Here is a 115,343-nt window from a genome sequence, read left to right on the forward strand (position 1 = left end):
ACGATAAACGGCGTGGGGTTATCGATAACAAAGCGCTGAATGCCACGCGCAATACGTTTCAGTGTGTTCTCTGCCAGCGGTTTCTTGCGCTCGAAAATGCTCGGGCATGGAATTGACCAATCAATGCACTCAGCGGCAGTTCGCCACGGCGCACGGTGGCCGCTTTGAACGTCCAGGGACTTAGGATCGCCGTGAGTTGGCTCCGGCCATACCACAGACTTTCCATCACAGCGCATCACCATGAAAAAGCGCTTTCTGATGGTTGGCGCACCGTAATCACTAGCCCGAAGCTCTCTATGTTCCACAACATAACCCAAACCAGAAACTAAACGTTTAGCCTCTGTGCCATTGATATCAAGCCCTAAGACTTCACAACATTCCTGTAGTGCTGGGTGCTCGGCATCAATGCCGGTGGTCAACATGCCAACGAAAGCAGCAAATGTCTCACCAGCGCGGGCGGGATCAGGGTGTTCCGTACCATCTTCAGCAGTAATCAGCGGTCCCCACGTCTTAAACTCTTCGACATTTTCAAGCATGACTACTCGAGGCTTTTTCGCCAACGCCCAGCGCACGACAATCCACGCTAAACCACGGATCTCTTTTTTAACCGGTTTACTACCCTTGGCCTTACTGAAATGGCGACAATCGGGACTGAACCACGCAAGCCCGACATCTCGGCCGGCGGTCGCTGCTACTGGGTCAATATCAAATACTGATTCGCAGTAATGCAGTGTGTCGGGGTGGTTTGTCGTATGCATAGCAATGGCGTTTTCGTCATGATTGATGGCGATATCAACACTGCGCCCAGTTGCCATTTCGATCCCGGTAGAAGCACCACCGCCACCAGCAAAATTATCTACGATGATTTCTTTCATGCGTTGTCTCCCATGACAGCAGTCAGCGTGCTGGCGGTATTGATGATTGCAGCCATTGGATAACCTTCGATTTTTAAACGGTTGATATGGTTACGCAGTTTGTTCTGGAGGTGTTCAGCCAATTCACTTGCCGCCGGTACCAGCCCGAAAATCTGGTTAACTTCTACGGGCCAAACCGTGTTGCTTGTTTCGGATAAAGTAACGGGTGGTGATAATTTTGCAGCCTCTCTGCGGATCTGCGCTAAGAATGCCTCACCAGTAGCAAGTAATTGCTCACGGGTGATATAGCTAATGGCTGGACCACGCCATTCTTTATCAAAAATGGCTACTGCCGCGCCAAAACCTGCATTGCAGGCCACCTGAGTGCTATCTTCTGGCCGGAACCAAACCGGTACTTCAAAACCAATTCTGCCGCGAATGAATGCAATATGGTCTGCTTCTTCAGGCCACCACACCTCGGACGTGGCCGCTTTGGTCAAATAGACATATCGACCGCCGCGCTGTCGCATTTCGGAGGTATAAGCCATGATGTGCCGCATACCAGTGATATATTGACCTTCATGCTTCTTCGCCGTGCTGTAGGGAGGATTGGCGAAAGCTGCGCCTTTGAGCTCTGTTAGTTTGGCCGACCAGTCTTGAGTGAGAGCATTATCTTCCGCAGTGTAATAAGCAGGCGTTTTCGCATTCTCACCATCACTGAACAGATCCAGAACTAACGGGCCAAACATCGCATTGATACCCCAGAACAGAGCATCTGGCGTGCGCCATTGGTCGCCAATGAGTTTCAGCTTATGCGTTGATGCTGACTTTAAGGCTTCAAGATCTTGCACATACTGAGTAACAGCAAACTCACTCATTGCATGCCTCCTTGCGTGGTAGGAACCAGGCGATAAAACCAAACACGCTTACCGCTATCCTCATTGCGGACAGTTCTGACCTGTTTCACCAGCCCATGACGGACAGGATTAATTTCACGCAGGCGTGCGCTTATAGCGGTCTGGGTATCACCTTCACCGGGGAACATCTGGGATAATAATTTTTCGAGATCGCGCAGGGTCCGCCAATCAGCACCACTGGCGGCACTGATCACGCGGTTTAACTGGCTGTTTGCATCACTTAACCGACCAGCCAGGCGCATAGACCTTATATCGTTGTTAATACCAACCCTTTCGGCGTTGGGTACGTGTGGCTTGATCACCATTACGCGCCCTCCCCGACCAGCACTTGGCGGGTTCCGTCTAGAGTTGGTTGTGACACAATGCCTTCAACCTGCATTCTTTCTAGCAGCCAGGCAGCACGGTTATAACCAATGCGGAGTTCACGCTGTAGCCCAGAGATTGAAGCTTTACCTTTTGCCTTGATGAACTCCACTGCTTCAGGATAGCGATCATCATCGTCCCTTTCTGCGCCGTCCAAGTCTACCCATGAACTACTGGTTGCCTCCCCGCCTAATGCCATAACCAGATCCGCAATTAAGGCAGCTAATTCACCCGTCATCAGAATGAAATCGGCATCAAATCGCTGAGCATAATCCTCGCGATCGATATCGTCGTTTTGCTCCAGAAGCGTGGCACTGTATTTCACTCTCTTCAGGCTGCCATCGTCGGACAGCATGAAACTAATACGTTCCCGCCACTCCAAAGCCAACTTGGTAACCAGTTTACCGGCGGCGATATGCCCACGGATCTCGTCACTGACTAAATCCTGATGTTTACTGCGCAGAATGCCACCCTGTTCCAACACAGCCTTTAACTCAGCTTCTTCCTGAAGCACAAACCCAGCAGGTGCGGCACCTGAGCGCAACCATTCGGTTAGCGTCAGTTCAATTGGGGTATCAAGTGTCATAGGGATAACAGGCAGTGAACCCATGGTTTTGCGCAATAATGACAATGCATTTTCAGCTTTCCGCGCGCTAGCGGCATCGATGATGATTAACCCAGCCCCTGCGTTAATCCAAATGGATGTTGTAGAGTATTTGCTAAAGGCCCGTGGCAACAGAGTCTGGATAACTTCATCTTTCAGCGAGTCTTTTTCTGTTTTTTTCAGTTTACGGTGTTGCTCTTGTTCCAAGCGTTCAACTTTACTCGCCAGCTCACGGGCGATAACCGGCGCAGGTAAATCCTTTTTTTCACACTGCAATGTGATCAGGATTTGCTTGTTAGCCACATGCGCTAGCGTGGCGCTTTCGTTACCCATTGGCGATATCCAACCAGTTTTCGCCATATCCTGGCTACCACACGGTGTAAATGCGAATTGCGCCATTTGCTCTTCCAGATTGGCGAAAGATACATCGCGGGATAGTTTGTAAATCAACACGTTCTTAAAATTAATGCTCATTGGTCAGTCCTCAGTAATTTGATTATTATGCAAACCGTGGTCGGCGGCCTGCTGCAATGACTCTCGGTGTTTACTGTCCAGAGACTCTTGTAACCTGATACTTTCATCGCGCCATCCTCTTGCCCTTTCCTCCTGATCCTGTTTAATTTTGTCTTTCAACTCGTCTAAAAAATGACGGATTTTTGTTGGTACCCCATTACCCAACTTGCCCTTATCTGATAACAACAACTGATATTTCTCAGCTTTAGGTTTTGGCAATAGTCCTGTTGTTACCGCCTGTTCAACCGTGCGTTTTACCGTTTCTTTGTCCCATCCCTCCGACACTGACCACTCCGGTGATCGGCCTGTCCCCTGTGCTGCCTTAGTCAATCGTTCATAGGCCGCAATGAAAGCCATACGCGCCCCCACTTTGTCGCCTTCCTGCATAATGGGCTGGGCAATACTCCATGCCTGGGCAATTTCATTCGTCCAGACCACGGTGTTAGCCTCATCTTGCGCGGGTAATGCCAATGCCCACGCCTCATTTGCTGAGAGCCAATCTGGTTTACCGGCAATATTTTGTATATTGCGGATAATATCGGCAGGTTTTGGTGAGAATCTGCCTTGGTCTGGATCAGTAAGCCAGTTGCTAAATGCCTTGCGCACTGTGTCGATATCGTATGGCAGCAACGCATTCCAATAGAGATCGAGCACGGCTTTTGAAGCATCTTTACCATATATCGCAAGAGTGGCTTTCATGACCTCCGCGAACTCACGTCTATCAGCTACACCCTGCATACTCACCACCCATCATTGACAAAATCGTCAGCAACCTGTGCATTACGGGCCTCCAGTGCTTCCTGACGACTCATGCCAGTGTTACCAGCGCACTGATTTTGTGGCCGACTACGATTCTGCAACCATTCAAATTTCAACCCCTGCCAACCGGCGGCCATGGCTTCAGATAACGCATCATCCACAGACCATCCAGCAGCAACCGCTTTACTCAACTCCTTACCCAGCATGTTCACCACGGTCTGAGTCATTGGAGCTCGTTTTGCTTTTCGGTGTTTTAGGTAGTCATCCCAAATCTCAGAGCTAACAGCCATCGGAAAAGCGGAGAAGTCTATTGCCGAATTTTTAGCCGCCTTACGTGTGCGCTTCTCTGTAGTAATCTCTGTAGTAATCTCTGTATGATCGAAATGGGGAATCCCTTGCCCGCCAGTTAGGGAATCCCTCGCTGGCGGCTTGGGCTTTTCCTCGTTCGCCAATTGGGTTTTCCCTGTTTCCCGAAATGGGCTTTCCCCATTTGGGGAATTATCAATAGGTTGCGATAGCATTCCATCCAACCGGTCGGTATCAATCTGATAGTAAATACGGTGTTCTAACCGCTTATTTGTTTCTTTCAAAACCCCCGCTTGCTTGAGCTTTTTACGGGCTGTAAGTTGTTCCTCGTAGGTCAATCCTGTTTCAGATTCAATCTCTTCCGTAGTTTTAAAAATGCCAAACTCTGAAGTTTCTTTGCCGGTCCAATAGAAGAATTGGCAGAACAAAATGACAGCGTTTACGCTCCCAAGATATGGAACCAGACCAGGGTAGTAAGCAATCGGTCGGCCAAATTGGTATATGAGTTCAGATGGCGTCATAGATCCCCCTACGGCTGCTTGGTATCTGAGGGACTATGTTGGCGGGAATAAAATGCCTGGGTGATACCAGACAAAGCCCCTGTGATAGCCATACGGCGGGCCTCCTGCCCGTCAATAGCCAGTTTTTTACCCACAATGTTGGCAATCAGTTCTACCGACTGTGTGGTGGTTGGCGTGATGTTAGTCATTGGGATTTCTCCTGGCTGATTGGAAGATCAGGCAGCCACTCGGGTACCGGCAGCCCGGCGAGTTTTAATTCGGCATGGACGTGAGCCAGCATTTCTGGAGCCTCGGCAAACATCGCCAAAAATCCACGAATTGCGGCCACATTGGTTTCTACTGCGGGGTTTGATTCCAGCGCGTTGGCAGTGCTTTTTATGGCCACTGCCTCGCTTTCAGTCCATCTGGTCTTAATCTGATCTTCACGCACGGTATGGAACGGTAAACCGTTCTTTCCCACTTTTTTACGGGATAGCAATTCCCGCCGAACGTCAGAGGCTATCGCAGCCCCTGCCGTTATACCGGCAGGTTGGTAAATTGTGGTCATTGGTCAGTCCTCTATCTTTACTGATGAGCTGGTTTGGTCAGAACCAGACTGAGATTTTCCGGGTTACGGCCATAGTCGGCCGGGTTATAGGTGTATGGGATACAGGAAGATAAATGGCACAACAGGGCAATATCTTCAGGCACACCTTGCGAGCGCCACTTACCGACTGCTTGCCCGGTTCGTGGCTTACCTTTTGCAGGAAAGCGGCGGCCAATTTCTGCATTGCTGCCAATTTCAGTTTTCAAAATTTCATATAGTTTCATAGAAACCTCCTCGCTAAGCGTAACTAAAGTGTCGGAATCAAGCAAGAGCATAACGAAAACAAAGTTTCCAAAGATGGTGTTACTTTGGTGTCAGATATTAGCTATACAACATTTTTGGAGAATTTAATGACAAGCACTCTTGCTGAAAGGGTTAGCGAACGTAGAGCGGCTTTGAATCTTAGTCAGGAAGAATTAGCCAGGAAAGCCGGTGTCTCTAGGGTTGCCATAAGCAAAGCAGAGCTTGGCCTTACCAAAAATTTCAATGGCGATACACTATTCAAAATTGCCCGCGCTCTTTTATGCAATCCAGAATGGCTTCAGACGGGGAAGGGAAACCCTGAATTACAATCTACATCTAGCGCTAATTGGGATGCTAATGTGAAAGAAAATAAAGACTCGCACCCAGTACAATCATATGAGTATCCCAAAATCAGTTGGGTTAGCGCGGGGAACTGGTCTGAAGCAATTGAGCCATATAGCCTCAACGAAATTGATAATTGGGTAACTACTACCAAATATGCGGGCCAAAACGCTTTTTGGCTTGATGTTAAAGGGGACTCCATGACCTCCCCCGTGGGGCTAACTATCCCGGAAGGAATGTCAGTGTTAGTGAATCCAGATATCGAGCCCATATCTGGGAAATTGGTTATTGCTAAATTAACTGATGATAATGAGGCTACATTCAAACGTTATATCGAAGATGCTGGCAATAAATATCTCAAACCTCTTAACCCTCAGTATCCAATGATAAAAATCAATGGTAACTGTCGTATTATTGGGGTTGTCGTTGAAGCCAAATGGGAAAACTTATAGGGAGATAACAATGTATTGTATGAAATGCGGCGCATCAGTTGATCCACACAACAAATTTTGCCCATCCTGTGGAACACAAATCGTTCAATTAAATGAGGTAAATAAATCAAATCCTTGGCACGATAAACAAGACAACCAACAAAAAACCATTTTTAAAGCACAACCTATTGTTGCAAATGAAATAAAAGGTGATGGATTTTTTAAGAAATGGAGATTTTATATTTTAGTATCAATAGCTTTTTTGATTTTTAGTTTAGTAAGAAAAGATTTAATACATATTGTAGCAGATAATGAAATCAATCCAGATACATGGACACTTGCAGCAGAGCAATATAAGAAAATAAAAGCGGACCAACGCTTACCAGTTGTAATAGATCAGTATACAACTTTCAGAGATATGTACGTTGAGGATCGAAGAATACACTATGTATATACTATAAAGAATTTAGCTGTAACAGAAGAACTAAAAAATGAGCTTTATACTATGGCACTAAAAATGTTCAACGAAAACATGTGCCAAAATCCGTTAATAACCCAACATGGTGGTCAGCTTGTTTTGTCTTACCAGTTTATAACTGGCACTCTTGACTATAAGTTTGATAAAAGTTTTTGCCTGAAAAAATAGTTACTGCCTGAAGTTCCCTCCTTCTGCTTTTATCCTTTCGCATCAATCCGAAACTAAAGTATCAAATCTCACTTGACGCAATCCGAAACTAAAGTTACATTTAAGCTCAAGAACAAGACTACCACCCGAATCAATGGGTACGCTCTTTAACAAATCGGTTAAGTGACATCAAAACGGTCCGCGTGTACCGGTCACGGCTCAGCTAAACCACGAATCACCAGTGTGCCTTCTTTGAGGGCATAGCGGTGATAGATACAACTGAGGACTGACCAATGGCTACAACATCTCGTCAAAAGCGTATGGCAAAAAAACGCAATGCCCATATCCAAGCACTGGCAAAGCGTGAAAGTAACCGAATCGAAAAAGCAGTATTAGTTTTGGTGCGGTGCAAACCGATGCCAGATATGCCAGCAGTACCCAGCAAGCCCAGAGTTTCAGCAGATCCAGAGAAACGGATTGCAGCAGTTGCCCGCCAGAAGATGCGTGGTTGCAGTAAGTTACCTCGCGGCGTGCGTTAAGCATTAATTAGCAGGAAAGCAAAATAAACCATCGGAGCTACAGCTTAGGCTGTGGCTCTTTTTTTTACCTAAAAGGAACAAATATGAGCAATTTACCAGCAATTAGTATGAAGCAGATTGAATCTTCCCAGATCCACAGCATCGGCCATGACCCAGTTAGCAACACTCTGGCGATTCGTTTTAAGTCGAAGGGTGAACCGGCAGCCCTGTATCACTACCAGAATGTGTCCGCTGATGATTACGCGGCATTCTCCGGTGCTGAATCAATTGGCTCCCACTTCTACCGCAATATCAAGCCAGATACAGATCGCTACCCATTCCAACGCATTAACGAAAAGAAAGACGGCGAATAATCAACGCTCTTTCACCATGCGCCTAATCAGTATGGGCGCATGAGTAAGACCATTGAGGAAAACATATTGGACACTTCTAAAATTAAGACCCCGACCAATCCAAGTCGAACAGCTACTGCCCGAGTAAAAAACCCTCTTCCGGCCCCCACAGAGTGCCATTTTTGCTCTGGTAGCGTTCAAATCGCCACGCATCAAGAAGTTTATGGGCGCGACTACAACGACTGGCCTTATGTCTATTTATGCCAAGGCTGTGGCGCGTATGTGGGATTGCACCCATTCACTGCAATTCCTTTAGGGACATTGGCTGACAAAGCCACCCGGCAAGCGAGGAAGGAGTGCAAAAACCCATTTGAGTGTATTTGGCAATCAAGGCTTATGTCTCGCTCTCAGGCATATGGATGGCTAGCTGAAAAAATGGGGATCCCCGCAGAGAAATGCCACTTTGGTTGGTTTGACATTAAGCAGTGCCAACAAGCGAAACAGATATGTGAAGACTATCTCTCAACCTGATAAGCGAGGTGCATCGTGAATGAATACAACTATCAGCGAATGGTTGAGCAATCGCTGGAACAATATGACCGCCTATTGATTTCGGATCCTGATGAGCAAGAGGAATTAGGCAAGCGGATTGAGTTTTTACGCCGCCATTCGAAAATGCTCTGCGCCTTTAAAACCGCAGTAAAAAATAGCTGCTTTATTGCAGGTGCCAGTACCCATTATCTTACGGCGTTTACCGAAACCGCCGCTATGGAGCTTTATCTGGATGAGGTACAGGAGGAAATATTTCTCCGTGTTGCCAAGGCAGAACGAGCAATGGAATTAGACGCTGAGAAAAACCACCAACTCCAATAAAGAGAAAAGCCCCAGCGATTAAGCCGGGGCTATCCCAGGAGTGCGGGACCAACCGCAAACCTACTGAGGACTGAACAATAACCACGAGGATTATTATCAGCGTGGTTGAGTGACCAAACCCAACCATGGGAAAGCATACCATGACTATTGAATTCATCAAGAAACTCCAATACCGCCACCGCGTTACCGGCGACGACTTCAACCTGTATCCCCGCCAATCTGGCCTGAAATTCTTCTTCGCCTGTGTTTTAGGCGCGTTCATGTTTCTGGCTATCGCTGTCAAAATCTGAGGGCTGACCAATGACCACCCAAGCAGTAACAACCAGTAATCTCCCGCCCGCCGTGGTTGGGTTGAATATTGACGAACCAACGTGGAACGCGCTGAAAAACAGTATTTACCCTGGCGCTAAAGATGATTCAGTCATTATGGCGGTGAGTTATTGCCGCGCCCGCCAGTTAGACCCACTGATGAAACCCGTTCATTTAGTTCCTATGAGCGTGAAAGATGCGGTAAGTGGTAAATATGAAATGCGTGATGTGGTGATGCCCGGTGTTGGGCTCTATCGCATACAGGCAGACCGCTCTGGTAACTATGCCGGTGCACAGGAACCCGAATTTGGCCCTGACCTCACACAAGTTTTTAACGGAGTAGAAATTACTTTCCCTCAGTGGTGCAAATACACCCTGAGCAAACTCATGCCTAACGGCACTATCGTGGAGTTCAGTGCGAAGGAATATTGGCTGGAGAACTATGCGACCGCTGGCCGCGATACCCAAGCACCCAATGCCATGTGGAAAAAGCGGCCTTATGGGCAATTAGCCAAGTGCGCCGAAGCGCAGGCACTGCGTAAAGGTTGGCCGGAAATTGGTCAGCAGCCAACAGCAGAAGAAATGGAAGGTAAAAGTCTTGATGTGAATGAAGGTAAAGAACACAGCCAGGGCAGCCAGCAACCAAGCCAGCCGCAGGCACTACCAGAATACAGCGCGGAACAATTTCAACGCGCTCTTGCTGACTGGACAACGCTAATCAGTAAAGGCAAGAAAACCGCCGCGCAAATCATCAACACCATCGAAAGTAAATACACCCTCACCTCGGCACAAATCAAAACTATCGAACATCTGGAGGCAGAAGATGCAAATCATTAATGTCCAGCAAGGCACGCCAGAATGGCACGCCTTACGCAGTCGCCATTTCACTGCCAGCGAAGCCCCGGTAATGATGGCAGCCTCCAGTAAAATGCGCCGCGATGAATTGCTGAATATGAAGGCCACCGGCTCGGAACGGGAAATCAGCGATTGGGTACAAACCAACTTGTTCGATAAAGGCCACGCGCAAGAAGCCACAGCGCGGGTAATTGTAGAGTCCATTATCGGTACCGAATTATTCCCCGCCACGGCCATCGATGATAATGGCTATTTGTTGGCTTCCTTTGATGGCATGACCATGATGGAAGATGTGCTGTTCGAACACAAAATGTGGAATGCCACTCTGGCGCAGGCTGTAAAAGATAAAGATCTGCCGCCAGAATATTACTGGCAGCTTGAGCAACAACTCCTCGTGAGTGATGCAGAAAAGGTTATTTTTGTGGTTTCGGATGGTACTGAGGATAACTTTGTGTGGATGGAGTATTTACCGGTACCTGGTCGCCGTGAAGCTTTGATGGCGGGTTGGCAGCAATTTGAACAGGATTTGAACGGTTACACAGCCCCTGAGATAAAAGACATACTGCAAGGTAAAGCCTTAATGCGCCTCCCTGCCCTATTGGTGGAGATAGAGGGCGCGGTAAAAGAATCAAACCTGACCGTTTACCAGAATCAAGCGTTGGCTTTTATTCAATCCATCAACACTAATCTGGTGACCGATCAGGACTTCGCTGACGCAGAAGAAACCGTTAAGTTCTGTGAAAAAGCAGAGAAAGAGTTGGATCTGATTAAACAACAGGCACTGTCTAAGACTGAGCAGATTGATCTACTTTTCCGCACCATTGATACCTTGCGCGATGAAATGCGAAACAAACGGCTAGACCTGTCAAAACTCGTTAAGTTGCGCAAAGAAGCTATTCGCCTTGAAATACTGAATAAGGTAAAAGCCGCTCTTGCTGAGCACATTGCCGGTATCAATAAACAGTTGGCTATTGTCACTCTACCTACTATCCCGGCTGATTTTGCCACTGCTATCAAAGGCAAGAAAACCCTCACCTCTTTGCAGAGTGCAGCCAACGATGAACTGGCCCGCGCCAAGATAGCTGCTAACCAATTAGGTGAGAAATATCAGTCCAACTTAGTGCTATTTGCTGATATTGAACCGGCTTATAAAAATCTGTTCGCTGACATCAACCAGATAATTGCCCTTGAGCACGAACATCTGGCGCTGATGATTGATCAACGCATTACCAGGCAAAAACAGATTGAGGAACAACACAGACAGCAGGAAGCATTGCGGCTTGATGAATTGAAAAAACAACAACAGGCAGCGGCAGTGTCCACTACAGAAACAGTCACCGCAAGTACGGATGCAACAGCCCATCAGTCGTTACACCCTGCGGGATCGGTTAACTTTCCTAAACAACTGGGCGGATCGGTAAATACGCCACTAACAGACAAGCCAGCTAATTGGATTGCCCAAATTGATGCTGATTTAGTGGCGGCAGGAATTGAGCTTACTACTGAAACAGTTAACCGCCTGTACAACGCGGTTAAAGCTGGCCGGATCCGCTATTTCTCTATCACGCAATAACCTTTCATAACCTGCCCCGGCAGGCATTCCACAGGTAACCCATCATGACCACACAGGCCACAACTGCCAGTGTGCTGGAGTCATCTCTGCGTCCAGTTCGGGCGCAGTTAGACCTTGCCATCGAGCAGACTACCGGCACCGCACAGCGCTCTATAGAGAGCGCGACTGTTTTACTCAACCAAGCACAGTCCCTATGTATTGAACAACTCAACATCGAGACTGACGAGTACAACCTTTTATTCGACCGTTTAGAAAAAACTGAAAACGACCTAACCACGAAATCCTTGGCGTTAACACAAGTGCAGGAACGCATAGAAAATGCAGACCTGTTAGTCGCTGAAGCCAATGCGCAGCGAGACAGTATCTCAGCCAAATACAATCTTTCACTTTCAGACCAACGCGTGTTGGCTACTGAGGTGAATCGGTTGAAGTCACTGAATCCTGAAAAAATGAAAATCCAGATCGTTCGCCTCAAAGATGATTTGGAGAGCAAGCGCACGCTGTTAAACCAGCAACTAACAGAGATCCGGCGATACAAAAAAGAGGTGGCAGAAAAAACCAGCAAACTGGCTGTCATGGTCAATGTTAATGACCAATTGAATAATGCCGTTTCTGACCTCACCAACCGGATCCAGCGTATGGATGGTGACGTCGAGCCAACCTACTATCGTGGCAATGATGGTATTGAGTTTTACTTTTATACCTTCCAGTGGGGACTGAAACTGCGCTCAGGTGATTATGATATGCAGCTCATTAACGATATTGACTGGCATATTGAAATTCGCTCCACCAGCGGCATTGGCCTGATCGTCTCGGTCAATGAGTGGGCATTACCCGTCTATCCCATGGTTGATGATTTTAAACAGAACTGGCCGGATGGCCTGACCCCAGCGGTTACCCAGCGTATTCGAGATCTGCTTGAGCCTACTCACCCACACTTAGTGAAGCGGGCTGAGTGGGCAGAAACCGTGCTAACCGAAACCCTACCGTTGAAAGAGCAACATTTAGAACTGCTGGCCCGCTCTGGGATCCATTCGTTATTTGATGTTGTCCGTCGTACCCCGGATATGTTGGCTAATGCCGTCAAAGGCTTTGGGATCGCCAGCGCCCGCCAGGTACATGCTCAATGCACCCGAATCGTAAAAGAGTGGGAATTAGAGCAGAAACAGAAGGAAGCCGCATGATGGATGAGGAACTGAACCAGAGTACCGGCAGCTACTTTAAAGAAGATGACCGGGGAGACTATACCGCTCGTATCATCTGGCTAATGCGCTGTCGCGCTGAAATCCGCAGCGGTAACCCCTACCAGCCAATACCGAAGCCGATGTATCCCAATGATGTGCGATGGCCCGGTTTATCTCAGGTGAATACGGTCGATATAGGTATTCGTAAGCGCTACTCACTGGAAGTTTTGCTGGCTATCTATCAGTTTCACCGCGCTGGCCATAATGAAAACTTGATTGCCAGCAGCACCGGTATCCCGGTGACCACTATCCGCAAAATGTTGGAGCATAAAACCCAGAATCAGCGCAAAGCATGGCAATTAGCGCACCAGCTACGTATTCCCTCCCAAAAAGACATTATCAACCGGTTAATACGGGAGATTTAGTTGTAGAGGAAAACCCCATGAGTATGGGTAATTTATTTCGAAAAAATAAACTGAGGACTGACCAATGACCAACGATAAAACTCACCAGATTGATGCACCAACATTTTCTGTATCCCAGCAACCTACTGAGTTACCCCTTTCGGCCTTACTCACTCAGCGTTGCGTCGAGTTTTCCAACAGCCCGAAAGCCTTCGAAATTATCGACAAGGGCATTGAAAAACTCTTCGGGAATCTGATCGATGACGCTTTCGGCTCATATAGCGACTTCGGCAAGGTCATGAAAAACGCAATGAAAGCCGCGCTGCCTACCAACGTAGAGAACATCATCGAGCTGGAACGCTATAACAGCCTTATAACCCGATTAATGCGTGAAAAATGGGAAACGGCTGGTATCGAAAGCGGCATAGTCAAAAAGATGGATGAAATGATAACTGAGTTCACTTCAGAGGGAGTGATACCAAAATTCATTAAAGCATCTGATCTCTGGGCGGCGTTTGTAGAAGATAACAGTGAGAGAGCCAGCGAAGAACGTTGGGATTGTCCTCAATCCCTTATTGAGGATGACCGTGACGGTTTTATTTATGTCGGATTGCACGCTGAACCGGCTGGCGGCTATAAAACGGAAGTTAGCAAGGCATACAACTGCGATGTTTATTTAGGTTTTCGCGCTGAGCGTGTAGATGGATGGAGAGGCGCGCAAATCCTACATGACGAACACCCAGTCTATGAACTGTTTTCAGGCAGTTTGGAGCACAACAAGATACTTGGCAAAAGAATCATCAAAGCATATAGCCGCTTCGAAAAGCTTGTACTTGCGCTATATCACGGTGGAAGCCTCTTAGTGTGGGATTCAGCACCAGACGACCTTTATTACCCTGGCAACGATTAATCAGGAGCGAGGTATGTCTCAGGAACTGGCTTTGAAATTTAGCACCGCAGATCCAGAGCAACTACTGGGCATACTTCCTACGGAAGAGGTGCTGGAAATTATCAAATTCCGTATGCGAGAAGAGGTACAAGCGGAAGTTCGTGGCGAATTCAACGACCGCATTGATGATCTGGAAAATGAGGTAGAAGAGCTTGGCGGGTGGGAAGATACAGCCGACAGGTGGGAGCGTGATGCCATCGGCCTGTATCGTGCTATTGAGCACGCATTAACGGTTCCATGGAACCGAGCAATACCGTTACTCCAAAAAGCAATAGAAGAGCATGGTGGCGATATAGAGCCAATCCCATGAAAATCGAAAAAGGTCGCGCGGCAGTATGGGAACACGCTGCCGAGGCCAACATGCAGGAAACCATCAGGAAGATTGCAGCCCTATTTGATATTGATGACATTGCCATTTTTACCCCCAGTAAGCTTACCTACCTCAAAAATAAACCCCGCAAATATATCCGCATCAGGCCATTGGAAAGTGATGTGGTTATTAATCCAATTACTGGCGCTCATAGCGCTAAGAAGGGAACTTGAAAGCATACAACCTCAATCAGTTGAAAATTATTGCGGCCATCAACGCCGAAATTAGCCGCCAGCACCCTAATATCCCGGCAGACAACCGCATGAATGTCGTCATCGAGGCGGTTAATTCAATTTGTGCAGAATATGCACGCGAGCCCGTTGATATAACACCTGCAATGGGGCTTGATAACTGGCTAGTTAGTGACAAAGTAGGCGCAAGCAGCAAATATATGGCGTCTATATTAAGCCAGAAATTCGTTTCGCGTTATGCTCATCCACATGATTCAGATGATTTCATTCGCTGCATAGGACTTATTAAAGCAGCACCTGAATTCGAGGATAAAATTCTTTTCATGTTCGGTGAAAGTCATGAATGGAGTTGTATTGCTGCTAACTGGAATAGCTGGAAATTACTCGTTGAAAATGGTGAGTTGGATACATTAAATGAGTCAATGCAGAAAACCTATGCCGTTAAGGTAGGTTACTAATGGCTTATTATAAGATATCAACACCAGCCGCCCTCGCAGCCTGGGATAAAGAACAGCGGTTACGTAATGAACTGGTAGATAACGGTACCGCTTTTGCTGCAAAATTTGGTGCAAAACCAATTTTTACTACTGATTTAACTCGGTTCAGCTTTTACGGTGTGGTGTTTCCAGACACCACACCAACCTACGGCGATCCCGCGATATGGACAAAACCCGATAGCACTGCCCGCTATACATGCAGGCCGCGACAGAAACCGCCAAAAGGTTTAGGAGAGGAATCTCGAGCGTTGTTGAAAGTGTGGAATGAAAACTTCCCCAGCCCTTCGGTAGATCGGGATCCCTACTTCAAATCTCTGGGGCTTGACTGGGGAATGCTATTTTTATGTGGTTTAGCTCATTTCCGTCATGGCGATATTATTTACTTCAACACTGGGGCAACCCCCAAAGAAGATTCAGGTGCGATTGAAATACTTGGCACTGAATATAAAACTGCTGAGAATTCTTTTAATAACGAATCTAAATAAGCTGTGTCGTTCATGAGGTTAACTCACCTCACTAATACCCTAGCCTTACTCACTATATTCCTGCCCATAGGCTGGGGGTTGTTTAATTCAATTAAGGAGTAATCCTATGTTTGGATTGTTTCTCTACGTCTGTTTTACATTCCAACCCTGTCAGTATGAACCACAGGGATATATATATCCCGACAAAAGCAATTGCCTTGCTGACATTCAGCAAGAGAGATTACCAACTGAATATGTTTGTTTACCCGTTGACAGTGTATTAATGGCGAGGACAAGACAATGAGCCAAATAATATCGGTAAAAATGGCAAGGCCCAGCGAGGATGAAGTGAAATCTCTTTGGAAACTATTTCACGCAACTGAAGCAGCAGAGGACCGCTGGCACAGGGAATCATCTGAGCAATTTCTGGAACGCCTTGACGATCAAGATATCAGTGATGAAGAGCGCACATTTATTGCCATTGCATGGGATTCCTTGGTACAAGGCCACGGTGGCTTTGGGCGCTTTATGGGAGCCTACGACACTCTGATATATAATTTCCAAGATCCAAATGCTGACTACGTTGCCACTCATCCTAAATTTAATGCTCTTCTGACTGAATCAGAGCTATTGCCCGTGGTACTAGAGGGTTACCACGAGGCTAAAAATACTATTGTTGATCTGGAAAACAGGAATCGAATACTGGCTGCTGAGAATATTCTTCTGCAAGAAAAGGCAGCGCGGGAGTTATCCGGTGCATGGCTAATAAACCGGTTAGTGCTTGGATCTATTGCGGCACTGTCACTCATTCAAGCCGGGCGTCTTATCAATGCAAGAGATTGGTTATTGGAAAATCTAGAGGGTGTAGATATTGATATTCCAAGCTATCAATCTGATACCCAATTAAATGACTGGGCCAATACTCATCAAGTCGGATATTTAAATTATACCCAGGCACTAGAAATCATTAAACAGCAAATGCCCACCACTACTCAGATATTTAACGATGTAAGGGCTCAGGGAGTTGAACTGGCGGCAGATGGATTTCACGAATTGGTATTTTCAGCTATTGAAGAAAATGGAGTAATTAAACCTCTCTTGTATGTCAAAGCTGACTTAATGCAGTTCGCTGCCAACCTGCGGGGTGAACAGAATGTCTGAGAAAAAATACTGCTACCGCTATGTAGACGGCAACGACACCAAAGGTCGTCCAATAGTGATGTTATGGCAAATGCTTGTTATCCGTGAAACGGAAAAGACCTTTTGGTACTGCTCAGACTATCCCCACTTAAGCGTAGAGCAAATTATTCAAACTAATCAATCACCGAATAATAGATGGGTAAAGCGTTGTCTGAAAAATGCCGCACGTTCGCGATATCACTACGCCAAAGAAGAGGCATTTAAGGCGTTTATTTACCGCAAGCAACACCAGTTGGAAAAAATCATGCTAACAAGTGAAACCGTGCGGCTATGTCTTAAAGGGATACGTGAAGCTGGTTTTGTTGAAACAGATAGCGGTGGTGAATTCAACAGCTACAGCAATATTCTATCTGCTCCCGATAAAGAGTTTCGGGCTGCTGAAGAGGCCGGTCCTATCGCTTCAACATATAGTTGGGGTGAATACTGATGAATAAGCATATAGAAGACTTGAGCAAGCCGGTGGCGTGGACTGATGCCGCAGAACTTGCAGAATTGAATGGCGGTACATATGCCAATATTTTCAACGGTAAACACATCAATACCACAGATGGTCAATGGATGGCCCTCTATTCGCAAGAGTACGTTGATTCACTGCTAGCCAAGCTGGAAGCGGCAGAGAAAAGTAACTCATTCCTTAAAGAGCAACTATCTCAGTTGGCTAATTTCAATCCCGATTGGGACAGATTGGAAGCATGCCAAGACAGTTGGCGCGAACTGGCAATATTGCAAAAAGAGACTTTACAACGCGCAGAGGCAGCAGAGGCGCGGCTACTGTGCCAGTTAAGTTACCAGTTGTTCAAAGTTTTGACGGTGATGATTGGTTGTGGAAACCCGGAGTAATCAAGGCAGTCCGTACCGCTGGCTTTCTTGTTGAGGGGGGTGAGTAGTGCGTAATCGTATTAGATCGCTATGCCAATTTAAGGCGAGAGAAGGCGCATACAGCATCGAAAATTACATCCACTGGTTAGTAAACGGAGCTATGTTTTTTGATGCTGATTATCAGCGTGCGTATGTATGGAGAGAAGAAGAACAGCAAGCTTTTTTGTGCACCGTCGTTTCTGGCTTTCCTGTGGGACACGTAGCAATAGCAAAAACACCGGACTGGTGTGAAAAGGACGGAGCATTTATTGAAGTTGTAGACGGGAAACAGCGGCTTACAACGTTGAAGTTGTTCATCACGAATGAAATCCCGATCATAATTGATGGGCAGCGGATTTTATGGCGGGAGTTGTCTCGGCCTGAGCAGTTAGCCTTCGGGCATGCAAGTATGCCTGCATTGATTCTCGATGATGCAAGCCGTGATGACCTTCTGAATTACTTCATTGCTGTTAATTTTACAGGTGTCCCACAGAGCGATGAACATAAACGACATGTTTTGAAGTTAAGGGAAAACCATGAACAAGCTAACTGAGCAGGAATTGCAGATAAAAATGGCGATTAATGACAAATGGCACTTAGTCAAATTAACTCAGATTTGGCCTGATGGTCACCTAATCAATCAATTGGCCCACGCATTAATTGAATCCAACGCAGAACTGGCAGCAATGAAGGAAATTCATCCAAATGAAAATGGTGAACCCAAACAGAAAAAGCTGGTTGGTTGGAGAACGGAGGATTATACGGAAGAAACCAATAAAATTGAATTAGCTCGAAACTGGGCTCCAAATGTTGGCGTTCTTCCGATATTTGAAGGAGATATTAATACCAGCATTTCCACCACCACAATTGATACTACACCGCTCTAATAGCATCCAATAGCTGATCACTAAAACATAGCCCCTTACCACCCCAGACCAAACGACCATAATAGGGCGTAACATCGTTGCGCCCTTTCCTACTGAGGAAAGACCAATGACCAAACTACTGACATTAGAAGAGTGGGCAGAAGAAACCTACCGCAGCAAGCAACCAACCCCCCAGACACTCCAGCGCTGGGCGCGAGGCGGCAATATTTACCCTGCCCCTGAAAAGCATGGGCGGGAATATCGTGTGCAGCCAGGTGCGATTTATATTCAGCCTAAAAGTTATCGGCTAGCAAAAGAAATACTTAAAACATCCCCCAGTACAAGTTCATCGTTAATAGAGAGAATTATTCATGGCAAAGAGGCCAAAAAAGTATGATGCCAATTTGCCAAGAAATCTGACATATCGGCGTAGAGAGAAATCATTTTGCTGGCGCAACCCAATAACTGGCTCTGAAATATCCTTAGGACAAATTGCCCGGAGGGATGCCATATCTCAGGCCATTCAGGCTAACAACTATATTGAATCAACCTTTCAACCTGTAGCCCTACTTGAACGATTGCAAGCCCCTGCCCCAACTCCTGCGGCTAAAGCCGAAGTTAATACCGTAGCGAGTTGGCTAAAGCGCTATTCAGAACTATTAAAGCGTCGCGAGCTGGCTGAGAACACCATGAAAATGAGAGTCCTGCAAATCGGATATATTAACCAAGAATTTGGCGAGAGACCGATCGAGACCGTTACCACTAGGCATATTGCTGATTTTATTAATGCCTATGTCGATAATGGTAAAAGTTCGATGGCGGTAAATCTACGTTCTGTTTTGTCTGATGTCTTTCGAGAAGCAATAGCTGATGGTTTAATTAGCACCAACCCTGTGGAAGCAACACGCACGCCGTCACCAAAAGTTAAGCGGGAACGGCTCGACTATGCTGCCTTTTGCAAAATTTATGAGGCAGCCGGCCAACAGCAGAACTGGGTTCAACTCAGCCTAGCATTGGCGCTAATTACCGGCCAACGTCGTGACGATGTGCGGCAATTAAAAAGAAGCGATGTGCATGATGGCAAGCTTTGGATAGTCCAAAGTAAAACTAAAATGCAGATAGCTATATCACTATCACTTCGGTTGGAAATAATGAATACCTCCGTCAGTGACGTTGTAGAAAAGTGCTTGAATAACAATAAGAGCGAATATCTCATTTGCTCGTCCAGTAGAAAATCAGGCCGGGAGCCCGGTGCATTAAATGCGGACTCACTCACCAAAGCATTTGTTAAAGCATTGAAAGCAACGGATCTGGTTTATGACATATCCCCTCCCAGCTTTCACGAGATCCGCAGCCTGGCATCGAGACTTTATGAAGCTGAGTACGGTAAGGAATTTGCACAGAAATTGCTCGGTCACAAATCGATGAAAATGACGAATGTATACCTGGATTCGCGTAAAAATGAGTGGGTAGAAATTTAGGCCGAGTATAGGATTTCGGGGAAATTTCGGGGGATTTCGGGGGGGAGGAAAAAATACCAATAAAATCAATCAGATAAAAAAAGACCGAATACGATTCCTATATTCGGTCTAGGGAAATGGCTCTTGGGAGAGAGCCGTGCGCTAAAAGTTGGCATTAACGTAGGCTTATTCAGCCGTACTCCTTAAGCGTAGTCGAGTACATGTGTTTCGCCAACTTGGCAATAGAACTAATTAATTACGGTTGTAAACTAATCTGAATGGCGAAAACTCAAACCTATTACTAGTAATAGTAATCATTTGAAAAATACGGGTTAATATTGGTGAGTCTCACAATTTCAGGTTTAATTTTGACACAATGACATTGCACGCTGCTGGAAAGGCGCCAAGCTCATCTTCTGCCCAGGGTTGTTACTGTCATCTAACAACAAAATATCTAACGGCTTCGCTAATACAAGGCCAGATTTCATCTGCTCGGTAGCAATATCATTGAGGGGATATTGCGCTAACGTACTCGGGTTAATCACAAATAAAGCATTACCTGGGCGGCATTCCAGCATCACTTCTTCTCGGGCAAATGCCCATTGCTTACCAAATTCAAATTTACTGACCGTCACTATCTTTCCAGCAGCAATAGCGTTAATTGATAGCATCAGCAACGATAACGTCAGCACAAAACCTTTCATCTTAATTATCCTCAATTAATTGATTGCTTAGATTTTCTCGCATCCAAAGGCTCCAATGCAAGCTCAGTAGCAATATCTGTTACTTATAGCTTTACCCTATACCGGTGCCATAGTGGCAAAAACACTGACTAAGAGTAATACCGCTACACCGAGGATAATTTCCACACAACTATTTACCACTAGCCAATAGTGAGCTTTAGCGGGTAATTGCTTAAGCAATGGAACGATGAGATAACGATTAATCAGTGCAACAATAATCATAAACATCACCAATAACACTTTGCAGAGCAGAAGTATCTGATAAGTAGATGTCAGCGTCAGCGCGGTATCGCCCAGTATAATGATGCTGTTAATAACACCACTCGCCAGTACCAATGCTACGGCCAGATGTCCCCAGCTTGAGAATCGAATCAACGTAGTGATGGCTTCACGTTTGACATCATTATTGCGGGTATAAACGAGGCAAATCAGCAGCGCTGGCAAGCAACCCAGCCAGTAACCCGCACTGAGCAGATGTATGATTTGATTAGTTTGGTGAATCCATCCCACTACTCCAGCATGCATCGCCGCATGCCCGGTAAAAGCAAGACTCGCGAGTAACAGCGTTGAGCAGCCCGCTATCAGTCGATAGTTGCTACGAGTTGAACCCAGCAACACTATCCACATAATCAAAATGGATAAACCCATATGCCATTGCCACACCTGACCGAAGCGTGTACCAAATACTGACCACCAAACGGTCAATCGATAAGTATCAGCCCAACCATCACCCATCATTCCAGCCTGAACGGCTAAAAGCCCCACGGCAGAGATAAGCCCCAGAAAAGTACTGAAGATAAGTAGAGGTGACAGACGGGTTTTGAGTATTGAAGAGAATCGATCTGGTGCTAATACAGCGGTGAATATACTGATGCCAAACATCAGCATCACCGCCAGAAAATGCAAGAAGCGACACAGAACGAATAGAGCCGCCAGAGACATATTATTTCACAGTGAAGCTGTATGTGCCTTTGGTTTTATGACCATCGACAGACACCACGTGCCATGAAACATTATATTTCCCTGCTGTTAATGCATGATCAATAGGCAAAATCAACTGTGTGTTATTCACCGGATCCAATTTTAACGCACCAGTTTTCACTACATTGTTATCAGGGCCGGTAACTTTCACGCCACTGAAATTGAGTTCAATACCTTCAGAGAAACCCAGCGTCACTGCTTCTGGTGCTGAACCGATAGTGGTATCGGCAGCTGGCGACTCTATTTTCAGGTGTGCGTGAGCCAGAGCTTGCTGGCTAGATAGTCCAACAAACAACACAATAAGCGCCGAAAGCATGCGGCAAGAAGAACGGACTTTGCGAATAAACATAGTATCCCTTAATCAATGGGGAAAAGAATCAATCTGCTACCAACCATATCCTATATTGGCAGCGCGAACCCCTATCACTTCCAGTCAATTGCACTACCTGTGAGATAGCACACAAAACAAAACGCCAAATTCTGAGTGGTGATTGAAATATCACCAATAATTGGGCAGTAATTCAACTCGCTGCCTTGTCGTTATTGCAAATGATAACGATTTGAATATAGCAAGTCGAGAAACCATAGCTAAACAATATGCAATTAGCACGAAAACAATAAGATGGAGGGAGTTGTGTAGCTAAGTTAGCGGGGAAAAACGAAAATCGCAGTTCCTGATTCTGTTGATCGAGAATCAAAAACTGCGTCAATCACTCTAACAATACAGATTAAGCTTGAACGTGGCTTTGGGCCGCCATTGTTTTCAGATCTTTATCAACGAAGAACAATGAATTACCGCTGTTACCCACCAAGGCCAGTTTATCAAGAATGGATTTGAACAGTTTTTCTTCTTCATGCTGCTCAGCCACATACCATTGCAGGAAATTGAACGTGGAATAATCGTGGTTTTCCATTGCTGCATGAGCGAGTTCATTAATTTGAGTAGTAATAAGCTGCTCATGCTCGTAAGTCTGCTTGAATACATCAGCCAGAGAAGCAAAATCAATTGGTGGGGCGCTGATCGTACCCAAAACCGGCATAGAGCCTGTCCCGCTGAGATATTCGAACAAACGCTGCATGTGCTGCATCTCTTCTTGAGAATGCTCTTTTAAAAATGCCGCAGCACCTTCAAAACCTTTATCGCTGCACCAAGCACTCATTTGCAGGTAAAGATTCGCAGAGTAAAACTCCAGATTAAGCTGCTCATTGAGCTTTTTTGCCATTTCTGTTTTCAACATAATAATTCCCTTATTTTTATAATGCAGGTAAGCGATGATTATTTTTCGTATTATGCCAAGATAAATACAAAATAAGAACACCCCATTTACAATAAAAACATTAAAAAGATAAAGACAACTCAACCACTTGATTTAAATCATAAAATAATAAAACCCACAAATTACCGTAATTATTATAAGAATCATTCACATTACCGGCGAAATACTAAAAGGAATGATTATTATTTGATTTTCACCTTAAAATAATAATTAATTACAGTGGGTATTAATATTATCCCAATACAGATAACCGATTAATGTGATGGTTTGGTCACATCCGCTACTTGCCAATCCACGTTACCTGCATTACCTTTTGCGCCATACCCCCACAGCCTAAGAAGGAGAAAACGATGGGATATAATCTGACGGAGCTTTCTGACGAAGAAACGGCAAAAATGAATGTTGATTTAGCCGCTTCAGGTGTGGCGTTTAAAGAGCGTTACAATATGCCAGTGATTGCTGAAATGATCGCCCGGGAACAGCCGGAAGAACTGCGTGAGTATTTTTTACAACGCTTAGCTCACTACCGTGCTGAATCAATTAAATTCTCACGCTTACCGTATGAGCCCAAGATAAAGTAAGCGACTAAAAACTCCCGCAGGTATCAAGTTGCGGGAGTGGACCGAATAAGACAATTATGACTTACGCGCAAATCTATCTGTAGCCAGAATCAACTGGTGCAGAATTCCTGGCTCATCAAAGGAATGCCCCGCACCTTCGACAATATGCAATTCAGCCTCTGGCCAGGCTTGTGCTAAATCCCAGGCATTCTGTGGCTGGCACGCCATATCATATCGACCATGAATAATAACTGCTGGAATATGACGAATACGTGTCACGTTATCCAACAATTGGTTATCACTGTCTAAAAAACCTAGATGGGTAAAATAGTGATTTTCAATACGGGCAAAGGCCAGAGCAAAATCATCTTCGCCAAAGGAAGCAGAGCTTTTGGTCGGTAATAATGTAACAGTTTCACCTTCCCATAAACTCCAAATTTTGGCAGCCTCCAGTTGTACCGCCTTGTCAGGTGATGTCAGCCGCTTACGGTAAGCAGCAGTAATATCACTCCGTTCTTCTGGCGATAAAATGGAAAGTATACGTTGCCATTTATCTGGGAAAAAACGAGAGGCCCCATCCTGGTAGTACCAATTCAACTCTTTTTTGCGTAGTGTGAAAATTCCACGCAGAACCATCTCACTGACCCGTTCGGGGTGTGTTTCACCATAAGCCAATGCGAGTGTTGAGCCCCATGAACCACCAAAGATCAGCCACTTATCTACATCCGCCATTTTGCGTAGCCGTTCGATATCATCGACCAAATGCCAGGTTGTATTATTGTCCAGACTGGCGTGGGGTTTTGAACGACCACATCCACGTTGATCAAACAGCAGCACTTTATATTTTTTAGGGTTAAAAAGTTGCCGGTGATAAGGTGCAATACCCCCTCCCGGTCCACCATGTATAAATACAGCTGGTTTACCTTCTGGGTTGCCACAGAGTTCCCAATAAATCTGATGCCCATCGCCGGTGTCTAATAAACCACTGTCGTAGGGTTCATACGCTGGATAAAGCCCACGTAATTGTTCCATTATTTTTCCATGTTTGTTATTAGACATTAAAGTTATCAAAGCCTATACAGCACGCAGGGTCAACGATAAAACATCACATTTACGCCAATCAGCCAATTAATTCCTCCAACTGGCGATAATTACGCCATATCTCAATGCATTCTGCGCAGTTATATCCTCGGGATAACACGATTTAAACGGTAACAAGATAAATTAAGATTTAATAATACTGTTGTTAAACAATAGATTAATTGCATTGATGCTTTATCTCCTTGCAACTTACCCTCATAAGGTGGTTAATAGGTGGGCGTACCAACCTAACCGAAGGTAAAGAGAGGCAAGCCATGAGTAAGGGAATGGACAGCAAAAAGAACGCGAAGAAAAAGCCACTAAAAACTCCAGCTGAGAAAAAAGCGGAGAAACGCGCTAAGAAGTCATCTTCTACCAGCGCAGAATAAACGGGCTTTTCGTCTCGTCAGTCAACCCGCCATATTAGGCGGGTTTTTTGTTGCTATTATTTAGCAATAGTCGGTGGGGGATAGAAATGTATTTTCGTGTTATCGATACCGAAACCTGTGGTTTAGCCGGTGGGATTGTTGAGGTTGCTTCTATTGATTTAGTTGATGGAGCATTGGCTAACCCTATGAGTGATCTGATTAGTCCAGACCGACCAATCAGCATTGATGCGATGGTAATCCACCATATCACTGAAGAAATGGTAGAAGGCAAACCACGAATTGCGGTGGCGATTAGAAGATATCAAGGCAGCCCATATTATGTTGCCCATAATGCGCCTTTTGATCGTGGGGTATTACCGGAGATGGGCGGCCAATGGATTTGTACGCTTAAGCTGGCACGAATGCTCTATCCTGACATTAAGCACAGTAATCAATATCTGCGTTACGCTTTGCGACTGAATGTTTCAGTACCGGATAATCTATACCCGCATCGTGCTTTATACGACTGCTATGTCACTGCGGCGCTATTACAGCGCATTATGCAAGACTCTGGTTGGAACGCCGAACAAATGGCCGAGATAACACAGCAGCCGCTGTTATTACAGACATTTAAATTTGGGAAATACCGGGGCAAAAGCATTGAACAGATAGCCCGGCAAGACCCGGACTATCTGCGTTGGATGTTAGCTTCAATAACTGACCTTACGCCAGATATGCGCCATACCCTGACCTATTACCTGACGTAATATTCCTGACTAGATTAAGCCAAAGCCAGTATGAATGCATATTCCAAAGCGATGTCTTCATACGCTTTGAAACGGCCTGATTTACCGCCATGACCTGAATCCATATCGGTGTAGAGCAATAATTGGTGGTCATCCGTTTTCATTTCACGCAGCTTGGCGACCCACTTTGCCGGTTCCCAGTATTGAACCTGTGAATCATGTAAGCCGGTAGTCACCAGCATGTGCGGATAATCCTGAGCCTTTACCTGATCATAAGGACTGTATTGCTTAATATAGTCGTAATACGCCTTATCGTTCGGGTTGCCCCATTCATCATACTCGCCAGTGGTGAGAGGAATCGATTCATCCAACATGGTGGTTACCACATCAACAAACGGCACCTGTGCCACTACGCCTTTATATAACCCGGGTTCCTGATTGATGACCGTCCCCATCAACAAGCCACCAGCACTGCCTCCCATGGCAAATACACGGTTAGCATCACCATAACCCTCAGTTATCAATGCTTTGGTAACATCGATAAAATCGTTGAAAGTATTTAACTTGTTGAGCAATTTACCGTCTTCATACCACTGCTGTCCCAATTCTCCGCCGCCCCGAATATGAGCCAGAGCGAAGACAAAACCACGATCCAATAGGCTTAATCGGCTACCACTGAATGCGGGATCCATACTGCTGCCATATGAGCCATAGCCATAAACCAACAGTGGATTACTACCTGAAACAAAGTGATCTTGGTGATAAACCAATGAAACCGGCACTTTTACGCCGTCGGTTGCAGTGACCCATATCCGCTCGCTGCGATACTTTTCCGGGGTGAAATTCTTCACTTCTTGCTGTTTCAGTAGCTGGCGCGTACCTGCATCCATATTAAGTTCAAACATTGAACTTGGTGTAGTCATAGAGGAGTAGCCATAGCGCAGCAATTCTGTTTCTGGCTCGGGGTTATAAGCCAACCAGGTAACATAGGTTGGATCATCAAAAGTAATGTATTTCTCTTCGTCAGTGGCCCAGTGAATCTGTCGTAAATGCGTCAGCCCTTCACTACGCTCTTCCACTACCAACCAATCACGGAATAGGCTGAAGCCCTCCAACATAACATCAGTTGTTGGCGCGATTAATGACACCCATTGAGATTCATCGGCAAAATCACGTTGTTCCTTACCTTCTTCGGCTATTTTGTACAAACCGAAATTCTTGCCATCTTTATTTGAGCGTAAATAAAAATGTTGCTTATAGTGGTCCAACCCGTATTCATGGTCTTTACGGCGCGGTGCAAACATCTGTGGTGCGGATTCAGGCTTATCAGCATCCAGCAACAAGATTTCAGATGTAGTGGTACTGCTCAGATTAATAACAATGAAACGTTCAGATGTGGTTTTTTCCAGCCCAACATAAAATGTATCGTCAGTTTCCTGATAAATAAGTTGGTCCAATTGAGGGTCGGTTCCTACTACATGGCGATACACTTGATAAGGCAGTAATGTTTTTTCATGTTTGCGCACGTAATAGAGCGTTTTTGAATCATTGGCCCACTCAAAACTACCTGAGGTATTGCTGATAACTTCTTCGTGCCAAACATCACTTTGCAAATGTTTCACCCGAATATCATATTGGCGACGCGATAAGAAATCCTCTGCAACCGCTAATAGATGATTATCTGGGCTAACATCCAACCCACCCAAGGTATAAAACTCACTGTCCGCTGCCCGTTGGTTGCCATCCAATAACGTTTCCCAACTGCTATCAGCCCAAACCGGTTGACGCACGTAAATAGCATATTCATTACCCGGCTCAAAACGCGTCTGATAGCGATAGCCGTTGCGGATATAGGGGACTGATTCTTCCTGTGGCGGAATTCGCGAAACCATCTCTTGATACAGGGTTTCTCGCAAAGGTTGTTGTGGCTGCAACACTGCGTTGGTGAAATCATTTTCAGCTTGCAAGTAGTTCAGAACATCGGCGTCAGTACGCTCGTCATCACGTAGCCAATAATAGTCATCTACACGGGTATCGCCGTGCATAGTTATTGGATAAGGGCGTTTATCGGCCTTTGGAGGTATGGTCATTGATTGAGTTATCCATCTGTGTTCGTTAACGCGAGAGTGACACGATTACCTGTGGATGCCAAGCACCAGCATATGCTTATAATTTAGCTGAAGGGAGCTAATTAAATGATAAATATGATTATAAAAGAGACCTGAGAGAGTATCCGCCGTGAGGGGGGATAAACAGGTACCAGATACGTTTCCTCCAGCACCTGTTTGGCAGCTATTAACTTTATGCAGACGTTATTCTACCCAGACCTATTTGAGTCAATTACTAATGAGAGGTATACCTATTTAGGACCATTATAGGTAATGCTGCCAGCTTTGCAGTCAAGTACCACTTGGTAGGTTTTGTCACCCTTGTTACCACGAACAGTCATTGGAACCTGCCAGACATCATCCTGACCTGTAATGTCTACCGCGCTAATCCAAACCACTGGGCTATCAGTACCCAATTGTTTCTTATCCGCTTCCCAACGCGTAATTCTGTTTTGCAGAAAATCTCGCTTAACCTGCGTTGCTACCTGAGATTGGTTTAAACCGGGGCAAGCAGGTAATTTCGCTACTCGCGGCTCTTGGGCCTGTACACCACTGGTGATACCCGCCAATGCAGTGATCAATACCAAGGCTAATCCTGTCTTTCTCATCATTCCTCCAAATATTATTATTTCTATCCTATGGTAGGAACGATGATTGAAAGGTAGGTTACAGAGTGAACAGCGTTGCAGGGTAATAATGATAACGCCGTTTAATTAACACCGCGTAAATTCAATCACATAAAACTGTTCCAGCCCAGGATAGATCTCCTTAATCACCTTTTTCAGCTCATCCAATGACATATTTTCTTGCTCCGCATGACGGTCAGACAGTGCCTCCAGCGTGATTGGCGTGACTGATTTGACCATAATGTGGCAGAAGAATACGCCATCTTCATTGCGACATACGCGCAAGGTTTCCCCTGGGCGGAAATCGGATTCACTGCTATCCCGGATGGTGATCGTCTTACGATCTGCCAGAATATCCGCCTCAAATCGGCTAAAGAAGGTGATTTCACGATTCATTTTAGATCCCTTTTTCACTTTCTGCTGAAAGTTGGCAAATTAAGCGGCTTGATTTTCTTCAGATTTGTTTTTTTTCTCTGGTACATTCTTTTCCGCTTTCACTTTTGCTTGCCCATCGACAGGAGTCGCAGGGTTAGCACCTCGAAGAATTTGCCCCAAAGCCTCTTTATTTTCTGCCAGGAAGAAACTCAGCGCTTCGCGTTGATCTTCTTCAAGGGTTAAGGGAGCCTGTGACAGCCACTCAGACAAATTGTCAGCCAAATCCAGCATTTTATCGTAAGCATCGGCTTCTTTTTTGGTTGTGAAAGTCATTTTTTCCTCACCCTGTCTTACCACGACGAATTTTATTTCAACGGCCATTGCTGTATGTCCTTTTCATGTCTTTCACGCCCACAAGTAACTGTACATATAAACAGTATAGTGTGAGTTGTCGGGGGGATGCAACAGTCATCTCCCCTTCGTGTAATTATTTCAATAAACGGGCTTTGCAGTTTTTGCCTTTAATCTTGCCTTGTTGTAATTGCTGTAAGGCACGTTTGGCACTGGCTTTACGGATTGCAACATAGGCATGGACTGGGAACATATCAATCTTACCGACGTCAGCAGCGGTCAGACCGGCCTCACCGGTTAAAGCACCTAAAATATCACCTGGGCGAATTTTTGCTTTGCGCCCACCATCAATGCATAACGTGACCATTTCAGGCTCTAGCATCGTGTTAGCACTACGGCTCACCTGTTCCGCCGGGGTCCATTTCAGTTTTATTTGCAGATAATCTTCAATGGCATGCGCGCGGGACATCTCTTGTGGTGTACACAAGCTAACCGCCAGACCACTCATCCCTGCCCGACCAGTACGACCAATACGGTGCACGTGAACCTCTGGGTCAAAGGCCAGCTCAAAGTTAACCACCAGCGCCAGATCTTTAATGTCCAGGCCTCGGGCTGCTACATCGGTTGCCACCAGCACACGACAACTGCGGTTGGCAAAACGCACCAGCACCTGATCACGGTCACGTTGTTCTAAGTCACCATGCAAAGCCAGCACACTGATTCCACGAGATTCCAATGCTTCATAGACACTTTGGCAATCTTTCTTGGTGTTACAGAAAACCACACAAGAACTCGGCTGATAATGACTGAGAACTGATATCAGTAGCGGCAAACGTTTTTCGCGGGTGGTTTCAAAGAACACCTGCTCAATGGCAGGAACTTCATCGCCATCATCAACTTCAACATTGATTGGTTGGCGTTGAACTCGCGCACTGATTCGTTCGATACCGACCGGATAGGTAGCTGAGAACAGTAGGGTTTGGCGCTGTGGCGGGGTATAGGCAATGACATCGTCGATGGCATCGGTAAAGCCCATATCCAGCATGCGATCAGCCTCATCCAATACCAGAATCTTAAGATCTTCCAGTACCAGTGTTTTCTTACGCAAATGCTCCTGAATACGCCCCGGCGTGCCCACAACAATGTGTGGCGCATGTACCAGTGAATCCAATTGATGCCCCATCGGTTGGCCACCGCACAAGGTCAGGATTTTAATGTTTTGCGTGAAACGGGCCAATCGGCGCAACTCTTTGCTGACCTGATCAGCCAATTCACGGGTCGGGCACAGTACCAATGCCTGGGTAACAAACTCACCGACCGCAATTTTATCGAGTAAACCAATACCGAATGCCGCAGTTTTGCCACTGCCGGTTTTGGCTTTTGCCCGGACATCCTGCCCGTTGAGGATTGCCGGTAAAGCCGCAGCCTGTACCGGTGTCATCTCGGTATAGCCAAGTTCATTAAGATTGGACAACTGCTCAGCAGGCAGCGTCAGGGAAGAAAAGGAAGTTGTGCTCACGGCAGTAACTCTTATAACTGGATGGAATGGCAGCGACAGCCTGAAGGCAAGCGCAAGATTTTGGCGCGATAATACCAGAAATGGGGGCATTGCCGGAGTTAAACCGCAAAAAACAAACCAAATACGCAATGCGCTGCGCATATATTGATATCGACTCACTGCCATTCGCCAGATACGCAATCGTTTTCGTTGCCATTTTGCCGTATACTGGCGCCCGTAAAATTGATCGCGCGACAAATAAATGTGCAACTATCCCACTGATGTAGGTACCTAACTATGCTAACTATTGGAACCGCTCTGCGCCCAGGCGCTACCCGTGTCATGTTGCTTGGCTCTGGCGAGTTGGGTAAAGAAGTGGCTATCGAATGCCAAAGACTGGGGCTGGAAGTGATTGCCGTGGATCGCTATGCAGATGCACCCGCCATGCATGTTGCCCATCGCAGCCATGTAATTAATATGCTGGATGGCTCGGCGCTGAAACAGTTGGTCGAACAGGAAAAACCGCACTATATCGTGCCAGAAATAGAAGCTATCGCCACCGATATGCTGGTTGAACTCGAGATGATGGGCCAACGGGTCGTGCCTTGTGCCGAGGCAACCCGGCTGACGATGAACCGTGAAGGCATTCGCCGTTTAGCGGCAGAAACCCTGCAATTGCCAACCTCTAGCTACCGTTTCGCCGACACTGATAGCGCATTCCGTCAGGCCGTTAGTGAAGTGGGTTATCCCTGTATCGTTAAGCCAGTAATGAGTTCTTCCGGTAAAGGCCAAAGTCTGATCCGCAATGCAGGTCAACTGCAAACCGCCTGGGATTATGCCCAACAAGGTGGCCGCGCCGGGGGTGGCAGAGTGATTGTTGAAGGCTTGGTTCGTTTTGATTTTGAAATTACCCTGCTGACAATCAATGCTGTTGATGGCATCCATTTTTGTGCGCCTATTGGCCACCGTCAGGAAGATGGCGACTACCGTGAGTCTTGGCAACCACAGGTGATGAGTGAGACCGCCTTCGCGCGCGCAAAAGCGATCGCGTCTCAGGTGGTGAAAGCTCTCGGCGGTTATGGCTTATTTGGCGTGGAATTATTTGTTTGTGGCGATGAAGTGATTTTCAGTGAAGTGTCACCGCGCCCGCACGATACCGGCATGGTGACGTTAATTTCACAAAATATGTCTGAGTTCGCATTACATGTCCGGGCATTTCTTGGTTTCCCGATTGGCACTATCCGTCAATATGGCGCGGCCGCTTCAGCGGTTATTTTACCTGAATTGACCAGCCAGAATATTGCTTATCATGGCTTAGAAACTGCGTTGACTGGCGATACGCAAATTCGCTTATTTGGTAAACCTGACATTGCCGGCAAACGGCGTTTAGGGGTGGCGCTGGCCGTCGCTGATGATATCACTACCGCCATCGAAGTAGCGAAACGAGCCGCAGCGGCTGTCGTGGTCAGTGGGTAACCCTCAGCCCGTTCATCTGGTTATCCCATAAAAAACCCGCCAATTAACGGCGGGTTTAATCAGTTGCTATCCCGAGCTTATCCCTCGTACGGATCCTCAATGTCATCCGCATCTTGCTCATTATCACGGCGATAATCAGATTCATCATGATCATCAAAATCAGTATCTTCAAAGATAGCCATGGCTTGTGGATCATCTTGGTGCCGCTCACGGATTTCTGCGGCCACCAGTGCGATCGCTTCACCACTGCTCATACCTTCTGACATGAATTTGTGAATACGTTCGACAGCTTCTTGCTGTTCCTCATGGGAAAGTGAAGGCATACCCGCTAGCATTGATTCATCTCCAACATATAATTGATTAAGTATACCTGTTTATTCGGGTCTGCGGTGAATTGACTGCCCCAGACGACCCGCCCGCCAATTTATGCTAATCTTCACTGCGGCGCGCTGCGAACTGCGTCATCGCGCCCCCAATATGTCCATCCGAAAGAAAAGAATAGTGACTCATGAGTGTGAAATCCCTGACCATCAAAGCCTTGCCTTATCAGCCTGACGCCCTGCTCCAACAATTTGCTCCACTCGCCAATCAAAGCTGGGCAATGCTGCTGCATTCGGGATTCGCAGAACATGCTCATAATCGTTTTGATATATTGGTCGCTGACCCGCAGGTAACACTCACCACTCGGGGCCTGCAAACGGAGATAATCAGCGCGCAAGGCCGAGTCTGCTCCCCGGCAGATCCCTTCTGTTTATTACAGCAGCAGCTCGATAAATTCGCCTTGCCACTGCCATCACACCCTGACCTGCCATTTCTGGGCGGTGCATTGGGGTTATTTGGTTATGACCTGGGCCGTCGAGTTGAGAAGTTGCCGACACTGGCCGAACAAGATATCGCATTACCGGATATGGCGGTCGGCTTGTATGACTGGGCGCTGATTGCCGACCATCATTTGCAGAAGCTGACGCTGGTGTGTCATGGGGATGCCGAGCAGCGCCTACTCTGGCTACAGCAGCAACAGAGTCCTAAAGCTCCCCAGTCATTCACACTGACCAGCCCATGGCAGGCCAATATGTCGCGGGCGGAATATGGCGAAAAATTCCGCCAGATTCAAGAGTACCTGCACAGTGGTGACTGCTATCAAATTAATCTGGCACAGAGATTCAGTGCTGAATATCAAGGTGATGAATGGCAAGCCTTTCTGTCGTTGAGTCGCAGTAATCGCGCACCGTTTTCGGCCTTTATCCGCTTGCCACACAACGCCATACTGAGTGTCTCGCCGGAGCGCTTTTTATGGCTGGAAAACCATCAAATTCAAACCCGCCCGATCAAGGGCACACTGCCACGTTTGGAGCTCCCCGAGCAGGACCGCTTGCAGGCTGAACGGTTAGCTAACTCACCGAAAGATCGGGCTGAAAATCTGATGATAGTGGACCTGCTGCGCAACGATATTGGCCGTGTGGCACAACCAGGTAGCGTGCGGGTGCCTGAGTTATTTGTTGTTGAGCCTTTCCCGGCAGTGCACCATTTAGTTAGCACCATTACCGCGACCCTGCCTGCTGAATGCCCGGCGACGGCGCTGCTTCGAGCCTGCTTCCCCGGTGGTTCAATAACCGGAGCACCGAAGATTCGTGCCATGGAGATCATCGAACAACTGGAGCCACAGCGGCGCAATGCCTATTGCGGTAACATTGGCTATATTAGTTGCTGTGGTACGATGGATACCAACATCACCATCCGCACGCTGTTGACCGAAAACGGCAAAATCTATTGTTCTGCCGGTGGAGGAATTGTGGCTGATAGCCAGGAGCAGGCTGAATATCAGGAAACATTTGATAAAATCGCCCGCATTTTGCCGCAACTGGAAATGCCTGGCGTTGAAAAAGACAGCTTATAAGCGAGCCATTCTGTGAGTGAATTATTTATCGGGCAAACTTTGTCTGAATTTATCAGCCGGTTTCAACTGCAACTGCCCCAAGCTGGCAGCTTTACGGCCAATAGCCACCATGCCGCGGTTTTAATTCCGATAATTTGTCGACCAGAGCCTACTTTACTGCTGACACGGCGCTCTGATCATCTGCGTAAACATGCCGGTCAGGTCGCCTTCCCCGGCGGCAAAGCAGACAGGGAAGACAGTTCATTGATTGATACCGCACTGCGTGAAGCGCAAGAAGAGGTCGCTATTCCTGCTTCGGCGGTACATGTCCTCGGGCAACTGGCGCCATTAGACAGTTCCAGTGGTTATCAGGTCACCCCGATTGTTGGTTTGATCCCCGCTAATATTGCCTTTCATGCTAATGAAGAAGAGGTGGCTGGTCTGTTTGAAATGCCCTTACACGAGGCGCTTAGCCTTTCACGCTACTATTCTCTGGATATCCATCGTGGAGGTGTCAATCACCGGGTCTATCTTTCTTGGTATGAGAGCCAGTTTGTCTGGGGCTTGACGGCGGCAATTATCCGGCGGCTGGCACAACAGGTGAGTATTTAATCTAAAACCATCACTCAAGCATGGGTAATGAGTGACACACCTCACAGCGTTGCCGCTAAAAAAGCTGAATTACAGCATAAAGCGATCCCTATCACCCCATCACATCGATTTTTACTCTACTTTCCTTGCACAACCATTTTAAAAAAACTGTAAACTGGCCTGTCAGCGTTATGAAATATCTGTAAAATAACATTCATCACTATAAACCACTAAAAATGTAAGGTTAAAACCTGATAGTGAGCGCCACTGATGTCATCCTAAGCTGCTCTCGATTTAGTTCGTGGGTGATAACACAGGCAGACACCATATGTAGTTAATTTCATATGGTTTTTGATCGTTTTTTAGCCCTAAATTGATCGTGATATGTAACTGTTGCGGCATCAAATCGATGCGGCTAACACCAGTAGGACCCAAATAAACAAGGGTCTGTGATGGCAATACTTCATGTATAAATATTTATCATGCGAAGTAACCTGCTGCTATCCACAGAACTCTTATACTTAATATAGATATTCTCAGTCACATTCATATGCACTGGGAATAACAAAATGCGTTGTTAAGGAGTTATAGCGTGATTAGCGTTTTTGACATGTTTAAGATTGGTATCGGCCCATCCAGCTCTCATACTGTTGGGCCAATGAAAGCTGGCAAGGAGTTTGCTGATTTGCTGGTGACTCAGGGCTTGATGCCATCTGTCACGCGTGTTGCCGTTGATGTTTACGGCTCACTCTCATTGACAGGGAAAGGTCATCACACCGATATCGCCATTATTATGGGGTTAGCCGGCAATATGCCTGACACCGTGGATATCGACAGCATCCCAGCCTTTATCCGTGATGTGGGATTAAGCCAGAAATTGATGCTTGCCAATGGGTTGCGTGAAGTTGATTTCCCACGGGAAGGCGGAATGGTGTTCCGCAGCGATAATCTGCCACTGCACGAAAATGGCATGCAAATCCACGCCTTTGCCGGTGATGAGAAAGTGCTGAGCAAAACTTATTATTCAATCGGTGGGGGTTTCATCGTTGATGAAGAGCATTTCGGCAAAGCCGCGGTAAATGCCGTCAGCGTGCCCTATCCATTTAATTCTGCTGAAGAAATTCTGGCAAACTGCAAGCAAACTGGCATGTCTATCTCCGGTATGGTGATGCAGAATGAGCTGGCGATGCACAGCAAAGAAGAGATTGAAGCCTATTTCACCGCTATCTGGCAGACCATGCGCGCCTGTATTGATCGCGGTCTGAACACCGAGGGCGTATTACCGGGTCCTCTGCGTGTACCGCGCCGCGCCTCCGCATTGCGCCGCCTGCTAGTCTCTTCCGATAGCCTGTCCAGTGATCCAATGAACGTTATTGATTGGGTCAATATGTTTGCACTGGCAGTTAATGAAGAAAATGCGGCTGGCGGGCGTGTTGTTACCGCGCCAACCAACGGCGCTTGCGGTATCGTCCCCGCAGTGCTGGCATATTACGACCACTTTATTGAGCCGGTCACCCCGGAAATCTTTATCCGCTATTTCCTGTCATCAGGTGCTGTCGGTATTTTGTACAAGATGAATGCCTCTATTTCTGGCGCTGAAGTAGGCTGTCAAGGTGAAGTGGGCGTTGCCTGCTCAATGGCAGCCGCAGGTCTGGCTGAATTACTGGGTGCCAGCCCAGAAAAGGTCTGTATTGCCGCTGAAATTGGCATGGAACACAATTTGGGGCTGACCTGTGACCCGGTTGCCGGCCAGGTACAAGTGCCTTGTATTGAACGTAATGCCATCGCATCAGTAAAAGCCATTAACTCTGCACGTATGGCGATGCGCCGCACCAGTGATCCACGCGTCTCCCTCGATAAAGTTATCGAAACCATGTTTGAGACCGGTAAAGATATGAATGCCAAATATCGCGAAACATCCCGTGGCGGTCTGGCTATCAAAGTGCAATGTAATTAATTTATTACATTGAAAAAATCGTGTTCATCAAGGGGATGCCGGTGCGCCCCTTGATGCACAGTAAAAGATTAAAAATAACTGTTATGCCTAGCAACCAAAACATGCGGGAATGCAACATATCTCACAACACACAGACCAATCAATATCTCCTTGAGGTATTTGAGGCTGAGTATCGCACGCTTTTTTATTTACCTCAGCGGCGATGGGTGTCGATAATGCATCACTAAGCGCCCTTGACGCCGTCTCCTGGCCGAATGTACCAAATGAAGACAGCATTAATACAAGAACAAAAACTATCTTTCTCATAGAACCTCCATCACGAGCGGGTAGAATGGTGAAAATATAGGTTATACGGCATCAAAAACAGAAAGTTAATTTCTATTCTGGCATTTTAAAATAGATTAAAACCAATATTTTAAACTGTTTTTAATGCCTACTTAAATTCTGTTTAAATACCCATATAACTGCTTTGAGCATTGACTTGCTTAAGTGATTTTAAGCATAGTATATATCAATTTATTTGGCGTTATTATTTTAATTAATTATTACTTGTTTCCATTCACACGCAAAATAAGCATAACCCGTTGATTGTGAACAACTTAATGAGCAATTGTTTATTTTAATAGTCATCAGTATTTACTGGGGTTTTAGTATTATTGCTTTCGTTATTATATATATCAGTTTTATTTAAATTGCAGACCTGGAAATTAACAATAAAAAACATAGTTAACTATAATTGTTTCGTCTATTAAAAAACAATTAATAGTGTGATGAGTATTATTTATCAGTCTGATAAATTAAACGAACTAAAAAGCGCTGAAATATCCATTAAAAAATGCGGGTCACCTTAAGATGACCCGCATTAGCCGAAACTCTTTTCGTTGTTAGAGTGTTACTCTTCCAGTTCGTTATTCAGTTTGGTGATTCGCACTAACTCGATACGGTAATCCGAAACCTCCATAATCTCAAAACGCAGGTTATGCAGTTCAACCACATCCCCGGCGGTTGGCATATGGCCTGAGTGAGACAGCAGCATCCCGGCGAGTGAGGCATAATCGGCGGTCGGACTTACCAGTTCGTGACAGTCCAGAGCCTGTTCCAGAGAGTGTAAATCCGCGCCTCCTTTCACCAACCAGCCATCACCGTCAGTGATAATGTCTGGTGTTTCATCTTCATCCGGGAACTCACCGGCAATGGCTTCCAACACATCAAGTGGTGTTACCAGACCCTGTACCACACCAAATTCGTCATTGACCACCACTAAGCGGCCTTTTGCTTTGCGTAATACACCCAACAGATTAATCACGTCCATGGTATCGGGTACCACAATCGGTGGCGTTGTCGCCGCAAACTCACAAATAGAGTCACCTCGCTCAATGGCAACTAACAGATCTTTGGCGCGAACCACGCCGATTATCTGATCCAATGAATCACGACAAACCGGGAACAAACTGTGTGGTGTATCTAAGAGCTGCTCACGGATCTCCTCTTGTGAGCGATTACAATCGACCCAGGATATCTCTGTCCGTGGTGTCATCACACTACGCATCGAGCGGGATGCCAATGTCAACACACCACTTATCATATAGCGCTCTTCTTGTGCAAATGCCTCGGTAGGTATCATCTGTTGCGAGTCACCATTTTGTGGTTCCTGCTGCTGACGCCCCCCCATCAAACGAATGATGGCTTCAGCCGTGCGCTGGCGTCTTGGCAAGCGTGACTCATGCTTAATGAAGTTACGGCGCGCAATCTGGTTAAACAGCTCAATCAGAATAGAGAAGCCAATGGCTGCGTACAAATAGCCTTTCGGAATGTGGAAACCAAAGCCTTCAGCAATCAGACTCAGGCCAATCATCAGCAAGAAGCTCAGACACAGCACCACCACCGTAGGGTGGGCATTGACAAATCGGGTCAGTGTTTTCGATGCCAACAACATCACGCCCATGGCGATGACAACCGCAGTCATCATAATCGCCAAGTCATTCACCATCCCCACCGCAGTAATCACTGCATCGAGTGAGAATACAGCATCCAGCACCACAATCTGTGCCACTACTGCCCAGAAGCTGGCATAGCCTCGATTGGCACTGTCATCGTGCTGGTTACCCTCCAGCCGTTCATGTAGCTCGGTGGTGGCTTTAAATAGCAAAAACAGCCCCCCCACCAGCAAAATAAGGTCGCGTCCCGAGAAACTAAAACTGCCGACACTAAACAGTGGAGTCGTCAGCGTGACCATCCAGGAGATGACCGACAACAGCCCCAGGCGCATGATCAGCGCAAGCGACAGCCCGATGATTCGCGCTTTGTCTCTTTGTTTGGGGGGGAGTTTATCAGCCAGAATGGCAATAAAGACCAGGTTATCAATACCCAGAACAATTTCCAGCACCACCAGTGTCAATAACCCTGCCCAGATTGAGGGGTCCATTAGAAATTCCATGTCAGACTCCGAAAATAAGAACACGATTTAGATGATGTGCGCACTGCAACAGATACAGCAAAACGCCGTAGCACGGTTGTCAGTATAGATACGCAGAAAGATTGGGTGAGATTATACGCAGCAAAGGTGCGTGATTGAGTAACCAGATTTAAACCCACTGGTTGGGTATTAACGCTAAATAAACAGTAACTTCGGTGACAGTCCATAGGGAGAGCTGAGGCCCTTAACTCCTGACAATTAATAAAGCCGTTAACTTTATCAGGATTTTTTTTATCAGCATAGGGGGATTTATTACCTGACCCACGATAAACAGTCATCTCATCACCTTAAGGTTCATCATCAGCCGTGATTCTATTTTTCTATACCTGAAATTTATCCCTCACCGAAAAGTGGTTATGAATCAATTTTTATACCGATTACACAAATAGTTAACACAAAAAGTCTAATATGACGCTAGCAGCCCAACTGAATACATCAATGTCGTTTATATAACTGTCGATTAATTACCCAAGTAAGCTAAATCATTCATAACATGTCCGAATAAATGAACAGTGTCACATAATTTATTTTTTCACTGACTAAAATAAATCACATCCAACAACATTAAGCGGCCTACTTGAATCGATTCATTTGTGTTGCGAATAAATCATCAGCAGTACGCTGATATTGTGACTATCATAATAGATTCAATGTATACCGAAATGCTGTGGGTGATTACTGGATTTTCTGTTACGTGCTAGGACTCAATTCTGAGTTAACAGAGGGGGTAGCGAGTGAGTATAGCTATTATCATCGGCACACATGGGGCTGCGGCAGAACAACTGCTGAAAACAGCTGAAATGATTTTAGGCGAACAAGCTAACGTCGCTTATATCGATTTCGTCCCCGGTGAAAATGCCGAAACGTTGATTGAGAAATACAACGGTAAATTGACCGGGCTTGATACCAGCAGTGGTGTTCTATTCCTGGTTGATACCTGGGGTGGTAGCCCGTTTAACGCTGCCAGTCGTATTGTTACTGATAAAGAAAATTATGAGGTCGTTGCCGGGGTTAATATCCCGATGCTGGTTGAAACCTTTATGGCTCGTGATGATAACCCATCATTTGCTGAATTGGTTAAAATCGCGGTGCAAACCGGTCGTGAGGGAGTTAAAGCATTAAAAACCGTCGAACCTGATGTGGCTACCACTCAACCGCAACCCCCTGCCGCTGCACGTAAAGTCGCGGCCCCAGCCGTCGCTTTAGGCCCCAATGATCATATGAAGATTGGGTTGGTGCGTATTGATGACCGCTTAATACATGGTCAGGTTGCCACCCGCTGGACCAAAGAAACTAACGTAAATCGTATTATTGTCGTCAGCGACGAAGTTGCTGCTGACAAAATGCGCAGTACGTTGCTAAAGCAAGTTGCTCCTCCCGGCGTCACCGCGCACGTCGTTGATGTTGAAAAAGCGATTCGCGTCTATGACAACCCGAAATATGCCAAAGACAGGGTCATGCTGTTATTTACTAACCCAACTGACGTCGTCCGTGTGGTTGAGGGTGGTGTAGACATCAAGTCAGTCAATATCGGTGGTATGGCATTCCGTCAGGGTAAAACCCAGGTGAATAATGCGGTCTCCGTTGATGAAAAAGATATTGAAGCTTTTAATAAATTAAATGCCCGTGGTATTGAGCTGGAAGTTCGGAAAGTCTCTTCGGATAGCCGACTCAAGATGATGGATTTAATCAGCAAACTTAATAAATAGCTTTATTAAAAACTACGTAGAAAGGTAATGCCCTGTTCTGTTTGGAACACGGTTATTTTTACTCAGCTTTTTTGGTCATAGGAGAAGTACAATGGAGATCACAACTCTTCAGATTGTGCTGATATTCATAGTTGCATGTATCGCCGGGATGGGTTCCATTCTGGATGAGTTCCAATTTCACCGTCCCCTGGTCGCCTGTACTCTGGTAGGTCTGGTTTTAGGTGATATGAAAACCGGTATTATTATCGGTGGTACTTTGGAGATGATCGCTCTCGGCTGGATGAACATCGGGGCCGCAGTAGCGCCTGATGCCGCGTTAGCCTCGATTATCTCTACTATTCTGGTTATTGCAGGTGGCCAAGACATCGGTGCAGGTATCGCACTGGCTATTCCGCTAGCAGCAGCCGGTCAGGTATTAACCATTATCGTCCGTACCATTACTGTGGCCTTCCAGCACGCCGCCGACGGAGCCGCCGAACGTGGCAGCCTACGAGCGATAACCTGGATCCACATTTCAGCCCTGTTCTTGCAGGCGATGCGTATCGCTATCCCTGCCCTGATCGTTGCCCTGTCTGTTGGGACATCTGAAGTTCAGATGCTGCTCAGTTCGATTCCTGATGTGGTTACCAGTGGCCTGAATATCGCCGGTGGTATGATCGTCGTAGTAGGTTACGCCATGGTTATCAACATGATGCGTGCCGGCTACCTGATGCCATTCTTCTACTTAGGTTTCGTGACCGCCGCATTTACCAACTTCAACCTGGTGGCATTGGGTGTTATTGGTGTGGTTATGGCCCTTCTTTATATCCAGCTCAGTCCTAAATACAACAAGTCTCAGGTTGTACAGTCTGGCCCGTCCAATAATGACCTTGATAACGAATTAGACTAGGAAAAGGTGAGAGAAATGGTTGATACAACAACTGTGCTTGATAAAACCACAGCGACTGGTGAAAAGAAACTCACGCCTGCTGATATTCGCGGGGTGTTTATCCGCTCTAACCTTTTCCAAGGGTCGTGGAACTTCGAACGTATGCAGGCGCTGGGGTTCTGCTTCTCAATGGTGCCGGCGATCCGTCGTTTATACCCTGAGAACTCGGAAGAGCGTAAGCAGGCAATCAAACGTCATTTGGAATTCTTCAACACCCAACCTTTCGTTGCCGCGCCAATTCTGGGCGTAACGCTGGCGATGGAAGAGCAGAAAGCCAATGGTGCCGAGATTGACGATGCGGCAATTAACGGGATAAAAGTCGGTCTGATGGGGCCGCTGGCAGGTGTCGGTGACCCAATATTCTGGGGTACTGTGCGCCCGGTGTTGGCAGCTCTTGGTGCCGGTATCGCAATGAGCGGCAGTTTACTTGGCCCATTGCTGTTCTTTGTACTGTTTAACCTGGTACGTTTGCTGACCCGTTATTACGGTGTAGCCTATGGCTATAAAAAAGGCGTCAATATCGTCAGCGATATGGACGGTGGCCTGCTGCAAAAACTGACTGAAGGGGCGTCTATCCTCGGCCTGTTTGTTATGGGGGCCTTGGTTAACAAGTGGACCCACGTCAACATACCGGTGGTGGTTTCCAAGATAACCAATCAGAATGGTCAGACCACAGTAACTACGGTGCAAACCATTCTTGACCAGTTGATGCCAGGTTTGGTGCCATTACTGTTAACGTTCGGCTGTATGTGGCTATTACGTCGTAAAGTTAACGCGTTGTGGATTATTATGGGCTTCTTCGCCATCGGTATCTTCGGTTACTGGATTGGCTTCCTGGCACCTTAATGTTCTGATTAGATTTGGTAAAAACCGGGGGTTTACTCCCGGTTTTTTTTAGGGTAGATACCAATACCCAATAGATTTCAAAGTGCAGGAAGGTGGCAGCAACACACCTGTGGTTTGAAAGATGATGGGGATGTATCTCTTGGGAGTTGTTGCATGTCGGTTACTGATCTCGTTTTAATTGTTTTTATCGCCCTACTGCTCGCTTATGCTATTTATGATGAATTCATCATGAACATGATGAAAGGGAAGACTCGGCTGCAAGTTCACTTAAAACGTAAAAGCAAAATCGACTGCGCCATCTTTGTCGGACTGATAGCTATCCTCATTTACAATAATGTCATGGCGAATGGTGCACCGTTAACCACCTATTTATTAGTGGGTTTAGCGCTCATTGCGGTTTATATCTCTTATATCCGTTGGCCCAAATTATTGTTTAAAAATACCGGTTTCTTCTACGCTAATGCTTTTATTGAATATAGCCGAATAAAAAGTATGAATTTATCTGAAGATGGAATTTTAGTCATTGATTTAGAGCAGCGCAGATTATTAATCCAGGTTAAACAATTAGATGACCTAGAGAAAATCTATAATTTTTTCCTTGTAAATCAATAACAAAACAACATCCTTGGGAAATATGTCTATTGAGTGCCTACTCAACTGATTAATTTCCCAGCAAGACTCTTGTCTCTTATCCTGCTTATTCCCACATTGTTATCGATGTTTATATGTACTATTTCGCACAAAAATCTCGATAATGAAAATCATTATCAGTAATAGTAATTTGTCTTATTATCTTTGGGGTTGTCGCTATAATAATTTATATGTTAAGGTTGCGCCGTTCATGGGGAGTAGCCGGTTTCTGTGCAATTGTACCTAACGTAATTGAAGGGTATTTATTGATAAGCAGAAACGCCCGTATCAACATACTCGTTTCATCTATTGAAACGTGGTACGGGTAACCAGGTAAGGTTGGCGAGACCATAGACACGTAGCTCCGTCGTTAGGTTGGGGGTGGGTTACGTGTATATGGAGCCGCCCGGCCGAGTTTATTGCTATGAATCTATCTGCAACTCTTATCCTTGCTTTTGCTATGTCTATGGATGCATTTGCTGCATCTATTGGTAAAGGCGCCAGTCTACACAAACCCCGTTTTCGAGAAGCACTACGTACTGGCCTTATTTTTGGCGTAATAGAAGCTATCACCCCACTCATAGGTTGGTGTATCGGCCTGTTCGCCAGTCAATATATTCTGGAATGGGATCACTGGATTGCTTTCAGTCTGCTGTTTATTCTTGGTTGCCGCATGATTTTTGAGGGTGCGAAACAACAAGTTGCAGAAACTGAAAAAATGCGCAGCCACAGCTTCTGGGTTTTGGTCATGACCGCAATTGCTACCAGCCTTGATGCTATGGCAATTGGTGTCGGTTTAGCCTTCTTACAAGTGAATATTGTCCACACCGCCATGGCGATCGGTCTGGCGACCATGATTATGGCTACCTTAGGTATGCTGATTGGCCGTTATATTGGCCCATTATTGGGTAAGCGTGCCGAAATCATTGGTGGGATAGTCTTGATAGCGATCGGCTTTAATATTCTGTATGAGCATATCTATCGGGTCGCTTAATGGCTAAAACACGTCTATTCTGCCGATAAAATCATTGGGCAAAAATAAACCCCGCATTCAAAGAATCGCGGGGTTTATTATGGTTCCGATGCCGCTTAGTAAACGGGCATCAACCTCGGATTAGAAGTCCATGGAAACAGACAGTTTTAGCTCACGCGGATTACCTTGGTACATATAAGTACCGGTATCTTCAACCGACTCCCAGTAACGTTCGTTGGTCACGTTCTCGAGATTTGCACGCCAGATCAGATTGGTCTCTTTCAGCGGCATGGTGTAACGCATGCCCAGATCCAGACGGGTCCATGGTTTTAGTTTTAAGGTGTTTTCCTGGTTAGCATACTGCGAACCAGAACGTGTGACAGTACCAGTAGCCGTCAAACCTTCTACTGCTTTAATATCGTACTCACCGCCAAACACTAACTGATAGCGAGCCACACCCACAGCATAATTACCATTATTTTGACTGCTTTGCGCTTCGGTCAGTATCGGGTCCAACCACACGGCACTACCTAACAGACGAGTACCAAATACCGGTTCACCGAATACGTTCAGTTCAACGCCGCGGTTACGCTGTTCACCACCCAAGGCGTAGATATTGGTTGTTGCATCAATGGCACCGGCAGGTCTGGTGATTTCAAACAGAGCCAAGGTACCGCCATAGCGCTTGTTATCGAATTTCACGCCAACTTCATTCTGTTTAGCATGAATAATACCGGTAACATTACCCGCATTGGCGGTATACCAAGGCGCGACCTTCCCCGGCGATAATGCTTCAATGTGGTTAGCATACAGGGAAACATTTTCCCACGGTTTAACCAGCAAGCCATATACCGGTGTCACTTTCATGGCATCTTGCACGTTTTTACTGTCTGGTACACCACTGTCAAAATTGCGAATAACCACTTCCTGACGGCGCAGCCCGAGCATCAACTGCACTTTATCATCCATTGCCGACAGGGTATCCGACACCGAGATGCTACTGGCCCGAACCTGACTGTTTAGTGTTGGGTCTTGATTAGGGCTAGCAAAAGCAGTTGGGGGGAATGGGATTACCCCTGGGTTATAGATATTGGTGTCTACTGGCCCTGACATATTCCAGGCAGATTTAGCCGTTCGGTAGTTAGCGGCATAACCGAGATTCATCTTATGGGTTACTGGGCCGGTTTCAAAATGACCACGAATCCCCCCTAAACCAGCAATAGAGTCCGAAACATAAGGCACATACAGACGGCTGATGGTGGCGTTGCCATTATTATCAGTCAGCGTTGGTGAGCCATATTGCCCGGTTTCGTCATTGTGGCTGGCACCGAGGGTACCGTATACCGTCCAGTTCTGGCTTAAATCATACTCACTACGCAGCATACCGAAGGTGGTTGCCATATCGGTATAGACCCACTGCTGACCATAGTTTAAGGTGGCTGCCGGTGGTTCTGGAATCACCGTCGCACTACCAATGGCAACATCAGTACGCATACCGTGAACGGTTTGTTTTTGATATCCAATATCTAAAGAAGTACGGGCGCGGTCACCACGGTAATCTAAACCGGTTGAGAGTGCGGTCGTGCGCTCGTTCTGATCATGAATCGCCGTTTCGCCTTCGCGGTGCAGCACATTAACCCGCACACCGAATTGGTCATTGTCACCAAAGCGGCGACCGACATCCAACGCACCACCAACCTTGGCAGAAGAAGTATAATCCACACTAACACGCGTCAATGGAGTATCACCGGCACGTTTAGGCTCCAGGTTAATCATCCCTCCCACACCGCTGCCGCTCGGCGAAATACCGTTTACAAATACGTTCGGGCCTTTAAACACTTCAACTCGCTCGACCATACTGGTATCAACCACCTGACGTGGCAGTACGCCGAACAGACCGCCGAACGAGATATCATCCCCATCGAGATTAAAACCACGAATACGGAAGTTCTGTGAAGCATTACCGTAGCCGCGCACGTTCTGTACTGAAGCATCGTTTTTGACCACATCAGCCAGTGTCCGCGCTTGCTGGTCTTCTACCAATTTAGATGTGTAGCCAATCACATTAAAAGGTACGTTGCGCGCATCTTGCTGCCCCAGGAAACCAATACGCCCACCGTTAGCTACCTGACCGTCCAGATAGGTTGGAATAAGATCATTACCACCGGCACGGAAGGTCTCTTGCGTCCCTACCACGGTAATAGTATCCGTTGTTTTGCTGCTATCAACCTGAGTGGCATCAGCTGTTGTGCTAGCCTTTTTGCTGCTTTCAGCCGTATTGTCTGTGGCTGTTGCTGCCCATACAGATGCAGACAAAGTCCCTAATGCCGCACCGATCATCACGCACAAAAGACGTGGTGCAAGCCGCTTCTGATTTGCGCGGGTAGAGATAGTTTGATTCATCGTGTTGATGCCCCTGAAGTTTGCAATTTTGTTAATAATGAGAATGCTTATTATAAGGATTCAGAATTATCCTGATAACAGTTGCCGATGCAAGCATTTCTGCACTTCTGCGGGGTTATTTTTTGTATCGTGAAAAAATTAGATCAGTTATGTAATGAACATGATCTCGGTCGGTAATCTTATGGCCCCAAATGAGGGGAAATGATTGCGTAAATTACTTTTATATACGACCAGACTAATTTCCCCTTCCCTACTTAAGTCAATTTTTATGGGTTATTCACGCCACCCCCTATTATTAATAAGGCGATTTATTCTTTCTCCCTGTTATATTGACATCAGTTCCTTACCTGAAGTCCCGTAGTGACAGGCTTGATAAGCGTAACCCTCATATCCATTACAATTCTTATCGTGTATTTATTTCTGGTAAGAAAATTCTCATTACCTAATTTCATCTGTTAGCGATAGACTGCTACATTACTTTTACCGCAATAACAGATTAACCCTTCTGGCTCTCGATCCGCTCAGCCAAAGGTGGCTGAATATTAATTCAAGGAAATACAGGAATGGCTTTGCATCCAGCATCATTTGACGATCATATTTTCCGACTCTTGATTGAAGCCGTTGATGACTACGCCATATACATCATTGATGCTCAAGGACATATCCTCACTTGGAACAGTGGCGCAGAACGCAATGCCGGTTACGCTAGCGAAGAAGTTATTGGTCAATCTTTTGAACTGTTTTATACCCCAGAGGATTTGGCGAACAAATTACCGACCAAAGGGCTGCAACATGCCAATCAGTTTGGCCACTATGAAACCCAGGGCTGGCGGGTGCGTAAGAATGGTAAACGTTTTTGGGGTAATATTACGCTGAGTGCGCTGCATGATTCAGACCATATTTTGCAGGGATTCGTCCATGTCACCCGCGACTTGACGGATAAATGGCAGCGCGAAAATGCGCTGCGAAAGAGTGAGGAACAGTTTCGTCATCTGATCAGTGAAGTTGAAGACTATGCTATTTACATGATCGATACTCATGGCCGAATTCTCACCTGGAATAAAGGTGGAGAACGGAATGAAGGCTATACCAGCGATGAAATAATCGGTGAACATTTTGCGTTGCTGTTCACACAGGAGGATATTTCTGCTGGGGTGCCGGAGAAATCACTCGCCAAAGCCACCGCAGAAGGTAATTACCAGAGCGAAGGCTGGCATGTGCGCAAAAACGGTATTCGCTATTGGGCCAGTGTAGCAATTAACCCAATGCATGATGACAGTGGCAAACTGTTGGGATTTACCAAAATTGTCCGTGATCTCACCGAGCGTCGTCAACGAGAAGAAGCACTGCGCATCAGTGAAGAGCGTTTTCGCTTAATGGTTGATACTGTTGAGGATTACGCTATTTTAATGCTTGACCCTTGGGGCCGGGTCAGTACCTGGAACCACGGTGCTGAACGGAATATTGGCTATGCCAGTAATGAGATAATTGGTCAGCATTTCGGTTGTTTCTTTTTACCCGAGGATATTGCCGCCGGGTTACCGGAGAAGTTGCTGAAGACCGCAGCATCGACGAGTCGAATGGAGCGTGAGGGCTGGCTGGTTCGCAAAGATATGACGCGCTACTGGGCAGTGACAGTCATAACAGTAGTCCATGACAATAATGGGAAACTTCTCGGTTATGCCGAAATAATCCGTGATATGAGTGAGCGCAAACAACGCGAAGATGCACTGCGCGCCAGTGAGGTCGCGCGTTATGAAGAGCGCGAGCAACTGCATCGGGTGTTGTCATCTATCCAGGAGGGGATTATCTCCCTCGACACAGAAGGCCGTGTGGTACTGATGAACCCCAAAGCCGAAGAGATGACCGGGCGTAGCCAAAATGAATCCTGCGGTTTGCCTATTGAAGACGTTTTTATTTTGTGGTCTCCGTTGCAAGATAAAAATCAGTTACTTGCCTTCAATCAGTGTTTGGCCGAGGGGCGCAATACCTTATTACCAGAAGGCAGCCAGTTATTATCAAGCCAAGGAGAACGGCAAGAGATTCGCTGTTCTGCCTCGCCGATCCGCGATCGTGACAATATACTCACTGGCGCGGTCGTGGTATTTCAGGATGTGACTCGCGCCCGCCATGCACAGCGCGAACTGCAATATCAGGCCAATCATGACATGCTAACTGGCCTGATTAATCGGCGTCGACTGGAAGAGCGGCTCACCCAGTCAATCAGCCAATTGGGGGATAACGAGCAGCATATCCTCTGTTATGTCGATTTAGACTATTTCAAAGATGTTAACGATACCGCAGGTCATGAAGCTGGGGATATGGTGCTGAGAATGGTGGCACAAACCATGCAACAAGCCGTTCGTGAAAATGACATTGTTGCCCGTTTAGGTGGCGATGAGTTTGCTATCGTGTTGTTTAATTGTCAAAACAAGCCTGCAACAGACATTCTGGAATCTGTGGTTGCCGATATTGCCGCCATCCAATTTCATTGGCACGGTCAATCGTATACATTTACCGCAAGTCTGGGCGCCGTCCCGCTAACTCGCCAAACTGAGAATGCCGCACAAGCCATGCGTCAGGCAGATATCGCCTGTTATGCAGCAAAACACGCAGGCCGTAACCGGCTATCACTCTCACTCTAAACCCTTCTTGTCTGGGTGGCGATGACTGCCACCCACTCATCAAATTGACCAATCATCAGAAGCGCATTAACTCAACCGCCCTTAATGACACAATTTTATCAGGGTTATTGGTTTGTATGTCGCGCAATTAGACTTTGGTCAAAATATCGCTGTCAGTGCTGTGCTATATAAAGATAATCATCTTATAGCTTGGAACAAATAGATATGCCGTACTTTACGGTTAGTGTTGTTTTGCATAATGCAGTGGAAGGCGATTACGAGTCACTTAATAAGAAAATGATTGATGCCGGCTTTACCCGCCTTATTGGTCGGGAAAAAGTCTATAAATTGCCTGAAGGGGAATTCAATTATGGCAGTGGCACACTAAACAAACAAGAGGTCGCTGATTTAGCACTAAAAATTGCCGAGGAGGTACGGTTCATACCCTCTATACTGGTGACTGAATCCGGTGGTCGAACCTGGCGAAACTTAGATCTTAAATAAACCACTTCAGTAAAATATAAAAAAACCATGAATTTGACTTAAGTTAATTAATGATTCTACACCAGGGAATGTCACACTATAAATATATTAAAATAATAATGAGAGTTTACCTTAGGGGAGTTAGCTAATATTAAGGTATTGGTGATTTTTAAAAATCAAATCTGGATTGATATAATTTATATAAGACTCGTGGCCCGAACACTGTCAGGCCAACGCTAACAGCATAGACTATTGGTCACTGCTCACGGCTGCAATTTCAGCCGTAGGCTCTTCTCTGCGGCGGTGCAACGCAATGACAAAGTCAGTTTCACAGATAAATGCCTGCCGCGCAGCCAACTCCTGCCCCATTTCGATTGATGCCCGCCAGGCAAAAGGGGTCATCTGCAATAAATTAAAACTCTGCTTACCCGGAAGTTTCATTTCATAAGCCAGTTTTTCGCAACTCAGCAAGTCAAACCCCTCAAGGTGCTCTTGTGCATCACCGTGGAGTTGTACTTCTGGGTAGATCAGTGCTTTTAACTGATAGAGATGACGCGGCCCAGGGGCAACAGTAACCACAATCCCGCCAGGTTTCACGGTACGTGATAACTCCGCCGCTTTGCACGGTGCATAAATCCTTAATACCGCATCAAGCGAGTTATGGGCAAAAGGTAAGCGATGGCTGGAAGCTACACAGAAGCTCACCTGTTGATAGCGCTTTGCGCCATACCTTACGGCGACTTTTGCCACATCTAAACCGAAAACAGCCATTTGACGCCGCCGATTTAACCTATCTGCCACAGCGCCGGTGTAATAACCTTCACCACAACCGATATCCAGCAACATGGTGGCATCCAGTGGTAACGCTGCATCCAGAAGCTCGCAGACCCGCTGCTGCAAGGGCTGATAATATCCCGCATCAAGAAATGCCCGCCGGGCCTGCATCATCTCAGGGCTATCTCCTGGTTGTTTCGATCCCTTGTGCTGCACTGGCATCAAATTGACGTAACCCTCTTTGGCGCAATCGAACTGATGATTATTGCTGCAACGCCACTGCTGCACGCTAAGCTGCAAAGCCTGATGACAAAGGGGGCACTGATAAGACATGGTTGATTTCCAGATGACAGACAAATAACCGCCAGAATCGCGGACAGACACGGCGTTAGTCTAAAGAAGCACTTCCACCGTTGCAAGCCACTGTTTAACGCCATAAATCGGTCGAATATCAGCTATGGTGTACCATCCCTGCCGGGATAGCGTCAGGTTCAACATTCATGGTGCGCAAAATTTGCCCCATAATATCGCTAAATACCGGGGCAGAAACCGCGCCGCCATAGTATTTGCCGCCTTGCGGATTGTTTATCACGACCACCAATGCAAAACGGGGTTGGCTGGCAGGCGCGACACCCGCGGTATAAGCCACATATTTATCAATATACTGGCCATTTGGCCCAATCTTCTTAGCAGTCCCCGTCTTAACGGCAACCCGGTATCCCCTGACGGCCGCTTTCATTCCGCCACCGCCGGGCAGCGCCACACTTTCCATCATATGTTCCACTTGCCGCACCAGATCCTCGGGGAATACCCGTAGCCCTAACACCGGAGGATCGACCTTAGTAATCGATAATGGCCGATAAATACCGAAACTGCCGATGGTGGCATAGACTCGAGCCAGTTGCAGCGGCGTCACCATCAAGCCGTAACCGAAAGAGAAGGTAGCACGATCCAGATCACTCCAGCGTTGCCGCTGTGGCATTAACCCACTACTTTCACCGGTAAGGCCTAACTGAGTCGGTTTTCCCAAACCAAACAACGCATAGGTTTCCATTAATGCCGAAGACGGCATTGCCAACGCCAGACGAGAGACGCCAACATCACTTGATTTCTGCAATACGCCGGTCAACGATAGCGCAGGATAAAAACCCACATCTTTAATTTGGTGCCCACTCAGCACATAAGGATGGGTATCCAGTACGCTGTCTGGCTTTACCAGATGATGTTGTAATGCAGTCATTACCACCATCGGTTTGACTGTCGAACCCGGCTCAAAAATATCGCTGATAGCCCGATTACGAAAATTCTCTTCCGCCGTGGCTGCGCGGTTATTCGGATTAAAGGTGGGATAGTTGGCCATCGCCAAGACTTCGCCAGTATTAATATCAATAACCACTGCGGAGCCAGAATCAGCCTTATTAAACATGACAGCATTGGTCAGCGCATGGGATGTTTCAGCCTGCAAACGTTCATCAATACTGAGTTCAACATTCTGTCCCGGGTGGCTATCAGTAGAAGAGATATCCTCAACCACTCGGCCAAAGCGATCTTTACGTACCACTCTACTGCCAGCGGTGCCACTTAATAGCGAGTTAAAGCTCTTTTCTACGCCTTCAATACCCTGGTCATCTATATTAGTGAAACCAATTAAATTGGCCGCCACATCACCGGACGGATAAAAACGCCGTGACTCCGCTTTGGTCGCGATACCGGGCAGTTTCAAGCGTTGAATGTACTCAGCAACATTAGGTTCAACTTGTCGGGCAAGATAGATAAAACGGGCATTGGGGTTTTGATTGATACGGTTGATTAATTGACCTATTGGCATATTGAGTTCCTGTGCCAATGCCTGCCAGCGTTCGGTAGTACCTACCCCGCCTTTTTCCAGTACCGTTTTGGCATCAGCCCAAATGGCCTCGACCGGGACACTGACCGCCAACGGATGCCCGCCACGATCAGTTATCATACCGCGTGTATTGGGTGTTGCCACCACACGCACTGAACGCATGTCCTCTTCTTTTACCAGCGGATCCGGTTCAATAACTTGCAGCCAGGCAACCCGTGCCAGCAGGCCAAAAAGTGACATTAAAATACAACTACACAACAAGCCAAAGCGCCAACGAATAAAGTTATTACTGTCAGTTTTTGGTTTAGGAATCATTAAGATCAACCCTGGAGAATAGCGAGCATCATAGCTGCCATTAAACCCTATCCCAGACACTAACGGGTGCCAAAACAGTGATACAAGATGCATTCTTTTGCAACAATTCACTAACGGCGATTTAAAAGAAAAGGTGACTGGTCAATAACTTAAAAATCGGCTTACACTGAGTGGCGTTCTTTTTCTTCATTAGGTAGGTTCTATGACTGATTTTTCACCACAACTTAGCCGGATCACCACCCTCTGCCATGGTTTTGGCAATAAATCGGCCCTGCTACCTTCCTGCCTCTTGCCATATCAGGCTTCACAAGCCATTAAAAAGCAGGTTCATGGCACTACGATTATCGATGTGACCGCCCCGGGACAAGAGTGTGGTGAAGCCGATCGCCAATTCCCAAACGAAATGCAACAAAGTGACCCACCGGTCAGGTACGGATAAAATAGCCGTATTGACCCTGTCGGAGACCCTGTTGCATGAAGGGAAAACATTTGACTCAGCATGAGCGCTTTTACATCGAAAAACGAAAAGCTGAAGGCGTTAATCAGTCCTGCATTGCCAGAGAGCTCGGCGTCTCTCGCTCTACGCTGAGCCGGGAGCTCAGACGTAATACGGACCCCGCCTTCAACGGACTTTACTCCTCCAGACGCGCTGATGCCTTAGCCAGACAACGGCGGGGCGCCACCTCGGCACACAATGCCTGTGTCCCTCTGGGCCAGCAGACACAAGACTTTCTCCGGCAGGCGCTGGCTGTACATACCTCCCCTGAGGTTATCTGTGGGAGACTGAAAATCCAGTTTGATATCGCCGTCAGCAAAAATACCCTCTACCGCTATATCCGTTCGGACAGACAGGCTGGCGGTAAGCTTTACCTTCAGCTCCCTCACCGGGGTAAACGCTATCGCTATGATACGGGTGAGCCCGGACGCACGCCCATCCCGGACAGGGTTGGCATTGAGCACAGGCCTGCTGAGGCTGAACTCAAACAGGTTCCCGGGCATGTTGAAATCGATACGATTTTTGGCAAAGACCAGAAGTCATTCCTGCTGACGGTCGTGGACAAAGCCACAAAGCAGGTCATTATCCGTAAACTCCCCAATAAGTGCGCTGAGAGCGTCGTGGAAGCGTTCAGGGACATCGTGGCGAATACTTTCTGCGAGTTTAAAACCCTGACGGCAGATAACGGACCCGAGTTTGCGAAACATAAGGACATCACTCAGGTAACGGGCGCAAAGGTTTACTTTGCCCGGCCTTATCATTCCTGGGAGCGGGGGTTGAATGAGCATACCAACGGTCTGATACGGCGGTTTTATCCGAAAGGAACCGATTTTAATGGCGTCAGCGATGAAGATATTGCGAGACTGGAGCACATCCTCAACACTCGGGGGCGCAAATCTCTGGAATACAGCTCACCGAATGAGGTATTTTTAGAGTATCTACTCGCTGCATAACGCATGATGGTTTGTTGCGTTTCGTTCGGGAATGGGGCGATGGTTTCTATACCACTCAAGCAGGCATTTTATTGACCGTTCTGACGGCTGATTGTCTGCCAATCATTTTTAGCCAACAACAAGGGAGAGCCATTGCGGTGGTTCATGCTGGTTGGCGGGGCTTATTTGATGGTATTATCTTAAAGATGGTTGAGCGTATTGCGCGCGATGATGACCCTGTAAATTGGGTTGCAGCCATCGGGCCTGCCGCACAGTCTTGCTGCTATGAAGTCAATGAGGAGTTGGTCGAAAGGTTTACTAATAAATTACCACTGGCTAAAAATATCATTTCACCCCGTTTTCGCCACCTCAACTTAGCGGCCATTGCTGAACACCAATTACGAAGTGCAGGTATTCATCAAGTCGATCATGTGGGCAGTTGTACTATTTGTACGACTATTCAACATGATGATAATAAAAGTCACTTCAAATATACCAGTTTCCGCCGAACCAGCCAGCAGCAAGCGATTGACTCAACCCATCCAGGGATTAAAGGCCGTAATCAACATTCCGGCTTAATTATTTTGCCTTAACGGATAGATAATACTTATCGCACCCTGAATACGAAAAAACCCGCACAAAGGCGGGTTTTTACAGCAAAAGAGCTGATTAGATTGCAGTAACGTTTACTGCAGACGGACCTTTCTGACCGTCTTGGATTTCGAACTCTACGTTCTGGCCTTCAGCCAGGGTTTTGAAACCATTACCCTGGATTGCAGAGAAGTGTACGAACACATCTTTGCTGCCGTCAGCTGGAGTGATGAAACCGAAACCTTTAGACTCGTTGAACCACTTAACTTGACCTTTGATCTTTGCCATCTTGAGTATTTCCTTTGGATTGTTTAACTCGCCCGTAGGCGTTTACATAGACAAACTAGAGTCGTTACTGCTTGAGGCACTAAGATAAGGATCGGCAGAGAAGCGGTATTCAACGCTAACGTCTTTACTCAGAACTTCTTTACTGAAAATGCCACACATATACAGAACTGTACCTCGTTTTACCCATATGCGTTATCACATACTCTGTATTCGATGGCAAGCCATTTTTAATCAAGGGTGAACCTGTCGCACATATTTGAAACGCTTGCTCATAAAGAATGCGTAAATATGCTGAAATTTGTTGAAGGTCATCGTATTTTCTGCTCTATTTTTTTATACTGGCCTATCGCGCTTTCTTACTGGTTTTTAACATTTCAGCTAACACTTTTTATAATACTGCTTACGTGGATATTTACTGTTTTCCATCCCCAGCATCGAACCGAAAATCACAGTGGTATAAATTTTATTAGCATTAAATATATAATAATTGAATATATCCCTCCCCAGCGCTGACGGCTCACTCTCTTCATCTAGTGACTGTCACAGGGGCAAGCTTGCTAGCTAACCCCTTACTTAATATCAGGTTATAGTTTGAATCTTATCTTTGCTCAAAAATCAGAAATAATTTATTGGCGACTTTGTTATGAAGCACAATTGCACAACCTACCCCCAACAGTAAGGAGAGCCCCTTGTTATATAAAAATATAAACTCAAATGCCAAATTTAATACTAAAAGATTGGCTCTCCATATGGACTGGTATTGTGCTATATAGGTGCAATACACAAGAAAAATTAGCTGCATCGCACCAACAAGGTGCGATAGCACTTTATTTAATCTGCATGAATATCGCCTAAAGCACGCATTATTAGTTAATTCACCAGGGTGAAATGTAGCCTAGTCCACCTACATTTAGTGTGAGAAATTCCTCTTGATATATTCTTAACTTTTCTGAAACAGAATTTAATAGCACTGATGTACAGTTGAAAACTCTAAATTACTTTATCGTTATAGTGTGGTTTAGGTTCGAGATTATAAGCTCCACGCAATTATAAATAATCTATTAATCACTCTTATTTTGATAAGTACAAAGATTATCTGATGCACAGATATCTTATTTCGCCTTATGGGCATCAGAGAGCCATGTTATGAATTGTAAATATATTATCAACACCTGTATTCTCAGTAGCTTATGGTGGGGTCAGGCCGCTACTGTATTGGCGGAGGAAGACTATCAGCCAACACCGACATCTATAGGGCAGCATAACCCGCAAACCAGCAATGAAAGCTTGTGGCAACGCCTGACGAGCAACATCTCGCTTACCTGGGATTCACCAAACCAGGAGCTGTATATCCCGCTGAATACCTGGCACAACCGCTGGACCTACGATGATGACAAGATAGAGTCATACAATGAGCGGCCATGGGGTATCGGCTATGGCAAGTATCGCTATGATGAGGATAACAACTGGCACTCTGTGTATGCGATGGCATTTATGGATTCGCACAACCAAATTGAACCCATTATAGGTTATGGCTATCAAAAAATGTGGATACCGGGAGCGATGGACGGCTGGCGTTTTGGCGTAGGCTTTACCGCCAGCATTACCGCACGTCATGAATATTATTACATTCCTGTCCCATTGCCTTTGCCACTTATTTCTATTGAATATAATAAGTTTTCACTACAAAGCACCTATATTCCCGGCACTTATAATAATGGTAATGTTTTGTTTACCTGGATGCGCTGGCAATTCTAATGGACTCTATTATTTAACTATTTAAACCATGTAATTAAAGTGGTTATAGGCGACTATTAAGAATTAATCTCAATTAGCGTTAATTGATCCAAAAAAATACGATAGTTCTCATCAATTAAAACTATGCTGAGTATCCGCTTAGTTTATTGCTGATTATTTAAACACAACAAATAGCGTCTTAGGTGATAACAGCCGGGCTTGATTTTTCATACAGTTAATCGCCCGGCACTTTTATGCTAACACTTCAATCAGGCTGCATCTGAGTCATTTACATTCAGTTTATGCCGCTTATGTTTACGCCGAGTGAGTATAAAACCGCACCACAATAGCGCAACCCAAACTGGCATCATTAGCACTGAGATCTGAATACCATCAGTGAGATACATAATGACCAGAATCAACGACAGAAACACCAGGCACAGATAATTACCGTATGGGTACCATAGCGCCTTAAACCGCGGTTCTACGCCTTCTTGCACCTTCGCAGCCCGGAATTTGAGGTGAGCTAAACAAATCATCACCCAGTTAATGACCAATGTTGAAACAACCAGCGCCATAAGCAGTTCAAACGCTTTGCCCGGCATAACATAGTTAATAACAACACCGGCTGAGGTGGCCAACGCCGAAAGTGCGATTGACAGAATAGGCACGCCACGTTTATTAACTCGGGTCAACAACTTAGGCGCATTCCCCTGCGATGCCAAGCCAAATAACATGCGGCTATTACAATAAACACCGCTGTTGTAAACCGATAGCGCGGCGGTCAAAACCACTACATTCAAGATTGTTGCAACCCAATTGCTATCTAACGCATGGAAAATCATCACAAAGGGGCTACCGCCTTCAACCACTTTGCCCCACGGATATAGGGAAAGCAGTACCGCCAATGAACCGATGTAAAAAATGAGGATGCGATAGACAACCTGATTGGTTGCTTTAGGGATACTGTGATGGGGATCTTCAGCTTCAGCGGCCGTAATGCCAACCATCTCCAAGCCACCAAAAGAAAACATAATCACCGCCATCGCCATCACTAATCCGCTCAAGCCATGGGGCATAAACCCACCTTGTGCCCAGAGGTTAGTAACCGATGCCTCAGGCCCACCAGTACCGGAAGCCAGCAGATATGCACCGAACACAATCATACCGATAATGGCAACAACCTTGATGATTGCGAACCAGAATTCAGTTTCACCATACATTCGTACGTTAATAAGATTGATGGCATTTATTAAGACAAAAAATACAGCAGCGGAAACCCAGGTGGGAATCTCTGGCCACCAGTATTGAATATAAATACCGACGGCGGTCAATTCAGCCATACCAACCAGTATAAACATCGCCCAGTAGTTCCAACCAGATAAGAAGCCAGCGAAATCGCCCCAATATTTATACGCAAAATGACTAAATGAACCTGCAACTGGCTCTTCGACAACCATCTCACCGAGCTGACGCATAATGAGAAAAGCGATAAAACCACCGATGGCGTAGCCGAGTATCACTGAAGGGCCAGCCATCTTAATCGTCTGAGCTATCCCTAAAAATAATCCGGTCCCAATCGCACCACCCAAGGCAATCAGTTGAATATGTCGATTTTTTAAACCGCGTTTTAGTGTTGAATCCTGCAACTGCTGTTCCATCCTATCCTCTGCCGCACCTATTACGCACTAACGTGCTAAACAGCGCTTTCATAAATGAATCTGCGGCGGTTTTTTAACACTTAAACCTAATTGCAGCAAGAATAAAGGTGGTTAGCTGACTATCGGAGAAGGATCAATCAGCCGATGTTTACATGGGAAGGATTTGATTAGAGGACAATGATGCTTTGCCTGTTTAGGGTTGTAACGCAGATATGCCACATAACTTACTCAGATTCCTGGCCCCAATCATCAATGTCGCGACATAAGATTGACGCCGGGTGACAACTTCAACCGCCACGCGATTATTTTTATAGCGGATAAGATAAGTTGAAGGCCAGCCTTGGCGCCGCTCACCATAAGACTTTTGATGGTGGTCAATCGCCGCATGGGCAATGACCAGGTGAGATAAATTTGAATCCCCTTTAATAATACGTTTCATCATCAGCTCCAAGAAGTCAGTCAGAGAATCGCTTACCGTTGGTCACGCCACGCGCTCAGCATATGGGTATCCACGCGGTCGAAAATCATCAATATTTACTCAAATATCTTGGCTGAGCAGGTAACAAATCATCGCGGCACGAAGTGGACTTTGGCTATAGGCTTGCCACTCACCTTGCGGATTGGTAATCCGAGCATTCCACTGATTATTATCATTAACTTCAGGGGAATAGAGGCCAATTTTATTGGCATAGATGATAGGCCAGGCATCAGAAGGGTTTTTGCAGTAGTCCTTACCTTTAACTCCACCGTATGGATACCACTTATCGGGATCTTCCCCTGTCAGCAGTGCAATATTTCGGTTCACTTCAGTGTCACTTTCTTCATACCATTTAATCATTAGAATCACCGTTGTCTTGAAAAGTTCTGGCTACATTACGGCGAAAATAAGACAAATTTATGACAATCAGCGCAGTATATTGGGCTAAATAAAGGGGCAAACTCACATCGCGCAAAAAGATAATGCCGGCTATGCAGGAGAAACCATCACTCTGGCTACGACGATATTCTGATACCGCCTGGTGACAGCATCAGAATCGGGGGGATTTATCGCTCTGGAATAAACCCTTTAAAGTCGAGAGGCGAAACAATATCACTATCGTCTTGCTCATGCCTGACACCCGTAGCATTTTCCAGTAAAGCATTGAGCAATTCGGTTTGCCGTTTTTGTTGTTCGGCAATTTCGTGTAACAAACGGATTTGTTCATTTGCTCGTACACTGGCACGGCTCAAAAAGAACCAGACTATCAAGAAGAAAATGACAGTAAGCAGCGATAAAGCAATTGGGATGACACCCAGTGCCCCCATATTTGTATCTAACATTGACTACCCTATGACATACGTGGCTAAGGCGCTATCTTATCACTCTGCCCACCACAAAGGGGATCTGAATAAGTGATTCATACTTAATAACGATAACTAATAGTAATAGTTATCTATCGTTATTATAGCTAAGCATAATAGGCTATCCTTACCATGGAATAATCGAAGTGATAGCACAAATACCGGTAGAAAAAGTCCCCCCCTGATCGCAATAACTATCAAGGGCTAATAGATAAAACAAGCAGCAAACGGCAATGATCCCTACCGTTGCGACAAGTTTCTTAATGTTCAAATCGGGCACCTTCTGTAATGTTTTTTTTAATTATACTGTATTAAACATCAACCATTTATAGCCAAAATGTAATTACTGATGTGCACTATAGCTCTGTAACAACATTTTTTATAAGAATTTACTGTTTAGTCTTATAAATCAATATGATTTAGGATTTTTACTATTAACTAACTTATCATTACTCGTTAAACTGTTAAATATTTATCCTAAAAAATAAGTAAAACTAATTACATGGAGTGACTACATGAGTTTATTCAGACTGGTTTTGGTGGCAGCAATCATATACTTGGGCCTTCTCTTTTCAGGCTATGGCGTGCTTATTGGCAGTGAGAAAAACGCCGCAGGCATTGGTTTGCAGTGTAAATATCTGACGGCAAGAACTGTTACAACCGCTCAATTTATAAACGGTGAAAATGGTGTCATTGGTGTCAGTAACTGCCCATTAGTGAAAAAGATCGGCAATAACGTTTTTGAATAATTGAACTGCGGGTTTGCTATTCATAACCCGCAGTGCATTTCCCCCACGGCCGCTAGCCTGATACTACCGCCCTACTTGCAGACAGCCTTAAACGGTAGCTGTTATTTTTGGCTAAATTTCATATCAATTAATGCAATGGCTTTCTCAATCGCTCGCTTAGTCACTGGGTCCGCCCCTGCCGGGTGTGTAGAGAAATCAATAGCTTTAAGTTGATGGGACATTTTATCTCGCACCTCCACCGGAGCAATGATATCAATCACATCAAGGATTTGCTTAATCACCAGTTGGCAGGCAACCAAGTCTGACACCAGCTCTTGGTCATTAGTAAACATTTCAGACATGCATAATTCCTTCTCAGTAATATCGTAAAAGGATATCACGCTTGCTGAAATATTTCTTTAACCTGCACTGCTCTTGTCGACTCGAGAGACTAACATTATCCTTGGCTAATGAAATACCTACAACCGATGTCGATGATGTGCTTAATCAATTGCCCCCTCTTTTTGAAAGAAAGAAGCAGATATGAGATGGCAAGAAAGCTAACGTCAGTACGAAGAGGATATAAAAAAACCAGGCATGAAATTATCAATCACCTGGTTCTAGAGGAAACTCATTAGATGTAAATCGATCACAATATTCCTAATCTCACAGTTCATCACCTCCTGCGCCTTTACCTTTATGCAGGACCATTACTGGCATCTTTAAAAAAACGGTTACGCCGACAACCGCTATCAGAGTCATAATCACCGTTATTAACATGCGATCACCTCATCATTTTTAATTTCTATTTTTCCAAACTCAACCCTTTATCCTCGGGATAGACCCCTTCCTGATGACACTACCCTTTTACTATGGCACCAGAAAAATCTTTTGCAAACACTGTCTGAAAAGTCTTTATGGTCTATTTTGTTCAATCGGGAGCAATTTGGTGTTTTGTGTTGTTCGATTCAACTTGTGTATACTGCTCTACTCCTATCCAGAAAAAACAGACTAAATAATGTCACAAGAAAATCATCTCGCGTTAGTCTGCGCCCTCAGTAAATGGGTCGAAACCCATCTAGGGCGGGTCATCTACCTTGAAGAGTTAGCCGTGTATTCAGGCTATTCGCTTTGGCATATGCAGAAAATATTTAAAGAAGTGACCGGGGTATCGCTGGGTAAATACATTCGGGAAAGACGCTTAGCGGGCGCGGTTTATCAACTAAGAAGTAGTGATAGTACGATTTTTGATATCGCATTGGACTTTGGCTTTGGCTCACAGTCACATTTTACTTACATGTTCAGAAAACGTTACGGTATCACTCCGTATGATTTCAGGCAAAATACTGATATTGACCTGAATATCGCGTTGCCCTTGCATGCTATTCATCAGAAGCTGGCATAACACTCCGCAATGCCCACGATTCGCCTGAATGCTTACCACTGCTTTCCGGCGAATAACGCTTTTCAGTTCTTTTTATAGCAATTCTGTACATCAATAGGTTGTGCTTCGTTACGTTGGCGATCCGCCATATAGGTCATCGCAAACATGACACTGACGACAATGAGTGCCGCCAACAGTAAACCGATCAATGCGATGACTTTGTTGTCATCAAACAAGCTCTTATCCATACACTCCCCCTAATTTCTATGGCGTATCATTAGATTAACCATAGGATCGCAATCAATGTTATTGCAATCAGCAAACATGATGTTGTAAGTAAAACCACGAGCGCAAATTGCGCATCGCCAATTCCCGCAGAATAATCACTATTCGGGGTAATATTTTGTTGTTTTTTCAAAGCAATACCTACTGATTGGCGCACACCAATCCTAACTCTATATAAGAAAAATCGCATTTTATAATGGATACATTTCTATCGGATATCAACCTAATCATTAGTTATTCCAACGCGATCCTGTCGTACTCTCTGTTATAGATCAAGCCCATCCATTGTAAAGTTAGGGATAGGCGCAAAATACATTAGCTTTGATTAAGTGTTTGTGGCGATAATATAATGTCATCTCTGTTCAGTGGACAATTACTGTATCACCGACGTTATTATACCGTAATTACCCCTGTGGCGAGGCTATACAGAGCGGCTAAAGCGGTAATCATGGCCACGGCAAAAAGACATTTTTCAATCGGCGCGAATATTGCTCTCTTTTGCTCACGCTTCGCGATGATAAACAGCACAGTTCCCGGACCATATATCACTGCTGACAGTAATATGTATTTCAACCCGCCCGCGTAGACCATTAATATGGCATATAGTGTTGCTATCAAAGCAAAAATAAAATCTTTCTTCAGCTCGACCGAACCTACCGAATAGGTTTCTCGGGTCCAGGCCAATTTCAGCCCATAAGCCGCAACCAGCAAATAGGGGATCAAAACTAATGAGCTGGTGAGTTCCAGTGCCAACTGGAACGCATACTCAGTGAAGAGAGTAACAATTAAGAATAATTGGATAAAAATATTCGACATCCAAACCGCTGCCGATGGCACCCCGCGCTTATTCTCCGTTGCAAATATCTGCGGCATGATATTACTTTTTGCTGCGGAATAGAGTGCTTCAGCCGCCAATAGGGTCCATGACAGATACGCACCCATAACGGAGATAATCAGCCCGATGCTGATAAATATAGCGCCCCATCGACCCACTATATGTTCTAACACCCCAGCCATTGAGGGTTGCCGTAAAGCAGCAAGATCAGGACGAAGCAGCACGCCATAGGAAAGCATTGTCACTAATACCAGTAAACATAAAACACCAATAAAACCGAGAACAGTAGCAATACCAACATGCTTTCTTTCTTTAGCGTAACGGGAATAAACACTCGCCCCTTCAATACCCACAAAAACAAATACGGTGACCAACATAGTACTGCGCACTTGAGCAAATAGTGTCTCTGATGTTGCACCAATATCTAATGCCGCATGACCGGTATAACCATAGTCATCCAAATGGGAGAGATCACCGACACCAGACAAAGATTGGGAACCCCAGAAGTTTAATGCAAACGTATCTGTATGAAATGCAAATGCCAGCACAATAACAAAAATAAATATCGGAATAACTTTAGCAAAGGTGGCAATAGTATTGATTGCTGCGGCTTCTTTGATGCCGCGCAACACCATAAAATGAAAACTCCACAAGATTAATGACGCAATTAAGACAGCGGATAACGTATTACCATCACCAAATAGTGGGAAGAAGGCTCCCAATGTTGATTTGATCAAAACAAAATAGGAAACACTTCCGATACAGGCGCCAGCCCAAAAACCAATGGCTGAGGCAAAACCAGCATAATCACCAAACCCAGTTTTAGCATAAATATAAACACCGGAATCCAAATCTGGCTTACGTTGTGCCAAAGTCTGAAAAACAAAGGCCAGAGTTAACATTCCGCCACCAGCAATAATCCACGCGATGATGGCACCCAATCCTCCGGTTGCTCGGCCGAATGTAGCAGGTAAAGAGAAAATACCAGCACCTATCATTGAACCCACGACCAGCGAGGTTAATGACCACAGCGAGAGCTTTTTATTTGATGAAGCCGCCATATTCATTTCCATTTACATTAACTAATCCAATGTAAAACAGAATAACCTAATAGAAGACCCACGCCTATAGATGCAATTCAGAGAAAATGTGAGCCTCCTTTAAAAGCTGAATATTCACTGTTGAGTGGGCGTGACACTAATATTAAGGCGTATATACACTCACAGCGGTAGCCTCTTTATGTATCAGTGACAAAATAGACCTATTAGACATAGGTCTTGATACCATTTGAATTTAAACTGCGCATAGTCGGTTTGTGCTGCCAAACTAGTTAATCAGATTTTTAGTCAAATAATAACGGTGGTACTCACCCAGTACATTTTCTAGCGTCATTTTCAATTGATAACCCTGTTTTTCATAGAACGGGCGAGCCTGGAAGCTGAATGTATCTACTTGGGCAAACTTGCATCCCCGCTGTATTGCTTCCTGTTCGGCTGCGTTCATCAAGTTAGTACCAGCCCCTGAGTGACGTAATGCATCCGATACCCATAACAATTCAATACTCAGGCAATTACCTAATGTATATCCGGTAATCCCTCCCAACTTTTCGCCATCTTCTCCTGTGATAAATACGGCTAATGGTTTACGACCATTATCACCAACAAATTTACGGTTAAAAGCCTTCAACCCCTCAATGATTTCTGCAATATCTTCAGTCGTTGGGGCATCTGTCATGGTCAAATTCATTGCTACTGCTCCTCGCTATTATCTGACTAACAATACTCGATATAATCTTGGCTTCAATGCATATTCTCACAGATAAGAATTCTATTATCGGATAATAAATAGCAAAATAAATGCTATTAAGAACCATTTACATTTATAATGCAGCGAACAGCTTTTCCGACATTTGTACCGATTTCTCCTCTGTAATTGTAAGGATACCCCAATGCTCCGCCGTTTCTTTTCTTATTATGCCCCGTACAAAGGGCTTTTTTATCTGGACTTTGGCTGTGCCATTTTGGCCGGGCTGCTGGAGCTGAGTTTCCCGATGGCGGTAAAACTGTTCATTGATAAATTACTTCCCAATCAAGATTGGGTGTTGATCGTTTGGGCGGCAACTGGCCTGTTGATGATTTATCTGCTCAATACTGCGCTAATGGCGATTGTTAACTACTGGGGGCACGCATTGGGTGTGGGTATCGAAACCGACATGCGTCGCCAGGCTTTTAGCCATCTGCAAAAATTATCATTTAGCTATTACGACAATATGAAGACCGGCCATATTATCACCCACGTCACCAAAGACCTTGAAGAGGTTGGAGAAATTGCCCACCACGGTCCTGAAGATCTTTTTATTGCCATTATGACCTTTATCGGTGCATTCATTTTGATGGCATCCGTCCATTTACCACTGGCGATGCTCACCATCATCATCGTACCCTTTATGACCTATCTGGTCAGCCGCTACGGTTCACAGATGACCGAAACCTGGCGCAAACTGTTTGGTCAAGTTGGCAATTTTAATGCCCGCATTGAGGAAAGTATCGGCGGTATTCGTGTCGTCAAAGCTTTCGCTAATGAATCTCATGAAAAGAAATTGTTCGCCGCAGATAACGAAAGCTACCGCACCACCAAATTGCGGGCTTACCGCATCATGACCACCAGTATGACTATGAGCTACCTCAGTACCCGTCTGGTGCAGTTAATTGTGATGGTTGCCGGTACCTGGTACGTCGTGCATGACCAGTTGAGTTACGGCGGTTTTGTCGGATTTCTGTTATTAGTTGAAGTGTTTTTTCGCCCGGTGGCGAAAATAACCTCAGTCCTGGAAAGTTATCCGAAAGGAATTGCCGGTTTTAAGCGATTCACTCAATTGATAGATACACTGCCTGATATTGTTGACCAACCAAACGCTCGCCCTGTTGGCCATTTGCATGGCGATATTTGTTATCACAATGTCAGTTTCGGTTATTCACCGCAGAATAAAATTTTCACCCATTTGAACCTGCAAATCCGGGCTGGCGAAACCGTGGCATTCGTCGGGCCATCGGGGGCGGGTAAAACCACGTTATGCTCACTGCTGCCCCGCTTTTATGAACTCGATGAGGGGGCAATCACGATTGATGGTATTGATATCCGTGATATGACTCAGCAATCATTGCGTAATAATATCGGTATTGTTCAGCAGGACGTTTTCTTATTCGGCGGATCTATCCGTGAGAATATTGCTTACGGTAAACTCGATGCCAGCGACGATGAAATAATGGTTGCAGCACAACAAGCCCGGCTAGATGAGTTGATTGAAAGCTTGCCTGATGGACTGGATACCGTTGTTGGTGAGCGCGGAGTGAAATTATCCGGCGGGCAGAAACAGCGCTTGTCAATTGCACGTATTTTCCTGAAAAATCCACCGATTTTGATTCTGGATGAAGCCACCTCCGCGCTTGATACTGCCACTGAACAAGCCATCCAGCTTGCGCTAACGGAATTATCACAAGGCAGAACGACGTTGGTGATTGCCCATCGCTTAGCCACGATTCAAAATGCCGATCGTATCATTGTGGTCGATAAGGAAGGGATTGTGGAACAGGGCGACCATTATGAATTGCTGGCCCGTAAAGGTGCCTATGCAAAATTGCATAATGCCCAGTTCAGTGCTGCCTGATACTCAGTAAAAACCCACCCGCTGATGGGCGCGAATGGTAAACTGAAGGAAAATTCAGCCAAAGCCATTCCATCGCGGGCTTAAATAGGGTACAAGGACGCCATGAAAATTCCAAAACGAATCCAACCGCTGGTTGATGACGGCTTGGTTGACGAAGTCATCCGTCGTTTGAAAAGTGGCAAAGAAGCTGATGTATACGTTGTCCGTTGTGGGCAGGATATCCGCTGCGCTAAAGTCTATAAAGAAGCTGAAAACCGCAGTTTCAAACAGGCTGTTCAGTATCAGGAAGGGCGTAAGGTTCGTAACAGTCGTGACGCGCGAGCCATGGCCAAAGGTTCTAAATTTGGCCGCAAGCAACAGGAAGAGACCTGGCAAACTGCCGAGGTGGATGCCTTGTACCTGCTCGCCAATGCCGGTGTTCGGGTACCTCAACCTTATGCATGCCTTGATGGTGTTTTATTGATGGAACTGGTCACCGATGCAGATGGCCTTGCCGCCCCCCGCCTGAGTGATGTGCCATTTAGCAGAGAACAAGCGCTGATTGACCATGCGTTGATGATCCAATATGTGGTACGGATGCTTTGCGCCGGTCTGGTTCATGGCGATTTATCAGAGTTTAATGTCTTAATTGATAAAGAGGGCCCGGTCATTATCGATTTACCGCAAGCCGTCAATGCTGCGGCGAACAATCATGCTAAAGCCATGCTGGAGCGGGATGTCGCAAACATGACACACTATTATGGCCAATACGCACCAGAACTGCTTAATCGTAAGTATGCCAAAGAGATGTGGGCACTTTATGAGGATGGTAAACTGCATCCAGAAACGCAACTGACTGGTGAGTTTGCAGAAAGCACCGAAGCGGCTGATGTTGAGGGTGTACTGGAGGAAATCAAAGCGGTTATAGCTGAAGAGCAAGAACGCCTGCGTGAAGCTCAGGATCACGACAACTAGACATTAACTATCCTAAATCGACTCTCTGTGGGGCAGTAATGACTCTCTTCCCTGCCCCACACGCTCTTTACGTATCAGTTCAGCACCACCGCTTCCACGCGGTTTTTCCCCGTGGTTTTCGCCCGATATAACGCTTTATCCGCAGCATCCGACAAGTCTGTCGCCGAAATAGACTCACCCGGCGCGGATACCGAAGCCACACCAATGCTGATGGTCACCCGCCCCTCTGGCGATATCCCATGGGGAATATCTAACTCCTCAATGGAGTGACGCATGCGCTCGGCAACCGCTTTCGCATCCGCCAGGGTACTGGGTGCTAGCAATACAATAAACTCCTCGCCGCCATAGCGCGCCAAAATGTCTGAACCACCACGAATAGATTTTGACAAAGTTTCGACAATGGATTTCAAACAAACATCCCCCATTGCATGACCATAAAGGTCGTTAAAGCTTTTGAAATTATCAAAATCGATCATCAACACAGACAGAGAACCGCCTTCGATCTGGTTTTTTTGCCAGATGTGCTGATAGATATCATCAAAGTGGCGACGATTGGCTACCCCAGTTAATACATCGGTTTGTGACAACGCCTTGAGGATCGATTCTGACTGTTTAAGTTCAGTAATATCGAAAAACGAGCCATACCAAATAACAGCCCCATCATCCTGAAGCGTCGGGAAAGACTCACCATGGAGCCAGTGTGTACCTTTGCCCGGCAACACCACGCGAAAATCGCAGCGCCAGACAGATAGATTCTGTTGAGAGATGGCTACCGCCTGTTTTAGCATATCCATATCGTCAGTATGCACGCGGCTAAACAGAGGGTTTTCCTCTCTGGGCACATACAAAACATCAGCCGGTGACAGAGCAAATATTTTCCTGACACCCTCGCTACAATATTTAAAATAAGATTTACCCTCTGCATCTAAATAATAAGCATAAATCATTGCTGGTAAATTCTTAGTTAAACGGTCCATCATCTGCTTACTTTCTTCCAGCTTCATCAGCAGGAATTTTCTTTCCGAAACATCAGCAATCACACTAATATAACCCACGGTCTGGTTATTATCGGCAGTTATTTCATGGACACTAAGTGCTCCCCAGAAACGTTTCCCATCTTGGCGCTGATAACACCACTCGCTGGCATCACGCCGATTAAGCAATAAATAATCCAGCTCAGCTTGATCCTTACCAAACTCTGGAATGTGCAGTATATCCGAAATAGGGCTTCCCAAGACTTCATCTTTAGAATAGCCAAACATTCGCTCCGCACCCACATTAAATATGGTGATCCGACTCTCTAAGTCGGTGGTAATAATCGCGACCTGTTTTTCCGCATTCAACAGTACATCCAGTTGAAGATTAGATAATTTATCTTTCCCATTCTCTCTCTTCACTGGTTCACCTTTACGGTGCTGACCAAATACTTTCCCAGTCAAAGCATTCAGGCAGTTATGATAAAAAGAAAATAAAGACATAAAGTAAATCACCTATAATTTAGAACAAGAAAAAATGAAATTATAACCAGTCTACTGATGGCGCTAATAATAACACTGTGAACTATAACATACACCAATGAATCAGTGTAGGTTTGGAATGATGATACTCTCTAATAGATAACTACAGACACTCAACTTGATAATATCATTACAAATCTCGCCAAGAAAACTGAAAGAACAATCCATTATGGTAATGATGTATTCCTATTGAATAACTGGAGCGAGAATGAAGAAGTTACTGATGTTTTGTGGTGTATCAATGTTGCTATTGAATGCAGCCTCTAGCTTTGCCACACAACCTATTAATAAAGAAGCACAAAAACAATCGGGGGTGAGATGTAAACGCCCACCTGAACCGCCGAAAGACAAGAGTGGCCGCCCGTTGCCGCCAGCGAAAGAACATCATGATAGCCAACCAGCAAAAAACCAGCCGCAACATGATGGCAAGTATCCATGCCCTCCACCGCTATCAGATAAAAACCACAAAGTTTAAAATGTTATATTTATTAGTATCGCTAATAGTATTGTAGCAACAGATAAATTGAAAGCAGGCATATTTTGTTGCTCTGCTTTTTATTTCAAAATAAATAGCCATGTCATAGTTAATAAAGAAACAAAAAATATAAACAATTACTATTGATAGCTACGTTTACCAATCTTATATAAATCGCTATTAAATCTCTTTCATGCAAATCAGACACATAAGAGGAACGCTAGCAGAAAATAATAATCCGTCTTATCCCTCATCCCGATAATTTAAGCTTGGCGCTGGCAAGATATACCTTTATAGCTCATGCTAAATAACGAGATATAACTCTCATCCATGTAACAATAATATCAGTTGAAATTTAATATATAGATAAGGAAATAGTCATGTTCTATAAATCACTGCTTAAGAGTGTCATTGTGACACTCATGCTCGTAACCGTTAACACAGTATTCGCAGCATCATCACCCACCACCCCAACAGAAATGACCTGCAAAGAATTCCTTGATCTTAATCCGAAAAGTATGACCCCCGTCGCTTTCTGGATCCTAAACCGGGATATCCAGTATAAAAAAGGCGATAGCGTAGATTTCCAGGAAATAGACCAGGTCTACACACCAAAAGTGATTGATGTTTGTAAAAAATCACCGAACAAAAAAATTACTGAGATGAAAAAAGAGATTGAGTGGGCACCTAAGAAACCAATGTAATATAATTCTGAGCCTCACATTATTCAATGTGGGGCTAACATTATCTTTTGACTATTATTTGGGAAAAATAATCATGTTAAAGAAGATCATATTGATATCGCTACTGGCATTACCCGTCGACCAAGCATTGGCACTTGACTGCCAGAACGCACTGACACAACTGGATATAAACCAGTGCGCAAATTTAGATTATAAGAAAGCCGATACCGAACTAAACCGTATTTATAAACAAGTTTTGGCCAAAACCCCAGTTGCCCAAAGAGCATTATTAAAGAGTGCGCAACTTACTTGGATAAAATACCGTGACGCAGATTGTACCTTCCAATCCTCAGCCACCGAAGGCGGTTCAGTGCATCCTATGATTATCTCGGCTTGTTTGACCCACAAAACTGAAGCTCGCTCGGCAGAACTACAGTCATTCCTTGATTGTGCTGAAGGTGACCTAAGTTGCCCCTTATAGCGTGCTGTGATTAGCGTTGCCGAATAGTCGAGCGCCAATTCCCAAACGAAATGCAACAAAGTGACCCACCGGTCAGGTACGGATAAAATAGCCGTATTGACCCTGTCGGAGACCCTGTTGCATGAAGGGAAAACATTTGACTCAGCATGAGCGCTTTTACATCGAAAAACGAAAAGCTGAAGGCGTTAATCAGTCCTGCATTGCCAGAGAGCTCGGCGTCTCTCGCTCTACCCTGAGCCGGGAGCTCAGACGTAATACGGACCCCGCCTTCAACGGACTTTACTCCTCCAGACGCGCTGATGCCTTAGCCAGACAACGGCGGGGCGCCACCTCGGCACACAATGCCTGTTTCCCTCTGGGCCAGCAGACACAAGACTTTCTCCGGCAGGCGCTGGCTGTACATACCTCCCCTGAGGTTATCTGTGGGAGACTGAAAATCCAGTTTGATATCGCCGTCAGCAAAAATACCCTCTACCGCTATATCCGTTCGGACAGACAGGCTGGCGGTAAGCTTTACCTTCAGCTCCCTCACCGGGGTAAACGCTATCGCTATGATACGGGTGAGCCCGGACGCACGCCCATCCCGGACAGGGTTGGCATTGAGCACAGGCCTGCTGAGGCTGAACTCAAACAGGTTCCCGGGCATGTTGAAATCGATACGATTTTTGGCAAAGACCAGAAGTCATTCCTGCTGACGGTCGTGGACAAAGCCACAAAGCAGGTCATTATCCGTAAACTCCCCAATAAGTGCGCTGAGAGCGTCGTGGAAGCGTTCAGGGACATCGTGGCGAATACTTTCTGTGAGTTTAAAACCCTGACGGCAGATAACGGACCCGAGTTTGCGAAACATAAGGACATCACTCAGGTAACGGGCGCAAAGGTTTACTTTGCCCGGCCTTATCATTCCTGGGAGCGGGGGTTGAATGAGCATACCAACGGTCTGATACGGCGGTTTTATCCGAAAGGAACCGATTTTAATGGCGTCAGCGATGAAGATATTGCGAGACTGGAGCACATCCTCAACACTCGGGGGCGCAAATCTCTGGAATACAGCTCACCGAATGAGGTATTTTTAGAGTATCTACTCGCTGCATAACGCATGATGGTTTGTTGCGTTTCGTTCGGGAATGGGGCGAGGGCGTTAGGCCATAGGCCACTTTAAAACAGTTACTGAAGTGGCTGGCAGAGCTGAAACCACACTCCAGGGCAATGTGAATAAGCGGCATCATGCTATGTCTCAATAGCTGGTCTGCGCGAGATAACCGCGCTTTCAACACAAATTGATGTGGTGACAGCCCAGTGCTCTGCTTAAACATCCGTGCGAAATGGAACTCACTCAACCCTGCCTGTTCAGCAAGATCTGACAACAGCAACGGCTGTGAAAGATGTTCGTCAATATACTCTTTCACCCGTTTTAACACTGCCGGAGACAACCCACCGCGAATTACGGGGATCGCCCACTGCAACTGGGTGTAATTTTTTAATAAATGGGTCATCAACAAGGTAGCAGCACTACTGAGGGCTAAATGATTGGCCTGTTCTTGCCAGTTACAATTCAGTAAAAATTGGCGATATAACAACGTTATTTGCGGATCTTCTGCGAAAATTCGTTCATCAACCTGAATTGACTGGGGGCTGCGCTCCCAAATTTGTTCAGCTAGCTGGCGCAGATGCTTATCGGTGCAATACAAATGTACAAATGACAGGTCATCCCGCACATCCCAACTGGATAAGCTGCCCTTTGGCATAATACAAAAACGATCCGGTCCACCGCCATTTTTCCAGCCAGCGCGCGTTTTGTGATAGCACTCATAGCCATCTGCAACATACAGGCTCAAGGTGTGGTGATCAGGGCTTTCTTGTGTAATACAGTCATCACGGTTAGACCAGGCTGCCAATTGAATACCCGAGCCGAGTTGCACACAATCATGCAAGCACGCTTTGTGTTCTTTTAGGGTTTCAAAGGCTTGATACCGTTCCAACATTGCGCTGACTTCCTTTCGGTACGCGGATGCAACCAGTTTAATGGCTTGCCAGACGGCAGACTATATTTTCCAGCGATTTATCGTAAAAATGCGCAAGATTTTGCAATTTAAAGCAAGCCGCTGAAAGCGCCTCTCCTTCCTATACCGGATACTGCTGTTTTCTAGCTGTGATGAGAAATAACGATGAACGCGCTGCTATATTTGTTAGTTGTACTGATCTGGGGAACGACCTGGATTGCCATTACCCTACAACAGCAAGGTGATGTTGCTATTACTGTGTCCATTTTTTATCGGTTTGTGCTGGCGGCCGGTGTCATGATGCTCGTTTTACTGCTCGCCCGCCGACTGCACCAGCTCACGGTGCGTGACCACCTTTTTTGTCTGGCACAAGGGGTTTGTGTCTTTGCTTTTAATTTTTACTGTTTTTATCATGCTGCGGCTTATATCAGTAGCGGCCTGGAATCGGTTATTTTCTCAATGGCGGTACTGTTTAATGCCATCAATGGCATGCTTTTCTTTCGCCAACGCCTTAGCCCTAACCTGCTGCCAGCCAGTATCCTCGGCATGATAGGTATTGTTGCTTTGTTCTGGCAAGATCTGACCGCCACACAAATAGCCCCGGAATTACTTAAAGGTATTGGCTTAAGTTTGCTGGGTACCTATGGTTTTTCTCTGGGTAATATGATCAGTAGCCGCCACCAACGCAAGGGATTGGATATTCTGTCAACCAATGCTTATGCCATGACTTATGGTGCGGCAGTGATGGGACTTTTCAGTATGATTCAACAACACTCTTTTACTCTCGAACTCACGCCACGTTACCTTGGCTCATTGTTGTATCTGGCTATCTTCGGTTCCGTGATTGCATTTGCCGCCTATTTCAGCTTGATTGGACGAATCGGAGCCAGTGGTGCGGCTTATAGTACCTTGTTATTTCCGCTGGTGGCCCTAACCATATCAACCTTCTATGAAGGCTATCACTGGCACCTGAATGCCATTATTGGTTTACTGCTCATCCTATTGGGTAATTTAGTGATGTTCTCACGCCCAGGCATGATGCAATCCTGGTTTAAGCGCCGCCATCATTGCCAGCCACAAAGATAACCAAGAAAGGCCGATCGTTATCTCATCGAGAGTTCTGATCGGCCTTGCTCATTTTATTTTGCGGTATCTAAAATGGGTTCACGTACAATGAATATGTAAGACAGAGCCCCGAGGACAGTAACGCAAGAACAGATGGTTAATGCCAGGCTAAATGAGTGAGTGGTATCAACTATCCAACCCGTTATCACCGGTGCAAATGATGCAAATATGAAACTGGCAAAATTCTGTATGCTGCCAACCGATGCAGTCATACGAGAAGAGACCGCGACATGTATAAGCCCCCAGCATGATGTCCCAGCGAAGTGAATACAGAACAGTGCCATGCCTATTAATATAACCGCACTCCCGGTAGTGTCAGCACGGACGACGACAGAGGTAAATGCCGCGGACAGCAACATACCGACCGCAATGCATATTTTGCGGCTTTTTAAAGGAGCCATACCCTGGCGGACCAGAAAATCGGTAACGAATCCATTACATAACATGCCTGCCGCGCCGAAAATAAAGGGAATAGAAGCAAACATGCCAGTGCTAGCAAGATTTAAATGATACGTTGTCTGCAAATAGCCCGGCAGCCATGCCAGATAGAGCCATGCAGTATAATTGACGCCACTGAAGCCCAGCATCATGCCCCACATAGTGCGATTACGGAATAAGCCACGCCATTCTTTAAAATTCATAGGCTTACGACTTACATTAACACTGCCTGCATCAAGATATTTTTGTTCTGCTTCGGTTAAATTGATACTGTCACGATTACGGTAAAGCAGATACCAACCGATAGAAAGTACGATCCCCAAAAGACCAATGGTAATAAACATCCCACGCCAACCGATAACCATCATCATGGCGGCCAGAATAGGTGGACTGATGGCTAAACCGATTGTCGACGCAGAATTAAATATCCCCATAGGCAGGCCACGTTCTTTAATATTGAACCAGTCATTTATCACCTTCACACCGCAAGGATTCATGGGTGCCTCACCGATACCTAACCCAATACGTACCAGAATAAATTGCGTAAAGGTATGAACAGCCCCGGATAGCGCCTGAAAGAATGACCATACAAACATGCCTAGCCCTAACATAATGCGCGGGCCTTTACGGTCTAACAACGGGCCACACGGCAGTTGAGCAATACCGTATGCCAGAGAAAATGCGGAAAGCAGAAAACCAATCTCCGTGGCACTTAGCCCTAGCTCTTCACGAATGGTTAAATTCGCTACAGATAAAGAACTACGGTCAAGAAAGTTAATGACTGCGGCCAAGAATAATAAAACCATCGATACGGTTTGAATTCTTTTAATACGACTAGAACGCTCTGTATGTAGTATAGCCTTGGGGGTTTCATCTGATGTTGGGTTTAATACACCCGCATCATTATTTATCACGACATTATTTTTTTCCACGCCCAGCTCCTGAACTTTATAATATATTCACATTGCGATTCATAAAAAAACCTGTCCGATATGAATCTATTAGGAAATAAAAATCTCAAGAAAAAAGACTTATTACAGCGTCAACTATAGAGAGAAAAGTTAACTGAAATTCAGATTAGTGTGGGCATTCTATATACAGCATATCTTTATGATGAATACGTGAGATGATTAATAGTTTGCTGGATTTTATCTGTCCTTAATGGTTTTTTATGCGGTTTTTTATCCAGTTTTTTATCTTAGTATGCGCTTTCAGCAATACTCTCTAGGTGGTTAATCATTCGCTGTATTGCGTGATCGAGCGAATCATTGATTGCTTAGCAGTATCCAGATGACGCCGTAACTCGCGCACCGCATCCAAATCATTGCGAAAGATTAACGCACTTAAAATCGCCATATGCTCTTCTATCGCCACGATATTGCGCTGCTTTAAATCGCTCTCATCCCATTGATAATGGAAGTGGAAAATAACTGAAATAATCTCCAGAGATTGATTAAAAAATGGGTTATTAGCGGCAGAAAGTATCAGGGTATGAAAATCACGATCTAACTGTGAAAACATGCGATAGCTGCTGCCAATGGTATCCCGCAATTGCCGATGGCGAGCCAATAGCTCTTTGGCTTGCAGCCAACGTTCATCACTATGTGCAAGATTTAAAAAGCGATTTAGCGCATGCGTTTCCAACATTTCACGTAACTCAAATAATTTTTCAGCATAGTTTTGATCAAATTTTTTCATGCTCCACTGACCACGGCGGATATTAACAATGAGGTCATAACGACAAAAACGCAGTAAGAACTCACGAACCACCACGGCGCTGACATTGGCGGCACGAGCAAGTTGTAACTCTGAAAATGAATCTCCTGCACGAAGCTGACGTTGATTAATCATCTGAAAAAAAGCACGTTCAAATACGTCGGCCTGAGCGTCTGGTGACTGACTGATACAATCAAAACCGTCCTCTGATTGGGGTGTTCTGACAATAATGTAGTAGTCGCCGACCTTCTCCAACACGCCACAGTGATCTAAATGACTCAGGGTATTACGCACAGTTGTCCGGCTGATACTGTACATTTCCGCCAGGGAAGCTTGAGAAGGAAGTGGTGATGTAATATGCCCTTTGGCAATAGCGTCGATCATCTGATTGATGACATTGTGACGAAGATTTTGTGTTCTGCTCATGATTATCCTTAGCTGTTTTTTATTCATTTAAAACCAATTTAAAACAGAATAATTCGTCATCCCTCACAAATATCACATTCGATTTAAACCTGGTTGTGATTTTTAATGAATATCAAACCTCACCTTTTGGAGGAATAGTCATGACCACGATGAATACTTTAGTTTGCCTTGAACCAACCAAACTTATTTATCAAAAACGAACTCAACCGTTACCGAAAATTAATGAAGCCTTAATAAAGGTTTTAAATGTTGGTATTTGTGGCACAGATATACATGCCTGGGCAGGTAATCAACCGTTCTTTAGTTATCCCCGAGTATTGGGTCATGAAATTTGTGGCGAAATAATAGCGCTAGGGGATAACGTCAATAATATGCATGCCGGGCAACGCGTTGCCGTTATTCCTTATGTTGCTTGCCAGCACTGTAATTCCTGTCTCAGCGGTAAAACCAATTGCTGCGAAAACATTTCTGTTATTGGCGTCCATCAAGACGGGGGTTTCAGTGAGTATTTATCCGTCCCAGTCAGTAATTTATTGGTGGTCGACGATGTAGATCCCGTCTCGGCTGCATTGATTGAACCTTTTGCCATCAGCGCCCATGCTGTGCGCCGTGCCGATGTTCATCCTGATGAGCATGTTTTGGTGGTCGGTGCTGGCCCAATTGGCTTGGGTGTGGCCGCCATTGCGCAAGCCGATGGTGCCTATGTAGTGATGGCCGACACCAGTGCACAACGCCGTGAACATGTAGAAAACCTGTTGGATATCCGGATATTAGATCCCAGTGATGCCGGATTTGAGCAAAATTTACGCCAGCAATTTGCTGGCATGTTGCCACTAAAAGTTATTGATGCCACAGGTAACCAACGAGCAATGAATAACACCCTCAACTTTATCCGTCACGGGGGCAGCATTGTATTTGTGGGCTTATTCAAAGGTGATCTCAGTTTCCCTGATCCTGACTTCCATAAGAAAGAGACCACCATGATGGGCAGCAGAAATGCCACCTTTGAGGATTTTGACAAAGTGGGGAAATTAATGGCCGCTGGCAAATTATCGGCGGACATGATCCTGACACATCGTTTTGAATTCAATACCTTGGCAGATATTTATGAACAGCAGGTCGTGAAGAATAAAGATCTTATCAAAGGCGTTATTCAATTCTGATCTCACTCATTTTAAGGATATAACACCATGCTAACGTTAAACCGCGAAAACTTTCCTGGCCGTACTCACCCAGATAAAGTGATTCAATTTGGTGAAGGAAACTTCCTGCGCGCCTTTGTCGATTGGCAATTGGACCGACTAAATGAACATACCGACCTTAATGCCGGTGTCGTAGTGGTCCGCCCGATTAACAGTGATTTCCCCCCATCACTTAATACTCAGGATGGCTTATACACCACAATTATTCGCGGTTTAAACGAACAAGGTGAGAAAGTCAGTGATGCACGCATCATTCGCTCGGTTAACCGCGAAATCAATATTTATCAGGACTTTGACAGCTACCTCGCCCTCGCCCGTAATGAAGATATTCGCTGGGTGTTCTCCAATACTACGGAGGCTGGGATAAGTTATCTGGAAGATGATAAGTTTAGTGATACGCCTCCCGCCAGTTATCCTGCGAAATTAACGCGGCTCATGTTTGAGCGCTTTCAACATTTTTCCGGGGCAGCCGATAAGGGGTGGGTGCTATTGCCATGTGAGTTGATCGATTATAACGGCGAAGCATTGCTGGAGTTAGTCCTACGCTATGCGCAGTGCTGGAATTTAGGCGAAGGTTTCAGTCAATGGTTATTACAGCACAATACGTTTTGCTCTACATTGGTCGATCGTATCGTGACCGGCTATCCCCGTGATGAAGCTGTCGCCCTGGAAAACCACCTGGGTTATCACGATGCATTCCTCGATACCGCAGAACACTTTTACCTGTTGGTGATCCAAGGACCGCAATCATTAGCGCAGGAACTACGTCTGAATCAATACCCACTAAACATTCGAATCGTCGATGATATTAAGCCCTATAAAGAACGCAAAGTGGCAATTCTCAATGGGGCTCATACCGCATTGGTGCCGGTCGCATTTCTGGCGGGTTTAAATACAGTCGGCGAGGCCATGGCCGACACGCAAATCAGTCAATTCGTCGCACAACTGATCAGCGAAGAGATTATTCCAGTCTTGGATTTACCCGCGGATGAGCTACAAACCTTTGCTCAAGCCGTGTTGAGCCGTTTTCGTAACCCGTTTATTCAGCACCAACTGCTGTCTATTGCCCTCAATAGCATGACCAAATTCCGTACCCGTATTTTGCCTCAGTTGCTCTCCAGCCAGCAAAATAACGGGCAGTTACCGCCACGACTCACCTTTGCCTTTGCCGCCTTACTGATGTTTTATCGAGGAAAACGTGACGATGAATGTTTTGCATTACAGGATGATGCCCACTGGCTAAATTGTTTCGCCTCTATGTGGCACGACGTTGACGCCGGTTCACTGCCGATGGAGGGATTAGTGCGATTGGTATTAGCCGACGCCACCCATTGGGGGCAAGACCTCAATCACATCCCGCAGCTCACCAATAGCATTACTGAACAGTTGCAAACAATTAAACGTGTGGGGATGCGAGCTGCTTTAGCCGCTTACCGTTAAATATGTTTATCCGGGCAGATGATTTTATTTTCTGCCCGCCATCTAGTGCAGTCACCGTGCGGTTTAAGCACCATCGTGATGGATAAACTCAATACCATACAACCCACCAATAGCATTGATGGTTTCTAATAGATGCGCACCATCCGCTTGATGCGGGACGGTATCGCTCGCGGCTGAATGCGCTGGCCACCACAGGGGAAGCCCGATAAACCATGCTGTAATCTTAGCCATTGCTACCTCTGCGTTATTTATCTAGCGGGATGAAACTGATGCTTTAAGGGTAGATGCTGCCGCGCGCAAAGGTGAAATAACGATTATGGCTTTGGATATGCCAAATTTATCTATGAAGGCCAAAACTTAAGATAAAAATTAATAATTATGCATTTTAAAGATGCCAGCCATCAGCCAAGGCGTTATCTTAATTAGACATTCGCCCTGAAGGAGTTTCGCATGTTTGTTGTCAGTCTGACTTACCATCAACCTATCGATGTGGTCGAAGCACTCACTGAAAGTCATAAAGAGTGGTTGAAAAAGTACTATACACAAGGTGTTTTTATCGCATCAGGCCGTAAAGTGCCGCGTACCGGTGGCATTATTTTGGCCAAAAGTATTGCCCGTGAAGAGCTGGATAAGATATTGGCCGAAGATCCGTTTAATGCGGTTGCCGATTATAGCGTGACCGAGTTTATCGCCTCCATGGCTATCGAGTCGGTGGAAGCGTTGAAAACTCTGTGATGCTTTTATGCGATAAATCCTAACAGCAGCTATGGTTGATGCCATGGCTGCTGTTACAACGTATTGGTAGTTAATTCTGCCCGCTGTTGTCGTTGCGCCATAATACGGTGCAGATTGGCCTCAAGCCATACAGTCAGCCCTTCCACCTGCTCCTGAATCTCTTTCCCCAACGGCGTTAATTTATATTCCACATGAGGTGGTACTACCGGATAAGCAATACGCTCAACAAAACCATCTTCTTCAAGGTGTTGCAGAGTTTGTGCCAGCATCTTTTCACTAACACCGCCAATCTTTCTGCGCAACGCACTGAAACGCAGAGTCTCATTGCTTAACGCAATCAAGGCTAACACCCCCCAACGGCTGGTTACGCGCTTGAGCACTTCTCTTGAGGGACAATCAGCATTGAGTAATTCACCCCGCCGAACTTGTTCGGGAAACGAAACAGTGTGACTCAAATTTTGCGGCTCTATTATTTTCATACTAACCTTTTGGTGCGTACTTACGTAAAGTTAGTATATTGCATATGATGAACTTAAGGGCAACTTTCTGGCCAATTATGCGGTTTTATTCTTTGCCAACTGTCTGTCATCTTTCTCATAACATCAAATCTGGAGTGTCATTATGATCGCAGTAACCGGTGCCACAGGCCAATTGGGCCGCCTTGTTATCAATGCATTACTTAAAAAAGTGCCAGCCAGTGAGATTATTGCTGCGGTACGTACCCCGGACAAAGCCCACGAGCTGGCGGCGTTAGGTGTTCAAATCCGCAAAGCTGACTATAGCCAGCCAGCCACGCTGGATACCGCCTTTCAAGGTGTTGATAAACTACTGTTAATTTCATCGAGTGAAGTGGGTCAGCGTATTGCCCAACATAGCGCCGTGATCGCGGCGGCCAAGCGTGCAGGTGTTAAATTGTTGGCATATACCAGTTTGTTACATGCGGATAAAAGCCCACTGGGGTTAGGCGAAGAACACCGGGCCACCGAAGCACTATTACGTGAATCAGGTCTGCCCATGGTGTTATTGCGTAACGGCTGGTATACCGAGAACTATGCAGCAAGTATCGCGCCAGCCCTGGCACACGGCGCATTTATCGGCGCAGTAGCTGAGGGGCGTATCGCCTCTGCCGCACGTGAAGACTATGCCGAAGCGGCCGCTGTGGTGCTAACGCAGGGAAACCAGGCGGGTAAAGTTTACGAATTAGCCGGTGACGATATCTATACACTGGCTGAATTCTCGGCAGAAATTGCCCGCCAGTCAGGTAAAGCTGTGGTGTACCACGATTTGTCTGAAGCCGATTTCAAGCAAGCATTGCTCGATGCCGGTTTACCTGATGTTTTCGCCAGCCTATTAGCAGATTCTGATGCTGGCGCAGCTAAAGGGGGGCTGTTTGATGACAGTCATACATTGAGCAAACTGATTGGCCGACCGACAACGCCTTATGCAGATGTCATTGCTGCAACGCTAGCGACACGTTAAATCTATTCTGATACTCACGGCCGGTTCCCCTTAAGTTACCGGCCGTTCTCCATTAGAACTTATAATAATGCCGGACTAAGACTTGGCAGCATCCAGTGCCTGAGCAAGATCATTGAGAATGTCATCAATATGCTCAATACCAATCGATAGACGCACCATATCCCGTGGTACGCCCGCCTTGATCAGCTCTTCATCGTTAAGCTGACGGTGGGTGGTTGACGCTGGGTGGCAAGCCAGTGATTTGGCATCACCAATATTCACTAAGCGCACGATCAAATTCAGCGCATCTATAAAACGCCCGCCCGCCTCCTGGCCGCCATGAATACCAAATGACAATATTGAGGCTGGTTTGCCACCTAAATAGCGCTGGGCCAGTTCATGCTCAGGATGATCAGGTAAGCCTGCGTATTTAACCCAACTGACTTGTGGATGGTTTTGCAAATAGTGCGCGACTTTCAGCGCATTTTCAGTATGACGCTCCATACGCAAAGCCAATGTTTCCAGCCCCTGCAAAATCAGGAAAGCATTGAACGGCGATAACGCAGCGCCAGTATTGCGCAATGGCACCACCCGGCAACGGCCAATATAGGCAGCCGCGCCGAATTGCTCGGTATAGGTCACGCCATGATATGACGGATCAGGGGTATTTAATTGAGCAAAACGCTCAGGGTATTGCGTCCAAGGGAACTTACCCGAATCCACTACGATACCGCCAATACTGGAACCATGACCGCCGATATATTTGGTCAATGAATGAACCACAATATCCGCACCGTGTTCAAATGGTCGACACAAGATTGGTGTTGCGACAGTATTATCGACAATCAATGGCACACCATGGCGATGAGCCGCATCAGCCAATTTTTTCAAATCAACAATATTCCCAGCAGGATTACCAATCGATTCACAGAAAACTGCTTTAGTTCGGTCATCGATTAAGGCTTCCAATGCGGCGATATCATCATGATCGGCAAAACGGGTTTCTATCCCATAACGCGGTAACGTATGCGCCAGCAGATTGTAAGTCCCGCCGTACAACTTGGCCACCGACACAATATTATCCCCCACTTCGGCAATGGTTTGGATAGCATAAGTAATCGCCGCCATACCGGAAGCCACGGCCAGAGCGGCAATCCCCCCTTCGAGAGCGGCAACCCGTTTCTCCAGTACATCATTGGTGGGGTTCATGATGCGCGAGTAAATATTGCCGGCGACTTTTAAATCAAACAGATCAGCGCCATGCTGGGTATCGTCAAAAGCAAAGGAGGAAGTCTGGTAAATAGGTACCGCAACGGCTTTGGTGGTGGGGTCCGGTGAATAACCTGCATGAATAGATAATGTTTCTAATTTCATTCTTTATCCCTTGTTATATGACAATAGCCAGCGCCGCTGCCAACACGATGATATAACGTGACTAGTCATATTCTTAACTGGCGACGGAGGTGATGAAGAGAATAACAATAGAGGAATTAATGAGCAGTACCTACCTACAAAAGTAATTATTTAGCTATTAATTATAATTAAACGATATCGACATCCTCTCAGCCGCCATTCAGCCAGGTAGCGCTACGTTTCATCTATTCCATCCTGATAGATAACTTTCTCTTCTTATAAATCAATATACTGAATAAAAATATCTCTTCAGGGCTTTTCTGTCCACACCTCGCCGCATATACTGTATGCATAACCAGTTATTTTGTAAATCAGTCGTTTTTTTGTTATCACGCTCTCCCCTTAGATAACGCATTTGGAGGCTTTATGGGTGCATTCGGCAATGCTGCACAGGACTATATTGAAAAGAGAATCGACCTTAATGAACACTGCATTGAGCACCCAGCCGCCACCTTTTTCATGACCGCCAAGGGTGACGCCCTGAGTGATGCAGGTATTAACAACGGCGCACTGCTGGTGATAGATCGCAGTTTGCAGGCACAGCACGGCGATATTGTCGTTGCAACCATCGGGGGTGAGTTCAATATTAAGCGGCTTTATTTACGACCGGTTCCCCGCCTTGAGGCGCTGAATGCAGCCACTCCCCCACTCATATTATGTGAAGGGGATGAAGAGTGGGTTATCTTTGGCGTCATTGTATTTAGCATCAATAAGTTACGATAATGTTTGCTCTCGTTGACGTGAACTCATTTTATGCCAGTTGTGAAACGGTATTCAGGCCTGATTTGTATGGTCGCCCTGTGGTGGTGTTATCCAATAACGATGGCTGCGTGATTGCCCGTAGCCGGGAGGCTAAGGTCGTGGGTATTCCAATGGGGGCACCCTATTTCAAGATACAGCAAGTTATCCATCAGCATCGTGTTGTCGCGTTTAGCAGTAATTACGCACTCTACAGTGATATGTCTGCGCGGGTCATGACTATTCTTGAACAACTGGCCCCAGGGATTGAAATTTACTCAATCGATGAGGCATTTCTCAATCTTAATGGTGTACAGCATTGCATTACACTAGAAGAGTTTGGTCAGGGCGTGCGTGATAAAGTACGCAAATTGACTGGCCTAAATGTCGGTGTAGGCATCGCCCCAAGCAAGACTCTCGCCAAGCTGGCAAACCATGCTGCTAAGTTATGGCATAAAACGGGCGGTGTAGTCGATTTGTCCAATCCCATACGTCAACGCAAATTGCTGGCGCTGATGCCAGCGGCACAGGTATGGGGCGTGGGCCAGCGTACCGCAAAAAAGCTGGCAGTGATGGGGATAACCACCGCCCTTCAATTATCAGAGGCCAGCCCCGCGCTTATTCGCAAAAACTTTAGCGTCGTACTGGAACGGACAGTGCGAGAATTGCGCGGAGAAGCTTGTCTGGCGGTGGCTGAGTTCGCACCTACAAAACAACAAATAATCTGTTCGCGCTCATTTAGTAAACGCATTACAGAATATCAAAGTATGCATGAAGCCGTTTGTAGCTATGCCGAGAAAGCAGCAGAAAAGCTACGCAAGGAGCACCAATACTGTTGCCATGTATCAACCTTTATCAAAACCAGCCCTTTTGCCCGTAACGAGGTCTATTACAGTAACCTCGCCAGCACTCGCCTCAACTTTCCGACCTTGGATTCAAGGGATATTATTGCCGCAGCTCTCAAATGCCTAGCGGCAATTTGGCGACCCGGTCACCATTACCTGAAAGCAGGTATTATGTTGGGAGATTTTTCAAATCAGGGTATCGCGCAATTGGGTCTATTTGATGAGAGCAAACCGTACATTAACAGTGAATCATTGATGGCGGCTATCGACAAAATTAATCAATCCGGTAAAAGTAAAATTGCGTTTATCGGGCAAGGAGTTAATCAAGAATGGCAGATGAAACGTGAAATGTTATCACCTGCATATACTACCCGAATTCAAGATTGTCCTATCGCGGTTATCCGGTAACATAACTTAACGAATACCTCGGTGTACTGCTTATAGATGAATGTCACGTGAAAACGTTGATGGTTGGCAACAGAGGCTTAGTCCGCCCCGCATATAGAAAGGAATATTATGGGTGAATTTACCGGTTTTACTCAACATGGGCTGACATTCTTACAGCACATTGCTCACAACAATAACAAAGAATGGTTCGAGGAACATCGCGATATCTATGATCAGCATCTACTACAGCCAGTGCGAAAACTGGTTACCGACCTGAGTTCAGATATGCTGACTATTGATGAACTGTTTGAAGTTCGTCCGGCGATTGGCAAGACAATTTCTCGCATGAATCGCGATACCCGTTTCTCTCATGATAAGTCACTCTATCGCAGCAATATTTGGTTAACATTTAAAAGATCACGTAAAAATTGGACGGATGCTCCAACTTACTTTTTCGAATTTGGCCCAGACTGGTGGCGTTATGGGTTGGGGTATTACAGCGCCTCGCGAGAAACAATGGATCTTTTCAGACAACAACTGCTCCGTGCTCCGGCTGATTTTCTCACCATAGCTGACTGTATTTATCCCAATTTCTCGATTGAGGGAGAGAGTTACAAGCGCCCTTTGATTAAAGATCTACCACCGGCATTGGCGGTCTGGTACAACAAGAAGTCGTGGGCATTAATTAGCCACCGCAGAGATATGGATTTATTATTTTCCAAACAACTGGTTGACCGGTTGAGTAAAGACTTTCTCCGTCTCTCACCTATCTATGATTTTTTAATGAAAATTGAAAGCTTGAAGAAAAGTCATAATCACTTTAGCTAGGCGAGAAGATTTACCCTATCCACGGTGCAAAAGTACGATACTCAAATGGGTTTAATCCATTTACAAGCATCAAAACCTTGCAAGCTGCACAGATGAAACATTAGATTTAGAGCAGCTTGCTATTAAACGTCCATACGGTCTTATTCATCTTTTACCCCTGCCTTTCAGGGGTTTTACCTTTGATAGCGACTCAACTAATACCCCCACTACTGTAACAAATAGTTATTCATATATTCATAATCAATGGTCAGTTGTAAATAAAAAACTCATGAGCATCATCTTTTGCAACATTCAAACAGATTTGAACTATGTTTTATCTAAATAATAGACAAACAACTAGATGCAAGAGAACTCATTCACTCTTTTCATCAATTATATTTAATGCAGCCCTACAGTAAAAATCCCATCTAGTTGTTTTTAATGTATTTTTATATAACTTACATTACTTTAAATAATAGAATTATAATTGAATAAAAAAATAAATTTAAATATATTAATCATTTAATAAATACAATCTTGCCCCAGAAAAGTGCAATAGCATGAATAATCAGCACCATTATGGGGAATCAATAATTTAATTAATAAAAGTATAAAGTTTTATCTTATGAGGCCGATTACCGTCTGTAGTTATTGTATTCACCTGTTATCAGGGAACTCCCCCATTTACTGAGGTTATTATGAGAGTGAACAAGCCTGTCAGTCGGCAGGAGTATCCCATTGATCGCGATACCACCTTGCAATCCACCACCGATATTCACGGCAATATCGCCTATGCCAATGCCGCCTTTGTTCGCGCCAGTGGTTTTGAATATCAGGACTTACTGAGTCAACCGCACAATGTTGTTCGGCACCCAGATATGCCACCCGCGGCATTTGCTGACATGTGGCAAACCCTGAATGCTGGCTTATCCTAGTCATCACTGGTTAAGAATCGCCGTAAAAATGGTGACTACTATTGGGTACGCGCTAATGCTACGCCATTACGTCATGATGGCCGTCTGACCGGTTATATTTCGGTACGCATTGCCCCCACTCGCGAAGAAGTTAAACAAGCGGAAGCACTGTATGTCGATTTTAATTCGGGTAAGGCCAGGCAGCGCCGCATAGCACTATATCGAGGGTTAGTTGTTCGTACCGGTTGGTTGTCTTTATTGTCGTTGTTCCAAAAATTACCATTACGCTGCCGCTTGCGCGGGGCATTATTGGGGGCAGCTTTACTCCCTACTGTGGCCGCCGGAGTGATAGGGATAACCGGTTTGCCATTATTCGTTTTGGCCGCAGCTAGCGTTGCCAGCAGCGTGGTGACCTCCTGGTGGTTAGAACGTCAGGTTGCCCACCCTATCGCCGCAATTTTGCAACAAGCGCAAGATGTCTCTTCTGGGCAAGCGGGTGATTACGTACAGCTAAATCGCGTTGATGAAATTGGTTACTTGATGCGGAGTGTCAATCAATTAGGGCTGAATCTCCGTTCTCTGACGGATGACGTTAGCGGCCAGGTTGATGGTATTAACACTGCCAGCAGTGAAATTGCCGCAGGGAATCGTGAGTTAAAAGTTAGAACTGAACAGGCTACCGCCAACTTGCAGCATATCGTCAGCGCCACAGAACAATTAGTGGCCACAGTACAGCACAGTGCTAATAGTGCCAATGAAACCACATCGTTGGCCGCGATGAGCAGCCATGCTGCAGAACAAGGCAGCGAGTTGATGCATCAAGTCATTGAAACTATGGGCACGATTAATGCCTCCAGTCATCGTATTGTAGATATTATCAGTGTCATTGAAGGAATCGCCTTTCAGACTAACATTCTGGCGCTCAATGCGGCGGTTGAAGCGGCACGTGCTGGCGAACAAGGTCGAGGGTTTGCGGTAGTTGCCAGCGAGGTACGCCATCTGGCTCAGCGCTCTTCAACCGCGGCCAAAGAAATAAAACAATTAATTGAAACCAGTGTGGAGCGGGTTCGTGACGGTAGCGCCTTAGTGCAAAATGCTGGGGCCACCATGGATAATATCGTCAAACAAGCGGGTCAAGTTTCTACCCTAATCAGTGAAATCAGCACCTCAACCCATGAACAGACACAGGCACTTGGTCAAATTAACCAATCGATCGGTCAGTTAGATCAAATGACACACCAGAATGCGGCCATGGTTGAACAGTATGCCGGAGCGGCAGAAGAATTGGCGCATCGCACCCTGCGCCTAACAGCGGCTGTTCGAATTTACCGCCCAGTAAAATGAGATAGGTTGTTAGATGACATAACGCTGAAATAGTGCCAGCACTGATACTCCAACGCCCTACTTCGGTAGGCTTTGGTGAGGTGTTTAAGAACAGCATCCAGTAATGTTCATATTAAAATTAGCGGAGAGTGTCGCAAGATATTCTCCGCTAATGTCAGATAAGATATGACCCGTCATGACTTAAGGCTATTGGCCTGACATCTCAGATGTAATCCTTTATTTTCAGCATAATATAATATGCCCAGTAGCCATAATACTGCCGCGTTTAACGTCGCCAGAAGGCTGAGTATCATTTTTTAAAAATATCACTTCGCTTTAATAAATAAACATAATTACAACGTTCCATCGTGGGATGAAAATTAATCGCCCCCTAAAAAATGATAATAATCAAAATGATGACCAATCCTTAACTCAGCCATGTTCGGTAACTGTGTTAAATATAATAGCAGTGAAGATATACATAATTTACTCATAGAGTAACAATTAAAGGATTTGATAAATGAATTATCACACCACATACTTATAAAAAAATTAAACACAAAATAATATATTAAACGATAATTCCCCACAAAAAACACAATGTCATCATGTGCACCAAACTTGGCATTAACGATATTTATCACAAACAAATTAATAATAAGTTTGATAATTAAATAAACAGTAGAATAAGGTTATTTACAAAATATAAAACTGCAATATTACCAATTAATACTTATATATTGTTGCATAAAAATCTAAAAAAACACTTAACTATCGAGGTAAAAATCATGAGTAATAATAAATTACAACTTCGGCATGGCCGGGTCACTGATCCTCAAACACGAGGCTTGGTAGCAACTGATTTAGGATTGATTGCTGAATGGGAAAATAATGAAATGGAAGGAGGAAAAAACTTCCCTGATTTGACAGGCGGTTCTTTCGTCCCCCCTTACGAAATGGATAGTTGGAGCAACCCACCACCCCCTGATGGCCTTATTCTCAGTGGTGGTCACCGCGGTAATCGAGAGGTGGTGAATTTCACCGATAAAGAAATGCAACACAAGCTACGGTCTATCGGTCACCCTAATGATAACTTTACCTGGCCAACTATCGTGGTTAACCCAGGCAGTGACCTTGATATATATTGGGCCTACACTGTTGCTCATGTTACTCGTGGTTATCGTTGGTTTATTACCAAAGATGATTGGAACCCAGCAGAACGTATTACACGGGCTCAATTAGAGCCAGCACCGTTTTATGAAGATATCTATCCTTATGTTCCTTATTACTCGCACAACGATAAGTTAGTGGCTAAAATCGAGCACAAGGTTCATTTACCTAAAGGTAAAAAAGGCCATCACGTCATTATTCTGGCATGGATTGTTGCAGACTCAGGCAATGCGTTTTATCAAGCATGTGATGCCGACTTTGGTCAATAAATAATTAGGCTTTATCTAATTTAGCCAATCTCACTATGCAGGTGGATAAATTTCACCTGTATTTTTATACGATAGCAATAAATAAAAATCCCGCTATAGTAGTCAGGTAGTTACTCAATTATTAAATAAGGAGTTTTATGTCATCACTTAATCAAACATCTGTCCGCGCTCACAAAGGTGAAACTGATGCAAACTTACCTGGTGAAGATCATCTGATCGCCCATGAAGCTTTGCTTGTCGCGTTAATGGTTGAATGTGCTAATGAGTCAGATAACGATCAGTTCCTGGCCAGTGTCCGAGAGACGCTTAGCGGCATCTTACACTCAGCACGTTATCTGGATGCCAGCAAAATAGCCAAAGGCCTGCTCGATGAGGCTGATGATAAAGCCAACCGTTAGTCTATAGCCCTCATCATTGAGGGCTTTTTATTGGTTCATCCTCAGGGTCGTGCCGGTTGTTCAACAATGGCAATAACATGATAATCAACCAATTAAAACGACAACATGATCCATTAAGGTCACACGGTGGTATCGCGTCAGGCGATTAACCTGATTACCCGCATATACAGCAGCACTGTCGTCCTTACTACTGATATCTCCCATCTGAACACCGTATTTTCTGCATCATTGGCTGAAGTATCTACTGGAACATCGCTATCGTGGCGGCTGTACAGGCCTGTGCTAAGGCAAAGGTGAAGGAAATAATAATTGGGTGATCTAGTGACTAAAAAGTCATTTTCGCTCACTCTGTCCATGATTTTTATATGGTTTTACGTTATCGTTATTGTACTTTGCGTATTCGACCTAAAAGATCAATTCGGCAAGGTTTATGAAGCCAAAAAATACAAGGAGGAAAAGTGCTGCTGGATAAATTCTTGCTAGTTGCCATTATTGTTTTATTATCACTTTTTACCTGGTTGTTTTTCTCACCATACCATATGTATTCAATAGTTTATGAGTTTTTAGAGGTATTTGGTTTTAAAGAGGGATACAACAGTTTAGGCATCACTTCAGCCACGGCAACACCGGAATAAACAGATAAATAACAGGTGCCACATCGGGCACCTGTCTTATTTATTTCACAGCCAACTTTATTGACTACTGATTTCATTTTGCTCTTTCGGCGGCAGAACTGAATAACTGGCAACTATCGCCGTAAGAATAATAAACAGATGCCCTTCTGAAGAGTCGAGTAAGAAGGAATTAAACAAGTGGCAAGCCAAATAGGCACCAAGTAATGCAATCAGCACATTTCTAACCTGAGCAGATAAACGCCATGCGGAGCGGAAATAACACCACATCCATCCCAGGAATAAGGCTAACCCGACCAATCCCGACTGAACTGTCTGCATCAGATATTCATTATGTGGATTGATGCTATACGCACTTTGCGAGAAAGAATACCAAAAACCCCCAGCCCCATGACCCAATATCGGCGCATCCTCAATCAACTTCACTGAGGCGAGCATAAATGCGGTACGTAGCCCCATCGAGCTATCACAGGAAACATTAGCATCACCATTCGAGACGGCCAGACAGGTTTTAACCTCAGTCACGCCCTGCTGCAACCGATCTACCGCCCGGTTAGGCACCATAAGTACAATGGCCGCGACGATAAATGCGCAAACGACCATCGCCAAGCGCTGGCGGATTGACAGTGACAGTAACCCCCACAGGCCAAATGCCGCGGCCAATGCAACATAGCCGGTGCGGCCTTGCACCATAAACACAATGTTATAGATAGCCAAACACATCAACAGACCATAACCCCAACGCTTCCATCCTTGGCTTCTAAAAGCCAGAGCAAGCCAGATAACGGCGGCCAGTGCCATAAAGAAATTATGCGTAATTTGCAGTTTAAACACAGAGGGATTCAGTGGATCGATATGCCCCAACGGCAGATGGAGAAGGCCAACCCACAGGCTGGCTGCCAGGATAACGGCATTTGCCAGTAAAAAACCTTTGGCAAAATAGCCAGCCAATGAACGTGACAGCACAAAGAACATCGCTAACGGTAAGATATACAGTAATTTGGAGTACTTGCTGACCATCACTTTGCCGTATAGGTTATGCTGCCAGAGCAACGACAGTGCCAGCAGCATGAACATAATGGCAGGCAACCAAATCAACGGATTCTTTGCCAACGTTTTCACATAGCGAGTATCGCGGTTCAGCAGCAAACAGATGACAGCTAACACCATCGACAAATTCATTATGAAATTAGAAGTGGGTAGACCAATACCTAACAGGAATGCCGTAGCACAGGAAAACATGCCAACATATCGATGCACTGGCGCTGAGCCGGGCAAAGAAGTAGAAACCGGAGAAATCATAAGTCACTCACTTCGAATTGATAATCAGTTGAGGCTATCAGATACCTTTTCACAAAGGATAGCAGCCCCAATTTACGCCATAACCAACCATCAGATAACCACTAGCTATGGCAATATTTTGTGGCGAGTGCCGTTATGCTGCCAGTGATCTAAACAAGTAACGGAACCACCATAATGGTCGCCACCAAAGCTTGCGTTCAGGCACCGTCGGCACACGTGAATGCACTTTTTTAATTTCCCAGTTAAAGTTAAGAAATATCCGGCTATGGCCATATTCTGCACCAAACCGTGCAATTTCACTCTTCTTCCGGTCATCAATCGGGGCGTTGTGAGTCAAATCACGATCCAGAGAATGGTAGCTTTTCTTCCTATCTACATTACGCTCAATGCATCGGTACTGCTTAGGCAGATAACGTGGTGTGCTACCATGATCTTTATGGAACTTCACAAACCGATAATCCTCCGAGCCATAATGGCCAGCGAACTCTTCATCATACCCATACAACCTAAAGAACCGTGCTCTGGACATGAAGAACAGGTTAGGATGGCCACGATAGGCTTTACCTGTTTTTTCATCTGTGCGGTAGATACGATATAGGGAACGGCCAGGGTTACGGGCATTCACCAAATAACGCAGGGTGTCTGCCGGTAGCAAGCAATCTAAATCAGTAATGATAATCTTATCTGACTTCGCGTATGTCACCCCCAGATTCCGAGAGCCGGCCTGATTCCACTGAATATCAGTGGTTATTCTTAACCACGTGAAATTCAAATCATAATCCTTTACGTCATACTCTAATGGCGAGCAATCATCGACGATGACAAACTCCACTGCATCTTTAATATCATCAGGGTAAGTTTCATATTCCTTCAACAAAGATTCAACAGAATCCATATTTCCCTGATTACAGTAAAAATGAGTTACATAAGTCAGTTTGATATGCTGCTTATCTAACGGATGCCGTGCTTTAACAATTTCTACATCCTTTGTCACAATGTAAACCTCTGTTTTAAGAGAGAAAATAAAGAATAAGATTTTTATAATATCTTGAAAACTGCGAGCTAAATAAGCTCAGTACAATTCGCCAGCAGCTATATGCCAAATAACTTGCGGTAAAGGATAAAGAGTTACCATAATCAGTCAAATATTTTCTTCATATATTCCTACCGCAAGAACAGTTTGAGAGGTGAATAACAATTTAATAACAAATAAGAGATAAATCTGTACTAGTAGATATTTAAGCAATCAACTTCGTCCCTTCTTGGGATAAAAAAAGCCTCACGGTAGCTTAAACTCCCGCGAGGCTTTGTTCTGCTCAACAATTTACATGTTGTCGATGATATCTTGACCAAACTCGCTACATTTGCGCAGTTTAGCGCCATCCATCAGGCGTTCGAAATCATAAGTCACGGTCTTGGCCTGAATTGCGCCTTCGGTGCCTTTGATAATCAAGTCAGCCGCTTCGAACCAACCCATATGACGTAGCATCATTTCTGCGGACAGAATGATTGAGCCTGGGTTCACTTTATCCTGACCAGCATATTTTGGTGCAGTGCCGTGAGTGGCCTCAAACAAAGCACAATCATCACCAATGTTGGCACCCGGAGCAATACCGATACCGCCAACCTGAGCAGCCAAGGCGTCAGAGATGTAATCACCATTCAGGTTCATACAGGCGATAACATCATATTCAGCAGGACGCAGCAGAATTTGTTGCAGGAAGGCATCAGCAATCACATCTTTGATAATGATCTCTTTGCCATTATTGGGGTTCTTGATTTTAACCCAAGGACCGCCATCGATCAGCTCACCACCAAATTCCTCACGTGCTAACTGGTAACCCCAGTCTTTAAAGGCACCTTCGGTGAATTTCATAATGTTGCCTTTATGAACCAGAGTTACTGATTCACGATCGTTGGTAATTGCATACTCAATTGCCGCACGAACCAAGCGCTTAGTCCCTTCTTCTGAGCAAGGTTTGATACCAATACCGCATTGTTCAGGGAAACGGATTTTCTTCACACCCATCTCTTCACGCAGGAACTTAATCACTTTTTCAGCTTCTGGTGAACCGGCTTTCCATTCGATTCCAGCATAGATATCTTCCGCGTTTTCGCGGAAAATCACCATGTTGGTCAATTCAGGGTGTTTTACCTGGCTTGGGGTCCCTTCGTAATAACGCACCGGACGCAGGCACACATACAGATCAAGTTGTTGGCGCAAAGCAACGTTCAACGAACGAATACCGCCACCGACCGGGGTAGTCAATGGGCCTTTAATCGCCACGCGGTACTCACGAATCAGATCCAATGTTTCTTCTGGCAGCCAAACATCTTTGCCATAAACATGCGTTGACTTCTCACCGGTGTAGATTTCCATCCAGGAGATTTTACGCTCACCTTTATAGGCTTTCTTAACCGCGGCATCTACCACGTGGATCATGGCAGGGGTCACATCAACGCCGATACCATCACCTTCAATAAATGGAATGATCGGATTATGCGGAACAACCAGTTTACCCTGAGCATCGACAGTAATTTTCTTACCTTCTGCCGGAACAACTACTTTGCTTTCCATCAACCTTCTCCTTCAGCGCAATTTTGTTAATGCCTTGTAAGATTCGTGTCAATACTACTTGAATATTCGTTCCACGCCAATCCGAAACGGATTGAGGTATAATGCGCTAATCATTCGGAATCGCAATAAACATGAATAAATTCTCTGTTAAAAATCACAAAGTTAACCGATTCAGCACCAAGACGCCGGCCAAACGGGTAAAGCCTGTCGGCCCAAGGAGAGTGTTGTTATTCAACAAACCTTTCGATGTCTTGCCACAATTTACCGATGAGTCTGGCCGTAGCACATTGAAGGAATTTATCCCCTTTAACGACGTTTATGCCGCAGGCAGACTCGATCGCGACAGTGAAGGTTTACTGGTATTAACCAATGATGGCAAGTTGCAAGCCAAACTCACCCAACCGGGCGAGAAAACAGGTAAAATCTATTTTGTACAAGTAGAAGGAATACCTGGCGATGATGCTCTCGGCCAATTACGCCGTGGTGTCACCTTAAAAGATGGCCCTACCTTACCCGCAGGGGCTGAGTTGGTTAATGAACCTGAGTGGCTATGGCCGCGGGTGCCCCCGATCAGAGAGCGCAAAAATAGTCCTACCTGCTGGCTACAGATCACACTTTACGAAGGTCGTAATCGGCAAGTGCGCAGAATGACGGCCCATATTGGCTTCCCTACCCTGCGTCTGATACGGTTTAGTGTAGGAAATTTAAGCCTTGCCGACCTACAGCCCGGCGAATGGAAGGAGATTAACTATGTTTAAGCCCCATGTAACTGTCGCTTGTGTTGTGCACGCACAAGGGAAATTCTTAGTTGTCGAAGAGACGATTAATGGCAAAAAACTATGGAATCAACCGGCTGGACATTTGGAAGCCAATGAAACTCTGTTGCAAGCCGCAGAGAGAGAGTTGTGGGAAGAGACCGGAATTCGCGCCACACCGCAATCTTTTCTGCGAATGCATCAATGGATAGCCCCGGACAAGACCCCATTTTTGCGCTTCGCTTTCGTTATTGAACTGCTGGCCCCCTTACCCACCCATCCTCATGATAGTGATATTGATTGCTGTCGGTGGCTCTTGGCTGATGAAATACTGCAATCAGCCAATTTACGTTCACCATTAGTGGCCGAGAGTATCCGCTGTTACCAACAACCCGAACGTTATTCCCTTGATCTGGTTGGTTCTTTTAACTGGCCTTTATAAAAAGTAGCGTTGATTTACTCAGGTAATTTCGTCGAGAGCGCGAATCTAGAATGCAGCCGAGCGGTCAACGTGATAAAATCCGGCGCTTGTTTTTATAATGCCTTGCCCGTGGCGATAAAGTGTTCGGATAGTGCTATCCGCCTTGGTCTCTATCAGAAGCTTAGGTATTTACGTTAGTGAGACTCCCATGTCAGATAATAGCCAGAAAAAAGTAATCGTCGGTATGTCCGGCGGTGTCGACTCTTCCGTTTCCGCCTACCTGCTTCAGCAACAGGGTTACCAAGTTGCCGGTTTGTTCATGAAGAATTGGGAAGAGGATGATGGCGAAGAGTATTGCTCAGCAGCGACCGATTTGGCCGATGCGCAAGCAGTATGCGACAAACTGGGCATGGAGTTGCACACCGTCAATTTTGCCGCAGAATATTGGGATAACGTGTTCGAATTGTTCCTGGAAGAATATAAAGCCGGGCGCACACCTAACCCTGATATTCTGTGTAATAAAGAGATCAAGTTTAAAGCTTTCCTTGAGTTTGCCGCCGAAGACTTAGGGGCTGACTATATTGCCACTGGCCACTATGTTCGCCGCCAGGATGTCAATGGCAAAAGCCGTTTACTACGTGGTCTGGATGGCAATAAAGATCAAAGTTACTTCCTCTATACATTAAGCCACGAACAACTGGCCCAAAGCCTATTCCCGGTCGGCGAACTGGAAAAACCCGAAGTGCGCCGTATCGCCGAGCAACTTGATCTGGTCACCGCCAAGAAAAAAGACTCCACCGGCATCTGCTTTATCGGTGAGCGCAAATTCCGTGATTTCCTGGGGCGTTATCTGCCCGCACAACCCGGCCCTATCATGACTGTTGACGGTCAGCATATGGGCGAGCATCAGGGATTGATGTATCACACCTTGGGGCAACGTAAAGGGCTGGGTATCGGTGGCACCAAAGATGGCGGTGATGACCCATGGTATGTGGTAGATAAAGATGTCGCCAATAATATCTTGCTTGTGGCGCAAGGACATGAACATCCACGGTTAATGTCAGTCGGTCTGATAGCCCAACAGTTGCATTGGGTTGACCGTCAACCGATAACCGCCGCTTTTCAGTGTGTGGTGAAAACACGCTACCGTCAGCAGGATATTCCCTGCACCGTCACCCCGCTGGATGATGAGCGTATCGAGGTCAGATTCGATAGCCCGGTTGCCGCAGTAACCCCGGGTCAGTCCGCTGTATTTTATCAAGGTGAAGTCTGCCTTGGCGGCGGTATCATTGAAGAGCGTTATCCACTGACTGACGTAGTAACAAACTAAATCAGCCCAGCAATGAACCAGAACGTTTACAGGAGTGACCGTGGCGAAGAATTATTATGACATTACGCTGGCACTGACAGGGATCTGCCAGTCCGCTCGCTTGGTTCAGCAACTGGCTCATGAAGGCCAGTGCGATAATGAGGCATTGAACACCATCTTGGGCGGGCTACTACAGACCGACCCACCGTCAACACTTGCGGTGTACGGCGGTAATGAGCAATCGCTGAAAATGGGATTGGAGACGCTGCAAACGGTCTTAAATGCCAATCGTCAGGGGCCAGCAGCAGAATTGACCCGCTATACCCTCAGCTTAATGGTGTTAGAACGCAAGCTCAATGGCAATAAGCCTGCCATGAATACATTGGGTGACCGAATCAATCAGCTTGATCGCCAACTGGCACATTTCGATCTTGAATCAGAAACAATGATGAGTTCACTGGCATCCATTTATACTGATGTCATCAGCCCTCTCGGCCCACGCATTCAGGTTACCGGTTCACCCGCTATTTTACAAAGCACGTTGGTGCAGGCAAAAGTTCGTGCCGCCCTGCTGGCGGGTATTCGCTCAGCCGTGCTTTGGCAACAAGTCGGTGGAAGCCGCTTGCAGTTAATGTTTTCGCGAAATCGTCTTTTTAAACAGGCACAGAGTATTCTTGCTCATAATTGAACCATACCAAAGTAATTGGAGTTGCCACCGATGGAATTATCCTCACTGACCGCCGTTTCACCTATTGATGGTCGCTACGGCGACAAAGTCAGCGCACTGCGCCCAATCTTTAGCGAATTCGGTTTGCTGAAATTCCGCGTGCAGGTCGAAGTACGTTGGCTGCAAAAACTGGCCGCCTGCGCAGAGATCAAAGAAGTTCCGGCTTTTGATGCCGACGCAAACGCTTACCTTGACAAGATCGTGCAACAGTTCAACGAACAAGATGCACAGCGCATCAAAACCATTGAGCGCACGACTAATCATGATGTGAAAGCTGTTGAGTATTTCCTGAAAGAAAAAGTAGCGAGTGTTCCGGCGTTGCACGCAGTGTCAGAATTTATTCACTTTGCTTGTACTTCAGAAGATATCAATAACTTATCCCACGCCTTAATGTTGCAAACCGCCCGTCAGGATGTGGTATTGCCAATGTGGCGGCAGATTATTGATTCAATTAAAGCGCTGGCCCACCAGTACCGTGATTTGCCACTGCTGTCCCGTACCCATGGTCAGCCAGCCACACCTTCAACCATCGGTAAAGAACTGGCTAACGTTGCTTACCGTATGGAGCGCCAGTTCCGTCAACTGTCACAAGTGGAAATTCTGGGTAAAATCAACGGTGCAGTAGGTAACTATAATGCTCACATCGTTGCTTATCCTGAAGTGGACTGGCATCAGTTCAGCGAAAGTTTTGTCACGTCGCTGGGGATCAACTGGAACCCATACACTACGCAAATTGAACCTCATGATTACATTGCCGAACTGTTTGATTGTGTTGCCCGTTTCAATACTATCCTGATCGATTTTGACCGTGATATTTGGGGTTACGTTGCCCTAAATCATTTCAAACAAAAAACTATCGCCGGTGAAATCGGTTCAAGCACCATGCCCCATAAAGTGAACCCCATTGATTTCGAAAACTCCGAAGGCAATTTGGGCATGTCCAATGCGGTGCTCGGACATCTGGCCAGTAAATTACCGGTTTCCCGCTGGCAGCGCGACCTGACTGACTCCACAGTGCTCCGTAATTTAGGTGTTGGTTTGGGCTATGCGTTAATAGCCTATCAGGCGACAATGAAAGGCATTAGCAAGTTGGAAGTCAACGAAACGCACCTACTGGATGAGCTTGATCACAACTGGGAAGTTCTGGCTGAGCCGATCCAAACCGTAATGCGCCGTTATGGCATTGAAAAACCGTATGAAAAACTCAAAGAACTCACCCGTGGCAAGCGGGTAGATGCCGCAGGCATGCAGGCATTTATCGATGGCCTTGCCTTACCGGAAGAAGAAAAAACCCGGTTGAAAGCAATGACGCCCGCTAATTATATTGGCCGGGCAGCCACTATGGTCGATGAATTAAAGTAATTTTTTAATCCCTAATACAGGTGGTAGCCCTATGCCACCTGTATTATCCTCCTGATTTCTCTTATTTTCCTGCGTACTCTCCCCTCCTGTTTAGCAACGGTTTAGCCGTTATCATCGATAATATCCGCGATGCCAAAAGGACGTTACAATTGCAGGAGCTATTATTATATGTTGAAGCAAACCTTATTATCTCTCGCCCTGATGGGTACCTGTACAGCCGCAATAGCAGGTGATTACACTTATGTAGCGGGTGGCTTGCAATACGGTGCCATCAGCAATAAGGCCCGTTTTGATAAACAGTTTGACCAAAAAAAGTACAGCCAGACTGGTAATCGCGAGATGGGCGGCATTTATCTGAATGGTGGCTATGGATTTGATAATGATCTCTTTATTGATGCCCGCCTGAACAGTATTGCCAATAACGATCGCGGCCTTGCACAAGCAGTGCTCGGCTTGGGGTACCACTTTGCTTTTTCACCTAATATCGATTTTTATAGCTTAGTGGGTGGCAGCCGCCATGCGATGGTATTTGATGCCAGCAAAGACGGTAAAAAAACCAATACCTACAATAGCGCTACCGGTGAAATCGGTATTAAGAGCAAACTCACGCAAAGTATCGGTATGGATGTTGCCTATCGCCTGGCAAATTATGACCACCGGGCATTCCATGAAGCGCGAATTACGACGAGCTACGCCTTAACACAGAGCCTTGCAGCGGAAGTAGGTTACACCTACCATAACTGGAAAGTGAGTGATCAAGCAATGCAAGCAGGTTTACGTTACAACTTCTAAGTCATTGATTTTAATTATTTACTTGCCGGGTAATATTGAGTTGCCCGGTTAAGTCTTATCGAGGAATGTGGTATGCGGGTTCTGGTTGTGGAAGATAATGCTTTATTGCGTCACCATCTTACCGTGCAAATGCGTGAAATGGGCCATCAGGTTGATGCAGCGGAAGATGCTAAAGAAGCAGACTATTTCTTGCAAGAGCATGCCCCGGATATCGCGATTATTGATCTCGGCCTTCCCGGGGAAGATGGCTTAAGTCTTATTCGTCGCTGGCGCAGTCATCAAACAAACTTACCTATTCTGGTGCTCACAGCACGGGAAAGCTGGCAAGATAAAGTCGCCGTGCTGGAAGCGGGTGCCGATGATTACGTGACTAAGCCCTTTCATCTTGAAGAAGTCATCGCACGGATGCAGGCGTTGATGCGCCGCAATATTGGTTTAGCATCTCAGGTAATTGAATTCCCTCCGTTTCAGATTGACCTCTCGCGCCGAGAGTTGTGTGTCAATCAGCAACAGATTAAACTGACGGCCTTTGAATACACTATCATCGAAACCCTTATTCGTAATGCCGGTAAAGTGGTCAGCAAAGATACGCTCATGCTGCAACTCTATCCTGATGCAGAACTACGTGAGAGCCACACCATCGATGTATTAATGGGCCGTTTGCGTAAAAAGCTACTGGCAGAACATGAAGGCGAAGTGATTACGACCATCCGAGGTCAGGGATACCGTTTTGACGCCAGCTAGACACTATGTTCAGGAAAAATAGCAAACCGTTCTCTCTTCGTGCGCGTTTTCTTATGGCGACAGCAGGTGTCATTTTAGCGCTGTCGTTATCTTATGGCATGGTTGCCGTGGTTGGGTACATTGTCAGCTTTGATAAAAATACCTTCAGTGCCCATCGCGGTGAAAGTAACTTATTTTTCAGTTTGGCTCAGTGGCATGATAATAAACTGAGTATTTCGGTTCCCCCTGAACTTGAACTGAACATCCCAACGTTGGTGCTGATTTATGACAAAGACGGCAATATTTTGTGGCGTCAGCGCCATGTGCCCGAGCTTGAATCGCATATCGAAAAAAGTTGGTTACAAAAACCCGGCTTCTACGAACTGGATACCGGGACACACATCAGTAGCATGATGTTGGGTGATAACCCCAAAGCCCAAGACCAGCTAAAAAAATATGACGATACTGATAACAGCGCCCTAACGCACTCAATCTCCGTCAATACTTATCCTGCGACCTCACGCTTACCACAGCTCACCATTGTGGTCGTAGATACCATCCCGCAGGAGTTACAACGTTCTGACTTGGTGTGGAACTGGTTTAGCTATGTGTTACTGGCTAATTTGCTGTTGGTGGTTCCCTTACTGTGGCTGGCGGCCTACTGGAGCCTGCGGCCAATTAAAGCACTGGTCAGTCAAATCAGTCAGTTGGAAAAAGGTGAACGCGAACAACTGGATGAAAATCCACCGCGTGAATTACAGAGTTTGGTTCGAAACCTCAATATTTTGCTCACCAATGAGCGTCAACGTTACACCAAGTATCGCACAACCTTGTCGGATCTCACCCACAGCCTTAAGACCCCACTGGCGGTATTACAGACCACCCTGCGTTCTTTACGTACCGGCAAGCAGACGACCATCGAAGAGGTCGAACCTATCATGCTAGAGCAGATAAGCCGTATCTCTCAGCAAATTGGCTATTACCTGCACCGCGCCAGTATGCGTTCCGAACAGAATGTACTGGTCCGGGAAATCCACTCGGTACCGGCGCTGTTAGACAGCTTGTGCAGCGCACTGAATAAAGTCTATCAGCGTAAAGGGGTAGTACTCACGCTGGATATCTCACCTGAAGTCACCTTCCTTGGTGATAAAAATGACTTTATGGAAGTGATGGGCAACGTACTGGATAACGCTTGCAAGTATTGTCTTGAATTCGTTGAAATTACCGCCCTACACTCTGAAAAACAGCTAACTATTGTGGTGGATGATGATGGACCGGGTATTCCTGAAAATAAGCGGTTGCTGATTTTCCAGCGCGGCCAGCGAGTTGACACTTTGCGCCCTGGACAAGGGCTGGGGCTATCAGTGGCCGCCGAAATTATTGAACAGTATCAAGGTGAGATTTCCATCACTGAAAGCCCGTTAGGTGGAGCCAAAATGATGGTAACTTTTGGCCAGCAACATGATTATCACGATGATTAACAAAATTTGCCTGCCAACCCCTGATACTAAAGGCCGGCTTCCGTTATAATCACAAGCAAATTCCCTCCTATTCTGGAATAAACATGGATTACCAACTCTGTCTCGATTGGCCTGACTTTCTGCAACGTTACTGGCAGAAACGCCCCGTTATCCTCAAACGCGGTTTTAAAAACTTTATAGACCCGCTCTCGCCGGATGAACTTGCTGGGCTAGCGATGGAAAATGAAGTCGACAGCCGCTTGGTAAGCCATGAAGATGGTCGTTGGCAAGTGAGCCACGGCCCGTTTGAGAGTTTTGATCACTTAGGTGAAACCAACTGGTCGCTGCTGGTTCAAGCTGTTGACCATTGGCATGAGCCTGCCGCTGCATTAATGCGCCCCTTCCGCCAGCTATCTGACTGGCGTATGGATGATTTGATGATCTCCTTCTCCGTACCCGGTGGCGGTGTTGGCCCACATTTTGATCAATATGATGTCTTTATCATTCAGGGGACTGGCCGCCGCCGCTGGCGAGTGGGTGAAAAAACTGAAATGAAGCAGCATTGCCCACACCCTGACTTGCTACAAGTCGCTCCCTTTGATGCCATCATTGATGAGGAAATGGAGCCGGGCGATATTCTCTACATTCCACCGGGTTTCCCCCATGAAGGCTATGCACTTGAAAATGCATTGAATTATTCAGTCGGTTTCCGCGCGCCAAATGGCCGTGAATTAGTCAGTGGTTTTGCCGATTATATCCTTTCGCGTGAATTGGGGAGCTACCGTTACAGTGATCCTGATTTGCAACTGCGTGACCAGCCAGCAGATATTTTGCCACATGAAGTCGATAAGCTGCGGGCAATGATGTTGGATTTACTCCAGCAACCCGAGCATTTCCAAAACTGGTTTGGTGAGTTTACTTCTCAATCACGTCATGAGCTGGATGTTGCGCCACCTGAACCACCTTATCAGGCCAGTGAGATCTATGATTTGCTACAACAAGGTGAAGCATTACGCCGCCTTAGTGGCCTGCGCGCTTTACGTATTGGTGATAGCTGCTTTGTTAACGGTGAACTGATTGATACGCCGCATATGAGTGCTGCCAATGCTTTGTGTCAACATTTCAGTGTGGATGCTCAACAACTTGGTGATGCATTGGAAGACCCAGCGTTCCTGGCACTGCTGGCGGAACTGGTTAATAGCGGTTATTGGTATTTCAACGACTAATCTCTGCGATATATGATACCAAACGCCCCATTTACGGGGCGTTTGGTATAGGCGGTTAAGCAGGTAGCAGGCAATTTATGACGCTTTAGCTCGTGCTGCTGTCAGTTCAGAAATCCGCATGATTACTGCAACCGCCTTCTCCATCCCTTCCAGCGTAATAAATTCATGTTTACCATGATAATTATAACCACCAGTAAAGATATTGGGACAAGGTAATCCGAGGAAAGATAACTGCGCGCCATCAGTGCCTCCCCGTATCGGCTTCATGACGGGCGTGATATCGCAATCACGCATCGCCTGTTGTGCTAACTCGATGATATGCGGGTGCTTGATTATATGTTCACGCATATTGTAATAACTGTCATCCATAACGATTTCGATGTAGCAGTCACGATGCAAACCTTTACCAACCCGCTTAGCAATATCCACCATATTCTTCTTACGGGCTTCAAAACCATCACGGTTGAAATCACGTACTATATAGTGCATTTCTGCCCGCTCAACAGTGCCTTTAATACTTTGCAGATGATAGAAACCCTCGTAACCATCTGTACATTCAGGAGTTTCACTTGCAGGAAGTTCCTGATGGAAACGGGTCGCCAGTGATAATGCATTTACCATTACCCCTTTGGCACTGCCGGGATGGACATTATTACCAACAACCTTGATCGTTACTGACGCCGCATTAAAGTTTTCAAACTCTAACTCGCCAACACCACCACCATCAACGGTATAAGCCCACTGGGCATCAAACTCGTCCACATTAAAGAAGCGTGCACCTTTGCCAACCTCTTCATCGGGAGTGAATGCAATGCGGATATCGCCGTGAGGCACATTACTGTGCTTTAACCGCACCATTGCAGTAATAATTTCGGCAATACCGGCTTTATCATCGGCCCCCAGCAAGGTTTTACCATCAGTGGTAATTAATGTGTGGCCGAGTAGCTGGTGTAATACCGGGAACATGACCGGTGACAACACCTCGTCGCCTATCCCCAAGGCAATATCCCCACCACGGTAACTTTCTACAATCTGTGGATTAACATTTTTGCCCGAAAAATCAGGTGACGTATCGAGATGTGCAATAAAACCAATAGTGGGGACCGGCCAAGAGACATTTGCAGGTAATGTTGCCATTACACAACTGTGATCACTCAAGGTAACCTGAGAAAAACCCAGCGCCTGCAACTCATGCTGTAATGCCAGCGCAAGCTTGTGCTGCCCCTCAGTGCTCGGCACGGATTTTACATTGGCTTTTGCTTGTGTATCAAAAGAGACATAGTTGAAAAAGCGGTCGAGTAATTTGTCCATGGTTCCCACCCTCATAATAGTGAATATCATTATGGGGAAGTGATCGTGATCAAATATTGCGTCAAGTCAGCTTTAGGCAAACTTAAGCCAGAATAATAAGGTGGGATGCTAAAACCCTGCTGGGTGATTTATTCATCAACCCGCAGGGACTATCGTTTATTTATACGCCATTTTGGCTAATTGCCGCTGCTACCCTGGCGATTCTCACCCCGGGTAGTCAAAAACTCGCGCACATATTCCGGTACCACTTTACTGGCAAGCCCATAGTGTTTTTCATCGAACTGACTTTCTACCTGACTGGGTTCCAGATTCAACTCAACGGTATGAGCACCATGCAAACGTGACTCATGAACAAACCCAGCCGCTGGATAGACGTGGCCTGAAGTTCCTATCGAGATAAAGAAATCAGCCTCAGCCAGCGCCTGATAGATATCATCCATCCCCATCGGCATTTCACCAAACCACACAATATGAGGTCGCAAAGGGGATGGGAACTGGCAGCAATGACAACGCTCGTCAGCCGAGAGATCTCCCGGCCAATCTAATACCTGGCCAGACTGCGTGCAACGCACCTTCAGTAATTCACCGTGCATATGGATAACACGCTTACTGCCTGCCCTTTCATGCAAATTATCAATATTCTGGGTAATCAGAACAAAGTTATCACCCAGCACCGCTTCCAAATCTGCCAGCGCCTGATGCGCCGCATTGGGTGCAATTTCTGGCTGCTGCAATTGACGGCGACGAGCATTATAAAAAGCTTGAACTAACTCAGGGTCGCGACGATACCCTTCCGGCGTTGCAACATCTTCCACCTGATGCTCTTCCCATAGGCCATCTGCGGCACGGAAAGTACGGATGCCTGACTCAGCAGAAATCCCCGCACCAGTAAGCACCACCACAAACGGTTTCTTCATTTCTGCTGTAGCAGCACTGTCCCGATGAAAGATACGGGAGCGAAAACGTTGATGCCGCAAATGCTTATTCTTGCGAAACCGACATAGCCGATGGCGAATACGCATAACTTTTGCCTCTATATTGGATATCGTTATTGTTTGTGACAACTCTATAGCTTGTGACGACTATTATTCACTCAAATGCAGAAACGCAGCGCCACGAACGCCGCCCGCATCACCATAACGCGCTTTTTCAATGCGTGGCAATCGGGCCACTCGCAATAAATGCTGGGGTAAGCGTTTTGGTAGTTCCTGATAAATCTTGTCAAAATTAGATAGCCCGCCACCAATGACAACCAGATGTGGATCAAGCATCGTCAATAGATTACCCAAACATACCGCCAGCACATCCATAAAGCGCTCAATATGGGCTACTGCTTTGGGCTCGCCAGTATTATAGTTGGCGATAATCTCAGTGGCGGGCAGCGATTGTTGGTTAAAGTGCTTATACATCCATTCAAAACCACGCCCTGAGATATAATTCTCTATGCAACCGTTATGGCCGCAACCACAGGGTACGCGCGGAATATCTGCGCCTAAAATATCCAACGCATCTACCGGTAACCGAAAGTGGCCGAATTCGCCGGTAATATGATTCCGCCCGCTAACAATACTGCCATTAACAATCAGGCCACCGCCAACACCGGTGCCAAGAATTAGCCCCAGAACTGTTGGATAAGTGCGAAATTCAGGATCCCACGCTTCGGACAGCGCAAAACAGTTAGCATCGTTATCGATTCGAACTTCACGCTCAATCAGGCGGGAAAGATCACCCTGCAATAATTGCCCCATGGCCGATGGCACATTGGCCGTAAATACTGTGCCATCATCGGCATTGGGTAAACCAGGAATACCAATACCCACACTGCCTTTAACACCACAATATGCATCAGCTTCCAGCGTTAAATCACGCAAAGTTTGCAGTAACTGCTGATAATCTTCACGGGGCGTTGGGACTCGTTTATGCCAGATTCGTTGCAGATTGGCATCAAAAACGCCTAACTCAATCTTGGTGCCGCCCATATCAAAACCGTAATACATAGAATTGTCCTTATATACCCTAAATAATTCGAGCGGTAGGAAGACGGCAACTGAGTAAGTCCCCAGGCGCTTACTGAAGCAAGTGACTGGGGGTAAACGAAAGCAGCCAACGCAGATGCGGCTTGAAGTATAACGGGGGGAATTATTGCCCGCTTAATACCCGAGCCGGATCAATACGACTTGCGCGACGTGCAGGATACCAACTGGCAATTAAACTCAGCACCAGCGCGGTGGCTAATACGCAGGCTACATCAAACCAGTGCAATTCTGACGGCAGGAAATCAATGAAATAGATATCGCCAGACAAGAATTGATGGCCAATCAGCCGCTCCAGCCCACGGATAATGTTGGTCAATTGCATTGAGACAATTACCCCCACTATCACCCCGCTGATACTGCCGATAAGTCCGGCTAATAAGCCATACCAGATAAAGATTGCACGGATCAGACCATCTTTGGCCCCTAATGTGCGTAACACGGCTATATCGCTACTTTTATCTTTAACAGCCATAACCAGGGTGGACACAATATTAAAACTGGCAACACCTATCACCAGCACCATGGCCATATACATGATGGTACGAATCATCTGGATATCGCGGTACATATAGCCATAAGTGCCAATCCAACTGCTGATATAAACATATGCATTGCTCACTTCACCGGCACTTCGCACCAGTTTGTTGGCGTTGTATACATCATTGACCTTGATGGCTATACCAGTGACACTGTCACCCATTTCCAAGTATTGCTGGGCATCAGCTAAAGGGACCAGTGCCAGACTGTGATCCAACTGACCACTGAGTTGAAAAACACCGGCGACCTGTAAGCGAATACGCTTAGGTTGCAGCAGTTTCATTTCAGGATCACTATTCGGGATCATTACTGTCAGCCATGACCCCTGCTTCACACCTAATGCGTCAGCCAGACCTTTACCTAAAATAATCTGCTGCTGACCCGCTTTGAAATTATCCCAAGCATGGTCAAGCACAAAGCTGGGTAATGCGCTAAGACGCTGTTCTGCCTGCGGATCAACACCTTTAACCTGTACTGCACGCAGTTGTGTGGCATTTTCAATCAGACCGGTGAAATTGATATAGGGGGCGGCCGCTACGATACCAGGCACTTTTTCAATACGTTGCAGGGTTTGCGGCCAGCCACTGAACGGCTGATTAACCACCGCAATTTCGCCGTGTGGTACCACGGCCAAAATGCGATCTTTCAGCTCACGTTCGAAGCCATTCATCGCACTTAGACCCACGATCAATACTGCAACACCCAAGGCGATACCCAAGGTAGATATCACTGAAATTAATGACACCATACCGCCACGACGGCGGCCACGGCTAAACCGTAAGCCGATTAAAAGTGAAAGTGGCGACACACCCATTACTCAGCCCCCACCAGTGTCAAGTGCTGCTGTAGCTGGCCATCGCGCATTTCCAACTGGCGGCTCATACGTTTTGCTAACTGCAAATCGTGGGTTACCACTAAAAATGCCGTCCCCTGGCGAACATTCAATTCACCTAACAGATTAAAGATGCTGTCAGCATTACGTTGGTCTAGGTTACCGGTCGGTTCATCTGCCAAAACCAGTGACGGGTTGTTCACCAGCGAACGGGCAATCGCCACCCGCTGACGCTCACCACCAGACAACTCAGACGGCCGATGTTTGCTCCGTTTTTCCAACCCTACCGCGGTCAACATCGCCCGGGCTTTATCCTGCGCCTCTGCGGGTTTGGCTCCACCGATTAACAGTGGCATTGCGACATTCTCCAATGCGGTAAAATCAGGCAGTAAATGGTGGAATTGATAGATAAAACCTAACTCTCGGTTACGTAATTCCGCTTTCGCGGTGGAAGAGAGCTGATTCAGTGAACGGCCCTGATAAATAACCTCGCCGGAGGTTGGGGAATCCAGACCACCCAACAGATGCAATAAGGTACTTTTACCTGAACCGGAACTGCCGACAATCGCCATCAGCTCACCAGCTTCGATAGTGAACGACACATTACGCAATACGTCAGTGTGCAATTGCCCTTCCTGATAGCGTTTGCACAAATCTAAACACTGTAATAATGGATGGTTACTCATAGCGTAAAGCCTCGGCAGGTTGTGCGGCGGCAGCGCGCCAGGAAGGATAAAGCGTGGACAACAAGGCAATCGCCATCGCCAACAGAGCAATCACGGTGACCTGTACCGGGTTAATCTCCACCGGCAAGGTGGCACCATCAATCAATAAACCGAGAATCGGGATAATCGTGTTCAATTGGCTGGCGAGTAAAATACCCAGCCCGGCACCAAGTAATGCGCCAATTACCCCGGCGGTAGCCCCCTGCACCATAAAGACCAGCATGATTTGGCGGCGGCTCAAGCCTTGAGTTTGCAAAATCGCCACTTCACCCTGCTTCTCCATCACTAACAGGCCCAACGAGGTAATTATATTAAAGGCTGCGACGGCAATAATCAGGCTAAGTAGCAACCCCATCATATTTTTTTCCATACGCACCGCCTGGAACAACTCGCCTTTACGCTCTCGCCAATCTTTCCATACCGTGCCTTCAGGCAACGCCTGTTGGCTCAGGCTATCAACAGACAAAGGTTGTGCAAGGAATAGACGCCAGCCGGTAATATTGCCAGCCGGATAACGCATCAGACGTGATGCATCCTGCTGATTAACCAGCATTTGATAGCCATCAACCTCACTGTCTGCGGCGAATGTTCCAATGATATTAAACAGCCGCTGGCTAGGAATGCGCCCCATTGGCGTGAACTGACTGGCGCTAGGGACCATCAAACGCAATGTTTCACCACGTTTAACACCCAACTGGCCCGCCAGTTTTTCGCCCAGGATAATATTGTAGCTCCCCGGCTGTAAATCCTTCAGGTGCACGTTAACCAAATAATCAGCCAGTGGTTCATGACGCTCGGGATCAACACCCAGCATCACACCAGCCGCCAGATTGCGGGCACTCTGCAACACCACATCCGCAGTGGTTAGCGGCACAATATCAGTAACGCCAGTCAACGATTTAAGTGCAGAGGCAGGGATCTTATTCGGGTCAAGAGAGCCTTGTGGCGTGGTAATCAGCGCCTGCGGCATCAGCCCCAAAATATTATTCTGCAAATCACGCTCAAAACCATTCATCACCGACAGTACCGTGATCAGCGCCATCACGCCAAGCGTGATGCCAATAGTAGAAAGCCATGAGACGAACCGACCGAAGCGGTCAGATGCACGCCCGCGCATATAACGCAGGCCAATAAATAGTGCGACAGGTTGATACATGAAATCTGTTTAGATCCTGTTGCTAAAGCAAAGTGATCGAGGATAATAAAGGGTACTACGCCTTTATGGAACCATTAACCGCCTATATCCTTCATATTTCAAGTTACAGGTGTGTTGGCCGCGCTCGTTTACCCGAATCACTTACTTTAGCAAGCTCATCGGGATTTTCTCGCTTGCCGCCTTCCTGCACCTTGAGATCTATTGGATATATCTCTGGCTTTTATTCCAAATCAGGGTGCCAGTCTGTGGCTATGCCCCCTCACGTGCTAGGATAGCCGCCGAGATAATTTGTCATCTGTTGTGCTGATACTGTCCTGCTGAACGGCAACATGGGTTAACGCTATCCCTGTTACTTGGTCATGCCGGTAGGCAGCACCCAAGTAAAAAGTCGGTAAGCAACTGATTTTGATATCATTTATTCTAGCCCATAGGGTGAAGGCTCATTAATACTCAAGCGCTTAGATAACTAAGTGATTGGGGTGAGCAAGGGCAGCCAACACCTCTGCCTCTTGAAGGGCGGCGGGTATACAAACTAAGAGACTGTTTAACTGCTTATGTCCCAACAATATCGTTATTCATTGCCGCAGCGGCCTGGTGATACCCGTCAATTAGGTCAGTTGACTGGCTCAGCCTGCGCGGTGGAATGTGCGGAAATCATTGAGCGCCATGATGGCCCGGTAATGTTAATTACCCCTGACATGCAAACGGCCCTGCGCTTGCGTGATGAGGTGCAACAATTCTCACTCCGCCCAGTAAGCACCCTATCCGATTGGGAAACACTGCCTTACGACAGTTTCTCGCCGCATCAGGATATTATTTCAGCGCGCCTTTCATGTTTGTATCATCTGCCCGCAATGGAGCGCGGTGTTATTATTCTCCCGATTAATACCCTGATGCAACGCGTATGCCCGCATGAATTCCTGCACGGCCATGCGCTGGTGATGAAAAAAGGCCAGCATCTGTCGCGCGATAAGCTGCGGGCGCAACTTGAGCAGGCAGGATACCGCAGTGTTGATCAGGTAATGGAACATGGTGAGTTTGCGACCCGTGGGGCATTGCTTGATTTGTATCCGATGGGCAGTGAAGAGCCGTATCGAATTGATTTCTTTGATGATGACATTGACAGTCTGCGCGTGTTTGATGTTGATTCGCAGCGCACGCTGTCTGAAGTTGAACAGATAAACCTCCTGCCTGCGCATGAATTTCCGATAGACAAAACCGCAATCGAGTTATTCCGTAGCCAATGGCGTGAACAATTTGAAGTTCGCCGCGACGCTGAACACATCTATCAGCAAGTGAGTAAAGGCATCTGGCCTGCGGGTATCGAATATTGGCAACCCTTGTTCTTTAGCCAACCGTTGCCCTCACTGTTCAGTTATTTACCTGAAAATACCTTATTGGTAAATACCGGCGATCTGGAAGGTTCTGCTGAGCGTTTCTGGCTAGATGTGAATCAGCGCTTTGAGAGCCGCCGTGTTGACCCAATGCGCCCATTGCTGGCACCCGATACGCTCTGGTTACGGGTTGATTCGCTGTTCACTGAGCTAAAAAAGTGGCCTCGGCTGCAGTTCAAGACAGACCCACTGCCGACTAAAGCTGCCAATACCAATTTGCACTATCAGCCCCTGCCTGATGTGGCTGTGCAAGCACAGCAAAAAGCGCCACTGGATAACCTGCGCCGCTTTATCGAAACATTCAGTGGCAGCATCGTGTTTTCAGTCGAAAGCGAAGGCCGACGAGAAACTCTACAAGACCTGTTGGCCCGGATAAAAATCAGTCCGAGCCTGATTACAGCGTTACCACAAGCGGCGGCTCCCGGTCATTATCTGATGATCGGCGCCAGTGAACGCGGCTTCCTCGATACCGATAAACAATTAGCGCTGATTTGTGAAAGTGACCTACTTGGCGAGCGCGTCAGCCGCCGTCGGCAGGATAATCGGCGTACCATCAATACCGATACCCTAATCCGCAATCTGGCCGAGCTGCGCCCCGGTCAGCCAGTAGTTCATCTGGAACATGGTGTCGGCCGCTATCTGGGCTTAACCACGCTCGAAGCTGGCGGCATCAAAGCTGAATACCTGATACTGACCTACGCCGGTGAAGATAAGTTGTATGTGCCAGTCTCATCTTTGCATCTGATTAGCCGTTATTCCGGCGGTGCTGATGAAAATGCGCCACTGCATAAACTGGGCGGAGAAGCCTGGGGTCGGGCACGACAAAAAGCGGCCGAGAAAGTGCGAGACGTGGCAGCCGAACTGCTGGATATCTATGCCCAGCGCGCCGCCAAGTCTGGTTTTAAATTCAAACATGACCGCGAGCAATACCAGTTATTTTGCCAAAGCTTCCCGTTTGAAACCACGCCAGATCAGGAACAGGCCATTAATGCGGTTCTCAGCGATATGTGTCGGCCGCTGGCGATGGATCGCCTGGTATGTGGCGATGTTGGTTTCGGTAAAACCGAAGTGGCAATGCGTGCTGCGTTCCTCGCAGTTGCCAATAATAAGCAAGTAGCCGTATTGGTCCCCACTACACTACTTGCCCAACAGCATTTCGATAACTTCCGTGATCGCTTCGCCACTTGGCCGGTCAGGACAGAAATGATGTCCCGTTTCCGCAGTGCCAAAGAGCAGCAAGTGATTCTGGAGCAAGCCGCTGAAGGTAAAGTCGATATCATTATCGGCACCCATAAGTTGCTGCAAAGTGACCTGCGCTGGCAAGATCTTGGCCTGCTGATTGTCGATGAAGAGCATCGCTTCGGTGTTCGTCATAAAGAGCGGATCAAAGCGATGCGTGCCGATGTGGATATTCTGACCCTAACAGCCACACCGATTCCGCGTACCTTGAATATGGCGATGAGCGGCATGCGCGACTTGTCGATTATTGCCACCCCACCGGCGCGGCGCCTGGCAGTGAAAACCTTTGTACGGGAGTACGACAGCCTGGTTATTCGCGAAGCCATCCTGCGTGAGGTTCTGCGCGGTGGGCAAGTTTATTACCTGTACAACGACGTGGAAAATATTGAGAAGGCCACACAACGTCTGGCGGAGCTGGTTCCTGAGGCGCGTATCGCTATCGGTCACGGCCAGATGCGTGAACGGGATTTGGAGCGGGTGATGAATGATTTCCATCATCAGCGCTTCAACGTTTTGGTCTGTACCACCATTATCGAAACAGGTATTGATATTCCTAGCGCCAATACCATTATCATCGAGCGTGCGGATCACTTTGGCCTGGCGCAGCTACACCAATTGCGCGGCCGGGTTGGGCGTTCACATCATCAAGCTTATGCTTACCTACTGACGCCGAATCCGAAAGCGATGACCACGGACGCTAAAAAGCGGCTGGAAGCGATTGCCTCACTGGAAGATCTTGGTGCCGGCTTTGCGCTGGCAACCCATGATCTGGAGATTCGCGGCGCGGGTGAACTGTTAGGTGAAGACCAAAGCGGCCAGATGACCACCATTGGCTTCTCACTCTATATGGAGCTGCTGGAAAGCGCGGTTGATGCTTTGAAAGAAGGCAGAGAGCCATCTCTGGAAGATTTGACCAGCAATCAGACTGAAATTGAATTGCGCATGCCGGTGCTGCTGCCAGAAGATTTCATTCCAGATGTGAATGTTCGACTTTCATTCTATAAGCGTATCGCCAGTGCCCGCAATGAGACGGAACTTGATGAACTAAAAGTGGAGTTAATCGATCGTTTTGGCAAACTGCCCGACCCAGCACGTTATCTGTTGCACACCGCAGAGTTACGCCAGCAGGCACAAAAATTGGGCATCAAACGAATTGAAGGTAATGAGCGCGGTGGCTTTATTGAATTTAGTGATAAGAACAAAGTCGATCCTGTCTATCTGATTGGGCTATTACAGCGCCAGCCACAGATATACCGCCTGGAAGGGCCAACCAAGCTGAAGTTTATGCAAGATTTAACTGATCGTTCACAGCGACTGAAATTTATCAGTGAGTTGTTGGCCGCCTTTGCGCAGCATCGGGTAGGTTAATCAGCGAGTTAATGCGGGTTTCTCAGCAATGAGAGACCCGCGTTAATGCTAATGCCACTCGCTTAAATTTTTTGCCGGGTTTGCGGCAAAAACATGTTCTGTTTAAACGATCAGAATTAGCACTAAATCGCGGGTTCTTGGTACCAGGTCTTGGACAACAGATTTTGTATTATGCTCGGTCGTTCAGTATTAGTTGACCATTTTTATCGATCGGGATCTGCGTACCTGGATCACGATCCATACGAATTTTTCCCTGCTGATCACCAATTTTGTAGGTTACGTCATATCCCAGCATTTTTTGTGACTTGTCATAGACAGTCTGGCAACGCTGTTGAGTGGTGGTATAGGTATCACCTTCCTGCATATTACTTTGCACGCGGTTACCGGCATATCCGCCAGCCAACGCACCGGCAACAGTAGCGATATCCTTCCCTCGCCCGCCCCCTACCTGATGTCCCAGAACCCCACCAGCAACCGCACCCAACACTGAGCCAGCAATCTGATTCTCGTCTTGTACGGGTTTACGGTGAGTAACCGTGACATTACGACATTCCTGCCGAGGCGTTTTGACCGTTTCTTTAATCGGTGTCGCCGCAATAACTTGTGCATATTGCGGCGCGCCAGAGAAAACATTCATACTCGCAACTGCGGCAATTCCCAGAGCGGCCGCAATACCGATACCCACGCCTGCTAACATTGATTTGTTCACAGGAAATCCTCCTGAAAGTGTTACCACGCATCTTCTGCCCCAGAATTCCAGCGTAAAAACAGAAAATCTGACAGTTTCCGACACCAAAGGCTGTCTCTGATTAGCGGAATACGGCGTGCGTGACTCGCCGTCTGTAAACACCATGGAGTCTGCACAAAGTCGTTTGAGCTAGCAATAAGACAAATGGACTAAAAACCCAGATAATAGGTGTAAATGAATATGTTTAGGAGGAATCCGACTGTGGGTATTTGCGACCGCGAAATTTTATGCTGCAAATTTCACATTACGGGCGAACATTTTTAACGTTAAGTGCCTGATATTGAGCAAACAAAAACCGCCACCTTTGACTAACGGCAGCGGTTTGTTTAAGTGAGAAGACGATTAGTGCAACTTCAAGCGCGGGCGAATAACCCGATTAATCCCACCCACCAGCATCATCAGGCCAGTCTTGGTATAACCATGTAATGCCACCTGGTGCATACGATACAGTGAGATATACACCACACGAGCAACACGCCCTTCGACCATCATTGAACCGCGCATCAGGTTGCCCATTAGGCTACCCACAGTGCTGAACTTCGACAGAGAAACCAGTGAACCGTGGTCTTTATAGATATACGGCTTCAACGGTTGCTCATTAAGCAACGCCAGAATATTGCTGTAGCAACGGCTGGCCATCTGGTGAGCCGACTGCGCGCGCGGGGGAACAAAACCGCCACTTGCCTGCGGGCAAGAAGCACAGTCACCAATAGCAAAGATATTCGCATCACGCGTCGTTTGCAGCGTTGGTTCCACCACTAACTGATTAATACGGTTGGTTTCCAGCCCAGCGATATCTTTCATAAAGTCCGGTGCTTTGATCCCCGCCGCCCACACCATCAGGTCAGCGTTAATGAACTCACCCTCTTTGGTGTTCAGACCTTTTTCGTCCGCACTGGTCACCATGGTTTTGGTCAGCACGCGCACGCCGAGTTTAATCAATTCCTGATGCGCGGCCGCTGAAATGCGCGGGGGTAATGCGGGTAGAATCCGCTCGCCAGCTTCCACCAGCGTCACATTCAGTGCTTGATTGTCCAAACCCTCAAAACCGTAGCTATGCAGTTGTTTCACCGCATTGTGCAGTTCCGCAGAGAGTTCCACACCGGTAGCCCCCCCACCGACGATCGCAATGTTAACTTTCCCTTTTTCACCCGGTTGCGCTGAATATTTCAGGAACAGGTTCAGCATTTCATTATGGAAACGGTGTGCCTGATGCGGGTTATCAAGGAAAATGCAGTTC

At 46.2% G+C, this 115,343-nt stretch carries 121 protein-coding genes, 6 pseudogenes and 1 riboswitch (2 of these 128 cut by a window edge); of the genes and pseudogenes, 70 read left to right on the forward strand and 57 right to left on the reverse strand.

Annotated elements, in window-relative coordinates:
- The 10 genes and pseudogenes from ACWJJO_RS12815 to ACWJJO_RS12860 all read right to left on the reverse strand — a co-directional run.
- Positions 1–875 carry the start of a DNA cytosine methyltransferase gene (locus ACWJJO_RS12815; RefSeq protein ID WP_481091103.1) on the reverse strand. 1,111 nt of this gene lie to the left of the window's left edge, so 875 of the gene's 1,986 nt are visible here — the first part of the coding sequence; it begins with the start codon at positions 873–875; its stop codon lies off the left edge, out of view.
- A complete protein-coding gene (locus ACWJJO_RS12820; protein WP_481091104.1) occupies positions 872–1,732 on the reverse strand; it encodes a phage N-6-adenine-methyltransferase in 861 nt (286 codons plus the stop codon). Before ACWJJO_RS12820 ends, ACWJJO_RS12815 begins: the two co-directional genes overlap by 4 nt.
- A complete protein-coding gene (locus ACWJJO_RS12825; RefSeq protein ID WP_481091105.1) occupies positions 1,729–2,013 on the reverse strand; it encodes a hypothetical protein in 285 nt (94 codons plus the stop codon). The genes ACWJJO_RS12820 and ACWJJO_RS12825 overlap by 4 nt, the downstream gene beginning before the upstream one ends.
- 62 nt (positions 2,014–2,075) lie before the next feature.
- A complete protein-coding gene (locus ACWJJO_RS12830; RefSeq protein ID WP_229769034.1) occupies positions 2,076–2,333 on the reverse strand; it encodes a DNA translocase FtsK in 258 nt (85 codons plus the stop codon).
- Positions 2,313–3,212: pseudogene (gene rdgC, locus ACWJJO_RS12835) on the reverse strand (recombination-associated protein RdgC); the annotation flags it as partial. The pseudogene rdgC and the gene ACWJJO_RS12830, both read right to left, overlap by 21 nt.
- 3 nt (positions 3,213–3,215) lie before the next feature.
- Positions 3,216–3,989: a hypothetical protein gene (locus tag ACWJJO_RS12840; RefSeq protein ID WP_481091106.1), complete on the reverse strand. Its 774-nt coding sequence runs from the start codon at positions 3,987–3,989 to the stop codon at positions 3,216–3,218.
- 2 nt (positions 3,990–3,991) lie between these two features.
- The gene (locus ACWJJO_RS12845; protein ID WP_481091107.1) at positions 3,992–4,837 is read right to left on the reverse strand and encodes a hypothetical protein; all 846 of its coding nucleotides are present in this window, start codon (positions 4,835–4,837) and stop codon (positions 3,992–3,994) included.
- An 8-nt stretch (positions 4,838–4,845) separates the two neighbouring features.
- Positions 4,846–5,025, reverse strand: a complete 180-nt coding sequence (locus tag ACWJJO_RS12850; protein WP_481091108.1) for a hypothetical protein — start codon at positions 5,023–5,025, stop codon at positions 4,846–4,848.
- Entirely contained in the window at positions 5,022–5,384 is a 363-nt protein-coding gene (locus ACWJJO_RS12855; RefSeq protein WP_481091109.1) for a hypothetical protein, read from the reverse strand. Before ACWJJO_RS12855 ends, ACWJJO_RS12850 begins: the two co-directional genes overlap by 4 nt.
- 17 nt (positions 5,385–5,401) lie before the next feature.
- Positions 5,402–5,647: a hypothetical protein gene (locus ACWJJO_RS12860; RefSeq protein ID WP_050148857.1), complete on the reverse strand. Its 246-nt coding sequence runs from the start codon at positions 5,645–5,647 to the stop codon at positions 5,402–5,404.
- Between the two features lie 126 nt (positions 5,648–5,773).
- Between ACWJJO_RS12860 and ACWJJO_RS12865 the strand changes: the two genes are divergently transcribed.
- The 23 genes from ACWJJO_RS12865 to ACWJJO_RS12975 all read left to right on the forward strand — a co-directional run bounded on the left by ACWJJO_RS12865 (position 5,774) and on the right by ACWJJO_RS12975 (position 20,009).
- Positions 5,774–6,460: a LexA family protein gene (locus ACWJJO_RS12865; RefSeq protein WP_145489476.1), complete on the forward strand. Its 687-nt coding sequence runs from the start codon at positions 5,774–5,776 to the stop codon at positions 6,458–6,460.
- 10 nt (positions 6,461–6,470) lie between these two features.
- Positions 6,471–7,085 (forward strand): zinc-ribbon domain-containing protein, encoded by a 615-nt coding sequence (locus ACWJJO_RS12870; RefSeq protein WP_167311272.1) that lies wholly within the window; start codon positions 6,471–6,473, stop codon positions 7,083–7,085.
- Between the two features lie 272 nt (positions 7,086–7,357).
- Complete coding sequence (locus ACWJJO_RS12875) at positions 7,358–7,603, forward strand: hypothetical protein (protein WP_481091110.1); 246 nt, start codon at positions 7,358–7,360, stop codon at positions 7,601–7,603.
- 83 nt (positions 7,604–7,686) lie between these two features.
- Positions 7,687–7,956 (forward strand): KTSC domain-containing protein, encoded by a 270-nt coding sequence (locus tag ACWJJO_RS12880; RefSeq protein WP_050126798.1) that lies wholly within the window; start codon positions 7,687–7,689, stop codon positions 7,954–7,956.
- Between the two features lie 66 nt (positions 7,957–8,022).
- Positions 8,023–8,466, forward strand: a complete 444-nt coding sequence (locus ACWJJO_RS12885) for a zinc-finger-containing protein (protein ID WP_481091111.1) — start codon at positions 8,023–8,025, stop codon at positions 8,464–8,466.
- Between the two features lie 15 nt (positions 8,467–8,481).
- Positions 8,482–8,808, forward strand: a complete 327-nt coding sequence (locus ACWJJO_RS12890; RefSeq protein ID WP_226719292.1) for a hypothetical protein — start codon at positions 8,482–8,484, stop codon at positions 8,806–8,808.
- A 140-nt stretch (positions 8,809–8,948) separates the two neighbouring features.
- Positions 8,949–9,098: a hypothetical protein gene (locus ACWJJO_RS12895; RefSeq protein WP_154291993.1), complete on the forward strand. Its 150-nt coding sequence runs from the start codon at positions 8,949–8,951 to the stop codon at positions 9,096–9,098.
- Between the two features lie 10 nt (positions 9,099–9,108).
- Positions 9,109–9,954 carry a phage recombination protein Bet gene (gene bet, locus ACWJJO_RS12900; RefSeq protein WP_240912935.1) on the forward strand — a complete coding sequence of 282 codons (846 nt, stop codon included), beginning with the start codon at positions 9,109–9,111 and terminating at the stop codon, positions 9,952–9,954.
- On the forward strand, positions 9,941–11,545 hold the full coding sequence (locus tag ACWJJO_RS12905) for a YqaJ viral recombinase family protein (protein WP_481091112.1): 1,605 nt from the start codon (positions 9,941–9,943) through the stop codon (positions 11,543–11,545). Before bet ends, ACWJJO_RS12905 begins: the two co-directional genes overlap by 14 nt.
- 44 nt (positions 11,546–11,589) lie before the next feature.
- The gene (locus ACWJJO_RS12910) at positions 11,590–12,729 is read left to right on the forward strand and encodes a coiled-coil domain-containing protein (protein ID WP_219648517.1); all 1,140 of its coding nucleotides are present in this window, start codon (positions 11,590–11,592) and stop codon (positions 12,727–12,729) included.
- Complete coding sequence (locus ACWJJO_RS12915) at positions 12,726–13,154, forward strand: hypothetical protein (protein ID WP_481091113.1); 429 nt, start codon at positions 12,726–12,728, stop codon at positions 13,152–13,154. Before ACWJJO_RS12910 ends, ACWJJO_RS12915 begins: the two co-directional genes overlap by 4 nt.
- Before the next feature lie 64 nt (positions 13,155–13,218).
- Entirely contained in the window at positions 13,219–14,043 is an 825-nt protein-coding gene (locus tag ACWJJO_RS12920; RefSeq protein WP_223300586.1) for a hypothetical protein, read from the forward strand.
- Between the two features lie 31 nt (positions 14,044–14,074).
- Positions 14,075–14,392: a hypothetical protein gene (locus ACWJJO_RS12925; protein WP_145489460.1), complete on the forward strand. Its 318-nt coding sequence runs from the start codon at positions 14,075–14,077 to the stop codon at positions 14,390–14,392.
- Complete coding sequence (locus ACWJJO_RS12930; RefSeq protein ID WP_481091114.1) at positions 14,389–14,625, forward strand: hypothetical protein; 237 nt, start codon at positions 14,389–14,391, stop codon at positions 14,623–14,625. Before ACWJJO_RS12925 ends, ACWJJO_RS12930 begins: the two co-directional genes overlap by 4 nt.
- On the forward strand, positions 14,622–15,101 hold the full coding sequence (locus tag ACWJJO_RS12935) for a hypothetical protein (RefSeq protein ID WP_481091115.1): 480 nt from the start codon (positions 14,622–14,624) through the stop codon (positions 15,099–15,101). Before ACWJJO_RS12930 ends, ACWJJO_RS12935 begins: the two co-directional genes overlap by 4 nt.
- Entirely contained in the window at positions 15,101–15,625 is a 525-nt protein-coding gene (locus tag ACWJJO_RS12940) for a hypothetical protein (protein WP_481091116.1), read from the forward strand. Before ACWJJO_RS12935 ends, ACWJJO_RS12940 begins: the two co-directional genes overlap by 1 nt.
- Before the next feature lie 279 nt (positions 15,626–15,904).
- Positions 15,905–16,765 carry a hypothetical protein gene (locus tag ACWJJO_RS12945; protein ID WP_481091117.1) on the forward strand — a complete coding sequence of 287 codons (861 nt, stop codon included), beginning with the start codon at positions 15,905–15,907 and terminating at the stop codon, positions 16,763–16,765.
- Positions 16,758–17,231, forward strand: coding sequence for a hypothetical protein (locus tag ACWJJO_RS12950; protein ID WP_481091118.1), 474 nt, complete (start codon positions 16,758–16,760; stop codon positions 17,229–17,231). Before ACWJJO_RS12945 ends, ACWJJO_RS12950 begins: the two co-directional genes overlap by 8 nt.
- Positions 17,231–17,644, forward strand: a complete 414-nt coding sequence (locus ACWJJO_RS12955) for a hypothetical protein (RefSeq protein WP_481091119.1) — start codon at positions 17,231–17,233, stop codon at positions 17,642–17,644. The genes ACWJJO_RS12950 and ACWJJO_RS12955 overlap by 1 nt, the downstream gene beginning before the upstream one ends.
- Positions 17,645–17,690: 46 nt before the next feature.
- Complete coding sequence (locus ACWJJO_RS12960) at positions 17,691–18,215, forward strand: DUF262 domain-containing protein (RefSeq protein ID WP_481091120.1); 525 nt, start codon at positions 17,691–17,693, stop codon at positions 18,213–18,215.
- A complete protein-coding gene (locus ACWJJO_RS12965) occupies positions 18,199–18,549 on the forward strand; it encodes a hypothetical protein (protein ID WP_481091121.1) in 351 nt (116 codons plus the stop codon). The genes ACWJJO_RS12960 and ACWJJO_RS12965 overlap by 17 nt, the downstream gene beginning before the upstream one ends.
- Positions 18,550–18,655: 106 nt before the next feature.
- Positions 18,656–18,925: an excisionase gene (locus tag ACWJJO_RS12970; protein ID WP_050877594.1), complete on the forward strand. Its 270-nt coding sequence runs from the start codon at positions 18,656–18,658 to the stop codon at positions 18,923–18,925.
- On the forward strand, positions 18,900–20,009 hold the full coding sequence (locus tag ACWJJO_RS12975) for a site-specific integrase (RefSeq protein ID WP_481091122.1): 1,110 nt from the start codon (positions 18,900–18,902) through the stop codon (positions 20,007–20,009). Before ACWJJO_RS12970 ends, ACWJJO_RS12975 begins: the two co-directional genes overlap by 26 nt.
- A 341-nt stretch (positions 20,010–20,350) precedes the next feature.
- Here the strand turns inward: ACWJJO_RS12975 and ACWJJO_RS12980 are convergent, their stop codons facing one another.
- From ACWJJO_RS12980 to ftnA, 4 genes are all read right to left on the reverse strand, one after another.
- The gene (locus ACWJJO_RS12980) at positions 20,351–20,692 is read right to left on the reverse strand and encodes a YebY family protein (RefSeq protein ID WP_481091123.1); all 342 of its coding nucleotides are present in this window, start codon (positions 20,690–20,692) and stop codon (positions 20,351–20,353) included.
- Positions 20,693–20,788: 96 nt separating this feature from the next.
- The gene (gene copD, locus ACWJJO_RS12985; RefSeq protein WP_372569260.1) at positions 20,789–21,673 is read right to left on the reverse strand and encodes a copper homeostasis membrane protein CopD; all 885 of its coding nucleotides are present in this window, start codon (positions 21,671–21,673) and stop codon (positions 20,789–20,791) included.
- 1 nt (position 21,674) lies between these two features.
- Entirely contained in the window at positions 21,675–22,061 is a 387-nt protein-coding gene (gene yobA / locus ACWJJO_RS12990) for a CopC domain-containing protein YobA (RefSeq protein ID WP_083158610.1), read from the reverse strand.
- Positions 22,062–22,440: 379 nt separating this feature from the next.
- Positions 22,441–22,950, reverse strand: a complete 510-nt coding sequence (ftnA, locus tag ACWJJO_RS12995) for a non-heme ferritin (RefSeq protein WP_083158609.1) — start codon at positions 22,948–22,950, stop codon at positions 22,441–22,443.
- Between the two features lie 389 nt (positions 22,951–23,339).
- Here ftnA and ACWJJO_RS13000 point away from each other — a divergent pair, with 389 nt between their 5' ends.
- Positions 23,340–23,570, forward strand: coding sequence for a DNA polymerase III subunit theta (locus tag ACWJJO_RS13000; RefSeq protein WP_083158608.1), 231 nt, complete (start codon positions 23,340–23,342; stop codon positions 23,568–23,570).
- A gap of 54 nt (positions 23,571–23,624) precedes the next feature.
- Here ACWJJO_RS13000 and pip read toward each other — a convergent pair whose 3' ends face one another.
- Positions 23,625–24,581, reverse strand: coding sequence for a prolyl aminopeptidase (gene pip, locus ACWJJO_RS13005; RefSeq protein WP_083158607.1), 957 nt, complete (start codon positions 24,579–24,581; stop codon positions 23,625–23,627).
- A gap of 523 nt (positions 24,582–25,104) precedes the next feature.
- On the opposite strand from pip, the gene exoX reads away from it, so the two are divergent.
- A complete protein-coding gene (exoX, locus tag ACWJJO_RS13010; RefSeq protein WP_083158606.1) occupies positions 25,105–25,764 on the forward strand; it encodes an exodeoxyribonuclease X in 660 nt (219 codons plus the stop codon).
- 14 nt (positions 25,765–25,778) lie between these two features.
- Here exoX and ACWJJO_RS13015 read toward each other — a convergent pair whose 3' ends face one another.
- The 5 genes from ACWJJO_RS13015 to dbpA all read right to left on the reverse strand — a co-directional run bounded on the left by ACWJJO_RS13015 (position 25,779) and on the right by dbpA (position 30,722).
- Positions 25,779–27,833, reverse strand: a complete 2,055-nt coding sequence (locus ACWJJO_RS13015; protein WP_481091124.1) for a S9 family peptidase — start codon at positions 27,831–27,833, stop codon at positions 25,779–25,781.
- Positions 27,834–28,102: 269 nt separating this feature from the next.
- On the reverse strand, positions 28,103–28,459 hold the full coding sequence (gene yebF, locus ACWJJO_RS13020) for a protein YebF (RefSeq protein ID WP_265331620.1): 357 nt from the start codon (positions 28,457–28,459) through the stop codon (positions 28,103–28,105).
- 105 nt (positions 28,460–28,564) lie between these two features.
- Positions 28,565–28,873, reverse strand: a complete 309-nt coding sequence (yqfB, locus tag ACWJJO_RS13025) for a N(4)-acetylcytidine aminohydrolase (protein WP_083158603.1) — start codon at positions 28,871–28,873, stop codon at positions 28,565–28,567.
- 39 nt (positions 28,874–28,912) lie between these two features.
- Positions 28,913–29,233 (reverse strand): YebG family protein, encoded by a 321-nt coding sequence (locus tag ACWJJO_RS13030; RefSeq protein WP_083158602.1) that lies wholly within the window; start codon positions 29,231–29,233, stop codon positions 28,913–28,915.
- A gap of 106 nt (positions 29,234–29,339) precedes the next feature.
- The gene (gene dbpA / locus ACWJJO_RS13035; RefSeq protein WP_083158601.1) at positions 29,340–30,722 is read right to left on the reverse strand and encodes an ATP-dependent RNA helicase DbpA; all 1,383 of its coding nucleotides are present in this window, start codon (positions 30,720–30,722) and stop codon (positions 29,340–29,342) included.
- Between the two features lie 276 nt (positions 30,723–30,998).
- Here dbpA and purT point away from each other — a divergent pair, with 276 nt between their 5' ends.
- Positions 30,999–32,177: a formate-dependent phosphoribosylglycinamide formyltransferase gene (gene purT / locus ACWJJO_RS13040; RefSeq protein WP_481091125.1), complete on the forward strand. Its 1,179-nt coding sequence runs from the start codon at positions 30,999–31,001 to the stop codon at positions 32,175–32,177.
- Positions 32,178–32,254: 77 nt separating this feature from the next.
- Here the strand turns inward: purT and ACWJJO_RS13045 are convergent, their stop codons facing one another.
- Positions 32,255–32,512: a YoaH family protein gene (locus ACWJJO_RS13045; RefSeq protein ID WP_083158598.1), complete on the reverse strand. Its 258-nt coding sequence runs from the start codon at positions 32,510–32,512 to the stop codon at positions 32,255–32,257.
- A gap of 173 nt (positions 32,513–32,685) precedes the next feature.
- Here ACWJJO_RS13045 and pabB point away from each other — a divergent pair, with 173 nt between their 5' ends.
- The 3 genes from pabB to ACWJJO_RS13060 all read left to right on the forward strand — a co-directional run bounded on the left by pabB (position 32,686) and on the right by ACWJJO_RS13060 (position 36,601).
- Positions 32,686–34,074, forward strand: a complete 1,389-nt coding sequence (gene pabB, locus ACWJJO_RS13050) for an aminodeoxychorismate synthase component 1 (protein ID WP_083158597.1) — start codon at positions 32,686–32,688, stop codon at positions 34,072–34,074.
- Between the two features lie 12 nt (positions 34,075–34,086).
- Positions 34,087–34,665: a CoA pyrophosphatase gene (locus ACWJJO_RS13055; RefSeq protein WP_083158596.1), complete on the forward strand. Its 579-nt coding sequence runs from the start codon at positions 34,087–34,089 to the stop codon at positions 34,663–34,665.
- A 571-nt stretch (positions 34,666–35,236) separates the two neighbouring features.
- A complete protein-coding gene (locus tag ACWJJO_RS13060; protein WP_083158595.1) occupies positions 35,237–36,601 on the forward strand; it encodes an L-serine ammonia-lyase in 1,365 nt (454 codons plus the stop codon).
- Positions 36,602–36,688: 87 nt separating this feature from the next.
- Here the strand turns inward: ACWJJO_RS13060 and ACWJJO_RS13065 are convergent, their stop codons facing one another.
- Both ACWJJO_RS13065 and ACWJJO_RS13070 read right to left on the reverse strand, forming a co-directional pair.
- Positions 36,689–36,907, reverse strand: coding sequence for an ST-I family heat-stable enterotoxin (locus ACWJJO_RS13065; protein WP_072086298.1), 219 nt, complete (start codon positions 36,905–36,907; stop codon positions 36,689–36,691).
- 586 nt (positions 36,908–37,493) lie between these two features.
- Positions 37,494–39,038 (reverse strand): TerC family protein, encoded by a 1,545-nt coding sequence (locus ACWJJO_RS13070; protein WP_083158594.1) that lies wholly within the window; start codon positions 39,036–39,038, stop codon positions 37,494–37,496.
- A 773-nt stretch (positions 39,039–39,811) separates the two neighbouring features.
- Here ACWJJO_RS13070 and manX point away from each other — a divergent pair.
- From manX to mntP, 5 genes are all read left to right on the forward strand, one after another.
- Positions 39,812–40,786 carry a PTS mannose transporter subunit IIAB gene (gene manX / locus ACWJJO_RS13075; RefSeq protein ID WP_083158593.1) on the forward strand — a complete coding sequence of 325 codons (975 nt, stop codon included), beginning with the start codon at positions 39,812–39,814 and terminating at the stop codon, positions 40,784–40,786.
- A gap of 91 nt (positions 40,787–40,877) precedes the next feature.
- Positions 40,878–41,675, forward strand: a complete 798-nt coding sequence (locus ACWJJO_RS13080; protein ID WP_004701713.1) for a PTS mannose/fructose/sorbose transporter subunit IIC — start codon at positions 40,878–40,880, stop codon at positions 41,673–41,675.
- A gap of 15 nt (positions 41,676–41,690) precedes the next feature.
- Positions 41,691–42,560: a PTS mannose transporter subunit IID gene (locus ACWJJO_RS13085; protein ID WP_083158592.1), complete on the forward strand. Its 870-nt coding sequence runs from the start codon at positions 41,691–41,693 to the stop codon at positions 42,558–42,560.
- Positions 42,561–42,713: 153 nt separating this feature from the next.
- Complete coding sequence (locus tag ACWJJO_RS13090; RefSeq protein WP_481091126.1) at positions 42,714–43,172, forward strand: DUF986 family protein; 459 nt, start codon at positions 42,714–42,716, stop codon at positions 43,170–43,172.
- A 219-nt stretch (positions 43,173–43,391) separates the two neighbouring features.
- A riboswitch (yybP-ykoY riboswitch) is annotated at positions 43,392–43,604 on the forward strand.
- A 10-nt stretch (positions 43,605–43,614) separates the two neighbouring features.
- Positions 43,615–44,184 (forward strand): manganese efflux pump MntP, encoded by a 570-nt coding sequence (gene mntP, locus ACWJJO_RS13095; RefSeq protein ID WP_083158590.1) that lies wholly within the window; start codon positions 43,615–43,617, stop codon positions 44,182–44,184.
- Positions 44,185–44,304: 120 nt separating this feature from the next.
- Here the strand turns inward: mntP and ACWJJO_RS13100 are convergent, their stop codons facing one another.
- A complete protein-coding gene (locus tag ACWJJO_RS13100) occupies positions 44,305–46,566 on the reverse strand; it encodes a TonB-dependent receptor (protein ID WP_193784645.1) in 2,262 nt (753 codons plus the stop codon).
- A gap of 563 nt (positions 46,567–47,129) precedes the next feature.
- Between ACWJJO_RS13100 and ACWJJO_RS13105 the strand changes: the two genes are divergently transcribed.
- Both ACWJJO_RS13105 and ACWJJO_RS13110 read left to right on the forward strand, forming a co-directional pair.
- Positions 47,130–49,211 carry a PAS domain S-box protein gene (locus ACWJJO_RS13105; protein ID WP_372569265.1) on the forward strand — a complete coding sequence of 694 codons (2,082 nt, stop codon included), beginning with the start codon at positions 47,130–47,132 and terminating at the stop codon, positions 49,209–49,211.
- A gap of 204 nt (positions 49,212–49,415) precedes the next feature.
- Positions 49,416–49,694: a hypothetical protein gene (locus ACWJJO_RS13110; RefSeq protein ID WP_083158588.1), complete on the forward strand. Its 279-nt coding sequence runs from the start codon at positions 49,416–49,418 to the stop codon at positions 49,692–49,694.
- A 228-nt stretch (positions 49,695–49,922) separates the two neighbouring features.
- Here ACWJJO_RS13110 and rlmA read toward each other — a convergent pair whose 3' ends face one another.
- Positions 49,923–50,780, reverse strand: a complete 858-nt coding sequence (rlmA, locus tag ACWJJO_RS13115; RefSeq protein WP_083158587.1) for a 23S rRNA (guanine(745)-N(1))-methyltransferase — start codon at positions 50,778–50,780, stop codon at positions 49,923–49,925.
- Between the two features lie 118 nt (positions 50,781–50,898).
- Complete coding sequence (gene ftsI, locus ACWJJO_RS13120) at positions 50,899–52,608, reverse strand: peptidoglycan glycosyltransferase FtsI (protein ID WP_083158586.1); 1,710 nt, start codon at positions 52,606–52,608, stop codon at positions 50,899–50,901.
- A gap of 202 nt (positions 52,609–52,810) precedes the next feature.
- On the opposite strand from ftsI, the pseudogene ACWJJO_RS13125 reads away from it, so the two are divergent.
- The 3 genes and pseudogenes from ACWJJO_RS13125 to ACWJJO_RS13135 all read left to right on the forward strand — a co-directional run.
- Positions 52,811–52,993, forward strand: a pseudogene (locus ACWJJO_RS13125) (polyphenol oxidoreductase); the annotation flags it as partial.
- An 89-nt stretch (positions 52,994–53,082) separates the two neighbouring features.
- Complete coding sequence (locus ACWJJO_RS13130) at positions 53,083–54,057, forward strand: IS30 family transposase (protein ID WP_481090692.1); 975 nt, start codon at positions 53,083–53,085, stop codon at positions 54,055–54,057.
- Positions 54,058–54,095: 38 nt separating this feature from the next.
- Positions 54,096–54,629: pseudogene (locus tag ACWJJO_RS13135) on the forward strand (purine nucleoside phosphorylase YfiH/LACC1 family protein); the annotation flags it as partial.
- A 76-nt stretch (positions 54,630–54,705) separates the two neighbouring features.
- Here the strand turns inward: ACWJJO_RS13135 and cspE are convergent.
- Both cspE and ACWJJO_RS13145 read right to left on the reverse strand, forming a co-directional pair.
- On the reverse strand, positions 54,706–54,915 hold the full coding sequence (gene cspE, locus ACWJJO_RS13140; protein WP_002221949.1) for a transcription antiterminator/RNA stability regulator CspE: 210 nt from the start codon (positions 54,913–54,915) through the stop codon (positions 54,706–54,708).
- Between the two features lie 42 nt (positions 54,916–54,957).
- Positions 54,958–55,074 carry a DUF2627 domain-containing protein gene (locus ACWJJO_RS13145; RefSeq protein ID WP_002211058.1) on the reverse strand — a complete coding sequence of 39 codons (117 nt, stop codon included), beginning with the start codon at positions 55,072–55,074 and terminating at the stop codon, positions 54,958–54,960.
- A 987-nt stretch (positions 55,075–56,061) separates the two neighbouring features.
- Here ACWJJO_RS13145 and pagP point away from each other — a divergent pair.
- Positions 56,062–56,673: a lipid IV(A) palmitoyltransferase PagP gene (pagP, locus tag ACWJJO_RS13150; protein ID WP_083158584.1), complete on the forward strand. Its 612-nt coding sequence runs from the start codon at positions 56,062–56,064 to the stop codon at positions 56,671–56,673.
- A 248-nt stretch (positions 56,674–56,921) separates the two neighbouring features.
- On the opposite strand, the gene ACWJJO_RS13155 is transcribed toward pagP, so the two are convergent.
- The 5 genes from ACWJJO_RS13155 to mgrB form a co-directional block, all read right to left on the reverse strand.
- The gene (locus ACWJJO_RS13155; protein WP_420073898.1) at positions 56,922–58,313 is read right to left on the reverse strand and encodes an amino acid permease; all 1,392 of its coding nucleotides are present in this window, start codon (positions 58,311–58,313) and stop codon (positions 56,922–56,924) included.
- Positions 58,314–58,506: 193 nt separating this feature from the next.
- Positions 58,507–58,755: a DUF4060 family protein gene (locus ACWJJO_RS13160; protein WP_372559219.1), complete on the reverse strand. Its 249-nt coding sequence runs from the start codon at positions 58,753–58,755 to the stop codon at positions 58,507–58,509.
- Between the two features lie 96 nt (positions 58,756–58,851).
- Positions 58,852–59,151, reverse strand: coding sequence for a phage protein NinX family protein (locus ACWJJO_RS13165; RefSeq protein ID WP_083158581.1), 300 nt, complete (start codon positions 59,149–59,151; stop codon positions 58,852–58,854).
- A 206-nt stretch (positions 59,152–59,357) separates the two neighbouring features.
- Positions 59,358–59,633 carry a YebO family protein gene (locus ACWJJO_RS13170; protein WP_083158580.1) on the reverse strand — a complete coding sequence of 92 codons (276 nt, stop codon included), beginning with the start codon at positions 59,631–59,633 and terminating at the stop codon, positions 59,358–59,360.
- A 148-nt stretch (positions 59,634–59,781) separates the two neighbouring features.
- Positions 59,782–59,925: a PhoP/PhoQ regulatory lipoprotein MgrB gene (mgrB, locus tag ACWJJO_RS13175; protein ID WP_072081862.1), complete on the reverse strand. Its 144-nt coding sequence runs from the start codon at positions 59,923–59,925 to the stop codon at positions 59,782–59,784.
- A 244-nt stretch (positions 59,926–60,169) separates the two neighbouring features.
- Here mgrB and ACWJJO_RS13180 point away from each other — a divergent pair, with 244 nt between their 5' ends.
- On the forward strand, positions 60,170–60,403 hold the full coding sequence (locus ACWJJO_RS13180) for a YobH family protein (RefSeq protein ID WP_102970397.1): 234 nt from the start codon (positions 60,170–60,172) through the stop codon (positions 60,401–60,403).
- Positions 60,404–60,504: 101 nt separating this feature from the next.
- On the opposite strand, the gene ACWJJO_RS13185 is transcribed toward ACWJJO_RS13180, so the two are convergent.
- The gene (locus ACWJJO_RS13185; protein WP_083158579.1) at positions 60,505–60,744 is read right to left on the reverse strand and encodes a DUF2766 family protein; all 240 of its coding nucleotides are present in this window, start codon (positions 60,742–60,744) and stop codon (positions 60,505–60,507) included.
- Positions 60,745–61,400: 656 nt separating this feature from the next.
- Between ACWJJO_RS13185 and ACWJJO_RS13190 the strand changes: the two genes are divergently transcribed.
- Entirely contained in the window at positions 61,401–61,787 is a 387-nt protein-coding gene (locus ACWJJO_RS13190) for a helix-turn-helix domain-containing protein (RefSeq protein ID WP_038632374.1), read from the forward strand.
- Positions 61,788–61,849: 62 nt separating this feature from the next.
- Here the strand turns inward: ACWJJO_RS13190 and ACWJJO_RS13195 are convergent, their stop codons facing one another.
- The 4 genes from ACWJJO_RS13195 to ACWJJO_RS13210 form a co-directional block, all read right to left on the reverse strand.
- Positions 61,850–62,014, reverse strand: a complete 165-nt coding sequence (locus ACWJJO_RS13195; RefSeq protein ID WP_083158578.1) for a hypothetical protein — start codon at positions 62,012–62,014, stop codon at positions 61,850–61,852.
- 29 nt (positions 62,015–62,043) lie between these two features.
- On the reverse strand, positions 62,044–62,241 hold the full coding sequence (locus tag ACWJJO_RS13200; protein WP_083158577.1) for a hypothetical protein: 198 nt from the start codon (positions 62,239–62,241) through the stop codon (positions 62,044–62,046).
- A gap of 203 nt (positions 62,242–62,444) precedes the next feature.
- Positions 62,445–63,947, reverse strand: a complete 1,503-nt coding sequence (locus ACWJJO_RS13205; RefSeq protein ID WP_083158576.1) for a basic amino acid/polyamine antiporter — start codon at positions 63,945–63,947, stop codon at positions 62,445–62,447.
- 265 nt (positions 63,948–64,212) lie between these two features.
- A complete protein-coding gene (locus ACWJJO_RS13210) occupies positions 64,213–64,632 on the reverse strand; it encodes a GNAT family N-acetyltransferase (protein ID WP_420073734.1) in 420 nt (139 codons plus the stop codon).
- Between the two features lie 202 nt (positions 64,633–64,834).
- On the opposite strand from ACWJJO_RS13210, the gene ACWJJO_RS13215 reads away from it, so the two are divergent.
- Both ACWJJO_RS13215 and ACWJJO_RS13220 read left to right on the forward strand, forming a co-directional pair.
- Positions 64,835–66,553 (forward strand): ABC transporter ATP-binding protein, encoded by a 1,719-nt coding sequence (locus ACWJJO_RS13215; protein ID WP_420073735.1) that lies wholly within the window; start codon positions 64,835–64,837, stop codon positions 66,551–66,553.
- 102 nt (positions 66,554–66,655) lie between these two features.
- Positions 66,656–67,507, forward strand: coding sequence for a PA4780 family RIO1-like protein kinase (locus ACWJJO_RS13220; protein ID WP_083158573.1), 852 nt, complete (start codon positions 66,656–66,658; stop codon positions 67,505–67,507).
- Positions 67,508–67,581: 74 nt separating this feature from the next.
- Here the strand turns inward: ACWJJO_RS13220 and ACWJJO_RS13225 are convergent, their stop codons facing one another.
- The gene (locus ACWJJO_RS13225) at positions 67,582–68,985 is read right to left on the reverse strand and encodes a sensor domain-containing diguanylate cyclase (RefSeq protein WP_442820808.1); all 1,404 of its coding nucleotides are present in this window, start codon (positions 68,983–68,985) and stop codon (positions 67,582–67,584) included.
- A gap of 247 nt (positions 68,986–69,232) precedes the next feature.
- Here ACWJJO_RS13225 and ACWJJO_RS13230 point away from each other — a divergent pair, with 247 nt between their 5' ends.
- The 4 genes from ACWJJO_RS13230 (at position 69,233) to ACWJJO_RS13245 (ending at position 71,759) form a co-directional block, all read left to right on the forward strand.
- Positions 69,233–69,499, forward strand: a complete 267-nt coding sequence (locus tag ACWJJO_RS13230; RefSeq protein ID WP_083158572.1) for a hypothetical protein — start codon at positions 69,233–69,235, stop codon at positions 69,497–69,499.
- A 380-nt stretch (positions 69,500–69,879) separates the two neighbouring features.
- The gene (gene hdeB, locus ACWJJO_RS13235; RefSeq protein ID WP_372569270.1) at positions 69,880–70,203 is read left to right on the forward strand and encodes an acid-activated periplasmic chaperone HdeB; all 324 of its coding nucleotides are present in this window, start codon (positions 69,880–69,882) and stop codon (positions 70,201–70,203) included.
- Positions 70,204–70,276: 73 nt separating this feature from the next.
- Complete coding sequence (locus ACWJJO_RS13240) at positions 70,277–70,663, forward strand: lysozyme inhibitor LprI family protein (protein WP_372569271.1); 387 nt, start codon at positions 70,277–70,279, stop codon at positions 70,661–70,663.
- A 121-nt stretch (positions 70,664–70,784) separates the two neighbouring features.
- Positions 70,785–71,759: an IS30 family transposase gene (locus tag ACWJJO_RS13245; RefSeq protein ID WP_481090511.1), complete on the forward strand. Its 975-nt coding sequence runs from the start codon at positions 70,785–70,787 to the stop codon at positions 71,757–71,759.
- A 37-nt stretch (positions 71,760–71,796) separates the two neighbouring features.
- Here ACWJJO_RS13245 and ACWJJO_RS13250 read toward each other — a convergent pair.
- Positions 71,797–72,648: pseudogene (locus tag ACWJJO_RS13250) on the reverse strand (helix-turn-helix domain-containing protein); the annotation flags it as partial.
- Between the two features lie 183 nt (positions 72,649–72,831).
- Between ACWJJO_RS13250 and ACWJJO_RS13255 the strand changes: the two are divergent.
- Positions 72,832–73,752, forward strand: coding sequence for a DMT family transporter (locus ACWJJO_RS13255; protein WP_083158568.1), 921 nt, complete (start codon positions 72,832–72,834; stop codon positions 73,750–73,752).
- 53 nt (positions 73,753–73,805) lie between these two features.
- Here the strand turns inward: ACWJJO_RS13255 and ACWJJO_RS13260 are convergent, their stop codons facing one another.
- Positions 73,806–75,035, reverse strand: a complete 1,230-nt coding sequence (locus ACWJJO_RS13260) for an MFS transporter (protein WP_372569887.1) — start codon at positions 75,033–75,035, stop codon at positions 73,806–73,808.
- Positions 75,036–75,465: 430 nt separating this feature from the next.
- Positions 75,466–76,371: a GntR family transcriptional regulator gene (locus ACWJJO_RS13265; RefSeq protein ID WP_083158567.1), complete on the reverse strand. Its 906-nt coding sequence runs from the start codon at positions 76,369–76,371 to the stop codon at positions 75,466–75,468.
- A 140-nt stretch (positions 76,372–76,511) separates the two neighbouring features.
- On the opposite strand from ACWJJO_RS13265, the gene ACWJJO_RS13270 reads away from it, so the two are divergent.
- Both ACWJJO_RS13270 and ACWJJO_RS13275 read left to right on the forward strand, forming a co-directional pair.
- Positions 76,512–77,534: a zinc-binding alcohol dehydrogenase family protein gene (locus ACWJJO_RS13270; protein ID WP_481091127.1), complete on the forward strand. Its 1,023-nt coding sequence runs from the start codon at positions 76,512–76,514 to the stop codon at positions 77,532–77,534.
- Positions 77,535–77,561: 27 nt separating this feature from the next.
- On the forward strand, positions 77,562–79,013 hold the full coding sequence (locus ACWJJO_RS13275; RefSeq protein ID WP_083158565.1) for a tagaturonate reductase: 1,452 nt from the start codon (positions 77,562–77,564) through the stop codon (positions 79,011–79,013).
- Between the two features lie 63 nt (positions 79,014–79,076).
- On the opposite strand, the gene ACWJJO_RS13280 is transcribed toward ACWJJO_RS13275, so the two are convergent.
- Entirely contained in the window at positions 79,077–79,244 is a 168-nt protein-coding gene (locus tag ACWJJO_RS13280; RefSeq protein WP_193784642.1) for a hypothetical protein, read from the reverse strand.
- 219 nt (positions 79,245–79,463) lie between these two features.
- Between ACWJJO_RS13280 and ACWJJO_RS13285 the strand changes: the two genes are divergently transcribed.
- Positions 79,464–79,748, forward strand: coding sequence for a YciI family protein (locus tag ACWJJO_RS13285; RefSeq protein ID WP_083158564.1), 285 nt, complete (start codon positions 79,464–79,466; stop codon positions 79,746–79,748).
- Positions 79,749–79,801: 53 nt separating this feature from the next.
- Here ACWJJO_RS13285 and ACWJJO_RS13290 read toward each other — a convergent pair whose 3' ends face one another.
- Positions 79,802–80,227: a winged helix-turn-helix transcriptional regulator gene (locus tag ACWJJO_RS13290; protein ID WP_083158563.1), complete on the reverse strand. Its 426-nt coding sequence runs from the start codon at positions 80,225–80,227 to the stop codon at positions 79,802–79,804.
- A gap of 142 nt (positions 80,228–80,369) precedes the next feature.
- Between ACWJJO_RS13290 and ACWJJO_RS13295 the strand changes: the two genes are divergently transcribed.
- Positions 80,370–81,227, forward strand: coding sequence for an SDR family oxidoreductase (locus ACWJJO_RS13295; RefSeq protein WP_481091128.1), 858 nt, complete (start codon positions 80,370–80,372; stop codon positions 81,225–81,227).
- 75 nt (positions 81,228–81,302) lie between these two features.
- Here the strand turns inward: ACWJJO_RS13295 and ACWJJO_RS13300 are convergent, their stop codons facing one another.
- On the reverse strand, positions 81,303–82,580 hold the full coding sequence (locus ACWJJO_RS13300; RefSeq protein ID WP_372559236.1) for a bifunctional O-acetylhomoserine aminocarboxypropyltransferase/cysteine synthase: 1,278 nt from the start codon (positions 82,578–82,580) through the stop codon (positions 81,303–81,305).
- Positions 82,581–82,985: 405 nt separating this feature from the next.
- Between ACWJJO_RS13300 and umuD the strand changes: the two genes are divergently transcribed.
- The 4 genes and pseudogenes from umuD (at position 82,986) to ACWJJO_RS13320 (ending at position 87,654) form a co-directional block, all read left to right on the forward strand.
- Positions 82,986–83,342, forward strand: a complete 357-nt coding sequence (gene umuD, locus ACWJJO_RS13305; RefSeq protein ID WP_032905840.1) for a translesion error-prone DNA polymerase V autoproteolytic subunit — start codon at positions 82,986–82,988, stop codon at positions 83,340–83,342.
- A complete protein-coding gene (gene umuC / locus ACWJJO_RS13310) occupies positions 83,342–84,610 on the forward strand; it encodes a translesion error-prone DNA polymerase V subunit UmuC (RefSeq protein WP_083158560.1) in 1,269 nt (422 codons plus the stop codon). Before umuD ends, umuC begins: the two co-directional genes overlap by 1 nt.
- 108 nt (positions 84,611–84,718) lie before the next feature.
- Entirely contained in the window at positions 84,719–85,417 is a 699-nt protein-coding gene (locus ACWJJO_RS13315; RefSeq protein ID WP_420073947.1) for a DUF2461 domain-containing protein, read from the forward strand.
- A gap of 677 nt (positions 85,418–86,094) precedes the next feature.
- Positions 86,095–87,654 (forward strand): annotated as a pseudogene (locus ACWJJO_RS13320) (methyl-accepting chemotaxis protein).
- A gap of 44 nt (positions 87,655–87,698) precedes the next feature.
- On the opposite strand, the pseudogene ACWJJO_RS13325 reads toward ACWJJO_RS13320, so the two are convergent.
- Positions 87,699–87,947: pseudogene (locus ACWJJO_RS13325) on the reverse strand (IS4 family transposase); the annotation flags it as partial.
- Positions 87,948–88,421: 474 nt separating this feature from the next.
- Between ACWJJO_RS13325 and ACWJJO_RS13330 the strand changes: the two are divergent.
- From ACWJJO_RS13330 to ACWJJO_RS13340, 3 genes are all read left to right on the forward strand, one after another.
- On the forward strand, positions 88,422–89,072 hold the full coding sequence (locus tag ACWJJO_RS13330) for a lytic polysaccharide monooxygenase auxiliary activity family 9 protein (protein ID WP_481091129.1): 651 nt from the start codon (positions 88,422–88,424) through the stop codon (positions 89,070–89,072).
- Positions 89,073–89,209: 137 nt separating this feature from the next.
- Complete coding sequence (locus tag ACWJJO_RS13335; protein ID WP_083158556.1) at positions 89,210–89,470, forward strand: hypothetical protein; 261 nt, start codon at positions 89,210–89,212, stop codon at positions 89,468–89,470.
- 458 nt (positions 89,471–89,928) lie between these two features.
- The gene (locus tag ACWJJO_RS13340) at positions 89,929–90,105 is read left to right on the forward strand and encodes a hypothetical protein (protein ID WP_481091130.1); all 177 of its coding nucleotides are present in this window, start codon (positions 89,929–89,931) and stop codon (positions 90,103–90,105) included.
- A 57-nt stretch (positions 90,106–90,162) separates the two neighbouring features.
- Here ACWJJO_RS13340 and ACWJJO_RS13345 read toward each other — a convergent pair whose 3' ends face one another.
- The 3 genes from ACWJJO_RS13345 to icd all read right to left on the reverse strand — a co-directional run bounded on the left by ACWJJO_RS13345 (position 90,163) and on the right by icd (position 93,982).
- A complete protein-coding gene (locus ACWJJO_RS13345; RefSeq protein ID WP_372569279.1) occupies positions 90,163–91,404 on the reverse strand; it encodes an O-antigen ligase family protein in 1,242 nt (413 codons plus the stop codon).
- 133 nt (positions 91,405–91,537) lie between these two features.
- Entirely contained in the window at positions 91,538–92,398 is an 861-nt protein-coding gene (locus ACWJJO_RS13350) for a glycosyltransferase family A protein (protein WP_083158555.1), read from the reverse strand.
- Positions 92,399–92,728: 330 nt separating this feature from the next.
- Positions 92,729–93,982, reverse strand: coding sequence for an NADP-dependent isocitrate dehydrogenase (gene icd, locus ACWJJO_RS13355; RefSeq protein WP_481091131.1), 1,254 nt, complete (start codon positions 93,980–93,982; stop codon positions 92,729–92,731).
- Between the two features lie 131 nt (positions 93,983–94,113).
- Here icd and rluE point away from each other — a divergent pair, with 131 nt between their 5' ends.
- From rluE to ACWJJO_RS13400, 9 genes are all read left to right on the forward strand, one after another.
- Positions 94,114–94,740, forward strand: a complete 627-nt coding sequence (rluE, locus tag ACWJJO_RS13360; RefSeq protein WP_083158554.1) for a 23S rRNA pseudouridine(2457) synthase RluE — start codon at positions 94,114–94,116, stop codon at positions 94,738–94,740.
- Positions 94,733–95,179 carry an NUDIX hydrolase gene (locus ACWJJO_RS13365; protein ID WP_083158553.1) on the forward strand — a complete coding sequence of 149 codons (447 nt, stop codon included), beginning with the start codon at positions 94,733–94,735 and terminating at the stop codon, positions 95,177–95,179. The genes rluE and ACWJJO_RS13365 overlap by 8 nt, the downstream gene beginning before the upstream one ends.
- Before the next feature lie 187 nt (positions 95,180–95,366).
- Positions 95,367–96,488: a tRNA 2-thiouridine(34) synthase MnmA gene (mnmA, locus tag ACWJJO_RS13370; protein ID WP_442847748.1), complete on the forward strand. Its 1,122-nt coding sequence runs from the start codon at positions 95,367–95,369 to the stop codon at positions 96,486–96,488.
- Positions 96,489–96,528: 40 nt separating this feature from the next.
- On the forward strand, positions 96,529–97,155 hold the full coding sequence (gene hflD, locus ACWJJO_RS13375; RefSeq protein ID WP_481091132.1) for a high frequency lysogenization protein HflD: 627 nt from the start codon (positions 96,529–96,531) through the stop codon (positions 97,153–97,155).
- A 30-nt stretch (positions 97,156–97,185) separates the two neighbouring features.
- Positions 97,186–98,556, forward strand: a complete 1,371-nt coding sequence (gene purB / locus ACWJJO_RS13380) for an adenylosuccinate lyase (protein WP_083158550.1) — start codon at positions 97,186–97,188, stop codon at positions 98,554–98,556.
- 168 nt (positions 98,557–98,724) lie between these two features.
- Positions 98,725–99,348 carry a YPO1635 family putative outer membrane beta-barrel protein gene (locus ACWJJO_RS13385; protein ID WP_083158549.1) on the forward strand — a complete coding sequence of 208 codons (624 nt, stop codon included), beginning with the start codon at positions 98,725–98,727 and terminating at the stop codon, positions 99,346–99,348.
- A 72-nt stretch (positions 99,349–99,420) separates the two neighbouring features.
- Entirely contained in the window at positions 99,421–100,092 is a 672-nt protein-coding gene (gene phoP / locus ACWJJO_RS13390) for a two-component system response regulator PhoP (protein WP_042569971.1), read from the forward strand.
- Between the two features lie 5 nt (positions 100,093–100,097).
- Positions 100,098–101,552, forward strand: coding sequence for a two-component system sensor histidine kinase PhoQ (gene phoQ / locus ACWJJO_RS13395; protein ID WP_083158547.1), 1,455 nt, complete (start codon positions 100,098–100,100; stop codon positions 101,550–101,552).
- A gap of 83 nt (positions 101,553–101,635) precedes the next feature.
- The gene (locus ACWJJO_RS13400; protein ID WP_372569282.1) at positions 101,636–102,757 is read left to right on the forward strand and encodes a ribosomal protein uL16 3-hydroxylase; all 1,122 of its coding nucleotides are present in this window, start codon (positions 101,636–101,638) and stop codon (positions 102,755–102,757) included.
- Positions 102,758–102,832: 75 nt separating this feature from the next.
- Here the strand turns inward: ACWJJO_RS13400 and pepT are convergent, their stop codons facing one another.
- From pepT to lolC, 6 genes are all read right to left on the reverse strand, one after another.
- A complete protein-coding gene (pepT, locus tag ACWJJO_RS13405; protein WP_083158545.1) occupies positions 102,833–104,068 on the reverse strand; it encodes a peptidase T in 1,236 nt (411 codons plus the stop codon).
- Between the two features lie 176 nt (positions 104,069–104,244).
- Positions 104,245–105,090 carry a Sir2 family NAD+-dependent deacetylase gene (gene cobB, locus ACWJJO_RS13410; RefSeq protein ID WP_083158544.1) on the reverse strand — a complete coding sequence of 282 codons (846 nt, stop codon included), beginning with the start codon at positions 105,088–105,090 and terminating at the stop codon, positions 104,245–104,247.
- 63 nt (positions 105,091–105,153) lie between these two features.
- Entirely contained in the window at positions 105,154–106,065 is a 912-nt protein-coding gene (gene nagK, locus ACWJJO_RS13415) for an N-acetylglucosamine kinase (protein WP_083158543.1), read from the reverse strand.
- Positions 106,066–106,207: 142 nt separating this feature from the next.
- On the reverse strand, positions 106,208–107,455 hold the full coding sequence (gene lolE, locus ACWJJO_RS13420) for a lipoprotein-releasing ABC transporter permease subunit LolE (RefSeq protein ID WP_481091133.1): 1,248 nt from the start codon (positions 107,453–107,455) through the stop codon (positions 106,208–106,210).
- Positions 107,455–108,159 (reverse strand): lipoprotein-releasing ABC transporter ATP-binding protein LolD, encoded by a 705-nt coding sequence (gene lolD, locus ACWJJO_RS13425; RefSeq protein WP_083158541.1) that lies wholly within the window; start codon positions 108,157–108,159, stop codon positions 107,455–107,457. The genes lolE and lolD overlap by 1 nt, the downstream gene beginning before the upstream one ends.
- Entirely contained in the window at positions 108,152–109,354 is a 1,203-nt protein-coding gene (lolC, locus tag ACWJJO_RS13430; RefSeq protein ID WP_420072955.1) for a lipoprotein-releasing ABC transporter permease subunit LolC, read from the reverse strand. The genes lolD and lolC overlap by 8 nt, the downstream gene beginning before the upstream one ends.
- Positions 109,355–109,908: 554 nt before the next feature.
- Here lolC and mfd point away from each other — a divergent pair.
- Positions 109,909–113,355, forward strand: a complete 3,447-nt coding sequence (mfd, locus tag ACWJJO_RS13435; RefSeq protein ID WP_481091134.1) for a transcription-repair coupling factor — start codon at positions 109,909–109,911, stop codon at positions 113,353–113,355.
- A gap of 169 nt (positions 113,356–113,524) precedes the next feature.
- Here mfd and ACWJJO_RS13440 read toward each other — a convergent pair whose 3' ends face one another.
- Together ACWJJO_RS13440 and ACWJJO_RS13445 are read right to left on the reverse strand one after the other, a co-directional pair.
- Positions 113,525–114,064: a glycine zipper 2TM domain-containing protein gene (locus ACWJJO_RS13440; protein ID WP_005183154.1), complete on the reverse strand. Its 540-nt coding sequence runs from the start codon at positions 114,062–114,064 to the stop codon at positions 113,525–113,527.
- 381 nt (positions 114,065–114,445) lie between these two features.
- On the reverse strand, positions 114,446–115,343 hold the 3' portion of the coding sequence (locus ACWJJO_RS13445) for an NAD(P)/FAD-dependent oxidoreductase (RefSeq protein ID WP_083158537.1). Its footprint extends 407 nt past the window's final position; 898 of the gene's 1,305 nt are visible here — the last part of the coding sequence; its start codon lies off the right edge, out of view — the gene reads right to left on this strand; the stop codon is at positions 114,446–114,448.

It is taken from the genome of Yersinia antarctica, assembly GCF_056636475.1.

Coding starts and splice junctions, on each gene's coding strand:
- ACWJJO_RS12820 (WP_481091104.1), bottom strand. CDS start 1,732: ATGAGTGAGTTTGCTGTTACTCAGTATGTGCAAGATCTTGAAGCCTTA.
- ACWJJO_RS12825 (WP_481091105.1), bottom strand. CDS start 2,013: ATGCGCCTGGCTGGTCGGTTAAGTGATGCAAACAGCCAGTTAAACCGC.
- ACWJJO_RS12830 (WP_229769034.1), bottom strand. CDS start 2,333: ATGGCATTAGGCGGGGAGGCAACCAGTAGTTCATGGGTAGACTTGGAC.
- ACWJJO_RS12840 (WP_481091106.1), bottom strand. CDS start 3,989: ATGCAGGGTGTAGCTGATAGACGTGAGTTCGCGGAGGTCATGAAAGCC.
- ACWJJO_RS12845 (WP_481091107.1), bottom strand. CDS start 4,837: ATGACGCCATCTGAACTCATATACCAATTTGGCCGACCGATTGCTTAC.
- ACWJJO_RS12850 (WP_481091108.1), bottom strand. CDS start 5,025: ATGACTAACATCACGCCAACCACCACACAGTCGGTAGAACTGATTGCC.
- ACWJJO_RS12855 (WP_481091109.1), bottom strand. CDS start 5,384: ATGACCACAATTTACCAACCTGCCGGTATAACGGCAGGGGCTGCGATA.
- ACWJJO_RS12860 (WP_050148857.1), bottom strand. CDS start 5,647: ATGAAACTATATGAAATTTTGAAAACTGAAATTGGCAGCAATGCAGAA.
- ACWJJO_RS12865 (WP_145489476.1), top strand. CDS start 5,774: ATGACAAGCACTCTTGCTGAAAGGGTTAGCGAACGTAGAGCGGCTTTG.
- ACWJJO_RS12870 (WP_167311272.1), top strand. CDS start 6,471: ATGTATTGTATGAAATGCGGCGCATCAGTTGATCCACACAACAAATTT.
- ACWJJO_RS12875 (WP_481091110.1), top strand. CDS start 7,358: ATGGCTACAACATCTCGTCAAAAGCGTATGGCAAAAAAACGCAATGCC.
- ACWJJO_RS12880 (WP_050126798.1), top strand. CDS start 7,687: ATGAGCAATTTACCAGCAATTAGTATGAAGCAGATTGAATCTTCCCAG.
- ACWJJO_RS12895 (WP_154291993.1), top strand. CDS start 8,949: ATGACTATTGAATTCATCAAGAAACTCCAATACCGCCACCGCGTTACC.
- bet (WP_240912935.1), top strand. CDS start 9,109: ATGACCACCCAAGCAGTAACAACCAGTAATCTCCCGCCCGCCGTGGTT.
- ACWJJO_RS12905 (WP_481091112.1), top strand. CDS start 9,941: ATGCAAATCATTAATGTCCAGCAAGGCACGCCAGAATGGCACGCCTTA.
- ACWJJO_RS12910 (WP_219648517.1), top strand. CDS start 11,590: ATGACCACACAGGCCACAACTGCCAGTGTGCTGGAGTCATCTCTGCGT.
- ACWJJO_RS12915 (WP_481091113.1), top strand. CDS start 12,726: ATGATGGATGAGGAACTGAACCAGAGTACCGGCAGCTACTTTAAAGAA.
- ACWJJO_RS12920 (WP_223300586.1), top strand. CDS start 13,219: ATGACCAACGATAAAACTCACCAGATTGATGCACCAACATTTTCTGTA.
- ACWJJO_RS12930 (WP_481091114.1), top strand. CDS start 14,389: ATGAAAATCGAAAAAGGTCGCGCGGCAGTATGGGAACACGCTGCCGAG.
- ACWJJO_RS12940 (WP_481091116.1), top strand. CDS start 15,101: ATGGCTTATTATAAGATATCAACACCAGCCGCCCTCGCAGCCTGGGAT.
- ACWJJO_RS12945 (WP_481091117.1), top strand. CDS start 15,905: ATGAGCCAAATAATATCGGTAAAAATGGCAAGGCCCAGCGAGGATGAA.
- ACWJJO_RS12950 (WP_481091118.1), top strand. CDS start 16,758: ATGTCTGAGAAAAAATACTGCTACCGCTATGTAGACGGCAACGACACC.
- ACWJJO_RS12955 (WP_481091119.1), top strand. CDS start 17,231: ATGAATAAGCATATAGAAGACTTGAGCAAGCCGGTGGCGTGGACTGAT.
- ACWJJO_RS12965 (WP_481091121.1), top strand. CDS start 18,199: ATGAACAAGCTAACTGAGCAGGAATTGCAGATAAAAATGGCGATTAAT.
- ACWJJO_RS12970 (WP_050877594.1), top strand. CDS start 18,656: ATGACCAAACTACTGACATTAGAAGAGTGGGCAGAAGAAACCTACCGC.
- ACWJJO_RS12975 (WP_481091122.1), top strand. CDS start 18,900: ATGGCAAAGAGGCCAAAAAAGTATGATGCCAATTTGCCAAGAAATCTG.
- ACWJJO_RS12980 (WP_481091123.1), bottom strand. CDS start 20,692: ATGAAAGGTTTTGTGCTGACGTTATCGTTGCTGATGCTATCAATTAAC.
- copD (WP_372569260.1), bottom strand. CDS start 21,673: ATGTCTCTGGCGGCTCTATTCGTTCTGTGTCGCTTCTTGCATTTTCTG.
- yobA (WP_083158610.1), bottom strand. CDS start 22,061: ATGTTTATTCGCAAAGTCCGTTCTTCTTGCCGCATGCTTTCGGCGCTT.
- ftnA (WP_083158609.1), bottom strand. CDS start 22,950: ATGTTGAAAACAGAAATGGCAAAAAAGCTCAATGAGCAGCTTAATCTG.
- ACWJJO_RS13000 (WP_083158608.1), top strand. CDS start 23,340: ATGGGATATAATCTGACGGAGCTTTCTGACGAAGAAACGGCAAAAATG.
- pip (WP_083158607.1), bottom strand. CDS start 24,581: ATGGAACAATTACGTGGGCTTTATCCAGCGTATGAACCCTACGACAGT.
- exoX (WP_083158606.1), top strand. CDS start 25,105: ATGTATTTTCGTGTTATCGATACCGAAACCTGTGGTTTAGCCGGTGGG.
- ACWJJO_RS13015 (WP_481091124.1), bottom strand. CDS start 27,833: ATGACCATACCTCCAAAGGCCGATAAACGCCCTTATCCAATAACTATG.
- yebF (WP_265331620.1), bottom strand. CDS start 28,459: ATGAGAAAGACAGGATTAGCCTTGGTATTGATCACTGCATTGGCGGGT.
- yqfB (WP_083158603.1), bottom strand. CDS start 28,873: ATGAATCGTGAAATCACCTTCTTTAGCCGATTTGAGGCGGATATTCTG.
- ACWJJO_RS13030 (WP_083158602.1), bottom strand. CDS start 29,233: ATGGCCGTTGAAATAAAATTCGTCGTGGTAAGACAGGGTGAGGAAAAA.
- purT (WP_481091125.1), top strand. CDS start 30,999: ATGCTAACTATTGGAACCGCTCTGCGCCCAGGCGCTACCCGTGTCATG.
- ACWJJO_RS13045 (WP_083158598.1), bottom strand. CDS start 32,512: ATGCTAGCGGGTATGCCTTCACTTTCCCATGAGGAACAGCAAGAAGCT.
- pabB (WP_083158597.1), top strand. CDS start 32,686: ATGAGTGTGAAATCCCTGACCATCAAAGCCTTGCCTTATCAGCCTGAC.
- ACWJJO_RS13065 (WP_072086298.1), bottom strand. CDS start 36,907: ATGAGAAAGATAGTTTTTGTTCTTGTATTAATGCTGTCTTCATTTGGT.
- ACWJJO_RS13070 (WP_083158594.1), bottom strand. CDS start 39,038: ATGGAATTTCTAATGGACCCCTCAATCTGGGCAGGGTTATTGACACTG.
- ACWJJO_RS13080 (WP_004701713.1), top strand. CDS start 40,878: ATGGAGATCACAACTCTTCAGATTGTGCTGATATTCATAGTTGCATGT.
- ACWJJO_RS13085 (WP_083158592.1), top strand. CDS start 41,691: ATGGTTGATACAACAACTGTGCTTGATAAAACCACAGCGACTGGTGAA.
- ACWJJO_RS13090 (WP_481091126.1), top strand. CDS start 42,714: ATGTCGGTTACTGATCTCGTTTTAATTGTTTTTATCGCCCTACTGCTC.
- mntP (WP_083158590.1), top strand. CDS start 43,615: ATGAATCTATCTGCAACTCTTATCCTTGCTTTTGCTATGTCTATGGAT.
- ACWJJO_RS13100 (WP_193784645.1), bottom strand. CDS start 46,566: ATGAATCAAACTATCTCTACCCGCGCAAATCAGAAGCGGCTTGCACCA.
- ACWJJO_RS13105 (WP_372569265.1), top strand. CDS start 47,130: ATGGCTTTGCATCCAGCATCATTTGACGATCATATTTTCCGACTCTTG.
- ACWJJO_RS13110 (WP_083158588.1), top strand. CDS start 49,416: ATGCCGTACTTTACGGTTAGTGTTGTTTTGCATAATGCAGTGGAAGGC.
- rlmA (WP_083158587.1), bottom strand. CDS start 50,780: ATGTCTTATCAGTGCCCCCTTTGTCATCAGGCTTTGCAGCTTAGCGTG.
- ftsI (WP_083158586.1), bottom strand. CDS start 52,608: ATGATTCCTAAACCAAAAACTGACAGTAATAACTTTATTCGTTGGCGC.
- ACWJJO_RS13130 (WP_481090692.1), top strand. CDS start 53,083: ATGAAGGGAAAACATTTGACTCAGCATGAGCGCTTTTACATCGAAAAA.
- cspE (WP_002221949.1), bottom strand. CDS start 54,915: ATGGCAAAGATCAAAGGTCAAGTTAAGTGGTTCAACGAGTCTAAAGGT.
- ACWJJO_RS13145 (WP_002211058.1), bottom strand. CDS start 55,074: ATGTGTGGCATTTTCAGTAAAGAAGTTCTGAGTAAAGACGTTAGCGTT.
- pagP (WP_083158584.1), top strand. CDS start 56,062: ATGAATTGTAAATATATTATCAACACCTGTATTCTCAGTAGCTTATGG.
- ACWJJO_RS13155 (WP_420073898.1), bottom strand. CDS start 58,313: ATGGAACAGCAGTTGCAGGATTCAACACTAAAACGCGGTTTAAAAAAT.
- ACWJJO_RS13160 (WP_372559219.1), bottom strand. CDS start 58,755: ATGATGAAACGTATTATTAAAGGGGATTCAAATTTATCTCACCTGGTC.
- ACWJJO_RS13165 (WP_083158581.1), bottom strand. CDS start 59,151: ATGATTAAATGGTATGAAGAAAGTGACACTGAAGTGAACCGAAATATT.
- ACWJJO_RS13170 (WP_083158580.1), bottom strand. CDS start 59,633: ATGTTAGATACAAATATGGGGGCACTGGGTGTCATCCCAATTGCTTTA.
- ACWJJO_RS13180 (WP_102970397.1), top strand. CDS start 60,170: ATGAGTTTATTCAGACTGGTTTTGGTGGCAGCAATCATATACTTGGGC.
- ACWJJO_RS13185 (WP_083158579.1), bottom strand. CDS start 60,744: ATGTCTGAAATGTTTACTAATGACCAAGAGCTGGTGTCAGACTTGGTT.
- ACWJJO_RS13190 (WP_038632374.1), top strand. CDS start 61,401: ATGTCACAAGAAAATCATCTCGCGTTAGTCTGCGCCCTCAGTAAATGG.
- ACWJJO_RS13195 (WP_083158578.1), bottom strand. CDS start 62,014: ATGGATAAGAGCTTGTTTGATGACAACAAAGTCATCGCATTGATCGGT.
- ACWJJO_RS13200 (WP_083158577.1), bottom strand. CDS start 62,241: ATGCGATTTTTCTTATATAGAGTTAGGATTGGTGTGCGCCAATCAGTA.
- ACWJJO_RS13205 (WP_083158576.1), bottom strand. CDS start 63,947: ATGGCGGCTTCATCAAATAAAAAGCTCTCGCTGTGGTCATTAACCTCG.
- ACWJJO_RS13210 (WP_420073734.1), bottom strand. CDS start 64,632: ATGAATTTGACCATGACAGATGCCCCAACGACTGAAGATATTGCAGAA.
- ACWJJO_RS13215 (WP_420073735.1), top strand. CDS start 64,835: ATGCTCCGCCGTTTCTTTTCTTATTATGCCCCGTACAAAGGGCTTTTT.
- ACWJJO_RS13220 (WP_083158573.1), top strand. CDS start 66,656: ATGAAAATTCCAAAACGAATCCAACCGCTGGTTGATGACGGCTTGGTT.
- ACWJJO_RS13225 (WP_442820808.1), bottom strand. CDS start 68,985: ATGTCTTTATTTTCTTTTTATCATAACTGCCTGAATGCTTTGACTGGG.
- ACWJJO_RS13230 (WP_083158572.1), top strand. CDS start 69,233: ATGAAGAAGTTACTGATGTTTTGTGGTGTATCAATGTTGCTATTGAAT.
- hdeB (WP_372569270.1), top strand. CDS start 69,880: ATGTTCTATAAATCACTGCTTAAGAGTGTCATTGTGACACTCATGCTC.
- ACWJJO_RS13240 (WP_372569271.1), top strand. CDS start 70,277: ATGTTAAAGAAGATCATATTGATATCGCTACTGGCATTACCCGTCGAC.
- ACWJJO_RS13245 (WP_481090511.1), top strand. CDS start 70,785: ATGAAGGGAAAACATTTGACTCAGCATGAGCGCTTTTACATCGAAAAA.
- ACWJJO_RS13255 (WP_083158568.1), top strand. CDS start 72,832: ATGAACGCGCTGCTATATTTGTTAGTTGTACTGATCTGGGGAACGACC.
- ACWJJO_RS13260 (WP_372569887.1), bottom strand. CDS start 75,035: ATGGTTTTATTATTCTTGGCCGCAGTCATTAACTTTCTTGACCGTAGT.
- ACWJJO_RS13265 (WP_083158567.1), bottom strand. CDS start 76,371: ATGAGCAGAACACAAAATCTTCGTCACAATGTCATCAATCAGATGATC.
- ACWJJO_RS13270 (WP_481091127.1), top strand. CDS start 76,512: ATGACCACGATGAATACTTTAGTTTGCCTTGAACCAACCAAACTTATT.
- ACWJJO_RS13275 (WP_083158565.1), top strand. CDS start 77,562: ATGCTAACGTTAAACCGCGAAAACTTTCCTGGCCGTACTCACCCAGAT.
- ACWJJO_RS13280 (WP_193784642.1), bottom strand. CDS start 79,244: ATGGCTAAGATTACAGCATGGTTTATCGGGCTTCCCCTGTGGTGGCCA.
- ACWJJO_RS13285 (WP_083158564.1), top strand. CDS start 79,464: ATGTTTGTTGTCAGTCTGACTTACCATCAACCTATCGATGTGGTCGAA.
- ACWJJO_RS13290 (WP_083158563.1), bottom strand. CDS start 80,227: ATGAAAATAATAGAGCCGCAAAATTTGAGTCACACTGTTTCGTTTCCC.
- ACWJJO_RS13295 (WP_481091128.1), top strand. CDS start 80,370: ATGATCGCAGTAACCGGTGCCACAGGCCAATTGGGCCGCCTTGTTATC.
- ACWJJO_RS13300 (WP_372559236.1), bottom strand. CDS start 82,580: ATGAAATTAGAAACATTATCTATTCATGCAGGTTATTCACCGGACCCC.
- umuD (WP_032905840.1), top strand. CDS start 82,986: ATGGGTGCATTCGGCAATGCTGCACAGGACTATATTGAAAAGAGAATC.
- umuC (WP_083158560.1), top strand. CDS start 83,342: ATGTTTGCTCTCGTTGACGTGAACTCATTTTATGCCAGTTGTGAAACG.
- ACWJJO_RS13315 (WP_420073947.1), top strand. CDS start 84,719: ATGGGTGAATTTACCGGTTTTACTCAACATGGGCTGACATTCTTACAG.
- ACWJJO_RS13330 (WP_481091129.1), top strand. CDS start 88,422: ATGAGTAATAATAAATTACAACTTCGGCATGGCCGGGTCACTGATCCT.
- ACWJJO_RS13335 (WP_083158556.1), top strand. CDS start 89,210: ATGTCATCACTTAATCAAACATCTGTCCGCGCTCACAAAGGTGAAACT.
- ACWJJO_RS13345 (WP_372569279.1), bottom strand. CDS start 91,404: ATGATTTCTCCGGTTTCTACTTCTTTGCCCGGCTCAGCGCCAGTGCAT.
- icd (WP_481091131.1), bottom strand. CDS start 93,982: ATGGAAAGCAAAGTAGTTGTTCCGGCAGAAGGTAAGAAAATTACTGTC.
- rluE (WP_083158554.1), top strand. CDS start 94,114: ATGAATAAATTCTCTGTTAAAAATCACAAAGTTAACCGATTCAGCACC.
- ACWJJO_RS13365 (WP_083158553.1), top strand. CDS start 94,733: ATGTTTAAGCCCCATGTAACTGTCGCTTGTGTTGTGCACGCACAAGGG.
- mnmA (WP_442847748.1), top strand. CDS start 95,367: ATGTCAGATAATAGCCAGAAAAAAGTAATCGTCGGTATGTCCGGCGGT.
- purB (WP_083158550.1), top strand. CDS start 97,186: ATGGAATTATCCTCACTGACCGCCGTTTCACCTATTGATGGTCGCTAC.
- ACWJJO_RS13385 (WP_083158549.1), top strand. CDS start 98,725: ATGTTGAAGCAAACCTTATTATCTCTCGCCCTGATGGGTACCTGTACA.
- phoP (WP_042569971.1), top strand. CDS start 99,421: ATGCGGGTTCTGGTTGTGGAAGATAATGCTTTATTGCGTCACCATCTT.
- phoQ (WP_083158547.1), top strand. CDS start 100,098: ATGTTCAGGAAAAATAGCAAACCGTTCTCTCTTCGTGCGCGTTTTCTT.
- ACWJJO_RS13400 (WP_372569282.1), top strand. CDS start 101,636: ATGGATTACCAACTCTGTCTCGATTGGCCTGACTTTCTGCAACGTTAC.
- pepT (WP_083158545.1), bottom strand. CDS start 104,068: ATGGACAAATTACTCGACCGCTTTTTCAACTATGTCTCTTTTGATACA.
- cobB (WP_083158544.1), bottom strand. CDS start 105,090: ATGCGTATTCGCCATCGGCTATGTCGGTTTCGCAAGAATAAGCATTTG.
- nagK (WP_083158543.1), bottom strand. CDS start 106,065: ATGTATTACGGTTTTGATATGGGCGGCACCAAGATTGAGTTAGGCGTT.
- lolE (WP_481091133.1), bottom strand. CDS start 107,455: ATGGGTGTGTCGCCACTTTCACTTTTAATCGGCTTACGGTTTAGCCGT.
- lolD (WP_083158541.1), bottom strand. CDS start 108,159: ATGAGTAACCATCCATTATTACAGTGTTTAGATTTGTGCAAACGCTAT.
- lolC (WP_420072955.1), bottom strand. CDS start 109,354: ATGTATCAACCTGTCGCACTATTTATTGGCCTGCGTTATATGCGCGGG.
- mfd (WP_481091134.1), top strand. CDS start 109,909: ATGTCCCAACAATATCGTTATTCATTGCCGCAGCGGCCTGGTGATACC.